Origin of the sequence: Nocardia sp. NPDC051756, from assembly GCF_040681495.1 — a bacterium.
GTDB lineage: Bacteria > Actinomycetota > Actinomycetes > Mycobacteriales > Mycobacteriaceae > Nocardia.
The window spans coordinates 1-114419 of record NZ_JBFAYV010000014.1 but is presented as its reverse complement, the minus strand read 5'-3'; the positions used below and the strand labels follow the sequence as shown (position 1 = coordinate 114419).

At 67.9% G+C, this 114419-nt stretch carries 106 protein-coding genes and 1 riboswitch (1 of these 107 running past the window's edge); of the genes, 51 read left to right on the top strand and 55 right to left on the bottom strand.

Annotated features, from left to right (window positions below):
- Nucleotides 1-359: the final stretch of a glycosyltransferase gene (locus AB0M22_RS41030; protein WP_364738462.1), read on the top strand. 481 nt of this gene lie to the left of the window's left edge; 359 of the gene's 840 nt are visible here — the last part of the coding sequence; the start codon falls outside the window, past its left edge; the stop codon is at nt 357-359.
- Nucleotides 360-425: 66 nt separating this feature from the next.
- Here AB0M22_RS41030 and AB0M22_RS41025 read toward each other — a convergent pair whose 3' ends face one another.
- Together AB0M22_RS41025 and AB0M22_RS41020 are read right to left on the bottom strand one after the other, a co-directional pair.
- Nucleotides 426-1025, bottom strand: coding sequence for an MspA family porin (locus AB0M22_RS41025; RefSeq protein WP_364738460.1), 600 nt, complete (start codon nt 1023-1025; stop codon nt 426-428).
- Nucleotides 1026-1258: 233 nt separating this feature from the next.
- Entirely contained in the window at nt 1259-2371 is a 1113-nt protein-coding gene (locus tag AB0M22_RS41020; RefSeq protein WP_364738458.1) for a methyltransferase domain-containing protein, read from the bottom strand.
- 55 nt (nt 2372-2426) lie between these two features.
- On the opposite strand from AB0M22_RS41020, the gene rfbC reads away from it, so the two are divergent.
- The gene (gene rfbC / locus AB0M22_RS41015; RefSeq protein ID WP_364738456.1) at nt 2427-2978 is read left to right on the top strand and encodes a dTDP-4-dehydrorhamnose 3,5-epimerase; all 552 of its coding nucleotides are present in this window, start codon (nt 2427-2429) and stop codon (nt 2976-2978) included.
- A gap of 13 nt (nt 2979-2991) precedes the next feature.
- Here the strand turns inward: rfbC and AB0M22_RS41010 are convergent, their stop codons facing one another.
- The 4 genes from AB0M22_RS41010 to AB0M22_RS40995 are packed head-to-tail and all read right to left on the bottom strand — an operon-like array spanning nt 2992 to nt 6747.
- Complete coding sequence (locus AB0M22_RS41010) at nt 2992-4038, bottom strand: SDR family oxidoreductase (RefSeq protein WP_364738454.1); 1047 nt, start codon at nt 4036-4038, stop codon at nt 2992-2994.
- Nucleotides 4039-4040: 2 nt separating this feature from the next.
- Nucleotides 4041-4691 (bottom strand): PIG-L family deacetylase, encoded by a 651-nt coding sequence (locus AB0M22_RS41005; protein WP_364738452.1) that lies wholly within the window; start codon nt 4689-4691, stop codon nt 4041-4043.
- A complete protein-coding gene (locus tag AB0M22_RS41000; RefSeq protein ID WP_364738450.1) occupies nt 4688-5464 on the bottom strand; it encodes a glucose-1-phosphate cytidylyltransferase in 777 nt (258 codons plus the stop codon). Before AB0M22_RS41000 ends, AB0M22_RS41005 begins: the two co-directional genes overlap by 4 nt.
- Nucleotides 5461-6747 carry a class I SAM-dependent methyltransferase gene (locus tag AB0M22_RS40995; protein ID WP_364738448.1) on the bottom strand — a complete coding sequence of 429 codons (1287 nt, stop codon included), beginning with the start codon at nt 6745-6747 and terminating at the stop codon, nt 5461-5463. The genes AB0M22_RS41000 and AB0M22_RS40995 overlap by 4 nt, the downstream gene beginning before the upstream one ends.
- Nucleotides 6748-7368: 621 nt before the next feature.
- Here AB0M22_RS40995 and AB0M22_RS40990 point away from each other — a divergent pair.
- Entirely contained in the window at nt 7369-8754 is a 1386-nt protein-coding gene (locus AB0M22_RS40990; protein ID WP_364738446.1) for a sugar transferase, read from the top strand.
- On the opposite strand, the gene AB0M22_RS40985 is transcribed toward AB0M22_RS40990, so the two are convergent.
- From AB0M22_RS40985 to AB0M22_RS40975, 3 genes are all read right to left on the bottom strand, one after another.
- A complete protein-coding gene (locus tag AB0M22_RS40985) occupies nt 8748-9404 on the bottom strand; it encodes a biliverdin-producing heme oxygenase (RefSeq protein ID WP_364738444.1) in 657 nt (218 codons plus the stop codon). The genes AB0M22_RS40990 and AB0M22_RS40985 overlap by 7 nt on opposite strands.
- 103 nt (nt 9405-9507) lie before the next feature.
- Nucleotides 9508-10944 carry a threonine/serine exporter family protein gene (locus AB0M22_RS40980; RefSeq protein ID WP_364738561.1) on the bottom strand — a complete coding sequence of 479 codons (1437 nt, stop codon included), beginning with the start codon at nt 10942-10944 and terminating at the stop codon, nt 9508-9510.
- Between the two features lie 217 nt (nt 10945-11161).
- Nucleotides 11162-12802 carry an FAD-dependent oxidoreductase gene (locus AB0M22_RS40975; RefSeq protein WP_364738442.1) on the bottom strand — a complete coding sequence of 547 codons (1641 nt, stop codon included), beginning with the start codon at nt 12800-12802 and terminating at the stop codon, nt 11162-11164.
- Nucleotides 12803-12930: 128 nt separating this feature from the next.
- Between AB0M22_RS40975 and AB0M22_RS40970 the strand changes: the two genes are divergently transcribed.
- A complete protein-coding gene (locus tag AB0M22_RS40970; RefSeq protein WP_364738440.1) occupies nt 12931-13563 on the top strand; it encodes a TetR family transcriptional regulator in 633 nt (210 codons plus the stop codon).
- A 16-nt stretch (nt 13564-13579) separates the two neighbouring features.
- On the opposite strand, the gene AB0M22_RS40965 is transcribed toward AB0M22_RS40970, so the two are convergent.
- On the bottom strand, nt 13580-14929 hold the full coding sequence (locus tag AB0M22_RS40965; protein ID WP_364738438.1) for a hypothetical protein: 1350 nt from the start codon (nt 14927-14929) through the stop codon (nt 13580-13582).
- Between the two features lie 230 nt (nt 14930-15159).
- Between AB0M22_RS40965 and AB0M22_RS40960 the strand changes: the two genes are divergently transcribed.
- From AB0M22_RS40960 to AB0M22_RS40950, 3 genes are all read left to right on the top strand, one after another.
- A complete protein-coding gene (locus AB0M22_RS40960) occupies nt 15160-16632 on the top strand; it encodes an ABC transporter substrate-binding protein (protein WP_364738436.1) in 1473 nt (490 codons plus the stop codon).
- Nucleotides 16633-16745: 113 nt separating this feature from the next.
- Entirely contained in the window at nt 16746-16988 is a 243-nt protein-coding gene (locus AB0M22_RS40955) for a hypothetical protein (protein WP_364738435.1), read from the top strand.
- 144 nt (nt 16989-17132) lie between these two features.
- On the top strand, nt 17133-18479 hold the full coding sequence (locus tag AB0M22_RS40950; protein ID WP_364738433.1) for an MFS transporter: 1347 nt from the start codon (nt 17133-17135) through the stop codon (nt 18477-18479).
- Nucleotides 18480-18524: 45 nt separating this feature from the next.
- On the opposite strand, the gene AB0M22_RS40945 is transcribed toward AB0M22_RS40950, so the two are convergent.
- Nucleotides 18525-20456, bottom strand: a complete 1932-nt coding sequence (locus AB0M22_RS40945; protein WP_364738431.1) for an acyl-CoA dehydrogenase — start codon at nt 20454-20456, stop codon at nt 18525-18527.
- A gap of 106 nt (nt 20457-20562) precedes the next feature.
- On the opposite strand from AB0M22_RS40945, the gene AB0M22_RS40940 reads away from it, so the two are divergent.
- From AB0M22_RS40940 to AB0M22_RS40930, 3 genes are read left to right on the top strand one after another with little or no spacing between them, the layout of a single operon-like run.
- Nucleotides 20563-21216 (top strand): TetR family transcriptional regulator, encoded by a 654-nt coding sequence (locus AB0M22_RS40940; RefSeq protein WP_364738429.1) that lies wholly within the window; start codon nt 20563-20565, stop codon nt 21214-21216.
- Nucleotides 21216-22148: an ABC transporter ATP-binding protein gene (locus AB0M22_RS40935; protein ID WP_364738427.1), complete on the top strand. Its 933-nt coding sequence runs from the start codon at nt 21216-21218 to the stop codon at nt 22146-22148. The genes AB0M22_RS40940 and AB0M22_RS40935 overlap by 1 nt, the downstream gene beginning before the upstream one ends.
- Entirely contained in the window at nt 22145-23779 is a 1635-nt protein-coding gene (locus tag AB0M22_RS40930) for an ABC transporter permease (RefSeq protein ID WP_364738425.1), read from the top strand. Before AB0M22_RS40935 ends, AB0M22_RS40930 begins: the two co-directional genes overlap by 4 nt.
- A 58-nt stretch (nt 23780-23837) precedes the next feature.
- Here AB0M22_RS40930 and AB0M22_RS40925 read toward each other — a convergent pair whose 3' ends face one another.
- The gene (locus AB0M22_RS40925; RefSeq protein WP_364738559.1) at nt 23838-24686 is read right to left on the bottom strand and encodes an LLM class F420-dependent oxidoreductase; all 849 of its coding nucleotides are present in this window, start codon (nt 24684-24686) and stop codon (nt 23838-23840) included.
- Nucleotides 24687-24836: 150 nt separating this feature from the next.
- Between AB0M22_RS40925 and AB0M22_RS40920 the strand changes: the two genes are divergently transcribed.
- A complete protein-coding gene (locus AB0M22_RS40920) occupies nt 24837-25388 on the top strand; it encodes a cytochrome b/b6 domain-containing protein (RefSeq protein WP_364738423.1) in 552 nt (183 codons plus the stop codon).
- Here AB0M22_RS40920 and AB0M22_RS40915 read toward each other — a convergent pair.
- The gene (locus tag AB0M22_RS40915; protein WP_364738421.1) at nt 25341-25985 is read right to left on the bottom strand and encodes a phosphatase PAP2 family protein; all 645 of its coding nucleotides are present in this window, start codon (nt 25983-25985) and stop codon (nt 25341-25343) included. The genes AB0M22_RS40920 and AB0M22_RS40915 overlap by 48 nt on opposite strands.
- Nucleotides 25986-26286: 301 nt before the next feature.
- Here AB0M22_RS40915 and AB0M22_RS40910 point away from each other — a divergent pair, with 301 nt between their 5' ends.
- Nucleotides 26287-28668 (top strand): LuxR C-terminal-related transcriptional regulator, encoded by a 2382-nt coding sequence (locus tag AB0M22_RS40910; RefSeq protein ID WP_364738419.1) that lies wholly within the window; start codon nt 26287-26289, stop codon nt 28666-28668.
- Nucleotides 28669-28674: 6 nt separating this feature from the next.
- Here the strand turns inward: AB0M22_RS40910 and AB0M22_RS40905 are convergent, their stop codons facing one another.
- The 3 genes from AB0M22_RS40905 to AB0M22_RS40895 all read right to left on the bottom strand — a co-directional run bounded on the left by AB0M22_RS40905 (nt 28675) and on the right by AB0M22_RS40895 (nt 32848).
- The gene (locus AB0M22_RS40905; RefSeq protein ID WP_364738417.1) at nt 28675-29556 is read right to left on the bottom strand and encodes a nuclease-related domain-containing protein; all 882 of its coding nucleotides are present in this window, start codon (nt 29554-29556) and stop codon (nt 28675-28677) included.
- A gap of 114 nt (nt 29557-29670) precedes the next feature.
- Nucleotides 29671-31068: a DUF2252 domain-containing protein gene (locus tag AB0M22_RS40900; protein WP_364738415.1), complete on the bottom strand. Its 1398-nt coding sequence runs from the start codon at nt 31066-31068 to the stop codon at nt 29671-29673.
- An 85-nt stretch (nt 31069-31153) separates the two neighbouring features.
- Entirely contained in the window at nt 31154-32848 is a 1695-nt protein-coding gene (locus AB0M22_RS40895; RefSeq protein ID WP_364738413.1) for a GMC oxidoreductase, read from the bottom strand.
- Between the two features lie 165 nt (nt 32849-33013).
- On the opposite strand from AB0M22_RS40895, the gene AB0M22_RS40890 reads away from it, so the two are divergent.
- The 7 genes from AB0M22_RS40890 (at nt 33014) to gcvP (ending at nt 40554) form a co-directional block, all read left to right on the top strand.
- On the top strand, nt 33014-33664 hold the full coding sequence (locus tag AB0M22_RS40890; RefSeq protein WP_364738411.1) for a CDP-alcohol phosphatidyltransferase family protein: 651 nt from the start codon (nt 33014-33016) through the stop codon (nt 33662-33664).
- Nucleotides 33665-33745: 81 nt separating this feature from the next.
- The gene (gene gcvH / locus AB0M22_RS40885) at nt 33746-34144 is read left to right on the top strand and encodes a glycine cleavage system protein GcvH (protein WP_364738409.1); all 399 of its coding nucleotides are present in this window, start codon (nt 33746-33748) and stop codon (nt 34142-34144) included.
- Between the two features lie 168 nt (nt 34145-34312).
- Nucleotides 34313-34792, top strand: coding sequence for a glycogen accumulation regulator GarA (garA, locus tag AB0M22_RS40880; protein WP_150401796.1), 480 nt, complete (start codon nt 34313-34315; stop codon nt 34790-34792).
- A 112-nt stretch (nt 34793-34904) separates the two neighbouring features.
- Nucleotides 34905-35705, top strand: a complete 801-nt coding sequence (locus AB0M22_RS40875) for a MerR family transcriptional regulator (protein ID WP_364738406.1) — start codon at nt 34905-34907, stop codon at nt 35703-35705.
- Nucleotides 35706-35965: 260 nt separating this feature from the next.
- Nucleotides 35966-36439: a bifunctional nuclease family protein gene (locus AB0M22_RS40870; RefSeq protein WP_069160942.1), complete on the top strand. Its 474-nt coding sequence runs from the start codon at nt 35966-35968 to the stop codon at nt 36437-36439.
- 206 nt (nt 36440-36645) lie between these two features.
- Nucleotides 36646-37239 carry a MerR family transcriptional regulator gene (locus AB0M22_RS40865; protein ID WP_357388126.1) on the top strand — a complete coding sequence of 198 codons (594 nt, stop codon included), beginning with the start codon at nt 36646-36648 and terminating at the stop codon, nt 37237-37239.
- Nucleotides 37240-37483: 244 nt separating this feature from the next.
- Nucleotides 37484-37583: riboswitch (glycine riboswitch) on the top strand.
- A gap of 148 nt (nt 37584-37731) precedes the next feature.
- On the top strand, nt 37732-40554 hold the full coding sequence (gene gcvP, locus AB0M22_RS40860; RefSeq protein ID WP_364738403.1) for an aminomethyl-transferring glycine dehydrogenase: 2823 nt from the start codon (nt 37732-37734) through the stop codon (nt 40552-40554).
- A gap of 135 nt (nt 40555-40689) precedes the next feature.
- On the opposite strand, the gene AB0M22_RS40855 is transcribed toward gcvP, so the two are convergent.
- From AB0M22_RS40855 to AB0M22_RS40830, 6 genes are all read right to left on the bottom strand, one after another.
- Nucleotides 40690-42357 (bottom strand): VWA domain-containing protein, encoded by a 1668-nt coding sequence (locus tag AB0M22_RS40855; RefSeq protein WP_364738401.1) that lies wholly within the window; start codon nt 42355-42357, stop codon nt 40690-40692.
- Between the two features lie 114 nt (nt 42358-42471).
- On the bottom strand, nt 42472-42747 hold the full coding sequence (locus tag AB0M22_RS40850; protein WP_364738399.1) for a WhiB family transcriptional regulator: 276 nt from the start codon (nt 42745-42747) through the stop codon (nt 42472-42474).
- A gap of 26 nt (nt 42748-42773) precedes the next feature.
- On the bottom strand, nt 42774-43319 hold the full coding sequence (locus AB0M22_RS40845) for an HNH endonuclease (RefSeq protein WP_364738397.1): 546 nt from the start codon (nt 43317-43319) through the stop codon (nt 42774-42776).
- A 46-nt stretch (nt 43320-43365) separates the two neighbouring features.
- Nucleotides 43366-43491, bottom strand: coding sequence for a hypothetical protein (locus AB0M22_RS40840; RefSeq protein ID WP_364738396.1), 126 nt, complete (start codon nt 43489-43491; stop codon nt 43366-43368).
- Nucleotides 43492-43605: 114 nt separating this feature from the next.
- Nucleotides 43606-44130, bottom strand: a complete 525-nt coding sequence (locus AB0M22_RS40835) for a DM13 domain-containing protein (protein ID WP_364738394.1) — start codon at nt 44128-44130, stop codon at nt 43606-43608.
- A 148-nt stretch (nt 44131-44278) separates the two neighbouring features.
- Nucleotides 44279-45409 carry an acyl-CoA dehydrogenase family protein gene (locus tag AB0M22_RS40830; RefSeq protein ID WP_364738392.1) on the bottom strand — a complete coding sequence of 377 codons (1131 nt, stop codon included), beginning with the start codon at nt 45407-45409 and terminating at the stop codon, nt 44279-44281.
- Nucleotides 45410-45500: 91 nt separating this feature from the next.
- On the opposite strand from AB0M22_RS40830, the gene AB0M22_RS40825 reads away from it, so the two are divergent.
- Nucleotides 45501-46190, top strand: coding sequence for a winged helix-turn-helix transcriptional regulator (locus AB0M22_RS40825; protein ID WP_364738390.1), 690 nt, complete (start codon nt 45501-45503; stop codon nt 46188-46190).
- 177 nt (nt 46191-46367) lie between these two features.
- On the opposite strand, the gene AB0M22_RS40820 is transcribed toward AB0M22_RS40825, so the two are convergent.
- The 4 genes from AB0M22_RS40820 to AB0M22_RS40805 are packed head-to-tail and all read right to left on the bottom strand — an operon-like array spanning nt 46368 to nt 50096.
- Nucleotides 46368-47657 (bottom strand): acyl-CoA dehydrogenase family protein, encoded by a 1290-nt coding sequence (locus AB0M22_RS40820; protein ID WP_364738388.1) that lies wholly within the window; start codon nt 47655-47657, stop codon nt 46368-46370.
- 2 nt (nt 47658-47659) lie between these two features.
- Entirely contained in the window at nt 47660-48313 is a 654-nt protein-coding gene (locus AB0M22_RS40815; protein ID WP_364738386.1) for a TetR/AcrR family transcriptional regulator, read from the bottom strand.
- The gene (locus tag AB0M22_RS40810; protein ID WP_364738384.1) at nt 48310-49359 is read right to left on the bottom strand and encodes an alcohol dehydrogenase catalytic domain-containing protein; all 1050 of its coding nucleotides are present in this window, start codon (nt 49357-49359) and stop codon (nt 48310-48312) included. The genes AB0M22_RS40815 and AB0M22_RS40810 overlap by 4 nt, the downstream gene beginning before the upstream one ends.
- On the bottom strand, nt 49356-50096 hold the full coding sequence (locus tag AB0M22_RS40805; RefSeq protein ID WP_364738382.1) for an SDR family oxidoreductase: 741 nt from the start codon (nt 50094-50096) through the stop codon (nt 49356-49358). Before AB0M22_RS40805 ends, AB0M22_RS40810 begins: the two co-directional genes overlap by 4 nt.
- Before the next feature lie 245 nt (nt 50097-50341).
- Between AB0M22_RS40805 and AB0M22_RS40800 the strand changes: the two genes are divergently transcribed.
- Nucleotides 50342-52519, top strand: coding sequence for a malate synthase G (locus AB0M22_RS40800; protein ID WP_364738380.1), 2178 nt, complete (start codon nt 50342-50344; stop codon nt 52517-52519).
- 238 nt (nt 52520-52757) lie between these two features.
- Here AB0M22_RS40800 and AB0M22_RS40795 read toward each other — a convergent pair whose 3' ends face one another.
- From AB0M22_RS40795 to AB0M22_RS40785, 3 genes are all read right to left on the bottom strand, one after another.
- Nucleotides 52758-53471 carry a universal stress protein gene (locus tag AB0M22_RS40795; protein ID WP_364738378.1) on the bottom strand — a complete coding sequence of 238 codons (714 nt, stop codon included), beginning with the start codon at nt 53469-53471 and terminating at the stop codon, nt 52758-52760.
- Nucleotides 53472-53584: 113 nt separating this feature from the next.
- Entirely contained in the window at nt 53585-53800 is a 216-nt protein-coding gene (locus AB0M22_RS40790) for a hypothetical protein (RefSeq protein ID WP_364738376.1), read from the bottom strand.
- A 368-nt stretch (nt 53801-54168) separates the two neighbouring features.
- The gene (locus AB0M22_RS40785) at nt 54169-55350 is read right to left on the bottom strand and encodes a helix-turn-helix domain-containing protein (protein WP_364738374.1); all 1182 of its coding nucleotides are present in this window, start codon (nt 55348-55350) and stop codon (nt 54169-54171) included.
- Nucleotides 55351-55725: 375 nt separating this feature from the next.
- Between AB0M22_RS40785 and AB0M22_RS40780 the strand changes: the two genes are divergently transcribed.
- Nucleotides 55726-57753 (top strand): CocE/NonD family hydrolase, encoded by a 2028-nt coding sequence (locus AB0M22_RS40780; RefSeq protein ID WP_364738372.1) that lies wholly within the window; start codon nt 55726-55728, stop codon nt 57751-57753.
- A gap of 164 nt (nt 57754-57917) precedes the next feature.
- The gene (locus tag AB0M22_RS40775) at nt 57918-60068 is read left to right on the top strand and encodes a hypothetical protein (protein ID WP_364738371.1); all 2151 of its coding nucleotides are present in this window, start codon (nt 57918-57920) and stop codon (nt 60066-60068) included.
- A gap of 70 nt (nt 60069-60138) precedes the next feature.
- On the opposite strand, the gene AB0M22_RS40770 is transcribed toward AB0M22_RS40775, so the two are convergent.
- The 3 genes from AB0M22_RS40770 to AB0M22_RS40760 form a co-directional block, all read right to left on the bottom strand.
- Entirely contained in the window at nt 60139-61374 is a 1236-nt protein-coding gene (locus AB0M22_RS40770) for a pentapeptide repeat-containing protein (RefSeq protein WP_364738369.1), read from the bottom strand.
- A gap of 166 nt (nt 61375-61540) precedes the next feature.
- Nucleotides 61541-62494 (bottom strand): NADP-dependent oxidoreductase, encoded by a 954-nt coding sequence (locus AB0M22_RS40765; protein WP_364738367.1) that lies wholly within the window; start codon nt 62492-62494, stop codon nt 61541-61543.
- The gene (locus AB0M22_RS40760; protein ID WP_364738365.1) at nt 62491-62997 is read right to left on the bottom strand and encodes a DUF4383 domain-containing protein; all 507 of its coding nucleotides are present in this window, start codon (nt 62995-62997) and stop codon (nt 62491-62493) included. Before AB0M22_RS40760 ends, AB0M22_RS40765 begins: the two co-directional genes overlap by 4 nt.
- A gap of 102 nt (nt 62998-63099) precedes the next feature.
- On the opposite strand from AB0M22_RS40760, the gene AB0M22_RS40755 reads away from it, so the two are divergent.
- The 5 genes from AB0M22_RS40755 (at nt 63100) to AB0M22_RS40735 (ending at nt 67318) form a co-directional block, all read left to right on the top strand.
- Nucleotides 63100-63753: a helix-turn-helix domain-containing protein gene (locus AB0M22_RS40755; RefSeq protein WP_364738363.1), complete on the top strand. Its 654-nt coding sequence runs from the start codon at nt 63100-63102 to the stop codon at nt 63751-63753.
- A 100-nt stretch (nt 63754-63853) separates the two neighbouring features.
- On the top strand, nt 63854-64720 hold the full coding sequence (locus AB0M22_RS40750; protein ID WP_364738361.1) for an MBL fold metallo-hydrolase: 867 nt from the start codon (nt 63854-63856) through the stop codon (nt 64718-64720).
- Nucleotides 64721-64791: 71 nt separating this feature from the next.
- Nucleotides 64792-65787: a zinc-binding alcohol dehydrogenase family protein gene (locus AB0M22_RS40745; protein ID WP_364738360.1), complete on the top strand. Its 996-nt coding sequence runs from the start codon at nt 64792-64794 to the stop codon at nt 65785-65787.
- A gap of 50 nt (nt 65788-65837) precedes the next feature.
- A complete protein-coding gene (locus tag AB0M22_RS40740; protein WP_364738358.1) occupies nt 65838-66188 on the top strand; it encodes a helix-turn-helix domain-containing protein in 351 nt (116 codons plus the stop codon).
- Between the two features lie 119 nt (nt 66189-66307).
- The gene (locus tag AB0M22_RS40735; RefSeq protein ID WP_364738356.1) at nt 66308-67318 is read left to right on the top strand and encodes a PfkB family carbohydrate kinase; all 1011 of its coding nucleotides are present in this window, start codon (nt 66308-66310) and stop codon (nt 67316-67318) included.
- A 69-nt stretch (nt 67319-67387) separates the two neighbouring features.
- Here AB0M22_RS40735 and AB0M22_RS40730 read toward each other — a convergent pair whose 3' ends face one another.
- From AB0M22_RS40730 to AB0M22_RS40715, 4 genes are all read right to left on the bottom strand, one after another.
- Nucleotides 67388-68296: a DUF302 domain-containing protein gene (locus AB0M22_RS40730; protein WP_364738354.1), complete on the bottom strand. Its 909-nt coding sequence runs from the start codon at nt 68294-68296 to the stop codon at nt 67388-67390.
- On the bottom strand, nt 68293-68577 hold the full coding sequence (locus AB0M22_RS40725) for a hypothetical protein (protein ID WP_364738557.1): 285 nt from the start codon (nt 68575-68577) through the stop codon (nt 68293-68295). Before AB0M22_RS40725 ends, AB0M22_RS40730 begins: the two co-directional genes overlap by 4 nt.
- A gap of 65 nt (nt 68578-68642) precedes the next feature.
- The gene (locus AB0M22_RS40720; RefSeq protein ID WP_364738351.1) at nt 68643-69197 is read right to left on the bottom strand and encodes a flavodoxin domain-containing protein; all 555 of its coding nucleotides are present in this window, start codon (nt 69195-69197) and stop codon (nt 68643-68645) included.
- A gap of 71 nt (nt 69198-69268) precedes the next feature.
- Nucleotides 69269-70579: an APC family permease gene (locus tag AB0M22_RS40715; protein WP_364738555.1), complete on the bottom strand. Its 1311-nt coding sequence runs from the start codon at nt 70577-70579 to the stop codon at nt 69269-69271.
- A 228-nt stretch (nt 70580-70807) separates the two neighbouring features.
- On the opposite strand from AB0M22_RS40715, the gene AB0M22_RS40710 reads away from it, so the two are divergent.
- Nucleotides 70808-72145, top strand: coding sequence for a wax ester/triacylglycerol synthase family O-acyltransferase (locus AB0M22_RS40710; RefSeq protein ID WP_364738349.1), 1338 nt, complete (start codon nt 70808-70810; stop codon nt 72143-72145).
- On the opposite strand, the gene AB0M22_RS40705 is transcribed toward AB0M22_RS40710, so the two are convergent.
- The 4 genes from AB0M22_RS40705 to AB0M22_RS40690 form a co-directional block, all read right to left on the bottom strand.
- Entirely contained in the window at nt 72146-73024 is an 879-nt protein-coding gene (locus AB0M22_RS40705) for a universal stress protein (RefSeq protein ID WP_364738348.1), read from the bottom strand.
- A gap of 121 nt (nt 73025-73145) precedes the next feature.
- On the bottom strand, nt 73146-74912 hold the full coding sequence (locus AB0M22_RS40700; RefSeq protein WP_364738553.1) for a GAF domain-containing sensor histidine kinase: 1767 nt from the start codon (nt 74910-74912) through the stop codon (nt 73146-73148).
- Between the two features lie 78 nt (nt 74913-74990).
- The gene (locus tag AB0M22_RS40695; protein WP_364738346.1) at nt 74991-75638 is read right to left on the bottom strand and encodes a response regulator transcription factor; all 648 of its coding nucleotides are present in this window, start codon (nt 75636-75638) and stop codon (nt 74991-74993) included.
- Nucleotides 75639-75665: 27 nt separating this feature from the next.
- Nucleotides 75666-77198 (bottom strand): AAA family ATPase, encoded by a 1533-nt coding sequence (locus AB0M22_RS40690; RefSeq protein WP_364738344.1) that lies wholly within the window; start codon nt 77196-77198, stop codon nt 75666-75668.
- Nucleotides 77199-77378: 180 nt separating this feature from the next.
- On the opposite strand from AB0M22_RS40690, the gene AB0M22_RS40685 reads away from it, so the two are divergent.
- The gene (locus AB0M22_RS40685; RefSeq protein ID WP_364738342.1) at nt 77379-78242 is read left to right on the top strand and encodes an NAD(P)H nitroreductase; all 864 of its coding nucleotides are present in this window, start codon (nt 77379-77381) and stop codon (nt 78240-78242) included.
- Between the two features lie 41 nt (nt 78243-78283).
- Here AB0M22_RS40685 and mgtA read toward each other — a convergent pair whose 3' ends face one another.
- Both mgtA and AB0M22_RS40675 read right to left on the bottom strand, forming a co-directional pair.
- On the bottom strand, nt 78284-80944 hold the full coding sequence (mgtA, locus tag AB0M22_RS40680) for a magnesium-translocating P-type ATPase (protein WP_364738340.1): 2661 nt from the start codon (nt 80942-80944) through the stop codon (nt 78284-78286).
- A complete protein-coding gene (locus AB0M22_RS40675; RefSeq protein ID WP_364738338.1) occupies nt 80941-81951 on the bottom strand; it encodes a hypothetical protein in 1011 nt (336 codons plus the stop codon). The genes mgtA and AB0M22_RS40675 overlap by 4 nt, the downstream gene beginning before the upstream one ends.
- A gap of 228 nt (nt 81952-82179) precedes the next feature.
- On the opposite strand from AB0M22_RS40675, the gene AB0M22_RS40670 reads away from it, so the two are divergent.
- The 3 genes from AB0M22_RS40670 (at nt 82180) to AB0M22_RS40660 (ending at nt 85702) form a co-directional block, all read left to right on the top strand.
- The gene (locus AB0M22_RS40670) at nt 82180-82950 is read left to right on the top strand and encodes a sigma 54 modulation/S30EA ribosomal C-terminal domain-containing protein (protein WP_364738336.1); all 771 of its coding nucleotides are present in this window, start codon (nt 82180-82182) and stop codon (nt 82948-82950) included.
- 9 nt (nt 82951-82959) lie between these two features.
- The gene (locus tag AB0M22_RS40665) at nt 82960-83919 is read left to right on the top strand and encodes an acyl-ACP desaturase (protein ID WP_364738334.1); all 960 of its coding nucleotides are present in this window, start codon (nt 82960-82962) and stop codon (nt 83917-83919) included.
- Nucleotides 83920-85234: 1315 nt separating this feature from the next.
- Entirely contained in the window at nt 85235-85702 is a 468-nt protein-coding gene (locus AB0M22_RS40660; RefSeq protein WP_364738332.1) for an excalibur calcium-binding domain-containing protein, read from the top strand.
- Between the two features lie 102 nt (nt 85703-85804).
- Here AB0M22_RS40660 and arsM read toward each other — a convergent pair whose 3' ends face one another.
- A complete protein-coding gene (gene arsM / locus AB0M22_RS40655) occupies nt 85805-86614 on the bottom strand; it encodes an arsenite methyltransferase (RefSeq protein WP_364738330.1) in 810 nt (269 codons plus the stop codon).
- A gap of 110 nt (nt 86615-86724) precedes the next feature.
- Between arsM and AB0M22_RS40650 the strand changes: the two genes are divergently transcribed.
- The 3 genes from AB0M22_RS40650 to AB0M22_RS40640 are packed head-to-tail and all read left to right on the top strand — an operon-like array spanning nt 86725 to nt 88287.
- Nucleotides 86725-87102, top strand: coding sequence for a metalloregulator ArsR/SmtB family transcription factor (locus AB0M22_RS40650; protein WP_364738328.1), 378 nt, complete (start codon nt 86725-86727; stop codon nt 87100-87102).
- Nucleotides 87099-87851, top strand: a complete 753-nt coding sequence (locus AB0M22_RS40645) for an MIP/aquaporin family protein (protein ID WP_364738325.1) — start codon at nt 87099-87101, stop codon at nt 87849-87851. Before AB0M22_RS40650 ends, AB0M22_RS40645 begins: the two co-directional genes overlap by 4 nt.
- A gap of 25 nt (nt 87852-87876) precedes the next feature.
- Nucleotides 87877-88287, top strand: coding sequence for an arsenate reductase ArsC (locus AB0M22_RS40640; protein WP_364738323.1), 411 nt, complete (start codon nt 87877-87879; stop codon nt 88285-88287).
- 114 nt (nt 88288-88401) lie between these two features.
- Here AB0M22_RS40640 and AB0M22_RS40635 read toward each other — a convergent pair whose 3' ends face one another.
- From AB0M22_RS40635 to AB0M22_RS40580, 12 genes are all read right to left on the bottom strand, one after another.
- The gene (locus tag AB0M22_RS40635) at nt 88402-89751 is read right to left on the bottom strand and encodes a wax ester/triacylglycerol synthase domain-containing protein (RefSeq protein ID WP_364738321.1); all 1350 of its coding nucleotides are present in this window, start codon (nt 89749-89751) and stop codon (nt 88402-88404) included.
- Nucleotides 89752-89774: 23 nt separating this feature from the next.
- Nucleotides 89775-90569: an ABC transporter permease subunit gene (locus tag AB0M22_RS40630; RefSeq protein WP_364738319.1), complete on the bottom strand. Its 795-nt coding sequence runs from the start codon at nt 90567-90569 to the stop codon at nt 89775-89777.
- 6 nt (nt 90570-90575) lie between these two features.
- Entirely contained in the window at nt 90576-91466 is an 891-nt protein-coding gene (locus AB0M22_RS40625; RefSeq protein WP_364738317.1) for an ABC transporter ATP-binding protein, read from the bottom strand.
- Between the two features lie 30 nt (nt 91467-91496).
- Nucleotides 91497-92222, bottom strand: coding sequence for an SDR family oxidoreductase (locus AB0M22_RS40620; RefSeq protein WP_364738315.1), 726 nt, complete (start codon nt 92220-92222; stop codon nt 91497-91499).
- A gap of 133 nt (nt 92223-92355) precedes the next feature.
- The gene (locus AB0M22_RS40615; protein WP_364738313.1) at nt 92356-93021 is read right to left on the bottom strand and encodes an SRPBCC family protein; all 666 of its coding nucleotides are present in this window, start codon (nt 93019-93021) and stop codon (nt 92356-92358) included.
- 2 nt (nt 93022-93023) lie between these two features.
- A complete protein-coding gene (locus AB0M22_RS40610; protein WP_364738311.1) occupies nt 93024-93662 on the bottom strand; it encodes a DUF2267 domain-containing protein in 639 nt (212 codons plus the stop codon).
- A complete protein-coding gene (locus AB0M22_RS40605) occupies nt 93659-94579 on the bottom strand; it encodes a universal stress protein (protein ID WP_364738308.1) in 921 nt (306 codons plus the stop codon). Before AB0M22_RS40605 ends, AB0M22_RS40610 begins: the two co-directional genes overlap by 4 nt.
- 52 nt (nt 94580-94631) lie before the next feature.
- A complete protein-coding gene (locus AB0M22_RS40600) occupies nt 94632-95684 on the bottom strand; it encodes a zinc-dependent alcohol dehydrogenase family protein (RefSeq protein WP_364738306.1) in 1053 nt (350 codons plus the stop codon).
- Between the two features lie 23 nt (nt 95685-95707).
- Nucleotides 95708-96586, bottom strand: coding sequence for a universal stress protein (locus AB0M22_RS40595; protein ID WP_364738304.1), 879 nt, complete (start codon nt 96584-96586; stop codon nt 95708-95710).
- 40 nt (nt 96587-96626) lie between these two features.
- Nucleotides 96627-97529, bottom strand: coding sequence for a universal stress protein (locus AB0M22_RS40590; RefSeq protein WP_364738302.1), 903 nt, complete (start codon nt 97527-97529; stop codon nt 96627-96629).
- Nucleotides 97530-97652: 123 nt separating this feature from the next.
- Nucleotides 97653-98180, bottom strand: a complete 528-nt coding sequence (locus AB0M22_RS40585) for a hypothetical protein (RefSeq protein WP_364738300.1) — start codon at nt 98178-98180, stop codon at nt 97653-97655.
- Between the two features lie 117 nt (nt 98181-98297).
- Nucleotides 98298-98705 (bottom strand): hypothetical protein, encoded by a 408-nt coding sequence (locus AB0M22_RS40580; RefSeq protein WP_364738298.1) that lies wholly within the window; start codon nt 98703-98705, stop codon nt 98298-98300.
- 126 nt (nt 98706-98831) lie between these two features.
- On the opposite strand from AB0M22_RS40580, the gene sulP reads away from it, so the two are divergent.
- From sulP to AB0M22_RS40505, 15 genes are all read left to right on the top strand, one after another.
- Complete coding sequence (gene sulP / locus AB0M22_RS40575; RefSeq protein WP_364738296.1) at nt 98832-100544, top strand: sulfate permease; 1713 nt, start codon at nt 98832-98834, stop codon at nt 100542-100544.
- Between the two features lie 80 nt (nt 100545-100624).
- Nucleotides 100625-101227, top strand: a complete 603-nt coding sequence (locus AB0M22_RS40570) for a hypothetical protein (protein ID WP_364738294.1) — start codon at nt 100625-100627, stop codon at nt 101225-101227.
- Nucleotides 101224-101499: a hypothetical protein gene (locus AB0M22_RS40565; protein ID WP_364738292.1), complete on the top strand. Its 276-nt coding sequence runs from the start codon at nt 101224-101226 to the stop codon at nt 101497-101499. Before AB0M22_RS40570 ends, AB0M22_RS40565 begins: the two co-directional genes overlap by 4 nt.
- A gap of 29 nt (nt 101500-101528) precedes the next feature.
- A complete protein-coding gene (locus AB0M22_RS40560; protein ID WP_364738290.1) occupies nt 101529-102434 on the top strand; it encodes a universal stress protein in 906 nt (301 codons plus the stop codon).
- 357 nt (nt 102435-102791) lie between these two features.
- Nucleotides 102792-103751 (top strand): hypothetical protein, encoded by a 960-nt coding sequence (locus tag AB0M22_RS40555; RefSeq protein ID WP_364738288.1) that lies wholly within the window; start codon nt 102792-102794, stop codon nt 103749-103751.
- A gap of 87 nt (nt 103752-103838) precedes the next feature.
- Complete coding sequence (locus AB0M22_RS40550) at nt 103839-104270, top strand: ATP-binding protein (RefSeq protein WP_364738286.1); 432 nt, start codon at nt 103839-103841, stop codon at nt 104268-104270.
- A gap of 692 nt (nt 104271-104962) precedes the next feature.
- Nucleotides 104963-105856: a MerR family transcriptional regulator gene (locus AB0M22_RS40545; RefSeq protein ID WP_364738284.1), complete on the top strand. Its 894-nt coding sequence runs from the start codon at nt 104963-104965 to the stop codon at nt 105854-105856.
- 218 nt (nt 105857-106074) lie between these two features.
- Nucleotides 106075-107382, top strand: a complete 1308-nt coding sequence (locus tag AB0M22_RS40540) for a nucleotide disphospho-sugar-binding domain-containing protein (RefSeq protein ID WP_364738282.1) — start codon at nt 106075-106077, stop codon at nt 107380-107382.
- Nucleotides 107383-107387: 5 nt separating this feature from the next.
- On the top strand, nt 107388-108491 hold the full coding sequence (locus AB0M22_RS40535) for a polyprenyl synthetase family protein (RefSeq protein WP_364738551.1): 1104 nt from the start codon (nt 107388-107390) through the stop codon (nt 108489-108491).
- A 13-nt stretch (nt 108492-108504) separates the two neighbouring features.
- Nucleotides 108505-110028, top strand: coding sequence for a phytoene desaturase family protein (gene crtI, locus AB0M22_RS40530; protein WP_364738280.1), 1524 nt, complete (start codon nt 108505-108507; stop codon nt 110026-110028).
- Nucleotides 110025-111023: a phytoene/squalene synthase family protein gene (locus tag AB0M22_RS40525; protein ID WP_364738279.1), complete on the top strand. Its 999-nt coding sequence runs from the start codon at nt 110025-110027 to the stop codon at nt 111021-111023. Before crtI ends, AB0M22_RS40525 begins: the two co-directional genes overlap by 4 nt.
- Before the next feature lie 9 nt (nt 111024-111032).
- Entirely contained in the window at nt 111033-111383 is a 351-nt protein-coding gene (locus AB0M22_RS40520) for a lycopene cyclase domain-containing protein (protein ID WP_364738278.1), read from the top strand.
- Nucleotides 111380-111712, top strand: a complete 333-nt coding sequence (locus AB0M22_RS40515) for a lycopene cyclase domain-containing protein (RefSeq protein WP_364738276.1) — start codon at nt 111380-111382, stop codon at nt 111710-111712. The genes AB0M22_RS40520 and AB0M22_RS40515 overlap by 4 nt, the downstream gene beginning before the upstream one ends.
- The gene (locus AB0M22_RS40510) at nt 111709-113298 is read left to right on the top strand and encodes an FAD-dependent oxidoreductase (protein WP_364738274.1); all 1590 of its coding nucleotides are present in this window, start codon (nt 111709-111711) and stop codon (nt 113296-113298) included. The genes AB0M22_RS40515 and AB0M22_RS40510 overlap by 4 nt, the downstream gene beginning before the upstream one ends.
- On the top strand, nt 113295-114308 hold the full coding sequence (locus AB0M22_RS40505; RefSeq protein ID WP_364738272.1) for a DUF5914 domain-containing protein: 1014 nt from the start codon (nt 113295-113297) through the stop codon (nt 114306-114308). Before AB0M22_RS40510 ends, AB0M22_RS40505 begins: the two co-directional genes overlap by 4 nt.
- The last annotated feature ends 111 nt before the right edge of the window (nt 114309-114419 follow it).

Sequence of the window (114419 nt, the reverse complement as noted above, 5' to 3'; positions counted from 1 at the left end):
CGGCGGCGATGTTCTATCGCAAGCACTTCGACCAGGTCGGCGGGTTGCGCGGCGACCTGGTGTTCCCGATGGACGTCGATCTGTTCGCCCGGGTCTCGTCCTTCGGGGTGTTCTTCGGGATGTCGGAAATCCTTGCCGCGTGGCGCAATTCGTCGTTCAACCTGTGCAGCCGGACCTCGACGGTGAGTAAGCTGACCGATATGTACCGGTTCCATCACCGCATCGCCGGCGACTACCCGCATCTGGTCAGTCGCGGCGACGTGCTGGCGGGAGACACCCGGTTGGCGCGAGCGGCGTTGTACCGCTTGCGCGTGCGCACGGTGGCGACCGTACGCAAGCGGCCGGACCTGCTGGTCTGACCTACGTCTGACCCGACGAAGCCGCCCCGGACCAACCCGGGGCGGCTTCGTCGTATTCGACGGTGCTCAGATGGTCCAGAGCCGCCCGTAGGTGTACACGGTGTCGCCGCTACCGCTGACCACCTTCACGAACGGCCGAATCGTGGTCTGCCCGACCACACCCGTCACGGTGCCGTGGAAGCCGCCGATCCGGATGAAGCCGCTGGTGCCGGAGACGTCGCCGCCCGCGAATTCGACCGTCTGGATGCCCGGGCCGAGGCCCACCTCGAGCTCGATGCCCGCGCGCGGAATCAGCCCGTTCAGCTTGAGCAGCGCGCCGCTGTCCCCGCCGAGATCGACGCCGAGATCCGGGGTCGAGTAACCGAACTTCAACCGCCCGCTCAGCGTCGCCGGATAGCCGACCTGGTAGCCGACGGTGATGTGCCCACGCCAGTCGTCGGCGCTCGGGCCGGTGACCTTGAACGACGCCTCGCCCGTGTGGAACCACTCACGGGTGAACGGATTTCCATCCAACGGCGGCACGAAATCGATCCGCGTGTCGGATTGGATCGCCTCGATCGAACGATCCTTCTGATCGACGATCTGGCTACTGCTGTCGACGACCGCTCCCGCGGTGCCGGTCCCGAACGCCAGTCCGGACGCCAACACCGTGGCGATCGCGAACATACGGACGCTTCGGCCGCATTGCTGCGGTAATTCCCTCATCAGGTTGTCCCCTCTGCACACACACCTGGCCGAGCGTGGTAGTTCGCTCGACGCCCGCTCCCCGGCACGCAGGAGCGAAGAACTTCATCGACCATCTAGGGCTATCAGGTGTTCGGTAAACGAAATCATGTCAGATCAAGCGCATAGAGCAAACGGACAACAAATCTGCTGGGGGACAGCGAATTCGAGGCAACTCATCCTCCCTTGACGGCCGAGTCGGCGGGGTCGTCGACGATCCAGCAACCGTCGAGTTCGGGGTAGCGGGCGCGCACCTCGGGCAGCAGGTCGGGCAGCGTCAGCAGCACCAGATCCGGTCGGGCCGCGACGAGTTCGGCGGGCGCGATGATCGGCACGTCGGTGCCCGGCATCCGGCGGCCCTGCTTCGCCGGGGACGCGTCGGCCACGGCGGTGATCAGCCCGCGATCGACGCCCGCCAGGCTGAACAACGCCACCGCGCGCGAGGCCGCGCCGTAGGCGAAGACCCGATCGCCCTGGGCCGCATGCCTGATCAGCCAGCGGCGCAACACCTCGGCATGCCCGTCGGCGGCCTGCTGGAGGCCGGCGACCGCGAGCCGATCGGTGTAGTCGGCCTCCCGCGCGCGGATCTCGCGGACGGCGGCGTCGGGTGGATGCGTGCCGTGCCGCGCGGCGACGAGCACGGTGCCGCCGTACAGGTCGAACTGCCACGCGGTGGTGGCGCTCATGCCCGCGGCGGTCAGCAAGCGGCTCAGCGCGGACAGCGAATAGTAGGCAAAGTGACCGTGCCGCAGCGCGTTCCACTGACCCGACGCGACGATGGTGGCCAGCGAGTGGAATTGGATCAGCAGCAGGCCGTCCGGCGCGGTCGCCGCGGCCCGCTCGGCGAAGGCCGCGCGCTGATCCGGCTCGTGCATCAGGCCGAAGCAGTCGAGCACCACATCGCCGACGCCTTCGGTGGCCGAGTAGCCGCGCTCGGTGAGCAGCGGCACCCAGGTGCCGCCGTGCGGGCTGCCGAACTCACGCACCGTCTTGCCTTGGAGCAGACCCGCTTTCGCGACCCTGGCGACCGCGTCGGCGGCCTGCTCGCGCAGCGCCGCGGGTTCGATGCCGCGCGGTTCCTCGGCGCGGGTGTCGTCCTCGGCCAGTTGCGCGAGACCGCAGGGCGTGCACAGATCCATGCGCAGCGGATGTGCGGTCTCGGCCAGGCCGACCGGGGCGGCTGCGGGCGGGAAGTAGTCGGCGGCGGGAACCATGCCGAGATCGAGCACCGGGTTGAGATCGATGCTCCCGCAACCTCGGCAGCGCCGCGCGCTAGCGGGAATGAGCACGGTGAGCCCTTCGGTGGCGCGCCGCAGACTCGGACTCGCGTGGCACCATGGCCGGGTGCGCATCGAGCAGACCGAGCTCGCCGACGTCCTCGTACTGGTCCCCGAACCGTTCCGCGACGACCGCGGCCTGTTCACCAGAACGTTCGATGCGGCGGAGTTCGACACCTATCTCGGCCGGCCGGGGGCCGCGGCGGCCTTCCAGCAGGACTCCCAATCCCGTTCGGGCAGCGGTGTTGTCCGCGGCATGCACGGGCGCTCCGGGCGCGGCGAGGCCAAGCTGGTCCGCTGCGCGCACGGCGCGGTGCACGACGTGCTGGTCGATCTGCGGCGCGGCTCGCCGACCTTCGGCCGGCAGCAGGCGTTCCTGCTCGACGACGAGACGTTCCGGCACCTGTACGTGCCGCCCGGCTTCCTGCACGGCTTCCAGGCGCTCACCGACAGCGCCGACGTCTGCTACCGCATCGATCGCCCGCACGACCCCGCCGAGGACATCGGCGTCGCGTACGACGATCCCGACCTGGCCATCGCCTGGCCGCGCCCGGTCACCCTGGTGTCCGCACGCGACGCCGCCGCGGGCAGCTGGCAGCAGCTGCTCGCGGCGTGGTGACGACGGCCGAGGCCTAGCTGGCCGGAACACGGGCGGTGCCGGGCTGGATCCGGCGCATCGATTCGTCCAGCAGCCCGGAGTCGCGCAGCCGCTCCAGATGCGGCAGCCGGGTGAACTTCTGGAAGAAGTCGTCGTAGGTGAGGCCACGCGCGGTGTACTCCTGGAACAGCTCGTCCGCCCCGGCCTGCACGGTCCAGAGCGCGCGAAAACCGATGGCGGAGCGGGCCGCCGAGAAATCGACCCGGTACGAACGCGGGTCGGCGCCGCTCTCGCCGGTGATGTTCAGCCGGGAACCGGGCACCGCCTCCACCACCGCGCGGGCGATGTCGGCGACGGTGAGATTGTTGGACTCGGTGCCGATGTTGAAGGCGCGGCAGTGAATTGCCGCCGGCGGCGCGGTGAGGCAGTTGGCGAACGCCCACGCGATGTCGCGGGCATGCACCAGCGGCCGCCACGGGGTGCCGTCGGAGAGCACCTTCACCTCGCCGGTCAGCGTGGCGTAGCCGACCAGGTTGTTCAGCACGATGTCCGCGCGTAACCGGGGGGAGAAGCCGAATGCCGTTGCGTTGCGCAGGAATACGGGGGAGAAGCCGGAATCGGCCAGCACCGCGACGTCGTCCTCGACGCGCACCTTGCTCTCCGCGTACGGGGTGATCGGGCGCAGCGGCGCGTCCTCGGTGACCAGATCGGCACCCGCGGCGCCGTAGACCGAACAGGTGGAGGCGTACAGGAATCGCCGCACGCCCGCCTCCTTGGCCAGCCGGGCCAGGCGCACCGACGCGTGATGATTGATGTCGTAGGTGATCTCGGGAGCGAGCGCGCCGAGTGGGTCGTTGGACAGCGCGGCGAGGTGAACGACCGCGTCGAAACCGCGTAAGTGCTCGACGGTGACGTCGCGCAGGTCCATGGTCAGTCCGGGCGGATCGCCGGGCAGGTCGCCGAGCACGCAGTCGGCGAAGAAGCCGGCGTCCAGGCCGACCACCTCGTGCGCGTTGGCCCGCAGGATCGGCGCCATGACGGTGCCGAGATACCCCTGATGACCGGTGAGCAGGACGCGCATGGCTAGGAACCTCCGAAATCGATGACAGCCTTGTCGAGCACGAACGCCTCGGCGTGCGCGGTGTGGCACTGCACGCCGCGCAGCCGGGTCAGGCCGGTGAAGGCCTGCTCGTCGAACCAGTCCCGGTGGGACTGGGACGGATAGTGCTTCAGCAATAGCCGCGACTTCTCTTCGGTGAGTTCCGCGGTGAGCCGGTGGTAGAAGTTGGGGGCGGGAGTGTCGCTCTCCCACTTGAGGATTTCGTAGCCGAGTACCAGGTGATCGCGGAACTCGGTGGGCACCAGTTCGGCGAGCAGCCGATGGTCCTGGTGCGCGTCGCCGCGCTGTGGTGCGAAGACCAGATCGGGATCGATCCGAGCGCGAAAGGTGTTGAGTTCGTTCTTGATTCGATCCCAGTGCGCGGGCGCCCTGCCGTCGGGCAGGTCGAGCACGGTGAGGTCGACGTCGGCGCCGGGGCAGAACGCGTCCAGCGCAAGGGTTTCCTCGTCCGCGCGGGCGGTGCCGCCGCCGGAGAGCACCAGCGCGCGCACCCGCAGGCCAGGGTGCGCGCGGGCCAGGGTCAGCAGCGTGGCGCCCATCCCGATGGCGATGTCGTCGCAATGCGCACCGAGCACGGCGATCTCGGCGACCGCCCCGACGTTCAGCCGGATCACGCGTTCTCCCAGACCATCCACGGGCGCTTGCCGGACTGGTAGGCGGCATCGAGTTCGGCCCGCTCCTTGAACGTGTCGGCGGGCTTCCAGAAACCGAGGTGCTGGTAGCCGAACAGCCGGCCCTGCCCGGCCAGCGTGCCGCACGCGTCGGCGACCAGATCACCGCCGGGCGGCAGCAGATCGAAGATCTCCTGGCTCAGCACGAAGTAGCCGCCGTTCTCCCACAGCGGCATGCGCGAGACCGGCATGATCTCCTTGACCTCGCCGGTCGGCTTCATGTCCACGCAGTGGAACGAGGACTGCGGCGGCACCACCATCATCGAGGCGGCCGCGCCGGACGCGGTGAACTTGTCGATCATCTCGTCCAGCGGTGCGTCGGTGAGCACGTCGGCGTAGTTGGCCAGGAACGGCTCGTCGCCCGCGACGTGCTCGCGCACCCGGCGCAGCCGCTCGCCGATCGGCGATTCCAGGCCGGTGTCGACGAAGGTGATCTTCCAGTCGCTGATGTCGGAGCGCAGCATCTCCACCCGGCCGTCCCGGATGACGAAGTCGTTCGACACCGACTCCTGGTAGGTCAGGAAGAAGTTCTTGATGTGCAGGCCGCCGTAGCCGAGGCACAGGACGAATTCCTTGTGGCCGTAGTGCGCGTAGTAGCGCATCACGTGCCAGAGCAACGGTCGCGGACCGACCAGCTGCATCGGTTTCGGGATCATGTCATCGGTACCGTCACGCATCCGCATGCCGTATCCGCCGCAGAACAGCACAACCTTCATCGCGCTCCCCTCCCTGTCATTTCTTTATGTCGTGCGCTGTTCACGTCGTTGTGACTGGTGAGGTCGGCACTGTGCAGTGCCGGAAGCGGGTAGACCAATCGGCCGCCCCACGAGGCGATGTGGCGGAGCTGCTCGGTGATCTCGGCCTCGAGATTCCACGGCAGCACCAGGACGACGTCGGGCTGATCCAGCTCGATCCGATCCGGTGAATAGATCGGGATCCGGGTGCCCGGTGTGAATCGTCCGTGCTTGTACGGGTTTCGGTCGACGGTGTACTCGAGTAGGTCGGTCCGGATGCCGCAGTAGTTGAGCAGGGTGTTGCCCTTACCGGGTGCGCCGTAGCCGACCACCCGCTTGCCCGCGGCGCGCTGATCGAGCAGGAAGCGCAGCAGATCGTGCCGCACCGCCTCGGTGCGGGTGCGCAGCTCGTTGTAGCCCTCGGCGTGGTGCAGGCCCGCATCCTGTTCCAGCTGAAGGACTTCCCGGACACGAGTGCTGGGTACCGCGCCCACTTCGGTCGGCCGGGCCCACACGCGGATCGAGCCGCCGTGGGTGTCGAGCAGTTCGACGTCGACGACCGTGAGGTTCGCCGTCGCCAGCGCGCGCTGCGCGGAATGCACGGTGTAGTACTGGAAATGCTCGTGGTAGATCGTGTCGAACTGGCCCAGGCGCATCAGGTTCAGCGCGTGGTGCACCTCGATGGAGAGCCAGCCGTCGTCGGCCATCAGCGTGCGCAGCGACCTGGTGAAGCCGCGCAGGTCGGGCACGTGCGCGTAGACGTTGTTGGCCACCACCAGGTTTGCCGGTCGGTGCGTCGCGCGGATCTTCGCCGCGGACTGCTCGTCGAGGAAGGTGGTCTCGGTGGGCACGCCCGCCGCGCGGGCGGCGTTGCCGACGTTCACCGACGGTTCGACGCCCAAGCACGGGATGCCGGCCGCCACCGCGTGCCGCAGCAGGTAGCCGTCGTTGCTGGCCACCTCGACCACGAACGAGTCCTGGTTCAGTTCGAGCCGTTCGATCGATTGTGCGACAAAGGTTTTCGCGTGCCGCACCCAGCTGTCGGAGTACGAGGAGAAGTACGCGTACTCGGTGAACGTCTCCTTCGGCGTGATCAACGCCGGAATCTGCAAGAGCAGACAGTCCGCACACAACCGGAGGTGCAGCGGGTAAGTTGGTTCCGCAAGATCGAGTTCGTCTGCCGCGAGGAACTTTTCGCACGGCGGCGTAGCGCCCAGATCGAGCACACTCGTCAATCGTTCGGAATCACACAGTCGACATAGCAACGCAGCCCACCTTATGCCTAGAGTCGCGCCGCCGGCGCATTGCCGGCGCACCCCTGACGTCGACTCGATCCAGTGAGACGTTACAACGAAAGCCCCGCGTGTCGTGGCTGAAATCAGCTGGCCAGGAAGTAATTTCCGGTACTTTTCAACTGTTTCCCGCGGGTAGCGTCCCGGCGGCTACCGGGGGGTTTAGTGGATCCGCCCCGATGGGATGAATTCGCTTGGGGGTAGCGAAAGTTCGCGACCTGGCCTCATATCGCGCCGAGCGCCGAAAACATACCGGGGTGGCAAACCGACCGTTCCTTTATCGGCTACCACGTGGAACACTTTGCTGCCCTGATGATTCGACATGTGAAACGGATTGTGTTCTGTAACAATCGGCATCTGAACGCCGAAGGACGGGACACCCGACGCGGTCAGGTTCGTGCTGTGGGGACCGATCAGTGCAGATCGGGGGGCTAAACTTTCTTTTCTCCCATGGGGAGGTGCGTTTCCATGAGCTTCGAGCTCGCTGACGACGACGATCTGGACTATCGTCGATCGCCGCATATCCTGCCGCGCTCTGAGCGCGAGCGATGGCAGGGTGAGTATGTAAGGCGCTTAGGTACAACGGATTTCGGCGTGATCGTCGCGGCCATGGTGATCGCGCAGGTCATCCGATTCGGCGGTCCCGCCGCGCCGCCGCTGGCCTGGCATCTGCCCTATGAAGTGGGGTACACGGTCGTCTCCGGCGCGCTCGCGCTGGCCTGGGCCGCGTTCCTCGCGATAGGTCACACCCGATCGCCGCAGGTGGTCGGCAGCGGCAGCGAGGAGTACCGGCGGCTGGTCTCGGCGACGCTGCGACTGTTCGGCGTGCTCGCGATCGTCTCGCTGGTCTTCCAGATCGAGTTCGCCCGTGGCTATCTGGCTATTGCATTACCACTCGGACTTTTCGGGTTGATGCTGAGCAGATTGCTATGGCGGATCCATGCGCGCCAGCTGCGCGCGCAGGGGGAGTACCGCACCTCGGTGCTCGTCGTCGGCTGTGCGGAGGCGGCGCAGGCGATGGCCAACGCGTTCGCCGGCGACCCGGCATCCGGCTACCGGGTAGTCGGTGTCTGTGTACCGAACGGGCTCAACGAGATCACCGAGTACATCCGCGAACCGTCGGGGCACACGTTCTCCGTGGTCGGCAGCGACCGCACCGTGCTGGACGCGGTGCGCCGCAGCGGCGCGGACACCGTCGCGGTCACCGCGACCGATCACCTCGGGCCGATCGAATTGCGCCGCATGGCCTGGGAACTCGACCCGCTCGGGGTCGAACTGATCGTCGCGCCCGGCGTGGTGGACATCGCGGGCACCCGGTTGACGAATCGCTTCGTCGCCGGAGTTCCGATGCTGCACATCGCGAAACCGCAGTACGACCGGGCCAAGTCGGCCGGCAAGGCGGTGTTCGACATGCTCTTCGCGGCCGCGGTGCTGGTGTTGATCGCGCCGACCATGCTGGGCATCGCACTGGCGGTGAAGCTGACCAGTCCCGGGCCGGTGTTCTATCTGTCGGAGCGAATCGGGCGGGGCGGCAAGCCGTTCCGGATGATCAAGTTCCGCAGCATGTACACCGAGGCGGAGGCGGGCGTGGACGCGCTCATCGAACGCAACGGGGGCAATCCGGTGTTCTTCAAGATGAAGGACGACCCGCGAATCACCCCGATCGGCAAGGTGATCCGCAAGTTCAGCCTGGACGAGCTACCGCAGTTCTTCAACGTGCTGCGCGGGGAGATGAGCGTGGTCGGGCCGCGCCCGCAGGTGCAGCGCGAGGTGGACAGCTACGACGGCGAGATGCGGCGCAGGCTGCTGGTCAAGCCGGGGGTCACCGGGCTGTGGCAGGTCAGCGGACGATCGGATCTTTCGCTGGAAGATTCGGTGCGACTTGATCTTTCCTACGTGGAGAACTGGTCGATGGTGCTGGACCTGCTGCTCATCGCGCGGACCATCGGCGCGGTGACCCGCGGCGCCGGCGCCTACTGAGCCGCCGGAAACTCTTGTGCCAGTTCGTGGAACACCGCGGTGTTCATGGCGAAGGCCTGCTTGCCCTCGTCGAGCACGCGGCGGCGTTCGAGATCGTCGAGCGGCAGTTGGTCGAGCAGGGCGCGGTATTCGCGCTTGAATGCGGCCGGATTGGTGACGGCGTCGAAGACGTAGAACCGGACGCCGTCGCCGCGATGGGTCAGGTTCCACAGCTGCGCGGCCGTCTTGCCGATGATCTGTCCGCCGGACAGGTCGCCGAGGTAACGGGTGTAGTGGTGCACGACGTAACCGGCCGGCCAGTCGCGGGCGCACTCGTCGATCCGCGCGGCGTACGCGGCGGTCGCGGGCAGCGGCTCGAGTTCGTCGCGCCAGCGCGGCCCGACGAGGTGGTCGAGATCGCGCTCGAGTTCGGCGGTGCGGGCCAGCTCGGGGCGGATGAACGGCCCGGCGATCGGGTCCGCGGCGAGGGTGTCCCAGCGGTGTTCGAGCGCACGGTAGACGAACAGGAGCTGACCGGTGTAGCGGTGGTACGAGTCGACCCCGAGCGCGCCGCCGAGCATGTCGGTCATGAACCGCGAGGTGTTCGCCGCCACGTGCTGTTCGGTGGTGGCACTGCGGATTTGGGTAGAGAACGGTGCTACCTCTGACATGTCCGAACCACCTCACCTGATCACCGGCGGGTCACCGAGTATGGCTACCCTAACTAACCCGTCCGACGATACAGGTTCCCCGGGTCGGACGCACGTACCTTGCTCACTGAATGGGCGGCGGCCTGCGCCGGCTGCGCGGCCGGATGCGCCGCACGATCGGCCGGCGCAGCGAGCCGAAGCGGCGCAGGATGCGCGGCCGCCGAACGGTACGGTCGAACCATTCGCCGAGGGTGACGCCGGCAGCCAGCGCGCAGCCGACGCCGAACGCGGCGAGCAACTGGTTCGCGCCGATCACCAACTGATCGTTGAGCAATGCGTTGAGACCGCGGTAGAGCTTGAGGCCGGGCAGCAGCGGGGTGATGCCGGCGACCGCGACGACGAGCGGCGGGGTCAGCGCGCGGCGGGCCATCAGACCACCGGCCATGCCGATCACGGTGGCCGCGACGCCGGAGGCGAGCACCGGACCGAAACCGGCCTGCTGCACCATCAGAAAGCAGATCGTGCCCGCCGCGCCGCTGCCCGCGGCCGCGGCGAGGGCGCGCTTCTCCGCGTAGCAGGCGAGCGCGAAGGCGAGCGCGGCGACGGCACCGGCGACGATCTTGACCGGCAGGTCGGTGATGTCGCGCGTGGTGAGCAGGAACGGCGGCACGACGGCGTCGAGGGACCAGCCGACCCGCAATGCGATCGCGATGCCGGCGATGATGCCGCCGGTCATCATCATGACCTCGAGCATGCGGGCGGTCGCGGTGATCGGGGCGCCGGTTATGCCGTCCTGGACGGCGCCGACCAGCTGTAATCCACTGAGCAGCACGGTGATTCCGGCCGCGATGATGAGTGAGGGATCGACGTCTATGCCGAGCGGACCGGCCAGGGTGGCCAGCACGATGGCGGGTGTCGCGGCGATCGCGCCGCCGACCATGTGCTGGAAGAAGAACGGTAGGCCGTACCGATTGAGCACGCGGTTGGACCGGTCGATGGCCAGGGTGGTGGCGAAACTGACCGCGGCGGCGACGACGCCGCCGCCGAGCAGCGCGGCGATGGCCGCGGCCAGCAGCGACCAGCCGAAGGTGGCGGTCCAGCGGTGGTACGGGTGCGGGGCCGTGGTGATCGCGTCGAGGGCGGCGTGCGCGTCTTCGGGGGCGACGACCTCGTTGCGGATGCGGCGGGTCAGCCGGTCGACCGCGGCGAGGCGGGTGAAGTCCAGGGATCGGTAGTTGACGATCCGCATGGTGCTGGCCGGCGGTAGTCGCGGACCGCGGTCGGCGAAGATGCGGATCGCGTCGTAGGTGACGTCGACATCGCAGCGGGCCAGGCCGTAGGTGGCGGCGATGAAACGGACCTGCGCGGTCGTGTCGTTCACGCCGGTGCCGGAGGCGAGCACCACCTCGCCGACCCGGACGGCGAGATCCAGCACCTCCGTGACGGCCGCGTCGTCGGTGAGGTCGATCGGTTGCAGCGGTGAGGGCGCCGCGACGATGGTGTCCGCGGTCGCCGGACGATCGGCCACCAGCTTGCCGACCGCCTGGCTCACCACCGGCATCCGCCGGCCGCGCCGGAACAGGCGCCGCCGGCCGAGATGATCGACCCGCGTCTCCGTGCTGTCGCCTCCCGGAAGCGTGTCTGAATCCATGCACGCGAACGTAGTCACCTTCCGGCGACCTTCGCATCCGGGCTGGCACAACGGCCCGCCGACCGCGTGTCGGGCCGACCGGCGTGCGTCGGGGCCGGACTTCGACGGCCGCCGTCCGGGCCGGATTCTATTGGGCGTAGCTGTCTTCGCGGGCGAGCAGTCGGGTCAGTGCGAGCCGGAGTTCGTGCGTCGGGTTCGCGGGGAGGTCGGTGGCGCGCCAGGCGACGAATCCGTCCGGGCGGATGAGGGTCGCGCCGGTCGGGGTGAGGCCGTAGGCTGTGCCGAATTTGTCGTCAATGTCGTCGAAATCGACTCCGATTCGGTACGCGCTCAGATCTAGATCCATTGCGGCGGTGGCTTTTTCCGCTGCGGGGAGCCACTCCGCGCCGGCTTCTCCGGTCAGCAGGGTGAATCCGCCGTCGAAGAGGTCGAGGGTGGACAGGGTCGTCGTGTGCTGGCGCAGCCAGACGTGGGGTGCGCGCAGACCCGGGCGGCCGATGGGGTGGCGTGGGTCCTCGACGGGCTCGTCCGGGGTGGCGGTTTCGGTGTGGATCGCGGCGGAGCGGTAGCGGTAACCGAGGATCATGGTGAGGTCGTCGATGGTGGCCGCGTCGTCGCCGGTGCCGCTGTGGCGGCCTTGCAGGCGCTGCATCGCTTGCTCGAGTGTGACCAGTGCGACAGGGCGGCGCTCGTCGGCATAGCTATCCAGAAGCGACTCGCCCGCTTGGCCTTTGAGCACCGCGGCGAGTTTCCAGGCGAGGTTGGCGGCGTCGGCGATGCCGGTGTTCGCGCCGAACGAACCGGTGGGCGGGAAGACGTGAGCGGCGTCGCCGACGAAGAAGGTTCGCCCGGCTCGGTACTCGTCCGCGACCCACGCGCCGATGCGGGTGGTGGCGACCTTCTGGTCCGATCCGGTCATCAGGGGGACGAGGGTGAGTTCGAGGTCGGGGTCGCCGATCGCGCGGCGGGTCAGTTCGAGGCAGCGCTGCTCGGTGAAATCGGCGGCGCTCTGGCCGGACTCGGGGCCGAACGGGATGCCGAGGGCCCAGCGGCCGAACTCGCGGCCGGGGACCAGCGCGGTGCCGGGGGTCGGCTGATCGAAGTAGCCGAGCAGGAATCGGCGATCGCGTAGGGGTGCGGTGAGATCGGCGTCGAAGACGAAGCTCGCGGCGGTGATCAATTCGCCCGGTCCCTCGGCGCCGATGCCGAGTCGCGTGCGGATGCCCGCGCGATTGCCGTCGGCGGCGACCAGATAGTCCGCGTGGATGCGGCGTTCGGCGCCGCCGGCGAGGTCGCGGACCAGGGCGGTGACGCCGTCCGCGGCGTGGTCGAGGGAGATCAGCTCGGTGCCGAACCGGATGTCCGCGCCGTAGTTCTCCGCGTCGGCGCGCACCACGCGTTCGAGTTCGTCCTGGTCGATCATCGTCCAGTCGGTCGGGCTGAGGGTGGCCGGCGGCCGGACCTGGCTGAGGATGTCGACCCGGAAACGCTCCTCGCCGACCAGGGTGTCCGCGCCGATCATCTCGGGGAAGTCGGCCAGGATCGAGGTCCGGTCGCGGATCGCCTGCTCCAGGCCGAGCGCCCGGTAGATCTCCATCGAGCGCGGGTTGAACGCGCGGGCCTGCGGTTGCAATGCGGTCGACGAGTGCCGTTCGACCAGGCTGGGGCGGATTCCGGCCCGGGCCAGGAACAGCGCGGTGGACAGGCCGGTGATGCCGCCGCCCACGATGAGGACCTTGGTCTGCTGGATGTCTGATTGTGCGTTCACGGCGAACTTCTCCTGGGTGGCGGGGACGGTCCACCCATCATTCAATCGATTGCACTGCTCTGTCAATCGTTTGATTGATTAACTTGCACTACTGCCTGAAATTGCTATGTGTATGTAGAATGGAGGGCGTGACGTCGTCGAAACCCCGCAGGTCACCCAAGCCGCAGGAGCGTCAGCGCGATCCCGAGCGCACCCGTCAGCTGATCCTGGACGCCGCCGAGGCCGAGTTCGCCGCGCACGGATTCCAGGGCGCGCGGACCGCCGCGATCGCCGCCCGGGCCGGCGTCAACCAGCAGCTGATCTCCTATTACTTCGACGGCAAAGAGGGCCTGCACCAGGCCATGTCGCAGCGCTGGCAAGAACGCCGCCGCGACCTGGTTCCGCCGGAAACCCCACTGCCGGAACAGTTTCGCCGTTACGCGCTGGAGGCGCGCAACAACCCCGACGGCGTCCGGCTACTCGCCTGGGGCGGACTCGAATACACCGGCCCCGACAGCGACGCGGACCACGCCCCCCGCGCGAAAATGCTCGAGCACAGCGTCGAAGAACTGCGTACCCTGCAAGCCGCAGGCCGCCTCCCCGCCGAACTCGACCCCGCCGCCCTACTCGTCATGCTGATGGCCGCCGCCATGGCCCCCACCACACTGCCCCACGTACTCGAGGGCGTCTGCGGAACCGACCCCCGCACACCGGAATTCATCGACCACTTCGCCGACCAGATCGCACTACTGGTCGAACTACTGGGGCGCGAACGCGATTAGCCGCGCTCGTTCACCGTCAGCGGGTGAGTTGGAGGATGTCGATGCCTCGGGTGTTGTCGGCTACGTAGGCGAAGCCTCGGTGCCAGTAGGGGGCCCAGGCGGCTGCGTCGGTGGGGCGGTAGTAGGCGATCTGTTTGGGGTTGGTGGGGTCGGAGACGTCGAGGAATCGGGTGCCCTGGGCGTAGAAGGACTGGACGAGGATCTTGTCCTGGACGTCGAAGTAGTGGGCCGAGCAGTCGGCGGAGGCGGGGTCGCTGCCTTCCTGGCCGGCGACGCCCCAGGTGCCGATTGTGTTGAGCCGGTACGGTTTCTGCGGGGTGGAGCGCCAGCCCTCGCCGCCGTAGGAGCCGTCGAGGGAGGCGATGACGAGCACGCCGTCGCCCGCGCAGCCGTCGACGAAGCTTTCCTCGGTGGCGTAGATGAGGTTGCCGTTGGCGAAGGGGCCCGCGCCGCCGCCGTCCTTGGCGCGGTTGCCGATCGGGCGGAAGCTGTTGTGCATGAACTTCGATGGCGCGGCCGTTTCCTTGATGCCGCCGCCGGCGTAGGGGACCGGGTCGTTGGCCGAGGCCATCCGGAGCTTGCCGGTCACCGGGTCCTTGTGCATGCCGGTCGTCCAATAGCCGCGCACGCCACCGCGTCCCGAGGCCCAGGCGACACCGGTCTCGTCCACCTGCACGTCGTGCACGTAGTCGGTCTGACCGTCGTTGCGCGCCAACTCGATCGGGTTGGGGTTGACCTTCGGCTTGCGCGGGTCGCGGATGTCGGTCACCCAGATCGGGCGGCCACCCCACGCGGCGGGCATGCTGTCCGCCTTCGCGGGGCCGCCGGTCCACAGGTACTGACAGTCGTTGATGCACGTAGTGGTATGCCCCGCAGGCACTTTGACGTAGCTGAGCACGGTCGGCTTCTCCGGCTTGGCCAGGTCGACCACGTAGATGCCGGACTCGCCGGTGCGGACATTGCCGTTGAAGGCGCGTGGGTCACGGGACAGGAAGACGCGTTTGCGGACCGGGTCGACCTCGGTGTCCTCGGTCTCCCACATGCCGGGCATGTTGAGCTGACCGATCAGCTTCGGCGCGGCCGGATTGGCGGTGAGATCGTAAGTCTTCACACCGAATTCGCCGGAGACAACCATGACGTCCCGGTTGCCGTACTGGAGGAATTGCAGCGAGATCGCGCCCTGCGCGTCCGGCACATTGCCGACGGCCTTGACGTTCTTCTCCGCGGCCGGAGAGCCGGTGCGTTGTGCCGCGACGCCGTGTGGGCCGTCGTCCTCGCCGCAGGCGGCGGCGGGCAGCGCGGTGGCGGCCAGCGTCGCGGTGACGGTGACCAGGAGCAGGGACGACCGGAGCAACCAGCGGTGCACAACTACCTCCAGCGAGACGCGTCGCTTTGTGACCAGGGATTCCTGGTCGCCGAGATGTCCTCACTGTAGGTCCGGTGGCGTCGGCGCTGATCCCCAAATCCCGATATCGCGAACTGGGGAACAGCTTTCGCGTGGTGGACGCAGGGACGGCGGTGATTGCTGTGGGTTTCACGCCGGAGGAAGTGAATGATGCTGTCATGCTGGATGATCCGCGACGATCTGTCGCTAATATGCGCACGCGGTGGGGCAGTCTCGTTGCCGTATTCGCCGTGCTCCTGCTCAGCGTCGTCGGTTGCTCCGGGTCGCCGGATGCGGCGAAACCCGGCGTGCTCACGGTCGGTGTCCGCGAGCCGGCCAGTCTGCTTCCGGCGGATCTGCGCGATCAGGCAGGCCGGATGCTCGTCGGCGCGCTGTGGACGCCGCTGGTCGACTACGACGCGGCAACCGGAAAGATCACGCCGCGGGCAGCGGAATCGGTTTCCAGCGCGGACCAGGTGACTTGGGAGGTCAAGCTGCGCGCGGCCCGGTTCCATGACGGGACACCGGTCACCGCGAACTCGTACCTCGACACTTGGCGGATGGTCGCAGACCAGCGATGGGCCGGATCCGGCGTGCTCACCGAAGTGCTACGCGCCGTGGAGATCAGCGCGCCGGACGAGCGCACGCTTCGAATCGTCCTCGATCGGCCCTTCGGTCAAGTGCCCGCGGTACTGGCCGCGCCGGCGCTGTTGCCGCTTCCCGCATCGGTTCTCGCGTCCCGGGATTGGACAGCCTTCGCCGCCAGCCCGATCGGCAACGGGCCGTTCCGGATGGCCGAGCCATGGCGGCCGGGTTCGGGTGGGCGACTCGTGCGGGTCGACGATGCCGCCGGCAAGGCGCGCGAAATCCAGTTCGAGGTAGGCGATTCCGCCGTGCAGTACGACCGGGTGAAGTCGGGCTCGCTCGACCTGGCCACCGAGGTGCCGGGCGGGCGGCATGACGCCATGCATCATGATTTCGCCGAGCGGCACGCGATGTGGCCGCTGCCGGAGGTCAGCTATCTGGCATTCCCCGTGTCCGACAAGCGGTTCGAGGATTCGACCGTTCGTCACGCCTTCGCCATGGCGGTGGACCGCGCGGCATTGGCGGCAGGTCCGCTCGCGGATCAGGTCGACCCGGCGCGGGCGATCCTGCCGCCCGGTATCGCGCCGGGGGAGCGCTCCGGTCCTTGCCGACCTTGCACCCACGACGCGGCCGCGGCCAAATCACTGCTCGGCCAGGTTCCTTTCACCGGCCCGGTCGCGGTGTACTACGGTGCCGGACAAGCGGAATGGGGACGACCGCTCGTAGACCAGATCCGCACCGCACTCGCGGTAGACGCGACCCCGAGACAACGCGGCGACGAGGCGAACGAACCCGGCGACGGCCCCTTGCTGCTGACCCGTTCACTGAATACGCCCAGCCCGCATGAACTACTCGCCGCACTCGCGAAGTCCGCCGGGTACGCCGACGAGGGCTTCGCTCAGCTGCTGGCTGCCGCCGATTCCGTGGGCATATCGGCGGAAAGCGCTCAGCTGTACCGGATTGCCGAGAACCAGTTGCTCCGTGAGCTTCCGGTGGCACCGCTGTGGTCGGGGCACGGTCATGCGGTGTGGGCAGCGCGCGTGCAGGACGTGACGGCCGAGGCGTTGCAGGGGATAGACCTCGCCTCGATTTCGGTGTGAAATCCACCCCGCTTGGAATGTGACGTAGGACACATTTGATCTTGTATGGAACCTGCTTGGCCCCCGCACGTCTAACCCGGTGAAAGGCAACAGCATTCGAGAAGGGGAATCAGATGAAACTTCGCGCGGCTATCGTGCTCAGTTTCGCGGCGATCATGGGCTCGGGCCTGATCGCGGCAGGGGCGGCAACGGCGGGTCCGCCGGCGCCGTCCGACGTGCAGACGTCGGAGAACGGATGCCCGATCGTGCCGCGGGGGTCGGACGGCAAGCCGCTGCCGCCGCCGAAGGGGCCGGACGGCCGTCCGCTGCCGCCGCCGTCGGACAACAACGGCAACCCGTGCCCGCCGCCTTCCTGATGTAGGGCATCGGCGGACCCGGACCTGCGGATCCGGGTCCGCCTGTGGGGTGGGGAGCTGCGTCTCCGCCGAAACGCCGGATCATGGGCTGTTTCTGCGCGATAGTCGTACCGGACGATTCGGTACGAACGAGGAGACATCACGATGGCCGACCCGGCCGCACCCGCCGGCGCGCGTTTCGCGCGGATCGTCGCCGCCAGTGTGGCCGGCACGACGATCGAGTTCTACGACTTCTTCCTCTACGGCCTGGCCGCCGCGCTGGTCTTCAACAAGGTCTTCTTTCCTTCCGGCGACCCGCTGACCGGGGTGCTGCTGTCGATGGTCACCTACGCCGTCGGCTTCCTCGCCCGCCCGCTCGGCGGAGTCCTGTTCGGCCACTTGGGCGATCGGCTCGGCCGTCGCCGCACGCTCTCGATCACCTTGCTGCTGATGGGCGGCGCGACCGTCGCGATCGGCCTGATTCCTGCCTACTCCACCATCGGAATCGCGGCGCCGATCCTGCTGGTGCTGCTGCGATTGGTGCAGGGACTCGCGCTCGGCGGCGAATGGGGCGGCGCGGTGCTGCTGGTCGCCGAGCACGGATCGGCCGCGCACCGCGGGTTCTGGAGTAGCTGGCCGCAAACCGGTGGGCCGCTGGGGAATCTGCTCGCCACGGGCGTGCTTGCGGTTCTCGGCCTCGGTGTATCCAACGCCGAATTCCAGGACTGGGGTTGGCGAATCCCGTTCCTGCTGTCGATAGTGCTTGTCGCGGTGGGAATCTGGCTACGGCACGCGGTGGAGGAGTCCCCGATCTTCCTGGAAGCCCAGCGGCGCAGCACAACTCACGCGGCGCAGGCCCCGGTCCGGATCGTGTTGAGCCGCTATCGCAAGCAGGTGCTGATGGCCGCGCTCGCCGACGTAGGCGAGAAGGCGACGTACTACACGTTCAGCATCTTCCTGCTCGCCTACCTCACCCAGGTCGTGCACGTCCCGAAATCCACTGCACTGACCGCGATTACGATCGCCTCGGTCTTCCAGGCCATCGCGATAGTGCTCGGCGGCGCGATCGGTGACCGCTACGGCCGCCGTACGTCGAGCGTGCTCCTCGCCGTCCTGATCGCGGCATGGGCCCTGACCGCACTCCCCATGGTCGACACCGGAAACGCGATCCGCATCACCATGGTCATCACCGTCGGCCTCACCCTGCACGGCCTGCTGACCGGCGCCCAAGCCCCCTTCTTCGCCGAACTGTTCCCCAGCGAAGTGCGCTACACCGGAGCATCATTGGGCTACCAACTCGCGACCATCATCGGCGGCTCCCTGACCCCGATCATCGGCCTCGCCCTCCTGCACCGTTACCCCTCCACCGTCCCCATCACCCTCCTGCTCTGCCTCATGCTCGCCTGCACCGCCACCGCCTTCCTCTGGGCCGGCGAAACCCGCAACCGCGACCTGCGCGACGTTGCCCAGAACGTGACAGACAACTCGTCCAGTAAAACGACAACGTCCTGAGCCTGGCGGGGCTCAGGACGTTGTCGCCTGGTCGATCCGGGGCGATTACCCCCGCTCGAACACGCTCGCGTCGTCGAGCATGGCTGCGCGCAGCATGGATTCCGGGACGCCCATGCCCTCGACGAGGGTGAGGGCTTCCGGGCGGAGGCGGTCGACGAGTTCGTTGACACCGCGGCGGACGGCCTTGGCTCGTTCGACGGACATGAAGCGGTGCATGATGTACCAGTCCCGGTTTTCCTCCAGCGTGGCGTAAACGTAGAGGTCGCAGACGGTTTCGGCGAGGTCGCGGGCTTCCTGGTCCTGGATGCCCTCGATGCCTTCGATGAACGCCTCCAGGACCAGTCGGTCGATGTGGGCGGTGCCGGCGGCGAGGATGTGGTCCTGGGCGTTGTTGAACGCCTCGAACGGGGTGGTGTCCTTCGCGCGGGCGCGCAGGCGGTGGCCTGCGGTGCGGACCAGGTATTCCTCGCGGTCGGCGAAGAGTTGCAGCTGGACCGCGCGGCGGGCGAGGTCGCCCTCGTCGACGGAGTCGTTGGATCCGTCGCGCAGGCGCTGGATCAGCTGACGCACCCCGGTCACCTTGCGCACCTCGTCGCCGGCCATGGTGGCGGCGAACTTGACCCAGCCGAGCGCGTCCAGGTCGCGGACGTCGTCGGAGTACGCGGTGAGCAGTTCCTTGGCGACCAGCTGGGTGAGCACCACGTTGTCGCCCTCGAAGGTGGTGAACACATCGGTGTCCGCCTTCAGGGTGACGAGCCGGTTCTCGGTCAAATAGCCTGCGCCGCCGCAGGCTTCGCGGCATTCCTGGATCGCGCGGGTGGCGTGCCTGCTCTGCGCGACCTTGAGGCCGGCGGCCCGCTTCTCCAGTGCCCGTTGCGAACTCGGGTTCAGATCCTGCCCGGTCTGCACCAGGTGCATCCGGCGCACGAGGTCGTTCTGCGCGAACGCCAGCGCGTAGGTCTTGGCGACGAGGGGGAGCAGCCGCCGCTGGTGGCTGCGGTAGTCCAGCAGCACCGTCTCCTGCCCGCTGTCCGGATCGGAGAACTGCCTGCGCTTGAGCGCGTATCGCACGGCGATGCTCAGCGCGACCCGGGTGCCTGCCGCCGCCGCGCCGCCGACGCTGACCCGCCCGCGCACAAGCGTGCCGAGCGTGGTGAAGAAGCGCCGGCTCGGGTTCTCGATCTCGGAGGTGTAGGTGCCGTCCGGCTCGACATCGGCATAGCGGTTGAGCAGGTTCTCCCGCGGAATACGCACCTGGTCGAACACGATCCGGCCGTTGTCGACCCCCGGCAGCCCACCCTTGAGCCCGTCGTCGAAGGTGGTCACGCCGGGCAGATCGGCGCCGCTCTCGTCGCGGATCGGGACCAGCAGGCAGTGCACGCCGCGGCCCTCGCCCTGGGTGATCAGCTGTGCGAAAACCGCGGCCATCCGCGCGTGTTCGGCGGCGCCGCCGATGTAGTCCTTGCGCGCCGACGGGGTCGGCGAGTGGATGACGAACTCCTGCGTGTCCGGGTCGTAGGTCGCGGTGGTCTCCAGGTGCGCGACATCGCTGCCGTGCCCGGACTCGGTCATCGCGAAACAGCCGAGCAGGTCGAGCGAGATGAGCCGCTTGATGTACTCGCGGTGCCGCTCGGTGCCGAGGTTCTCCACCGCGCCGCCGAACAGGCCCCACTGCACGCCGGCCTTCACCCACAGCGACAGATCCGTGTACGCGAGCATCTCCAGCCCGGTCACCGCGGCGCCCGGCTCGCTGGTCCCGCCGTTCTCCCGGCGGAAGCCGCGCTCGGCGTAGCCCATGGTGGCGATGACGCGCATCTGCTCGAGCACCCGCGCGCGGGCGGCCTTGTAGTCGAGGTAGGAGTCCCCGGCGAACTTGTCATCGGCGAGTTGGATCCGGGCCTGCTCCCGGATCTCGCCCCACGGTCCGTCCAGTGCCGCGCGTAGGTGATCCGCGGTCGTTGCGATGCCGGTTGTCATAACTCGACATTAGCCCGCGCCGCGCCGACCAAACCGTGACTGTTGACACGACATTCCGGGCGCGGCTCTTGTGGTGGATTGAACGGGTGTTTAGTATATTGAACATGTGTTTAACGAACAGCCCGCACCGCAAGGACCCGCCACGGATCTGACCACGGCGGCGCGAATACGCGACGCCGCGATCGAGCTTTTCGGCGACGAGGGTTTTCAGGTCGGCGTGCGGGCCATCGCGAAGGCGGCGGGCGTCTCGCCGGGCCTGGTGAATCATCACTTCGGCTCGAAGGACGGCCTGCGCGCCGCCTGCGACGACCGCGTGCTGAAGCTGATCCGCGACGAGAAGCTCAAGGCGCTCACCGCGAACAGCATGGCCAAGGGCATGTTGTCCGCCCTGGCCGAGATCGAGGTCTACGGCCCGCTGGTCGCCTACATGGTGCGCAGCCTGCAAGCCGGCGGCCCGATGGCGCGGTCGCTGTTCGAGCACATGGTGGAGGACGCCGAGATCTACATCCAGCAGGGTGTGGACGCAGGCTCGATCAAGCCCAGCAGAGACCCGGCGGCCCGGGCCAGATACCTGATAACGCTCAACCTCGGCGCGACGCTGCTCTGGGTGCAGATGCATCAGAAGCCCGGCGAAAAGCTCGATTTCCGTAAGGCCATCCGTGAGCTGACCGAAGAGCTCACACCCCCCGCCCTGGAGTTCTACACGCAGGGCATTCTCACCGACCCCACGCTTTTGGACACCTTCATCAAGGAGCACTGATGTCCGAGATCATTCGAATCAACGATCTCCGCAAGACATTCGGCCATGTGGCCGCGTTGGACGGGCTGGATCTCACCGTCAGCGAAGGGGAAATTCACGGCTTCCTGGGACCGAACGGCGCGGGCAAGTCGACGACCATCCGGGTGCTGCTCGGCATCCTGCGCGCCACCTCCGGCCGGGCCGAACTGTTCGGCCGCGACCCGTGGGCCGACGCGGTCGCGCTGCATCACGAACTCGCTTATGTCCCAGGCGATGTCACGCTGTGGCCGTCACTGTCCGGCGGTGAGACCATCGACCTGCTGGCCCGCATGCGCGGCGGCATCAACGCCGAGCGCCGGGAAGAGCTGATTCAGCGCTTCGATCTGGATCCGCGCAAGAAGGCGCGGACGTACTCGAAGGGCAACCGGCAGAAGGTCGCGCTGATCTCCGCGCTCGCCTCGGACGTGAAGTTGCTCCTGCTCGACGAGCCCACCTCCGGCCTGGATCCGTTGATGGAACAGGTCTTTCGGGAATGCGTCGAAGAGGCCAAGCGGCGCGGGACGACGGTGCTGCTGTCCAGCCATATCCTGTCCGAGGTCGAGGTGCTCTGCGATCGGGTGACCATCATCCGCGCCGGTCGCACCGTGGAAAGCGGCTCGCTGTCCGAGATGCGGCACCTGTCGCGCACCTCGATCACCGCCGAATTGCTCGGTGACCCAGGCGATCTCGGCCGGATCGCGGGTATCGAAGACATCCAGTGGGACGGCAAGACGCTGCGCTGCCAGGTCGAGGGTGAGCACCTCGGCGAGCTGATCCGGCTGCTCGGCGACACCGGCGTGCGCAGCCTGACCAGCGCGCCGCCCACCCTGGAAGAGCTGTTCATGCGGCACTACCACGTCGACGGCGACGCCTCGGACAGCGCGGCGAAGCAAGGGGAGAAGGTGCGCGCATGACCACTGTCACCGCGGGCAGGCGCTATGCCGCCCCGGCCGTGCGCGGCTCGGCCGACTTCGCGGGTACCGGTCAGCTGTTGCGCCTGTACCTACGCCGCGATCGAATCATCTTGCCGCTGTGGGTGATCGCGTTCGGCATGCTGCCCGCGTTCTATGTCGCGAGCACCAAGAGCGTCTACGGCACGCCGGCCGATCTGGCGAACTACGCGAAGACCATCACAGACAGTCCAGCGCTGGTCGCCATGTACGGCCCGGTGTTCAGCACGGATATCGGCTCGATGGCGCTGTGGAAGGCCGGACCGTACTTCGCGATGATCGCGATCGCGGCGATCCTCACGGTCATCCGGCACACCCGGGTCGAGGAGGAGACCGGGCGGGCCGAACTGATCGGCGCCACCAGCATCGGCCGCTTCGCCGGGCTGACCGCCGCGCTGCTGATGACCGCGACGGGCTGCGTGCTGGTCGGGATCCTGTCCACCGCAATGCTGTACAGCAACGACCTGCCGATCGCCGGTTCGGTGGCGTTCTCCGCGGCCCTGGCCTGCTCCGGCCTGGCCTGGGCCGGGGTCGCCGCGGTGGCCGCCCAGGTGAGCACCGGCGCGCGGATCGCCCGCGGCGTCGCGCTCGGCGCACTGGCCGCCGCGTTCGCGGTGCGGGCGATCGGTGACGCGGGAAATGGTGTGCTGACCTGGTTTTCGCCGCTCGGCTGGTGCATTCAGATGCGCGCGTTCGCGCAGGAACGCTGGTGGGTGCTGATTCCGTTGCTCGCCCTCGCGGTGCTCGCGGTGGGCGCGGCGTACGCGTTGCTCAGCCGGCGCGATACCGGGGGCGGGCTGCTCGCCGAACGCCCCGGCCCGCCGGTCGCCGCGCCGGGGCTGTCCGGCCCGACCGGGCTGGCCTGGCGGTTGCAGCGCGGTTCGTTGCTGGTCTGGGCCGTCGGATTCGTGCTGTACGGGTTGCTGATGGGCGGGGCGATCAAGAGCGTCGGCGACATGCTCGACAACAACTCCTCGATCAAGGACATGCTCACCCGGATGGGCGGGTCGGACATGTTGCAGGATTCGTTCGTGACCTTCGCGCTGTCGCTGCTGGCGATGGGTGCGGCCGCGTACTCGCTCTCGGCGGCGCTGCGACTGCACGACGAGGAATCCAGCCAGCGGGCCGAGTCGACGCTGGCCGGTGCGGTCAGCCGCGAGCGGTATGCGTTGAGCCACATCGGTTTCGCGCTGCTCGGTCCCGCGGTGCTCCTGCTGCTGGCCGGTCTGGCGATCGGCATCGTCTACGGCGCGACCGACGGCGACCTGGCGGGCAAGCTGGCCGACTCGCTGGGCGCGGCGGCCGTTCAGGTACCCGCGGTGTGGGTGTTCACCGGCATCGCGGTGGCGATCTACGGGATCGTGCCCCGCTTCACGCCGGTGGTCTGGGGCGTGCTCAGCGTCATGCTCGTGATCTTCTTCGCGGGCTCGCTCGACGGGCTGCCGCAGTGGGTGGTCGACGTGGTGCCGTTCGTCCATCCGCCGAAGCTGCCCGGCGCGGAATTCCAGGCAGCCCCGGTCATTTGGCTGCTGGTGATCGCCGCCGCGCTCCTTGCGGTGGGCATCATCGCGTTCCGTAGACGCGATCTTCGCTGAATCGATGGACAGCGGCCCGTGCGCGAAGATGCGCACGGGCCGCTGTTGTCGTAGGCGCTCAGGCGCTGATGCCGAGCTTTCCGGCGAGCCGCCCGAGGTAGGCGCGCACCTCGTCGGTGGTGCGATCCGGCATCCCGAAAACGGCCTCGGTGACGCCCGCTTCGGCCCACTGCGCCAACTGTTCCGGGTTCGGTTTACCGGCCAGCGCGATGACCTCGGGGGTGCCTTCGCGGCCGTGGTCGCGCCAGACGCGGTGCAGCAGGGCGATCTTGTCGTCGACGCCGTCCTCGGTGGGGGTGGTGATCCAGCCGTCGGCGTGCTTGGCCAGCCAGGCGAAGGACTTCTCGGTGCCCGCCGCGCCGAGCAGCACCGGGATCCGCTTCTGGATCGGCTTGGGCCAGGACCAGCTCGCGCCGAAGTTGACGAATTCGCCGGCGAAGCTGGCCTCCTCGTCGGTCCACAGGGCGCGCATCGCGTCCAGATGCTCACGCAGGACCGTCCGGCGCTTGGCCGGGTTGACGCCGTGGTGGGCGAGTTCGTCGGTGTTCCAACCGAATCCGACGCCGAGGCTGACCCGGCCGCCGGAGAGGTGGTCGAGCGAGGCGATGGTTTTGGCCAGGGTGATCGGGTGGTGTTCGGCGGGCAGCGCGACCGCCGTCGACAAGCCGATCCTGGTCGTGACGGCGGCGATGGTCGCCAGCGCCACCCACGGATCGAGGGTGCGCAGATACCGGTCGTCCGGCAGGCTCGCATCGCCTGTCTGCGGATGCGCGGCCGCCCGGATCACCGGGATATGCGTGTGCTCCGGCACGTAGAACGTGTCGAAACCGGCACCCTCCGCGGCCACCGCCGCATCCGCGGGCGTGATGCCTCGATCGCTGGTGAACAACACAATCCCGTACCGCACCGTACGCGCTCCCATCCAGTAAACTAGAACAAGTTCTACCACCTTTCCTGGTCGGTACCAAGGGTTTGCCGGCCATCGATCCGGCGCGCTGAACTGTTCGTCCGGGGTATTCGTGTCATAGCCGGGGGCGGCAGTGGCAGGAGAATGCGTGTGCGTACCGAGATCGTCCGGTTCGATCCGCTGACCCGAGTGCTGCACTGGCTGATGGCGGCGCTGGTGATCGCCGCGCTGATCGCGGGGGCGGGCATGGTGCATTGGTGGGGTGAGAGCAATGCCCTGCGCACGGTGCACATGACCGTCGGCGTGAGTGTGCTGGCGCTGGCGGTGCTGCGGGTGGTCAATCGGGTGCTGCGGCGCGGGCCGGGGGCGTTCGCGCGGCTCGGGCCGATCGAACGGCGGGTCGCGGTCGGGTCCGAAATCCTCATGTACGCCTTGCTTCTCGCGCAGCCGCTGCTCGGCTGGGCGATGGTGTCCGCGTCCGGGGCGGATGTGCGGCTCGCGGGCGGGGTAGAGCTGCCCGCGCTGGTGTCCGTCGATTGGCAGCTATACGAGCGGCTGCGGTCCCTGCATACCTACTTCGGATATGCGTTGCTCGTGGTGTTCACCGCGCACATCTGCGCGATCGCCTTCCATGCGCTGATCCTGCGTGACGGTCTACTGTGTCGAATGCTGTTCGGCGCGGCGTCGCGGCCGGTCGAATAGCGCTTGCGCCGCCCAGCAGAGCGTGAGCACCGTCGCGATGGCTATCGTGGCACCTCCGACGATGTCGGTGGGTAGGTGGTAGTCGAGCCCGATCATGCCGACGGCCGCCGCGAGCATCGCCACCAGGGCGACCGTGAACGCAATGAGTTGCGCCCGCATCGAATCGACCAGCACGATGAATGCCGTCGCGATCGCGACCAGATGCACCGTATGCCCGCTGGGATAGGCGAGATAGTCGTGTAAGTGCCTGTCCCAGAGCGGCTTCCACAGCAACGCGTTGAGCCCGAGGGCGAGTTCGGGCACCACCACCATGATCGCGGCCCGCCGCCACTGGCCGCGATAGCCGAACCACGCACCCGCGAGCAGCAACAGCGGCAGCAGGATGTAGCCGTTGCTCGGCACCACCAGCGCCTGATAGATACCCGGCCGAGCGTCGAACGCCGAATGGATCGGCCGCGCGACCGCGCGATCGAACGCCGTCGCACCGCCGTCGGGCGGAAACGTCAAGGGCACTAAACCCGTGATCGCGGCGCTGACCACGATGCCGGCGAGCCGGAGCTGGCCCCCGAGCCTGGTGTCTTGCGGTAGTCCGAACACCGGTTGACGATAGCTACTGACAGGTTCTTGCTACCCGACCGCGGGCGGCGGAGAAAGTCAATGGTCATTCGACCGAACATGGTCGGTAACGCGTGACCTACGAAATCTTCGCAGCCCCAGGTCAACTCGGAGAAGTGCTTAACGCCCCGCAGCGTCGCGAGGTCTTGGTAAGGTCGTATTCGATCGGTGAACATTCGGGTTCGCCGATCGATCTCTCGGCTCGGTCGGCCTGGATGCAATGTGGCTCGGGCGTATTTCGTGCGGTCGTCTTAGCCGTGGCAGTGACTGAGAGGTACCCATGGTGGGCGATGACCTCCGGCCTACGCTGGCCGGAACATATCGGCTCCCGACGATTGTCGGGCGGGCGGCCGAGCTCGCGGAACTCGGTCGATTACTCCTGGATCGCCGGGTCCGATTGCTCACTCTCACCGGAACCGCCGGGGTGGGCAAATCAAGGCTAGCTCGAGAGGCGTTGCTGGACAGCGGCTTCCGCGCAGACCGCGATGCGATGGTGGATCTCGGCGACTGCGTCGATCGAACGAGCGCGTGGAACGCGGTGCTGGAGAAGGCAAGTCACCGCTCGCTCGCCGCCGCACCGCGATACTTCGATCCGGTCGAGGCGTTGGCGGCGCTGGCCTCGATGATCGGCCCCGGTCCGGCAATTCTGTTGCTGGACAACTGCGATCGAGTGGTCGAGCAGATCTCCACCGATGTGGCCCGGCTGCTGGACCACTGCCCGAACCTGACCCTCGTGGCGACCAGCCGGATCCCGTTCAACCTGTACCGCGAGTGCGTGCTGTGCGTGCGCCCGTTGGGCACCGGCTGCGACACCGGCGACTACTACCCCGGTTCCGCGCCCGCCGCCCAGCTGTTGCTCGACAGCATCGACAGTCACTACCGGGGAACCGCCGCGGTGGCCGATCGGCTCGTGCTCGACGAGATCGTGCGCGAACTCGACGGCGTGCCGCTGGCCATCGAACTGGCGGCCGGTTCGATCGCCCGGATCGGTCCGGTGCGCACGTTGCACCGCATCGAAGCGGGGGCCGACCTGAAGTCCTCGCCCTATGTCGACGTGCCCGCCCGGCATCGGACGCTGCACGGCGCGGTCGAGTGGGGGCTGGACGACGTCGCCCCCGAGGTGCTCGAGCTGTTGCTGCGCCTGTCGATGTACGAGTCGGTGGTCGATACCGATATGGCCTGCCTCGCGGCCGGCACTACCGACGAGGAAGCGACGACCGCGATGACCGAGCTGGTCAAGCGCAGCCTGCTCGATCATGTCTCCAGCGGCCCGCACGGCAACGGCTACCGGCTCTTCGCCACCGTGCACGCCTACTGCCGGCAGATCCTGGCCGCCGACCCGGCGCGCGCCACCGCGATGCGCGACGACCACGTGGATCGGCTCTGCCGGCTCGCCGAGATCATCGGACCCCAGTTCGACACCCGTGAGCACCGCACGACCGCGCTGGACGCCGCGGGCAAGCGGATCGTGGACTTCATTGCCGCGGTGCACTATCTGATCGACAGCGGACGGCCGGAACGCGCCGTTCGCCTGGCCGCCGATCTGGAATCGGCGTGGATCCAGTTCGGCTACCAGTCCGAGGTGGAGTCGGTGCTGGCCAAGGCGCTGGAGATGAGCGACCGCACCACGCTCTCGCCCGGCGTGACCGCGCCGCTGTGCCTCGAGGTGCTCGGCACCTGGGCGGGGCGGTCCGGGCGATTGCGGCGGGCGGTCGACCTGCTGACGAATTCCATTGCCGCGTATCGGCGTTTCGGCCGGCACGTGGACGCGGCCAGGGTTGCGGTGGTGCTGGGCCCGGTGCTGATCGCGGTCGGCGACCGGGCGGGCGCGAAGGATCGGCTGAGCGTCGCGGCGCGCTACGCCGACGAGCTGACCGGGCCGTGGCCGGGCCGACTACAGGGCTCGATGATGCTGCTGCGGATCCCCGATCCGCCCACCCGCGACCTCGAGATCTGGGGCAAGATGCGCGACCGGGCCAGGTGCCTGGACAGCACGGCGCGCCTGATCGGACTGAATACGCTGGGGCGCACGCAGATCGGACCGCGGACCGCGGATCGCGCCCAGATGCTCTACCGGGAGAACCTGGACGAGGACGGCCTGGAAGAGCATGTGCTGCAAGCGATCGTCGCGCTGGAGGGCTGCGCGATGGCCTACGACGCGGCCGGGGTCGAGCACGCCGAAGCGACGATGACGCTGATGTACGCCGCCCGGCAACTGCGCGCCACGCACGGCATCCCGCAACTGGGCGCGGGTGATCCGGCGCCGCGCGAGGCCGAACACAGAAATGCCCTCGGCGAGGCCAGGTTTCGGGAAATCATGCGCACGGCGGGGGAGATGCCGCTGGCCGAGGCGGTGGCCTACGCGTGCGCGGGCCCGACGCTGCCCAACCCGGACGACTCGCCGCTGGCCGCGCTGACCAACCGGCAGCGCGAGATCGCCAGGCTGGTCGCCACCGGCATGACCAACCGAATGATCGCCACCCAGTTGGGGATCTCGGAATGGACCGTGGTCAATCACGTGCGCCAGGTGATGCTCAAGCTGGGCTGTCCGTCCCGGCTGCACGTCGCGCTGCTGGTGGAACGGGACTCGCAGCCCGCCGCCGATCCGGCCATCGACGAGCCGACGGCCGAGTTGCCGCGAATCACGGTGGCGCGCAAGGCCTGAGCCGGATCAGGGTCCGTAGGTCAGGACCGCGCTGATGACGAACCACAGCACCCAGGCGAACGCGATCAGCATGCCGATCGCCAGGGTGATCCGCATGAACGCGCGACCGAAATCCATGTCCCTGGTCTCCCGCGGATACAGCTTCCACGGGCTGTACCACGGCGGCTCCACCGCGTAGACCGGCTTGTGCGCCTCGCGCTCGGCCTGGGCCAGCTCCTCCGCGTAGGCCTCGGCCTGCGCTTGGGCCGGGCCGCCGTGCCACAGCGTGATGTCGATCGGGCCGAGGAAGCCCTCGTTCAGCAGCTCCTGCGGCGCGGGCAGGTAGGGCAGGATGCCCAGTCCGCGGAACGCGATGGCGACGTCGTTGGCCGTCCAGAGGTGCTTTTCCTCCTCGGCGAGCGCGTCGAAGTAGTGCCGCAACCGGCCCGGGTCGTCGCCCAGGATGACGTCGAAGCTCGGGTCGCTCCACCCCTGCTGGATCTTCAGCTCGGCCCCGCGCAACGGGACCACCAGCGCCAGCCCGTGCACCGCGCGCTGACCGAGGCCGCGCGCGGCCAGCCAGTTCTGCAACGCGAAGGTGTGCTCGCGGGACTTCTCCAACGGGGTGCGCCGGTCCCGGCCCTCCATGGCCGCCGGGTCGCCGTTGATCGTCCACTGACCATTGAGCGGGATCTCCAGCACGCCGTCCTGGCGCGCCACCAGCGCCTCGGCCTCGATCACCACGCAGCTGGTCGGCGTCCACACCACCGCGTCGAACTGGTGCAGCCGATCCTTGTGGAACAGACTGCAGTTGATCGTGGCGACGCCCTTGGGGCTGTCCGCGTCCTTCCAGGTGCGCAGCCAATCGATCAGTGCCCGCTCGGCATTGGTGCCTGCGGCGTTCTGCACTCGCACGAGCATTAACGACCGCCCTTCTCGTCGACACTCGACAGTGCACAGGATACGAGGTGCGCGGCCGAATTCGCCGCGCTCATGGCAACAGTCGGCGTGTTGGTCTCCCGCTCACTCCGGCTCTTCGGCGTCGATCTTGCCCGCCTTCACTGCCTCGACCAGTGTGGCATGGTCGGCCTCGGTGCGGTCGGCATAGCGGACGGCGAAATCGGCGACCGCGTCGTCGAACCGCTCGTCCTCGCCCAGATAGCCCGCCAGCAGGCGCGGATCGAGCGAGCGCGAATGCGCGCGGGCCAGCAGCGCGCCGGCCAGCCTGCCGTAGTCGTCGAGGTCGGAGGCGGACAGCTCGGCCGGGTCGATGCTGCCCTTCAGATTGCGGAATTGCCGCACGATGAACGGCAATTCGGTGCCGTCGCCGGTCGGGTCGACGCTGGTCCAGCCGAGCAGGATGTCGCTCTCGGACTGAACCAGCCTGGCGCCCTGCACGATTCGCTTGCCCTCGTGTTTCGGCGGCGGCGCGGGCAGATACGGCGCGAGCGCGGACGGGTTGGCCTGCTTGACCTGGAGCACCAGGGCCTCGCCCTCGTTGCCGTGCAGCAGCGCGACATAGGTGTGCAGGCCGACGCTGCCGGTGCCGACGATCCGGAAGGCGATGTCGGACACCGCGAATCGGGCCAGCAGGTTGCGCCGGGACCGGCGCAACGTATCGGCGTAACGCTCCAGCCCATCGGTGATCGCCGCCGCGACCTTCTCCTCGACCGGGGTGAGAATCGGTGGGTCACTGATGAATCGGTGCTTCTTGATGCCGGTCTGATGGTCCTCGAGATGCTCGGTCCACTTGGCCACCACCTTCGCGCTGGTGTTCTTGCGCGCCTTCTTCGCGGCCTTCTTGAAGTCGTCGACGAGATCGTGCGCCGCGGCCTGATCCAGCACCGACTCGTCGGGCAGCGCGCTCCACGCTTCGAGGAACGGTTGCTCGGCCAGCTGGGCGATCGCGCGGCGGTAGGCGCGGGCAGCGTCGTGCGCGGCGGCGCGGCAGTCGTTCTCGCCCGCACCGCTTTCCCGGCCCGCGAGCACCAGGCTGGCCGCGAGGCGGTCCAGATCCCACTCCCACGGCCCGACGATGGTCTCGTCGAAATCATTGATGTCCATGATGATTTCGCCGCGTGGCGTGCCGTACAGGCCGAAATTCGCAGCATGCGCGTCGCCGCAGAGCTGCGCGGTGAGCCCGGTGTCCGGTCCGTCGGCCAGATCGGCGGCCATCAGCCCGGCCGCGCCGCGATAGAACGTGAACGGGGACGCGATCATCCGGCCGACCCGCAGCGGCACCAGGTGCGGGAGCCGGCCCGCGTTGCTCGACTCGATGAAGTCGAGCACGCCGGGCCTGCGCGCTCCCTCGGCCGCACGATCGCGCGCGGTGACCGGCACCCGCTCGCGCACGGCCTCGCCGCGCGCCCGTACCTCGGCCGCGGGGAGGTAGGAACGTAGATCGATACCACTGTCTGACACGATGCCGACGCTAGCGGGTATCGGCCCCGGTGCGGGTGTCGGTTTCGCCACGTTCGGTGCCGGTCAGGTATGCCGATCGAGTGGCTCAGGTGGCGGGCACCGGGGGATCGACCGGGGTGATCGGCAGCCGCAAGGCGCCCGGCGCGGCAGCGGGCACCGTCGGCTGGTTCGGCGCCACGGGCGCGATGCGCTGGTACGCCGTCCCGAGTTCCGGTCGCGGATCGGCCTCGTTCTTGTTGGGCCAGAACGCCATTGCCCGCTCGGCCTGCGCGGTGATGGTGAGCGACGGGTTGACGCCCAGGTTCGCGGTCACCGCCGAGCCGTCCGCCACGTGCAGGCCGGGATGGCCGAACACCCGCTGATACGGGTCGACCACGCCGGTCTCCGGGCTGTCGCCGATGACGCAGCCGCCGATGTAGTGCGCGGTCGCCGGAATGTTGAACACGTCCATCACCAGGCCGTGGGTATCGCCCTGCACCTTCTCGCCGAAGCGCCGCCCGATGTCGTGCGCCATCGGGATCCAGGTCGGATTCGGTTCACCGGTGCCCTGTTTCGTCTTGAGCAGCCCGCGCCGGCGGAACGAGGTGAGCGAGTTGTCCAGCGACTGCATGACCAGCAGGATCACCGACTTCTCCGACGCGTGCCTGGCATTGAGGCTGCGCAGGAAGACCAGCGGGTGCACCACCATCGCCAGCAGGAAGCGCAGGAACCGGAATGCGCCGCCGTCCACGATCGGCACCGACATCGGGAACAGCGCGTTCTGCCCCTTGCCGTAGTGGCAGACCTCGATGTGCGTGTCCGCGGCCGGGTGGATCGAGGAGGTGATCGCGATGCCCTCGGCGAAATCGCGGCGGGCGCGGCTGACCACGTTGAGGATCGCCTCGGAGTTGCTGCGGGTCAGCTCGCCGAGCCGCGGCGAGAGATTCGGCAGCACCGCGTCGTCGCGCATCTTGTGCAGCAGTTTCTGGGTGCCGAGCGCGGCGCCGGCGAACACCACCTGCTCGGCGGTGAAGGTCTTGCGCTGCTTGCGGATCCAGCGGTCCGAGCGCTCGGTCTCCACGCGGTACCCGCCGTCGGGCAGCGGGCGCACGGAGGTCGCGGTGGTCAGCGGATGCACCTCGGCGCCCGCCTGTTCGGCCAGGTAGAGGTAGTTCGTGGTGGTCGTGTTCTTGGCATTGTTCGGGCAGCCGGTGAAACATTGCGCGCAGTGCACACAGCCGCGCCTGCGCGGGCCGACGCCGCCGAAGTAGGGGTCGTCGACCTCGGTGCCCGGATCGCTCTCGTTGAAGAACACGCCGACATTGGTCGGGTGGAAGGTGTCGGCGACGCCGAGGTCGTCGGCGATCTCGCGGATCACCTCGTCGGCCGGGGTCATCCGCGGATTCGGCGCCACGCCGAGCATCCGCTGGGCCTGGTCGTAGTACGGGGCCAGCTCGGACCGCCAGTCGGTGATGTGCGCCCACTGTTTGTCGGTGTAGAAGTTCGGCAGGGGCTCGTAGAGGGTGTTGCCGTAGACGAGCGAGCCGCCGCCGACGCCGGCGCCGGAGAACACCGCGCACTTGCCCAGCACGCTGATCCGCTGCGGCCCGGTCAGGCCCAGTCGCGGGGCCCAGATCGACTTGCGCACATTCCAATTCGAGCGCGGGATGTCCTCGGCGTTCCAGCGCCTGCCCGCCTCGAGCACGCCGACCCGATACCCCTTCTCGGTCAACCGCAGGGCGCTCACGCTGCCGCCGAAGCCGGAACCGATCACCACCACGTCGTAGTCGAATGCGGGCATGACTTCCTCTCGCTCACCGGACGCTCACCGTACCGACAGATGAGATAATTTCATACTCATTCTGTCACCGCCGGTCTGTGGCGGAAACCATCCTTGCATGCGGATATCGGGAAAACCGGCGTGCCCGGATGGCGTCGACCGGGGTCGGTGCGGTAAGCACGGGGCGTGACAACCGAATCGGGCACAACGGAACCGGAGGAGCGCGCCGACACCGACGGCGCGACCGGCGGCGTCTTCGACGACCGCATCCTCACGGTCCCGAATGTCCTGAGTTTCGTGCGCCTGCTGGGTGTTCCGGTGTTCCTGTGGCTGCTGCTGGTCGAGCACGCCGACGGCTGGGCGTTCGTGCTGGCCTTCGCCAGCGGACTGACCGACTTCCTGGACGGCAAGCTGGCCCGCCTGCTCGATCAGTCCTCGCGCCTCGGCGCCCTGCTCGACCCGTTCGTGGACCGGTTGTACCTGGTGACGACCTTGGCGGCGTTCGTGATCCGCGGCCTCATCCCGTGGTGGGTCGCGGTGATCCTGGTCGGCCGCGACCTGATCCTCACGCTCACGCTGTCGGTCTACAAACGCCGCGACCTACCCCCGCCCGACGTCATCTATCTGGGCAAGGCGGCCACCTTCGCGCTGATGTCGGCGTTCGTCTGGCTGCTGGCCGGGGAGATGGATTGGGCGCTCGACGGTTTCGGGCGTGCCTTCGGCGGGGCATTACTGGTCTGGGGCACGGCGGTGTATGTATGGACCGGTTTGCTCTACACCGGTAAGGCGATCGCGGTCGCTCGCTCGATACCGGCTGTGGCACACCGCCCGACCTGACCGAGGCGTCGAGTCGAAGATCGGCTCGAGCCTCGCATAGAGTTGCGCCCACACGATCACAATGGAAAGGACGGACGGCCTGTGACCCAGACCCCCGAAGATCTGCGCTACACCGAGGAGCACGAGTGGGTGCAGCGGATCGGCCCTACCCGGGTTCGGGTGGGCATCACCGATTATGCCCAGTCCCAACTCGGTGACGTTGTGTTCGTGCAGCTGCCCGAAACGGACAAGGACGTCGCCGTGGGGGACAGCATCGCGGAGGTCGAGTCGACCAAGAGCGTGTCCGACATCTACGCGCCGATCGCAGCGAAAGTTGTTGCGGTGAACGAGGTTCTGGTGCAGGAGCCGGAGACGCTGAACACCGATCCGTACAGCGACGGATGGCTGTTCGAACTCGAGGTCGCGGACGCCGCCGGCCTCGACAAGACCCTTGATGAACTGTTGGATGCGGCAGGTTATCAAGGAGTTATCGGGGGCTGAATCAGCCTTCCCGGTTCTACCTGCACGGGCACGCCCTGGCAGGGTACGGTCAATGCCAACAGATGCGCCGACAGTCATTGTCGGGAATCTAGGGACTCGACGGCAGGTCGTGGTGCCACAGGTATCACCTGCTTGCATGGATAATCAGGTTCGAGGAGGAGAGAAACGGTGAGCGAGAACAAAGACCCGGGTTACGGGGAGACCGCGGCCGAGACGACGTCGGTCTTCCGCGCGGATTTCCTGAACGAGGTCGACGCGTCGCGCTCCGGAGAGCCGACCGGCGAACAGCCGGTCCAAGGGGTCGAGGGTCTGCCCGTTGGTGCGGCCCTCCTGGTCGTCAAGCGCGGTCCGAACGCGGGCTCGCGGTTCCTGCTGGATCAGCCGACTACGTCGGCGGGCCGCCACCCCGACAGTGACATCTTTCTCGACGACGTCACCGTCAGCCGTCGGCATGCCGAGTTCCGTCAGGACGACGATTCGTTCCAGGTTGTCGATGTCGGCAGCCTGAACGGCACCTATGTGAATCGGGAGCCGGTGGACTCCTCGGAACTCCAGAACGGCGACGAGGTGCAGATCGGCAAGTTCCGCCTGGTGTTCCTCACCGGACCGCGGGCGCAGAACGACTCGGCGGGTGCAGGGAGCCTATGAGCACGCGGCGCTGGGTTCTTTCGCGACATGAAGGGCTCGGGGTCATGAAGACTCACGGTGACTCGAGAGATCGAGCGCTGTGACCGGCGCGGCGCAGTGGGCGCGCGGAGGCATGTCGATCGGCTCCGTACTGGACCTACTGCGCCCGGACTTTCCGGACGTCACCATCTCGAAAATCCGCTTCCTGGAAGCGGAAGGCCTCATTCGGCCGGAGCGCACGCCCTCGGGCTACCGCAGGTTCTCCGTCGCCGATTGTGAACGGCTTCGGTTCGTGCTGACCGCGCAACGCGATCAGTACCTGCCGCTGAAGGTGATCAAGGAACAACTCGAAGCGATCGACAGCGGTGCGGCGACGCTCGGTGTGCGGGAAGCCCGCGCCCGGGCGCATTCCGGCCGTACGGGTGCATCGGAGTCGGCGGCAACCACCGCCGACTCCGAGCACTCGGCCGCGCCCGGCGGGAACAGAAACGGCGCAGCTGCGCCGAGGAGGCTCGGCGTGGTGCCCAGCGAGATTTCCCCGGACGATCTGCGCTTCGATCACGAAATCCGGCTCACCCGCGCGGATCTGCTCGCCCAGGCCGACATCGACGAGACCTTTCTCAACGACCTGATCCGGGCGAGCCTGATCACCCCCGGCGCCGCCGGATTTTTCGACGGCGACGCGGTGACGCTGGCCAAGACCGCCAAGGCGATGGCCGAATTCGGTTTGGAGGCACGGCATTTGCGTGCGTTCAAGCTGGCCGCCGATCGCGAGGCCGCGCTGGTCGCGCAGATCGCCGCCCCGATCGCGAAGAGCCGCGACGCCGGTGCGCGGGCCAGAGCCGAGGAAACGGTGCGCGAACTCGCGGCGCTGTCGCTGACGTTGCACGCCTGTCTGGTGAAGTCGTCGGTGCGGACGTCGCTGGGCGGCTGAACATCCCGTTGAACCGCTGACGCGCAATCCGTGTCATGTTTCGGTCATCCAACACGCCGATTTCGGCTGTGCACACGGACCGCTGCACCCGCGCGGGTTCGCCTAGACTCGTGGTACGGCGAGCTCTGCGGTGGTCGTGCCGGGCGGCCGGCGAGCGGCTGGTGAGTAATGGGAGGCAGTGCGATGAGTGAGCGAAGCGAACGATTCATGTCACAGCGTGCATCGCGCGTGCCGGAGCTGAGCGTTAGCGAGGCAGAGGCATGAGTGAAATGCGTGTGATCGGCATTCGTGTCGAACAGCCACAGAATCAGCCCGTGCTGTTGCTCCGTGAGGTTTCGGGGGATCGGTATCTACCTATCTGGATCGGGCAGGCCGAAGCGACCGCGATCGTGCTGGAGCAGGAGGGGGTGACGCCGATTCGCCCGCTGACCCACGATCTGATCAAGATCCTGATCACCGAGCTCGGGCACACCCTCAAGGAGGTACGCATCGTCGACCTGCAAGAGGGCACGTTCTACGCGGATCTGGTCTTCGAGAACGATCTGCACATCTCGGCGCGGCCGTCGGATTCGGTAGCGATCGCCTTGCGGGTGGGTTGCCCGATCTACGCCGAGGAGCCGGTGCTCGAGGAAGCCGGGCTGGTCATGCCGGACGAGCGCGAGGACGAGGTGGAGAAGTTCAAGGAATTCCTGGAGTCGGTCTCGCCCGACGATTTCAAGGCTACGGACAGCTGAACAGGATCTTTCCGGCAATCCGGCGTTTTCGCGGGATGACCGGGGGATCCGCCCTTAACCAGAGCTTGAGACTTTAACCGCGCGTCGCGTTTGGCCTGACGATGGTGCTCCCTGGACAATCAGGGGGAGTAATCTCGATAGTTGGGCCACGTCCGTTTTGACCAGGTCGTCAGTACAGCGGTGGTCGAAACGGAGCCGGGTCATCGATGAGGCTAGCCGTCGGCGGAGCAAGGGAGTGGTCAGTGGCAGAGGAATCGCAAAATGTGGTGCAGCCAGGCCTGTTCCCGGACGACTCGGTTCCCGACGATCTGGTCGGCTACCGGGTCCCCAGTGCATGCCAGGTAGCCGGGATCACCTACCGGCAGCTCGACTACTGGGCGCGGACCGGATTGGTCGTGCCCTCCATTCGCAGCGCGGCCGGCTCGGGTAGCCAGCGCCTTTACTCGTTCAAGGACATCCTGGTCCTGAAGATCGTGAAGCGGCTGCTCGACGCGGGCATCTCGCTACAGAACATCAGGATCGCGGTCGACCATCTCCGCAGCAGGGGAGTGCAGGACCTCGCCGGGATCACCCTGTTCTCCGACGGCACCTCGGTGTACGAGTGCACCTCGGCCGAGGAGGTAGTCGATTTACTGCAGGGCGGGCAAGGCGTGTTCGGCATCGCGATCAGCGGGGCCATGCACGAGCTCACCGGCGCCATCGCCAACTTCCCGGCCGAACGCGCGTCCGCGGTGACCGAACGGCCGGAGGACGAGCTGTCCTACCGGCGTAAGGCCCGCATGAGCCGCAAGACTGGTTAAACGTAGACAACCGACAACACCCCGCCTCCCCGAGAAACCCAGGGTAGCGGGGTGTTGTGCTGTGTGGCATCTGGTTTTCGGTGGCTCTGGCAAGGCTTGGGTTGAGACATGTTGTTAAGTAGATATGCGCATCTATCGATGCAATCGTCGAGGGCCTCCGCGCACCGACGTGACCAGCGCGACACCGCCGGGATGGGACCAGTGACACGTTCTGGCGTGTCGTCGGCTTAAACTGGTGGCGCGCCAACGCCGTGCGGGAGAGTCCCGGGTTCGACAGAGTCCGGGCGCCGAAGGAGCAGCACCTCCCCGTCAATCTCTCAGGCATCAGGGACCGTGCGGGCTTGGGCGCCTCTGGAAAGCGGTGGCTTCGGGCCGCCCGCCCATGGGGAAAGGGGCTCGACCTTCATTGCGGTCGCGCGTCCGAATCTCTCAGGCAACACGACAGAGGGGGAGGGCTGGTAACCGTCGACAGGTGTCGACCCGCCCGACCCAATGGGAGCTGCCGTGACTCGCTCATTCGCCGACCGCCATATCGGACCCGATCGGGGCGAAATCGCCCGGATCCTGGACGTCGTCGGCGTCGGCTCGCTCGACGAGCTCGCCACGAAGGCCTTGCCCGCCACCATCCTCGACGGTTCCGGACTGGCCGGATTGCCGCCTGCCGCAACCGAACACGAGGTGCTGGCCGAACTCGCCGGGCTCGCCCACTCCAACACCGTGGCCACCTCGATGATCGGGCTCGGCTACTACGACACGCTGACCCCGCCGGTGCTGGTACGCAACCTGCTGGAGAACCCGGCCTGGTACACGGCGTACACGCCCTACCAGCCGGAGATCAGCCAGGGCCGGCTGGAGGCGCTGCTCAACTTCCAGACCATGGTGTCCGAGCTGACCGGCATGGACGTGGCCAACGCGTCCATGCTGGACGAGGCCACCGCCGCCGCCGAGGCGATGACGCTGTTGCAGCGGGCGAGCCGGTCCAAGTCCGTGCGGCTGGTCATCGACGCCGACCTGTTCCCGCAGACGAAGACCGTGCTGACCACCCGCGCGCAGCCGCTCGGCATCGAGCTGGTTCCGGCGGATCTCTCGTCCGGCGAGCTGCCCGAAGGTGAATTCTTCGGGGTGCTGGTGCAGGCGCCGGGCGCGTCCGGCCGGGTAGTGGACTGGACATCGCTGATCAGCGCCGCGCACGAGCGGGGCGCGCTGGTCGCGGTCGGTGCGGACCTGCTGGCCATGACGTTGATCGCGTCCCCGGGCGACCAGGGCGCGGATGTCTGCTTCGGCACCACCCAGCGCTTCGGCGTGCCGCTCGGCTTCGGCGGCCCGCACGCGGGTTATCTGGCCGTGCGCACCGCGTATGCCAGGCAGCTGCCGGGCCGGCTGGTCGGCGTCTCGGTGGACGCGGACGGCGACGTAGCCTACCGGCTCGCGTTGCAGACCCGCGAGCAGCACATCCGCCGGGAGAAGGCCACCTCCAACATCTGTACCGCGCAGGTGCTGCTGGCCATCGTCGCGGCGATGTACGCGAGTTACCACGGCGCCGAGGGCCTGCGCGACATCGCGCGCCGGGTGCATCGGCACGCCGCCACCATCGCCGCGGGGCTGGACGGGGCGGTCGTGCACGACACGTTCTTCGACACCGTGCTGGCGCACGTGCCCGGCGGTGCGGAAGCCGTTGTGGCGAAGGCGAAGTCGCGCGGGATCAACCTGCGCCTGGTGGATGCCGATCACGTCGGCATCGCCTGCGACGAGGCGACCACCGAGGCGCACGTCGCGGCCGTGCTCGAATCCTTCGGCACTACACTGTCGGCCGAGCAGCGCGACCCGGCGCCGGTCGTCGCGATCGAGAACCGGACCTCCGAGTTCCTCGACCACCCGGCGTTCACCAAGTACCACACCGAAACCGCGATGCTGCGCTACCTGCGTTCGCTGTCCGACAAGGACATCGCGTTGGACCGCAGCATGATTCCGCTCGGCTCCTGCACCATGAAGCTGAACGCGACCGCGGAGATGGAGGCCATCACCTGGCCCGGCTTCGCCCGCGTGCATCCGTACGCGCCGGTCGAGGACGCGCCCGGCCTGTTGCAGGTGATCCACGATCTGGAGCAGTGGCTCTCCGACATCACCGGCTACGACTCGGTCAGCTTGCAGCCGAACGCGGGCAGCCAGGGCGAGTACGCCGGTCTGCTGGCGATTCGGCGCTATCACCTGGATCGTGGTGACACACACCGGGATACCTGCCTGATCCCGTCCAGTGCGCACGGCACCAACGCGGCCTCGGCGGCGATGGCCGGGCTGCGCGTCGAGGTGGTCAAGTGCCGCGACAACGGCGACGTCGACCTGGACGACCTGCGGGCCAAGATCGCCGACCACGCCGACCGGCTGGCCTGCATCATGATCACCTACCCGTCCACGCACGGCGTGTACGAGCACGAGGTCGCCGAGCTGTGCGCGCTGGTGCACGACGCGGGCGGTCAGGTGTACGTCGACGGCGCGAACCTGAATGCGCTTGTCGGCCTTGCCCGTCCGGGCCGGTTCGGCGGCGACGTCAGCCACCTGAACCTGCACAAGACGTTCTGCATCCCGCACGGCGGCGGCGGCCCGGGTGTCGGTCCGGTCGCGGTGCGGTCGCACCTCGCGCCCTACCTGCCGGGCGACCCGCTGGTCACCGACTCGCACGCGGTGTCGGCGGCCAACTACGGTTCCGCCTCGATCCTGCCGATCACCTGGGCCTACATCCGGATGATGGGCGCGGACGGCCTGCGCGACGCGACGCTGACGGCGATCGCCTCGGCGAACTACATCGCGCGCCGGCTCGACGAGTACTTCCCGGTGCTCTACACCGGTGAGCACGGGATGGTCGCGCACGAGTGCATCCTGGATCTGCGCGAGATCACCAAGCAGACCGGCGTCACCGTCGACGATGTGGCAAAGCGGCTGGCGGACTACGGGTTCCACGCGCCGACGATGAGCTTCCCGGTCGCGGGCACGCTCATGGTCGAGCCGACCGAGAGCGAAAACCTGGACGAGCTGGACGATTTCATCGAGGCGATGATCGCGATCCGCAAGGAGATCGATCAGGTCGCGGCGGGCGTCTGGCCGGTCACCGACAATCCGCTGCGTGGTGCGCCGCACACCGCGGCGAGCCTGGTCGGCGAGTGGGAGCACCCGTACAGCCGCGAAACCGCCGTGTACCCACGGGGTCTCGGCCACTCGCGGGCCAAGGTCTGGCCGCCGGTTCGCCGGATCGACGGCGCGTACGGCGACCGCAACCTGGTCTGCTCGTGCCCGCCCATCGAGGCCTACGCCGACTGACCACAGACCCGAAGGTGCCCTCCGCTGAGTTAGGCGGAGGGCGCCTTCGTCTGTGCACCCGCCGCACTACTTCTGATTTCCCGCACCTGGAATCGCATGCGAATCTCGGTGCGGGAAATCAAGAATGGTGCGGCTTTACGGGGTGGTTAGCGACTGAACGACCGCGGACCCGAAGCTGAGGTCGTCGGAGGTGGTGACCTTCGTGTACGTGCCGCCGGACTGCTCGGCGATGCTCTTCAGCGTCTGCGTGCCCTGGCCGCCGATGACGATGATGTCCACCCGGACCGGATGGGCCTTGTCGAGCGCGGCGGCCATGTCGGCGGCGAGCTTCGCGCCGGTGACCGTCGAATCGTCCTCGGGGCCGTCGGTGATCAGCAGCACGGAATTGGTTCGGCCGGGGGTGTATCCGTTGACCGCGCTCTTGTAGGCGGCGATCAGCGTCGGGTACGCCTGGTCGGCGCGGACCTCGCCGGCCTTGACGTTGCCGAGCGCGGTGCTGATCTTGGTGCGCTGGTCGTCGGTGAGCGGGCCGGTGGCGGCCTGCACCTTGTACGGCGTTGTGCCGTCGAGGTTCTTGCCGAACGTCCACAGGCCGAGGCCGAAGTCCGGCGGCATCACCGTCAGCGTGGAGCTCAGTGCGCCAACGACATTCGCCAGCCTGGTCATCGAACCGTCGGTGGTCGACATGGACGAGGAGACGTCGACCAGCACGGTGGATTGCACGCCGAGCACCGGATTGGCCAGGGTGGCACGGACTTTGTCGAGCGCGGCGCGCGGCGGTGCGGGAGTGGCGGCGGGTGCGGTGGTGAAGCCGGCCGTGGTGAAGGCCTGCGCCTGCTCGGGTGCGCGCAGGTAGTCCGCGAACAGCCCGCCGACGAGGTTCTGCGTCTTGTCGACCCACGGTCCCGACATCAGCGCGGCCGGGTGATCGGCGACCGGCGCCGCACCGGACGGCCGGAAGACCGTAAGTCCCGCTTGGTTTTTCACCTGCTGCTCGGTGGTGGCGACCGCATGCACGGTGGCCGACTGCGGCGCGCCGGCGATGATGCCGAACGCCGCGGCGGTGTCCGCCGCCTCCGGCGCGTCGGCGGCGAGACCGGAGATCGCCGCGACGGCCTGGCCGGACTGCGCGGCCTGCTCGGTGAGTGGTTCCGCGCCGGACACCGCGGACCCGACCGCTACCGCGGCGGCGAGCGAAGAATCCCCGGGCGGCAACGCCATTCGCAGATTGCCCCATCCGGACAGCCCGACGTCGTTGAGCGAACCTTGTTGCAGCCGTGGCAGATCGGCCCACGTGGTCTTGGCTTGTTCCAGCGCGCCGCGCAATTCGTCCGGCACGGCGAGCACGATCGGGCTCACCGCGATCGGCGCGGGCGTGCCCTCGATCATTCCCGGCACCCGCATGGACTCGATCGAGCGGGTCGAATCGGGGATCCACAGCACCGGCTGCGGGCCGAGATTCTGATCCCACGGCTTGCCGCTGGTGAACGCGGCGACGATCGCCGCGGACGGTTGCGCGGTCACCACTACCTGCGCGCAGTGATCACGCACCTTCGGTTTGGTCGCGTTGTACCGGTCGGCCGCGCCTCTGACCTGCGTGGCAATGTCCGGATCGGCGGTGACGTAGAGCGTCGACGGACCGGAGACGCATTCCGCGGCCGCGGCGCTGTCCTCGTCGGCCGCCCGGTCCCGTAACTGGAACCACGCGAAGACGCCCGCGACGAGCAGCACGATGGCCACCACTGCGATAACCGGACCTTTGCTGACGCCCCGGGATCTGGTTCCGCTGCGATGAGTGCCCACGGTGCACAGTGTATGTTCACCGGCCGTTTGCGGCCGCGCCGAGTCTGCCCTCACCGGCGAGCCTTAGGCCGTGTCCGCCGGCCGCCGGGTCCGGCGCGGACCCGGCGGCCGGATTCACGGGCGGATCAGCTGGCCGCGGTCGAATTCGTGGCCGCCCCACACGCCGGACTGGCCGGTGCGGGCGGCGAATTCACCGCAGGCCGCGCGGATCGGGCAACCCGCGCAGATGCCGCGCGCGTAGTCGAAGTCCTGGGACGGGTACGGGAACCAGGCTTCGTGCTGCGGATCACCCCGGCAGGCGGCCCGATGCCACTCTCGGGAGTCCGAGAGCGGAAGCAGCTCGGCCAGGGTCAGGTCCACGACCGGGCTGGTCTGGGTGCGGATGGTCATTGCGATCCTCTCCTTTCTCGGCTGGGTCAGGTGGCGGCGAGCTGCTTCCAGATCCGCCGCTGTTGCTTGGCCTGGTGGTTGGGCGCCTTGGGCTGCCACAGCAGCCGCATGCCCGCCTCCTCGGGGGTGCGGTCGGCCTTGGTCGTATTGCACGGACCGCAACAGGCGACGAGGTTGCTCCAGGTGTTCGGGCCACCCCGGCTGCGCGGCCGGATGTGGTCGACGGTGTGGGCCCAGGCGGCGCAGTAGCCACACCGGTGGCTGTCCCGGCGCAGCACGCCGGCCAGGGTGGCGCGGCTCTCGTCGTGCACCCGGGCGGTGTGCTCGATGTAGACGTAGCGCAGCAGCCGGATGGTCTCCGGGAGCAGTAGTTCGAAGTGCTGGGACCGGATCAGGAAGTGCGGCGCCCGGTCGGCGATCGACTCCGCGGTACCGGTCATCAGCAGCACGACGGCCCGGTCGGCGCTGATCTCGTCGAGCGCCTCGTAGGAGGCGTTCAGCACCAGCACGCCGGTGTGTATCCAGTTGTCGGCGGTGAGTGCCGCGGGATTGGCGGCATAGCGGAATGTCATGGGAATCACCATGTTTCGAGAGAGGTCGAGCGGGGCGAAGGGGCGGTCAGATACCGGCCGGGAGGTGGCCGTCGTCGTATCCGCTGCACAGCTGTCGGTCGAATGCTGGTTTTACGGTCGACAACCGCTGTGCCGCATCGGCGTTCGCCCGAATCGGGTCGTTCTCGTGCATGGCCACCTCCTCCTTTCCGCGTGCTCGTGGATCACCGCTACCTGGTGATCATCGTCGAATTCCATGGTGACATAACGGACCTACCGCTGTCGGGTCATTTATTTCCGGCGCGGATCAGGCGTTCCGCAACTGAGCGGCGCCGAAGGAAACGTGGAACCGCTGGCACCAGATCGTGACGCTGGTCGTTGCGGTCAGATCGGCGTCGGCGGGGAGGACGTAGTTCTGGCTGCCCTTGTTGCCTTTGAGGCTGCCCAGATCGGTGTATTTGCCGTCGTCGAAGACGAACCAGCCGGCTTTACCCTCGACCACGTCGGCGTCGGTGAGCCATACGTGCAGGTCGGGGCCGTCCGAGGTGTCGAGGTCCTCGAGCCGGAGGATTCGGGTGCCGTCGGGCAGTTGCAGGATCCGCACAGTGCCGGAGGTGTCGTGCTCGTGTGAGATGAGGGTGCCGGTGGCCAGGGTCCGTGGCTGTGCGGGCTCGCCGGGTGCGGCCGCCACGGGTGCGGCCTCGTTGACCGTGGTGTTGGTGAACAGCCGCCACGGTTGGGCCAGCGCCAAGCCGACTCCGAGCCCGGCGACCAAGAGGACGGCCAGTGTCCACGTGATGGGGGATCGGGCGATCTTGCGTGCGGAAACCATGGTGCTCCTCCGGGTGGCGCGACAGCTGGTGTCTCTATTGAACACTGCGAAGCGTCGATTTCCGCGTGCCGAATTGTGACCGAATACTGACAATGACCAGGACTTTTGACTTTCGCCCCCACCGGAGGAATGGGGGCGTCGGACGACCTCAGCCAATCGGCTTGTGTCCCAGCAGAACTCGGCCGGTGAACTGGGTCTGCTTGGCGCGCGGCAGCGGGTGGAACAGGCAGCCGTGGATGTCGCGGTAGCGCATCTCCAGCTCGCAGGCGCGCGAATAGCCCAGGCCGCCAACGGTTTCGATGGCGAGTCGGACGGTGTCGATGAGTGCTTCGGCGGCCGCGGTCTTGCGGCTGAGGGTGCGGCTGGCGTTGCTGTCGGTGTTGTCGAAGCGCAGGTTGTCGGAACCGGTGAACATGGCGTCGATCAGGTCGGTGGCGGTGGTGTGCGCGTTGACCATTTCGCCGGCCAGCTGGAAGGTCGGTGCGTCGGCGCGCTCCGCGACCAGGGTGGCGGCGAGGTCGACCGCGCCGTCGGCGATGCCGAGGTAGGCCGCCATGACCAGCGGCATCGCCGCGCCCATCACGACGTTCAGCAGCGGCGGCCAGGTGTCGGCGCGGCGGAGCAGGGAGACCGCGGCGTCGGGCACGAAGACGTCGTCGAAGACCACGGTGTGCGAGCCGGTGGCCCGCAATCCGAGTGTGTCCCAGGTCTTTTCGATGTGCACCCCGGCGGTGTTCACCGGGATGGCGCAGTGCAGGACGTGCGGGCCGTCGGGTGCGTCATCCCAGCGAATGCTGGTGACCAGGACGGTGCCCGCCTCGACGCCGCTGGCCGGAGCCTTGCGCGCGTGCACCCGGTAACCGCCGTCGACCCGCTCGGCCCGCCCGCTGGAACCGACCCAGTCCGCGGCGCCGGTACTGATCAGGATCGCCCCGTCGACCACCTTGCCGAACAGCGGGGCCGCGTCTATGCCGTGGTTGTGCCGCCACACCTGCGCGGCGACCAGATGGGTGTGCATCGCGAACGCGACCGCGGTCGAGGGATCGTGGCGGCCGAGTTCGCGCAGGATCGCGCCCATCTCGCGGTGGGTGGCGCCGCCGCCGCCGAATTCGGCGGGCACCAGCGCGGCGGACAGCCCGGTGACGCGCAGCATCTCGAAGGCGGTGCGGGAGAACTCGCCGCTGCGGTCGCGGTCAGCCACTTCGGGGCGCAGGGATTCGCCGACCTGCCGCGCGAGGGCGATCCAGCCGGTGGTCAGGTCGGGGGAAATTGTCGTCATGTTTCGAAGGTAGGAACGGCCGCGATAACCGAATAGTCCAGAAAGTGGACCCAGCCGGTCCAGAAACTGGACCCCGATCGCGAGGTGACCCATGACGAGCCCAGGCTACGGCCAATACTGTCCGATCTCCCGGGCGTTGGATGTGCTCGGCGAGCGCTGGTCACTGCTGATCGTGCGCGATCTGATGTTGGGCACCACGCGGTTCAACGATCTCGCGCGCGGGTTGCCCGGTTTGTCGCGCAGCCTGCTGGCCAAGCGGTTGCGGCAGTTCGAGCGGGCCGGACTGGTGGACAAGATCGGGTCCGTGTACCTGCTCACCCCGGCCGGTCAGGAGCTGGAGCCGATCCTGTTCGGTCTCGGCGAGTGGGGCGCGCGGTGGACGTTCGGCGATCCACAGCCGGAGGAACTCGATCCGGCGGTTCTGGTGTGGTGGATGCACACTCGACTCGACACGTCCTCGTTCCCGGGGAAGCGGCAGGTGCTCGCGGTGCGGTTTTCCGATGCGGCGGACCGGTTTTGGATCGTCATCGAATCCGGCGTGCCGTCGGTCTGCGCCGCCGACCCCGGCTACCCGGTAGACGTTTCCATCCTCTCCGACGTCGGCTCGCTCTACTCGGTATGGCTCGGCAGATTACCTCTCGCACAAGCGATTCGGACGGGCCGACTGACCTTCACCGGACCGTCCGCGCTGACCCGCCGCATGCCATCGGTCCTCCGCCTGAGCCCGATGGCCCCCTACACGAACCCAGCCCCGCCCGACTTGATCACCCGTGCCTCGTGACTCGACCCACCACTGTGCTCTTCGCACACCTGGTTCACCTATCGCATACTCAGCAACCTGTTGAGGGGTGTGCGAGGTAGAAGCAGGTCTGTGAAGGCGGCCTCATCTGTCGCTTGGTTGGCAGTGGGGACGGCTCGGGGCCTCGACGTATACCGTCGAGGCCCGGTTGCTCGGTGCTTACAGGTTGCCGACGATGTGTTCGAGGCGGTCTGCGACCAGCTCCCGTGCCTTTTCGCGCAGGGCCGGGCGGTAGCCGCTGGGGTACACCGGATCGCCGGGCGCGTAGTCCTTCAGGACCTCCTTGGCGAGGGTGATCTTGTGTACCTCGGTGGGTCCGTCGGCGATCGCCATCACCTCGGCGTAGTTCATCATGTCGACGAACGGGAGGTCGGTGCTGACGCCGATGGCGCCGTGCAGGTGCAGCGCGCGCTGGGCGATGTCGTGCATGACCTTGGGCATGGCGACCTTGATGGCGGCGATGTCCTTGCGCACCTTCAGGTAGTCCTGTTCCTTGTCGATGCGCCAGGCGGTGCGCAGCACGAGCAGGCGGAACTGCTCCATCTCGATCCAGCTGTCCGCGATGCGTTCCTGGGTCATCTGCAAGCCCGCCAGCGGGCCCTTGCGCATCGGGCGGGAGACCACGCGTTCGGCCATCATGTCGAAGGCCTTGCGTACCAAGGCGACGGTGCGCATCGCGTGGTGCACGCGGCCGCCGCCGAGGCGGGTCTGCGCCACTACGAAGCCCTGGCCCTCGGCCCCGAGCAGGTGATCGGCGGGAACCCGGACGTCGGTGAAGCGCAGGTGTCCCTCGTGCTCGCTGAAGCCGTGCACGTGGAAGTTCTTGACGATCTCCAGGCCCGGTGTGTCGGCGGGCACGATGAACATCGACATGCCCTGGTACGCACTGACTTCGGTGTTGGTAACCACCATGACGATGTGGAAGCTGGCGAACTGCGCGTTGGAGTTGAACCACTTCTCGCCGTTGATCACCCAGTGGTCGCCGTCGCGCACCGCGGTGGTCTTGAACGTGGTCGGGTCCGAGCCGCCGGTGGGTTCGGTCATCACGTAACAGGAGCCGATCTCGCCGGCCAGCAGCGGCTCCAGGTACTTGGCCTTCTGCTCCGGGGTGCCGTAGTGCGCGAGGATCTCGGCGTTGCCGGAATCCGGTGCCTGGCAACCGAATACCGACGGCGCCCAGAACGACGTGCCCAGCACCTCGTTGAGCAGGGCCAGCTTCATCTGCCCGTAGCCCTGGCCGCCGAGCTCCGGACCGAGGTGGCACGCCCACAGTCCCTGCGCCTTGACCTGCTCCTTGAGCGGGCGCATGAGCGCCATCGCCTCTTTGTCGGTGCGGTCGTACGGGTTCGGGTAGAGCAGATCGAGCGGCTCCACCTCGGTGCGGACGAATTCCGCCGCCCAGTCCAGCTTCTTCTGGAAGTCCGGGTCGGTCTCGAAATCCCAAGCCATGGTCAGCCTTTCGTGTGGTTGTCGGTCGTGGTCACCACGCCGTCGAGGAACGTGGTCGCGAGTATGTCGGCGATCTCGGCGGGGGAGTGCCCGCCGTGCGGTCGATACCAGAAGGTCACCATGTTCAGCATGCCGAGCACACTGTTGGTGACCACGTGGTCGTCGGTGCGCAGCAGTCCGGCGGCGTGCCCCGCGTCGATCGTCCGCTGCCAGCAGTGTTGCACGCGATCACGCAGTTCTTGCAGCTGCGCGCCGCGTTCGCCGCTGAGCGCGGTGACGTCGCGGAGCTGGATCGCGACCTCGCGGCGATGATCGATGATCAGGCCGACGTGGCTGTGGATCAGCTTGCGCAGCTTGGTGATCGGGTCGTCGGCGCCGGCCGTGATGCGTTCGGCGTCGACCAGCATCAGCTGGATGTAGTCGTGCAGGATCTGCCAGAGCAGTTCCTCCTTGGAGCCGATGTGGTAGTACAGCGCGCCGCGCTGCACGTCGGCGCGGTCGCCGATCTCCGCGACGCCGGTGCCGTGGAATCCCTTCTCCGCGAACAGTTCCACCGCGGCCTGCACGATGCGCCCGCGGGTATCGCCCGCCGTCGATTCGGCGGCGGGCGGGCGGCCGCGCCTGCGGGCGGGGGCGATATCGGAGCCGCTCGTCATCGGGCCGGGTCCAGGACTACCTTGCTCACGCCATCCGCGCGCTCGGCGAACAGCTGGTAGGCGTCCGCGCCGTCGGACATCGGAAACGGATGGGTGACAACGGCTTCCGGGCGCAGCCGGCCCGCCGCGGTCAGTTTCAGCAGGGTGGGCAGCTCGTATTGGATCGAGCACAGCCCGATATGGAATTCGAGCTCCTTGACCTGCGCCAGCGGCATGTGGAACGGATACGCGCGATTCTGGTTGACGCCGATGACGCTCACCCGGCCGCGGTGCCCGACCGCGCTGATCGCCAGCTTGATGGTGGCATCGGCGCCGACCGCCTCGATCGCCACATCCGCGCCGCCGCCGAGCATTTCGCGGATGGCGAGCTTCGGGTCGTCCGCCTCGATCGGCTCGGCGCCGAACTCGGCGGCCTGCTTGCGGCGTTCGGCGATCAGGTCGACGCCGAGCACGCGCGCCGCGCCCATGGCGAACGCCGACTGGATCGCCATCAGCCCGACCGGTCCGAGTCCGATCACCACCACGGTGTCGCCGGGCGCGATGCGCGCGCGGCGGGCTCCGTACCAGGCGGTCGGCGCGTTGTCGGTGAGCACGACCGCGGCCGCGTCGCTGACGCCCTCGGGCAACCGCACCAGGTTTCCCTCGGCGTGCGGGACCGCCAGCAGTTGCGCCTGGCCGCCGGGCAGCGACCCGCCGAGCCCGTAGCAGGCGTCGATGGCCAGGGGAGTGCGCTCGCAGGCCGCGACGATGCCGACCCGGCATTTCGCGCATCGGTTACAACCCGCCGACGCGGACACCAGCACCCGGTCGCCGATCGAGAGACTGCGCACCTCTGGGCCGAGTTCGACGATCTCGCCGACCGCCTCGTGCCCGACGCTGTAGCCGATCTTGTCGGTGAACCCGTGGCCGCCGTAGATGTGCAGGTCGCTGCCGCAGATGCCGCTCGCGGTGACCCGGATGATCGCGCTGTCCGGCGCGGTGAGGATCGGGTCGGGCACGTCGGAGTACGAGATCTGCCGCGGGCCTTGATAAGTCAGTGCTTTCATCGCCAACCGCCGTCCAGTGCGAGGGTGGCGCCCGTGCAGAAGGCAGAGGCGTCCGTGGCGAAGAATATTGCGGCGCCGACGATCTCGTCGGGTTCGCCGACACGATGCTGGGCGTTGAGCGAGCTGATCTGGGCGCGCATCTCGTCCGGCCAGGCCTTGGAGATATCGGTGGCGAAGGCGCCGCACTGAATCGTGTTGACCCGCACCGTCGGTCCGAAACTCTGCGCGAGACCCGCGGTGAGCGTGTTCAATCCGGCCTTGGCCGCGGCGTAGGGCAGCGCGAACGGCGCGGGGCGGACCGCCTCGATCGAGGAGATGTTGATGATCGATCCGCCGCTGTCGGCGGCCATGCGGGTGCCGATCAGTGACGAAAGCCGGAACGGCCCTTTGAGATTCACGCCGATCACCTTGTCGAACAAGGCCTCGGAGACCTGATCCAGGCTCGGATAGAGCGGGGAGAGGCCTGCGTTGTTCACCAGCACGTCGACCCGGCCGAATTCGGCGTACACGGTCTCCACGAGCGCGTCGCACTGCGCCCAGTCGCTGACATTGCACGCCACCGGCAGCGCACGCCGGCCGTGCGTGTTCTTCACCTCGTCCGCCAGCGCCACGCAATCGTCGAGTTTGCGGCTGGCGATCACCACATCCGCGCCCGCCGCGGCGAACGCGAGCACCATCTCCTTGCCGAGTCCCCGGCTACCGCCGGTGACCACGACGACCTTGTCCGTGAGCGACACACACACTCCTGCCGATCAGAAAATGTTCCGATCAGTACATTAATTCTCCGCGCCGATAGAATCAAGGCGTTGTCCGGCCGACCGCCGACAAAGCGCGACGCGCCGACTGATCGATCCCCTCACGATCGGCGCGCCGGAACATATCGGCGAGACGCCGCGTTTGACCCGCTACACGGTGGTATCACTACCCACGGGTAACATGTATGCGTCTTTCCCACCCGGCTTTCTCAGAAGTGAGGCAGTAGATGACAGAGCGGATTCAGGTCGGCGGGCTTCAGGTGGCCAGCGTTCTCCACGAGTTCATCGAGAACGAGGCGCTCCCCGGAACCGGCGTAGATTCCGCCGCGTTCTGGGCCGGAGCCGAGCAGGTCATCAACGATCTCGCGCCGCGCAACCGCGCGTTGCTCGCCGAGCGCGACGAGATCCAGGGCAAGGTCGACGCGTGGCACGCCGAACATCCCGGCGCGAACTACGACAAGGCCGCCTACAAGAGCTTCCTCGGCGAAATCGGCTACCTCCGTCCGGAGCCCGCCGATTTCCAGATCGCCACCCAGAACGTGGACACCGAGATCGCCACCACCGCGGGCCCGCAGCTCGTGGTGCCGGTGATGAACGCGCGCTTCGCGATCAACGCCGCCAACGCGCGCTGGGGCTCGCTCTACGACGCGCTGTATGGCACCGATGCCATCTCCGAGGCCAACGGCGCGGAAAAGGGCAAGAGCTACAACAAGGTTCGCGGCGACAAGGTCATCGAGTGGGCGCGCAACTTCCTCGACGACTCCGCGACGCTGATCACCGGCTCGCACATCGGCTCGACCTCGTACAAGATCGTCGACGGTGAGCTCGAGGTCGGCCTGGAGGACGGCACCGAGATCGGCCTGGCCGATCCGTCGCAGCTCGTCGGCTACCTGGGCGATCCGGAATCGCCGACCTCGGTGCTGCTGAAGCACAACGGGCTGCACATCGAGATCCAGATCGACCCGTCCTCGCCGGTCGGCAGCACCGATACCGCCGGCGTCAAGGACCTGGTGCTGGAGTCCGCGATCACCACGATCATGGACTTCGAGGATTCGGTCGCCGCGGTGGACGCCGAGGACAAGGTCCTCTGCTACCACAACTGGCTCGGCCTGATGAAGGGCGATCTCACCGAGAAGGTGAGCAAGGGCGACAAGACCTTCACCCGCACCATGAACCCGGACCGCGTCTACACCGCGCTCGACGGCAGTGACCTTGTGCTGCACGGTCGTTCGCTGCTGTTCGTGCGCAACGTCGGTCACCTGATGACCAGCGACGCGATCATCGACAAGGACGGCAACGAGATCCCCGAGGGCATCCTCGACGGCCTCGTCACCTCGCTCATCGCCACGCACGCGCTGCGCGGCGACACCGAGTTGAAGAACAGCCGCACCGGCTCGGTCTACATCGTGAAGCCGAAGATGCACGGTCCCGACGAGGTCGCGTTCACCAGCGAGCTGTTCGGCCGGATCGAGGACGTGCTCGGCGTGCCGCGCAACACGCTCAAGGTCGGCATCATGGACGAGGAGCGCCGCACCACGGTCAACCTCAAGGCCTGTATCCAGGCCGCCGCCGAGCGCGTCGTGTTCATCAACACCGGCTTCCTCGACCGCACCGGCGACGAGATCCACACCTCGATGGAGGCCGGGCCGATGGTCCGCAAGGCGGACATGAAGGCACAGCAGTGGATCAAGTCCTATGAGGACTGGAACGTCGACACCGGCCTGGCCACCGGGCTGCCCGGCAAGGCGCAGATCGGTAAGGGCATGTGGGCCATGCCGGACCTGATGGCCGACATGCTGGTGCAGAAGATCGGGCACCCGAAGGCAGGCGCGAACACCGCGTGGGTGCCCTCGCCGACCGCCGCCACCCTGCACGCGACGCACTACCACCAGGTCAACGTGCTCGAGCGGCAGCAGGAAATCCTCAAGGGCGGCCGGCGCGCCACCGTCGACCAGATCCTGGAGATCCCGCTCGCCGCGGCCCCGAACTGGACCGCCGAGGAGAAGCAGCAGGAACTCGACAACAGCGCGCAGTCGATCCTCGGCTACGTGGTTCGCTGGATCGACCAGGGCGTCGGCTGCTCCAAGGTGCCCGACATCGAGGACGTCGCGCTCATGGAAGACCGTGCGACCCTGCGCATTTCGAGCCAACTCGTGGCCAACTGGCTGCGCCACGGCATCGTCTCCGAAGACGAGGTCGTGGCCAGCCTGGAGCGGATGGCCCCGGTCGTCGACCGGCAGAACGCCGGCGACGCCAGCTACCGCCCGCTGTCCCCGGACTTCGCCGGCAGTATCGCGTTCCAGGCGGCCAAGGAGCTGATCCTGGAAGGCACCAAGCAGCCGAACGGTTACACCGAGCCGATTTTGCACCGTCGTCGTCGTGAGGCGAAGGCAGCCTGCAAGTAGAGCAGTACTTTTCGGCTCGAGGCCCCGCACCGGATACTTCCGGCGCGGGGCCTCTTGCATTCCTGGAGATCAGCTCCAACACCCCGCCGCTGCGGTTGCCGAGGAGAGGTAGTTGCGTACGGTGCCGGGGGACTGTCGCATCCGACGCCGTGTTGCTCCGCGTGCTGACCCCGACGTGGCCAGATCAGCGAGCCGGCTTCGGTTCGGCCTGACCGGCGTTGGTCATCGGATGCCGAAATCACGACTCGAAACGAGGGCGTAGCAACATTCGGAGCCCGGCGGACCGTTGCCGGACTCCGCCCTTTCTCGAACGGCAGACCGGTGTCCGCTCGAACGTCGGATAAACTACGAGAACGTCTATGCGCGATTTGCGCGCTGCCTCGTCGGACACCGTGCCCAATCGTCGGCGGATCGCGGTGCTGGTACCCCTATCTCCGATGACGAGCAGGTCGGCGTTGGTTTCTTCGGCGACCGCGAGTAACGCCTTTACCGGCGGATCTTGGACAGCGCGGCGCACGACACAACCGACCTGGAATCCTGCCGCGCATTCCGCGGCTGTCCGCAGAATTTCATCCGCGGGCGCGGTGCCACGGATCATGTATGCGTCCTTCTTCAGAATGTCCGCTATCGCGTCGGCGTCACGCAGCGGCGATTTGTCGTAGGAACACACCAAAATTAGTTTTGCGCCGTTGACGGCAGCAATGCCGGCCGCCCGTCGCACGGCAATTTCCGATGTGTCTGTGCCGTCGACACCGACGACGATGGTCCGATACGTGCTGTTCATGGATTCTCCCGGCAGCATGATGAAGGCGAGGTTCCGCAGCTCGGTAAAGCGTCGTCGCTCGAACCGGGCTGCGGAATCTTCCCTCCAGCGTCCCCACCCACACCCGCCGTGGCGCGCGAGTGTTCCAACCGGAGGAACACGGGTGGCAATGGCGGCGGACAAACTCATGCGAAGCCGGCTGCGGTGGCAAGGAATCGGCCGGACCCGCCGCAGCGTTTGAGCAGGTCTCGAACCGTTGACGCGTGCCGGCGCATCTCCCGAGCGAGAACCGGTACCGGCGGCTAACGGCAGACGGAATCGACGATTGCTTGCGCGATCGGCCGGATGGGGCTGTTCTGGCCGCCGGTCGCTTCGATCAGGTAGACGAGCGGGTACGCGACGATGGAGCACTGGGGCGACGGGGGTGGCGGGGTGGCCGCCGCGGTCCCGGTTCCGGCCACCAGAGCGCCGGTGGTCAGTGCTCCGGCGATGGCGGCGGTGGCGAATAGTTTGCGCATGTCGATGCCTCGGCTTTCGTAGTCGGTTTCTCTTCGGCACCTTCGGATTCGGCGGTTTGTCGATCACGCGGCCGCCGTAGGTGCACACCTGAATTTATAGGTAGCTGAACATTCGCTGTTACTCCTATGTGGTCGATTCTCGGGAATGTGAGCGCCGCCACCCGCCGGTGGCCCGCCGCTGAGGCATTTGCACGGTGTTCGAGTGATATTTCTGTCGATTCGTCGATGCGGCAACTCGCGATGACTTCGACATTCCCGGACTCATTGAGGCGACCCGCGACATCGCCGGTAGTTGGAATTTTCGGTCGGTCGATTCCTCGGTGTTCTGGGAAACCGCTGCCCGTCACTTGAAACAGTAGGGCTCCGGGTCACGCGTGGAAGGATCCGGCTTTGAGCCGTCGAGCGATGCGCGCCGCCATGAGGGTCGAGATGCCTTGGGGTTCTTGCGGGTCCAGACCGGAGAGGTCGGCGATGCGAGCGAGGCGGTAGGACACCGTATTCCGATGGATATGGAGCCGGCGGGCGGTGGCGTTGTGATTGAACTGGTTGTCGATGTAGGCGTCCAAGGTGCTGAGCATCAGTGGTTGGTCGTCGAGGGGGTCGAGGACGGCGGCCAGGCTCGGTATGGCCGCACCGCCCGCGGCGATCGTGTACTCGAAGACCATGTCCTCCCGGCGGCAGACGACGTCGGGCAGGACGAGGCAGCGCGCGGCATCCGCGACGATCCTGGCATCGGCGTAGGCCTGCGGAATTGCCGCGTGGGTCGGTGCGGCGGCGACGCCGATCCAGAATTGCGGATGGGGTGTATCGCCGCGGAGTGCGAGACTGCTGACCAGCGCGCGCACCGGGTCGGCACGCTCGGGATCGGGCATCGGGATGAGGGCGGTCCAGCCGCCGTGGTCGCGGTGCAGGAAGGAGTTGGGCAGGCTGTTGATCCGGGTGCGCAGGCCGGTCAGGGTGCCGGGCGTCGGTTCGCCGAGCCGGATCGCCGCGACCAGGAAGGCGTCGGCGATCGACAGTTCGGGATCGCGTGCCCACCCGCTGGGGTCTCGCCCGGCGAGCAGGTCGGCCGCGATTTCCCGTCGGCGTTCCAGCAGGTCCCAACTGGGTTGACGGGCCGCGCCGACCAGCGCGCCGGCGATGCGGGACACCACCAGACTCAGATAGGCGGTCACTCGGAGGCTGATCTCCGGGATGAGCAGGTAGTCGTCGTGGTCGAGTGTCGGCAGGAGTTGGGACCAGAAGAAGTTGATCCCCACGCGGTAGTTGGCCAGCGCCTCATCGAGCGGCATGCCGTCGTGCACCAGTCTGACCGCACGGTCGATCAGCGGCCGGGTGTCCGCTTCCGGGAGATCGACGCCATCGGCCAGAAAGCGGAGGAACAGTTCGATATTCAGGCGTGCGCCCGGCACGAAATCGGCGTACACCAGGGAGTGCGGCAGGCTGTCGGCGGGCGCGACATCGGCGGTGAGGCCTTCGGCGAGTGCGGTGGCACGCGAACGGATTCGATCGACCACCGCGGACCAGCGGTCGGCCTCGTGCTCGGCCACTGCGGCGCCTCCTCCAGCATCATTGCTCGATGACGCCTGCCTCGGCGGCGCGGCGATCATGGATCAGCTCACCGCACGCAACGACAATCCGCTATGGGTATACCGCCGACGAATTCCGGTAGCCGTAGTGCATTTGCATAGTCCGGCGCGACCGTAAGGAAACGTGAAGTCGGCCGCCGATCGTCGTCCTGGCTGGTGACCGGGCATGTGCACAACAAGTTCTCTCGTTATTTCTGGGCTCTGTCAGTAGTGGCGGAACAACGGCGCGTGGTGGGATTCATCGGATGCCACCCGTCCCGGGTAGCGCACAGGAGTTTGCAGATGAAGTCCCTATTTCGGAGTTTCCCGCGCGCGCATCGACGGAGCGGAAAGGTTGTGGCGGTAGTCGCCGTGCTGCTGGGCATTGCGCTCACCGTGACGGCGACCTCGGCTGCCGCACCGTCCGCGATCGGGCCGGTTTCGAGCGCTCCCAATGGTTTCGGCTTGCCCGCGGGTTACACACCTAGCGAGAGCAAGTACCAGTCGGGCTACGACATCGCGCAGAACGTCCGGATGAGTGACGGCACCGATCTGCATACGACGATTCGGTTCCCGCTGGATCCGGTTACCCACCAACCCGCGGTCGGTCCGTTCCCCGTGGTGCTGTCGGTGACGCCGTACGGCGCGTATAACGGTGCGCTGGTGGCCGCGATCGGTGGTGTTTTCGAGGAGTACAAGATTCCGGTGCCCGGCGATCTCGGTCCGGTGATCAATTCGGTGCTGCAAGAGGTGAGCGCTCCGGTCGATCTGGTGAATCGCGGCTACATCAACGTCATCGCCGACGTCCGCGGCACCGGCGCGTCCGGCGGCCAGTGGTCTCCGATCAGCGCGCGCAGCGCCAAGGACGTCGCCGAACTCGTCGACTGGAGTGCCGAGCTGCCGAACGCCAACGGCAAGGTCGGCATGTTCGGCTACTCGTTCCCCGGTGTCGAAGCGATGCACGCCGCCACGACGATCGGCGAGAATTCCGCGCTGAAAGCCATCTTCACGATGAATACCGATTACGACGTGGTCCAGTCGGTCTTCGGTGACGGCATCTGGGCGCCGTTGATCTCGCTGTTCGTGGTGATCTGGCCGGGACTGTGGCTCCAATACGCGAACCTGTGGGAGGCCACGCTGGTCGAGCCGCTCCGGCTGCCGGGGTTGGTCATCGACCGGCTGAAGGGACTCATCGGTGACGACGGACAGGGTGTCCTCGGACTGGCCGCCAACTTGTTGACCCAGGGCATCTACACCGACAATCCGGTCGTCGGCAATCGGCTCTTGTCGACCGATATCGCCGCCATCGCCCACAACGACGTCGCGGTCTACGCGGTCGGCGGCGACTCCGACATCTTCCAGGGCGCGGTCTTCCAGATGTACGCGGCGCTACAGAATGCCGCCGCGGGCCGAGATCCCTACGGGCCGATGGATTCCCGGATCAAGCCCGATCCGCGCTTTCAGGTGCTGCAAGGTCCCTGGCAGCACGTCACCACCGGTTTCGCGCCGGTCGGGAAGATCCGCACCGAGGAACTCACCGCGGCCTGGTTCGACCACTGGCTCAAAGACATCGACAACGGTGTCGACCGAAATGACAAGCCGGTCAACGTCATCGACAACAACGGCAACGCGCTGAGCACCGCGAGCTATCCCTTCGCCGAAGCCACACCCACCAAGTTCTACCTGGACGGGAACCAGCTGACCGAAACCCCGGTCGCCGGCGATCAACCCTCGGATCGTTGGGACTACTCCCTGGTCAACAATCCGTGCGGCCGGGAACTGGGCAAAGCGACCGGCGGCGTCTTCGAATTCCTGTTCAACCTGTTGAGCCTCGGCAACGTCCACGAGCCGTGCTCACAGTCGGAAATCGGACCGCAGAACGGATTGACCTACACCACAGCGCCTTTCGACGAATCCAAGGTGCTCGCCGGGCCGATCACCGCGGACCTGTTCGCGAGCTCGACCACCACCAACGCCCTCTTCCAAGTCGCCGTCGAGGATGTCGCCCCCGACGGCACCGTCCGCCAGCTCACCGACGGCTCGTTGATGGCCACCCGGCGCGCCGTCGACGAGGACAAATCGTGGAAGACCGACGACGGAACCATCTACGCGGTGATCCACCCCAACAGCACGACAACGACGCAGCCGATCATCCCCGGCACCGTGAACGAGTACCAGGTGCGGGTCTTCCCGACGTTCCAGAAACTCGAACCGCAACATCGGCTGCGTGTCCGAATCTCGAGCGGCAGCTTTCCCGCCACGATGCCACTACCCCAAGACATTCCCGGCCTGCTCGGATCGTCGGTACAGATCGAACACTCGGCCCGCTACCCCTCGAAAGTGGTTCTGCCACTGGGCTCCTCCGACAAGGCGTCCTGGAAGTAGCCCCGAGTCGCGGCACCGCGCCAGCGAGCGATTACCGGGAGCAGTCGTGCGAACAGCGGATACCGGTCACTGGATGCGGTTGCCACACTGAGTGGTACGCGCAGGGCAGCGCTGCGTGCCGCGAGGCACAGTCATCTGCGGCGACAGATGACGATGGGCCGATCGTGAATCGCGAACAAAACTACTTCGACGCGCTGGTCGCCGATTATGTCGCCGCCCGCGACGACGAGCGTGAACTGAACAACCAGCTGGTCGGTGTGTTCGGTGGCGTGGTGACCACGTTGACCTTGTTCGGCGCCTTCGTGACCTTCGTCAGCGGGAAGGAGCCGCTGACCCGTATCCCCGATGCCGCCGCGGCCGCGGTGCCACTCATTCCGCTGGCGCTGGCCTGCATGATGCAGGTCACCGCCTCACAGGCCACCGTGCGCAGCTTCTATACCCGGGCCCTCGAACGCGAATTGGCGAAATTGCTGCCGCTGGGCATGCCGGACATGGCTGGTTATCCGCTGTTGCGGCCGCTCACCTACCGGGAAATGATCGGCGAACTCAACTCGCTCAGCCGTGGCTACCGGATTCCGCGCATCCTGCAACTCGTCGCCATGCTGTCGTTGGAGTTCATCTTCTTGGGCTTGCTGTGCTACATGGCGCGGGATTTCGCGTTCTATATTCAGTTCACCATGCTGGTGATCTATTTGCCGATCATCGTGTTGCTCGTGGTGGAAGCGGGCAACGGCACCGTCAACGGGCGTTCGTATTTTCTGAAGCTGGTGCGTGACACGCGGATTCGGCGAGCGGCGCCGCTACTGCCGCTGATCCGGCCGGTGACCGGCGAGCGGACGTTGCTGTCGTATCTGTTGCTACCCCGGCCGATGGATTTGAGCAAGGCGTTGTTCTTTCCCATCGGGGCGCTGACCTTGATCATGCTGCGGCCATCGGTGCTGGATGTTCCCTTCTTCGTGCCCAGAGCGCTCGTGCTGTGGTTCATCCTGGAGATTTTGATCTATCAGGGGCGGTACCAGCTCAATGACCTGCGTGGGCTCGACGAGGACCGGGTATCGCCGAACGCCGCACAGCGGGGGCGGATCCCGACCCGGGCGGCCGGGCTTCGAGTAGCGGCGTACGCGACATTGGGGGCCATCGGCGGACGAGTCGTGTTGACCGTCATCCTTTGCGGCTTGCCGTTCGTCTCGTTCTTCCATCACGTGATTCCCATGGCTGCCGGGGTTTTGGTGATCGCGGTGTTGTACGAGTGGATTCGAAGCATCGAGCGCAACAGCTTCGATCTGAGCAATCCGCGCCGCCATGCGCCGGCTGTGATCGGCTGGTCGGTCGTAGCGGCCGTCGGCCTCGGCTATCCGATGCGCGCGTTCCTGGGACTTTCCCTGCCGCCGACCATCGGCGGCGGCAAAGACATTCCGTGGGAATGGAAATGGCCGTGGAACTGGACGTTGCCCTGGCGGTGGAAATGGCCGGGGGAGTGGGTGCTGCCCGGTCAGGACAATGCGATCGCACCGTTCGGTCTGCACATCGAGACCGGATGGTGGGTCGTGATCGAGCTCGCCGCCTATTGCTTCTGGCTCGGTATCGTCTTCGTCTCCATGACCTGGTGCCTCGAAGGTGGAACCTATGTCAGCCACAGTCGAATGGTCTACGGGCGGCGCATCTTCTACGTCGACCGCTTGATCGCCCGAAAGCCACACCTGCTGCTGTTGCTCGGACAGACCCGTTCATCCGTGGAACCGGTACAGCCGGTAATTCCTTCCGGCGCAACCGCTTTCGACGGCAGGGGAGTTCACTGGCTCGACGGTGGTGCCAAGCCCTTCGCGGTGTGGAACCTCGCCCTGCCGATCGCCACGGTGCTCGCCGTTGTCTTGGTGAGCGACCTGTGGGGAAACCTTTGGCAGGCAACGCCATACCGGATCGTCGCGGTTGTCTCGGTGATCGCTCTGATGGTGTGGGCGACGGTGCCGGCCCGGGTCTGCCTGCCGATGCTCGTCCTGCTTAGAGCGATCGACATCATGTGCGCGGTGTCGGTCGTGATCACGCTACTGGTCACGATCGTCGTTGCCTCGGTATCGAGCCCGCTGTCGATGACACCACTGGCCATTGTTCTCGGCGTGATATTGACGCCGCTCGCCTATGCGATGCCCGTCTTGATGTACAAGTACTTCCGCTCGATCTCCTACAACGACCTCCGGCTCCCGGATTTCCTGAGCGCCATCACGCCGCGCAGCGCTCCCCGAAAGATGATGGGGCTCATCGTCGGACGCGGCCTCATCGATCGCATCTGGCCGCTCGGGCCGACTGGACCGTGACGGTACGCCAGTCGACCCCGCGGCTCTGAATTACCGCGAACAGGAGGGAATGGCCGCCCTGGTCGTCGCGCTATCTGGACGGCTGCACTGCGGGGGGCCATTTGTGTGGCAGGACGTTGGGGGGCTGGACTTGTGGGGCGAGGTCCCAGTCGAAGGTCACCCTGGTCCAGGCGGCGGGGCGCTCGAAGGAGATGGTGGGGCCGCCGAATGTTGCGGCGTCGAAGCTTGCGTGGCGGCCGAGGAACGCGGCGCCGATGAAGGACGTGTGTTTGCGGAATTCGGCCTTGTTGAAGGAGATCTCCTCGCCGCTGAAGGTCGCTCCGGCGAAGCTGGTCGCGCCGTCGAGGGTCGCGCCGTCGAACCAGGTGCTCGGTCCCGCGAACTCGGCCTCCGAGAACCGAGTGGTTCCGGCGAAGACGGCGTTGCGGAACGAGACGTCCTCATCGAATCGTACGTTGCCGAAATCGGCGGGCCCGTCGAAGGTCACTCCTTCGAACCAGGTCTTGTCCGAGAATCGCGCATTGTGGAAGGTGGCGTACTTGCCGGCGAAAATCATGTCGTTGAAGGTGTTTCGGCCACGGAACTGCGCCGAACTGAAGTCGGCGTCCGCCAGGAAGGCACCGGTCAGGTCGAAGTCGCGGTCGGACCACGAGTGCTCGGAAGCGGGCGTCACGTGGGCGGCGATGACCCGCACGATGGTCTTGCGCACTTCGAGTCGGGTCTGGCTGCGGGCGCTTTCGGGATCGGGTGTGTAGGGCAGCCGCAGGTAGCCGCACAGCACGTCGACGCACACCTGTACTTCGGCGTGGTTGTCGCGACTATGCCAGTCGTCGGCGAGCGCGGACATCGCGTACACGCCGGCCATCCGGACCGCCGGGGAAGGGTGGGCAAGTTGTTCCGCGGTGGTGGCGAACCTGGCTCGGAGACCGCGGATGATTTCGGCGTCATACTGCGCGGCGGCTAACTCGTATTGCTTGTTGCTGACGGTGAGTGCTTCGGCGGAGGTCTGCTGGGCCATCGCGGCGATCTCTTGGGCCTTGGCGGCGAGCCGGTTCGTTTCCGCGGTCAGGGCAACCGCCTGCGCGGCCGTGTACTGCGTCAAGTCCGCGGTGCGCTGGCGGCGATAGAACAGATATGCGGCGCCGCCGGCCATCGTCAGCGCCACGATCAGCACGGTATCGCGGACGGATTCGTACCACTGCTCGGTGACCAGGTGATGGCCGGTCAGCCACCACGGGCCGCCGCCATCCACCAGACGTACCGCCGCGATCAGCACGGGTAGCGCGAACGCGAACGTCACGACCATCCCGAAGAGCGTCTTCCAGAGCAACTTCCAGCCGGGTTCTGGAACATGGACAGGAACAACCAGATTGGGATCCGCTGACACCCAGCGATCTTCCCGCATCGCCCGAGCGCTGGTTGCGAATCGGTGCTTCTAATTCGTCACACACTCACCCGGATCGGGGAGCAGGTCAGCCGAATGCGAGCACCGGACGGCCGCGCACGCCGCCCTTTTCGAGCAGTCGGTGTGCGTCCGCCGCGTCCCCGAGCTCGAAGACGCCGGCGACGCGCAGGGTGAGCACGCCCGCTGCCGCCTGGTCCCGGAGCTCTTCGAGTAGATCCGTCCGGTGCACATGGTTTTGCACGCCGAAGCACAGGCGACGCACGCCCCGGGCGCTCGGCGGCCCGACCGGCTCGCGCGCCGTCGCGACGATGGCCCCGTCGCGGACCGCGTGCTCGGCGTCCTGATACACCAGTGCGGCATCGATCATGCCGTCCACGCCGGCCGGCGCGATGCGGCGCGTCCGCTCGGCGAATCGGGGTCCGCGCGCCAGGACGTGATCGGCGCCGAACCCGGCGACCACGGCGGTGTCGGCCGCGGAAGCGTCGGCGATGACGGTGAATCCGGCTTGTTTGGCCAGCTCGACGCTGTAACCGCCGAGCGCGCCCGCCGCGCCGGTCACCGCGATCGTCGCGCCCGGCGCCAGATCGAGGGCATCCAGAAAGGTTCGCGCGGTCAGCGCGTTCATCAGCAACGTCGAGGCCTCGGTCAGGTCGACGCCGGTCGGTGCCCGGACCACCGATTCCTGCGCCGCGACAACGAATTCCGCATGAGCGCCCGAGGCCCGCCGGGGAGCCACCAGGGCCAGCGCCGGCATGCCGAGCGCGAGTTCGTCACGCACTCCCTCGCCGATTTGATCGATCACCCCGGCCGCGTCCCAGCCGGTTACGTAAGTCGTTGCGGCCGAGGGATATTCCGGATGATCGCGCAACGCGAAACCGCTCCGGATCAAGATGTCGGAGGGGTTCACGTCCGCGGCGGCCACGCGTATTCGAACCTGTCCCCGCCCGGCCTGCGGCTCGGGCAGCTCCACCACCCGCAGAACTTCCGGGCCGCCGAATTGGGTGAAACCGACAGCCTTCACCGCTCGCTCCGAACCGTGTGTGCCAGGCCGGAATTCGCTGCTGTGGACGAGCGCTGCGCTCCGTCGCGAACCAGTCCGTAGCCGGCGATTCCGGTCAGCAGGAGTCCTTCGGTGAGGTGCACCCAGTTGGCGAAGGTGTCGACCGCCATCATTCCGCACACGCTGGTGCCGCCGATGAAACCGAATGCGGCGGCGGCGATGTACACCAGGGCGGTCACGACCGCATAGCGGATGGCGGTGGATTTCCTTCGGACGCAGAGCAATCCGACGAGGCCGGTCGCCAGGTGGAAGACGCCGTGCCATCCGTTCACGGTGACCGGGATGAACCCGAGCAGGTGGATGGTCTCCGAGTGCATCGGGTGCATCGAGAAGTCCGCGTTGATCGCGAAGGAGGTCACGCCGTTGCCGGTGAACCATGCCGCCATCAGGAAGGCGAACAGTTGGGTCCGGGTGGTTCGGAGGTCATGGAAATAGCGGGTCACCGATGTGCCGAGGGCCGACATAGCGACTCCTTCTCGTAAATGAGACTGATGAGACGTTGATTGTCTATTTGTCTCGAAGGTACTATCGGCGCATCGGAAACGACAAGGAGCGCCGTGACGCGAGTGACCAGCAACACACTGTTGAGCACGTTGACCTCGCCTGATCCGGAGGCGCTGCGTGCCCTCGGGGAGGCGGACGAGGTGACCGAGCGGATCCTCGCGGCCGCATACGAGCAGATGGCCGTCGTGGGCTGGCGGCGCTCGACCGTGGAAGACGTCGCCAAGCGGGCCGGGCTCGGCCGGGCCACGGTGTATCGGAAGTTTCCGAGCAAGACCGCGCTGACCGAGGCGGTGGTGCTGGGCGAGATGCGCAAGTACCTCGCGGGCAGCGCCGTGGCGAGCGGCGGGCAGCGCACGGTCGCGGACCGGATGGCCGAAAGTGCCGCCTACACCGTCGAATTCCTGCGTTCACACCCGCTGGTGCATCGCCTGCTGGAAACCGAACCGGAGACGATCCTGCCCGCCCTCACCGTCGACGCGGGCCCGCTGGTCGAAGCCTTCCGTGAGTTCTGCGTCAACCTGTGGCGGAACGAATTCTATGGCGAGACAGAGCTTTCCGCGCAGACCCTGCAACATCTGCGCACGGTCGCCGAGCTGCATATCCGAATTGCGTTGTCGTTCATTCTCACCAAGTCGAGTGCGATCGAGCTCGACACCCCGGACGGGGCTCGCCATCTTGCGCGCCACTATCTCGCGCCCATGTTGGACGCGCTGTGACTCGGTGCCGCAGTATGTCGTGAGTCACACGGTCTTTCTTTCCTATTGATAGTGACTATCTTAAAGATAGTTGCTGTCAATTCGTGAAAGGGGTCGCGCGATGTCCGATCACCAGTCCCTGTCGTACGCGGTGTTCGTCTCCGAGCAGGTGCCCACCGGTGGCTTGCTACCCGACGGCGTGCCGCGGACCTGGTCGCCGCTGTCGTCGACGTTGATTTCCGGCGACACCGATGCCCTGCTGGTCGACCCGCCGTTCACCCGGGAGCAGACCGACCTGGTCGGGGATTGGATCGAGCAGTCCGGGAAGCGGCTGACCCAGATCTACATCACGCACGGTCATGGTGATCACTGGTTCGGGGCGCCCCGGTTGGTCGAACGTTTCCCAGGGGTCACGGTTTATGCCACCGCGGGCACCATCGCGCAGATGCACGTGGCGGGTTCGCCGGAGCAGCGGAGTTGGTTGTGGGACAAGCTGTTCCCCGATCAGATCGGCGAGACCCCGGTGATCGCACGGCCGGTTCCCGCGGACGGTTGGAACCTCGAGGGGCACGCTCTGGAGGCTGTCGAAGTCGGCCACAGCGATGGCGAAGCCACGACGGTGCTGCATGTGCCCTCGCTCGGGCTGGTGGTCGCGGGCGATGTCGCCTACAACGGGGTGCATCAGTTCCTCGCCGAGGGTGGCCACGGTGGATTGGACGCGTGGCTGCGCGCGCTGGATACGGTCCGGTCGCTGAACCCGCGCGCGGTGATCGCGGGGCACAAGAACCCGAAGCTGCCCGACGACCCGCGAATCCTCGACCAGACGTCGGACTATCTGCGGACGGCACAGCGTCTGCTCGCGCAGGGGCTGTCTGCCGAGACGTTCATCGAGCAATTGCTGAGCAGCTATCCGGACCGGCTCAACGCCACTACCGCCTATCTGGGCGTCCCGTTGCTGCTGCGCAGCGAATCAGCCGCACCGGCCTAGGGCCTTGTCACCGCCTGGCCGTTGTCCAGGCAACCACCTTTCGCACTAGATCATCCCGAGGAGTGAACGCAATGAGGGCAATCCAATTCGACCGGTTCGGCGACTACGACGTACTCCAGTCGGTCGACGCGCCGACCCCGGCGCCGCGCGAAGGTCAGGCCTTGGTGCGTATCAGCGTGGCGGGGATCAATCCGCTCGACGACACGCTGCGGCGCGGAAAGTTGCCGGCGGGCAGCGTCAAGCCGTTCCCGCTCGTTCCGGGCATGAGCGGGGTCGGGCTGCTGGAGGAACCGGGTGCGAGCGGACTCGCGCCCGGCGCCCGGGTCCTGGTCAGTGGCGGACCGTACGGCATCGTGGCCGACGGCACCTGGGCCGAGTTCGTCGCGGTCGATCCGGCGCGGCTGCTGCCGATTCCCGACGCGGTCGACGATCTCGCCGCGACGGCCCTGGTCGCCGGGGCCGGTTACCTCACCGCCTACCTGGCACTGCGCGAATTGGCCGGATTCCATCCTGGGAGAACGGTTCTCGCTCCTGGCGTCGGCGGCGCCGTCGGCCAGGGCGGGGTCGAGATCGCGCGGGTGCTCGGCGCCGCGCAGGCGATCACCACCGCCACCACCACGGCGAAGGCCGAGCGCGGCCGCGCCCTGGGGTGGGAGGTCATCGACCTGTCGCGCGAATCCGTGCCCGAGGGAATCGCCCGCCTGACCGAGGGTAAGGGCGTCGACATCGTTCTCGACGGCGTGGCCGGCCCGTTGACCGGCGATCTCCTGTCGGCGCTCGCGGTCGACGGCACCCTGATCAGCATCGGCTACTCGGCAGGCATGCAGACCACCATCAACGTGACCGATCTGATCTGGAAAAACGCCTACGTTCGTGGCTTCAGGTTTGCCCTCTTCACGCCGCAGACCATCGCCGAGGGCAACCAAGCTCTGCTGGAACTGTTGGCGCACAAGGAAATCAATCCCCAGATCGACCGAACCTACCCCCTGGCCGACGCCGCCGAGGCCACTCGCCACCTCATCGAGGACAGTCCGTTCGGACGAGTGCTGCTCACCATGGCGACCTAGTGGGACTATCGTTTAGATAGTCCGTTTCCCGAGAACCCTCGATGTGAGCCATGACCAGTAACGAGATCGCCGCCAGTTCGCTGCGCCCCTACTGCCCCTACTACGCGGCCGCAACCGAGCTGCTGGGCCGACGCTGGGCATCGACCGTGCTGCGCGCGCTGATCCTCGGTCCGTCGAGGTTCAGCGACATCGCCGCCGCGATCCCCGGCATGACCGACAAACTGCTGTCCCAGCGGCTCAAAGACCTCGAAGGCGCAGGGCTTGTCGAACGCTCGGTAGACCCGGGCCCGCCGGTCCGAATCGACTATCAACTCACCGAGAAGGGAACCGCCCTCGGCAAGGTGCTCCTCGACTTAAACCAATGGGCATTGACCTGGATCGATCTGCCGGAAGACGAGTAAAACAGTCCAGCCATAGCGAGCGGCGTGGACCAACGGCGTGCGGACTCGGGTCTTTCGACACTGTGGCGGGCAGGCATCGGCGCGAGAGTGTGGGGCATCGCCCTCGTGAGGAGTACTCGATGCTTGTGCCGCCGCCGATACTGACGGTCACCTTGAACCCGACCGTGGACATCAGTCTGGAAGTGGATCGGCTGAAGGACGAAGGTAAGAATCGCGCGAGGGTGCGGTCGGTGCAGGGCGGCGGTGGGGGTATCAATGTCGCGCGTTGTGTCGGCAGGCTCGGGGGTTCGGCGCTCGCGCTGCATACGTATGGCCGGGAGGTCGGGCAGCGGTTGAACCGGCTGCTCGACGAGGAGGGGTTGACCCATCAAGGCATCGAGATAGGTTCGGACACAAGAGAAGCCGTGGTTGTCGCCGAGACGTACATCTGGCACAGCTACCACCTGGTGCCGCCGGGTCCCGAACTCTCGGTTTTCGAGCAGGACCGCTGCGCCGACGCGATCGTTTCGGCCGCGCAACGCTTTCCGTACCTGGTTCTGACCGGCAGCGTGCCACCCGGACTGCCGGATGATTTCTGTGCCCGAATAGTGCGGCGCCTCGATCCGTCCAGGACTCGCGTCGTGCTCGATATCGCCGGTGCTCAACTGCGGGAGGTGTTGAACGTGAACGTCTTCGCGATCCGCCTCGACCGCCGCGAGGCGGCCGGCTTGATCGGCCGGCCGATCGAGTGTTTCGCCGATGCCCAGGCCGCCAACGATCTGCTGCTCGACGCCGGGTCCACCGGCCATGCGATCACCACGGTCGCCGCGCTGGGCGCGGTCTACTCGAATACCTTTTTCCACCACCGGATTTCCGGCCCGATACCGCCGTCGCCCGCGCGCAGCGACGCCTGCGCGGGGGACAGCCTGGTCGGCGCGTTCACCTATCGGCTGGTCACGGACGCGGATTGCCTGCGCGCCTGCGAATATGGCGTCGCGGCGGCCGCGGCCACCGTCCTGCGGCCGGGCACCGAGATTTTCGAACCCGCCACGGTCGACGCGTTGCGCAGGGCGGTCCGCACGCGCCGCATCGACCGGCGGGTTCCGGAACACGGCTTCGTCCAGCCCGTGGTTGCCGCCGAAGGTCCTTGAACCCGAGGGGCATTCGGTCCGCGTCCCGGCCAGTGCCGAGCCGCCCCGGGCAGCCGCGCGTGTTTGGGCCTACCGGGTGCGTTGGGGGACCGCGGCCAGCGCGGCCGCCAAGCGAGACCGCGCGTCGTGCGCGATCGAGCTCAGCCCGGGCTGGCCGGCGGTGCGCAGCAGCAGCACCGGATCGGCGGCCTCGACCACGGTGACGTCGTCGTCCGTGCGGACCACCACGTTGCAGGGCAGCAGTTGCCCCACGTGTCGATCGATGTCGAGCGCCTGGCGCGCGAGGTTGGGGTCGCAGGCGCCGAGAATGAGATAGTCCTCCATCTCGACGCCGAGCTTCATCCGCATGGTCGCGCGCACGTCGATTTCGGTGAGCACGCCGAAACCCTGCTCGGACAATGTGTCTCGCACTATCGCGACGGTCTCCGCGAACGGCGTAGGCACCCGCACCGCGAGTTCGGCGAGGGCGACGGGAATCCGGATCTCGGTGAGCAGATCATGGGGATCGAGGGCTTCGTCCGGGGCGATCAGGTACACCTCGGTCGGGGGACCGGTCGGCCGATAGGCCGAGTCACGGATCCATTCGTCGAGGGCCCGGTAGGCGTCGCCGATTCGGTGGTAGTCCCCGCGATGGGTGACGCGTGCGAACGATTGCGGTTCGGTGCGCAGCAGCGTCACCTCCTCGTTCCCGCCGGCGAACGGCGCGGGCGCGACCGGCAGCCCGAATTGGGCGTCGGCGGAGGAGGCGGGACAGAACTCGCCGAGATAGGTCGTGGACGGCGGTCCGGCCGGGGCGAAACCGGTGGCCTCGGCCATCGCGTAGAGCGCGCCCATGCCTGCGCTGATGTCGTCGCCGGCCTGGTCGATGCGCACGGTCCGGCGCAGCCCGAGAACGGTTTGCGGGCTCGAGTGAACGACCGAGACGTGGTAGGGCCTGGTCGGCTCTTCGATGCGGTGCTCGGGACGCGCGGCGGTCATGACCGGGCAGGCGGTCGTGCGGTGGCGGGCGCCGGTACCCGACGTTGCGCGAGCCGTCGCAGGCGTTCGTGCTCCAGCACGAACAGGGTGATGCTCACCAGGAAAGACAACGCGGTGGCGCTCGCGCCGATGGCGACCCATCCGGCGAAGCCGTAGCCCGCGGCCGTGAGCGTGCAGGCCAGGCCGACCACGCCGCCGATGAACAGCACGATGCCGGGGATGTTGTAGGTGTCGGCGAGGCTCTCGCCGGGCTTGCTGTGATACGTCGCGCTGGACGTCATGTCGCTCACGATGGTCCTCCGGTGATGGTCTGGGTGAAGGTTGGACGGCGGACTTTCGATCTCGGCTACGCGTGGATATTGGCCGCCTTGGCGTTCGCGAGACCGAGTGATTGGGCGACCATCGTCGACCAGGTGCGGATCGCGTGCCAGTTGCGCAGATCGCCGTAGCGGGCGCCGCCCAGCAGGCGGTAGATCGTCCTGGCCTGCCAGGACACGCCGACGCGTTCGTAGTGCCCGGCGAACGGGCGATAGTCCCACGGGCTGACCGTTTCGCACAGTGCCGCAATCTTTTTCGGTACGGTATTGCCGACCCGGCGACCGATCGGCCCGCGCAGCGCCGGGCCGAGCCCGACGCTGAACATCCACACATCGGACCTGCGCAGTTCGGCGCGGTGTGTCCGGATGAAAGCCGTTGCGGCGGGCAGGAAGTCCCGGTTGTGCACCGCACTGCCCAGGATGATCCCGTCGAAGCGGGACAGCTCGGGCGCGTGTTCGAAGTCGCTGAGTTCCACGGTGGCGCCACACTCGGTGAGCTCCGCGCCGATGAACTCCGCGATATCGCGGGTCGATCCCTGTGCGGTCGCGTAGATGATCGCGATCCTGGTGGGTTCCGTTTTCATGCCCTCAGCCTGGCTCAGCGACTCCTGCACAGGTCAGGGCCGGGATACCCGCGTTGTAGGGTCCAACGTCCTCAGTTCGGCCCGGCCGGCTCTGTGCGGGTCGGACGCCGCACGAGCGAGCCAGGGAACCCGCGACGCAGCGCATAGAGCGCCGCGCCGCAGGCGACGAGTGCGGCTCCCGCGATGACCGACCCCGGTGGCAGCGTGAATGCCAGTGCCAGACAGCCGATCCCGCCGATGACGGGGATGGCGCGCGGCGGGCGGTTTTCCTCAGCCGTCAATGTCCAGGCGGAGACGTTGGCGATGGCGTAGTACAGCAGCACGCCGAACGAGGAGAAGCCGATCGCGGCGCGCAGATCGGTGACCGCGGCGGCGACCGCCACGGCCAGGCCGACCGCGATCTCGGCGCGATGCGGAACGGCGAAGCGCGGATGTATGGCCGCGAGGAAGCCAGGCAGATGCCGGTCGCGCGCCATGGCCAACGTGGTGCGGGAAACGCCGAGAATCAAGGCCAGCAACGACCCCAGCGCCGCAATCGCCGCACCGACCCGAACCACCGGGACCAGCCATTCCCGTCCGGCCGCGCGGACCAGCTCGGACAGCGGCGCGGCCACCTCGCCGAGTCGCTGTGGCCCGAGCACGGTCAGCGTCGCGACCGCGACGGCCGCGTACACGGCCAGGGTGATGCCCAGTGCGCGCGGAATCGCGCGCGGGATCGTGCGGGCGGGATCGCGGACCTCTTCGCCCAGCGTGGCGATGCGGGCGTATCCGGCGAAGGCGAAGAACAGCAGACCCGCCGCTTGCAGGACACCGGGGACGGAGATGTCACCGGTGCAGGCCAGTCGCGCGGTGTCGGCCTGTTCACTGGTGCACGCGGCGACGACCACGGCCGCCAGCACCGCGAGCACCATCGCGACGATCGTCCGAGTCAGCCAGGCGGACTTGCGAATTCCGCCGTAGTTCACCGCGGTCAACGCCACCACCGCGGCCACCGCCACGGCGTGCGCGTGGCCCGGCCAGGCATACACGCCGACGGTCAACGCCATCGCTGCACACGACGCGCTCTTGCCGACCACGAAACTCCACCCGGCCAGATACCCCCAGAACTCACCGAGGCGCTCCCGCCCGTAGACATAGGTGCCGCCCGACGACGGATACCGGGCGGCCAGCCGCGCCGACGAGGTCGCGTTGCAGTACGCCACCAGGCCCGCCACCGCCAAACCCGCCAACAGACCGGACCCCGCTGCGTGCGCGGCCGGACCTAGCGATGCGAAGATTCCGGCCCCGAGCATCGCCCCGAGGCCGATCACCACCGCATCGCCGACCCCGATGCGGCGGTCCAGCCCACCGCTCGTCGACGAGGCCGCGGAACTGTCGGGCACGCCCTGCGGCACCGCATCACTCCTCACACTGTCGAACGCACCTGACCATATCGGGTTACTGCCACGAAGGTCGCCGCGATGTGCCGGCAGCAAGCGGGGTCGAAGGTCCCCGCACGAATGGCTTTCGCATCTTCTCCGCGAACGGGCATCGGCGCGACCATGGACCTGTGGTCGCGACCGTCGCCGGCCCCGGCTCGGCGTCCACGTTGTCGGAATGGAACATCAGCGATGTCCGTACTCGGCCCGTTGGACTCGGGATTCATGGAATTGGAAGACAGCGATCGGCACGTGAGCGTCGGGATCGGGGCGGTGGCGATCGTTGCCGGCTCGCCGCCGGCCCGCGCCGAGTTCGCGGCGGAGCTGGCGAAGCGATTGGACGTGGACGGCCGGCTGCACCAGAAAGTGCGCAGGGCCCCATGGGATCTCACCGCGCCGCAGTGGGTGCCGGACCCGAATTTCGATCTGGCGCATCATATTCGGTGGATGGCGTTGCCCGCGCCCGCGGATGAGGGTGCCCTGTGCGAGCTGGTTGCCGAGGTGATGGAGGAGCGGCTCGACCGGGACCACCCGCTGTGGCAGTGCGTGGTCGTCGAGCACCTCGCCGAGGACCGCTGGGCGATGATCGTGAAGGTCCATCACAGCATGGTCGACGGCATTTCCGGGATAACCCTGTTCGAGCGCTTCTGTGACGAGCCGGCCGAGCCCCGGGACGCCGCCGCGGCGGACGGCGCGGCCACCGATTGGGTTGGCCTGCTGGTGAAGTCGCTGCGCCTGCCGATCGACGCGCCGCGGTTCGTGGCGAAGACCGTGCGCGCGGCGGTACCGCTGGCGTTGTCCGCGGTGTGGCCCGCGTCGAACTCGTCGCTGAACGGCTCGATCGGACGGCAGCGCCGGTACGCCGTGGCACGGGCCTCGCTGACCGACGTGCGGGAAATTCGCGCGGCCTTCGGGACCACCGTGAACGACGTAGTGCTCACCGCGGTCGCCGCGGCGTTCCGCACCGTGCTGCTGCACCGGGGCGAAGAGCCGACAGCGGACAAGTTGCGCGTACTCGCGCCGGTCTCGGTCCGCGCCGCCGGTGCGAAAACAGTTCTCGACAACCGGGTTTCGGTGATGCTACCGCTGCTGCCGGTCGAATCCGCCGACCCCGTCGCGCAATTGGCGATCGTGCACCGCAGGTTGGCCGAGCACAAGGCGAGTGGCGAAGCGTCGGCGGCGAATTCGTTCATCTCCCTGGCCCGCTGGCTGCCGTTCGCCCCGCTCGCGTGGACCGTGCGCCTGGCGTCTCGATATCCACAGCGCGGGATCTCCGGGCTGGCGACGAATGTGCCGGGGCCGCGGCGCCGGTTGCATCTCTACGGCGCGGAGGTACTGGAAATCCTGGCCTACGCGCCGATCGCGATGCGCGTGCGCACCGGCATCGCCATTCTCAGCTATGGCGATCAACTGCGGTTCGGTATCACCGGCGACTACGACAGCACGCCGGATCTGCACCTGCTGGCCGAGCGCATCGAGGAGACCATCGATCTGCTGCTGCGCCGCGCTCGGGCCGGCCCGTCGCGCTGATCAGCTCTGCGGTCGGGCGATGATGAGTGGGCAGTCGGTCGCGTGCAGGACGGATTGACTGACCGAGCCGAGGGTCATGCCCGCGAACCCGCCGCGGCCGTGACTACCGACGACCAGCAGCTGTGCGCGATCGCCCTCTTCGAGGAGCCGTTTGGCGGGGCGGTCCTCGGCGACCACCCGCTGCACCTGAAGGTCCGGGTACTGGTCCGCGTAGCCGGCCAGTGCTTCCGCCAGCAGTGTCTCGGCCTCGGCCTGCATTTCCGGGCGCGGAATGTACCGATCGAATTCGGACCAGGCGAGCACCCCGCGCACGGGCACGTTGCGCCGAGCTGCCTCGTCGAAGGCGATCTCGATCGCTCGGGCACTGCACGCCGACCCGTCGACTCCGACCACCACCGGCGCGAGGACGCGCTGCGGCGAGTACCGCTCGGGTTCGGGAATGACCGCGACCGGGCAGTCCGCGTGCCGGGCCATGGCGGTACTCACCGAGCCGAGCAACCCGCGCCGGAAAGCCCCCATACCGCGGGTGCCGACCACCAGCAGGCGCGCGTCCTTGGACCGGTCGCGCAGCGCCGGGATCGGCGGCGCCTCGACCAGGAACGTCTCGATCTCGAGCTCGTCGACGGGTTCGGCCGCGGCAGTGGCGAATCGGCGCGCCGCCGCGAGGGTCGCGGCACAGGTCGTCAGGTACTCATCGTGGTCGACCCGGCGAAAATCGACGCCCGGCCCGAAGTCGGCCGCTGCGCCGACGGCGTAGACGATATGCAACGGCGCCTCGTGGTGCACGGCGTCGACCGCGGCCCAGCGCAGGGCTTCACCGGCGGCGGCCGAGCCGTCGATGCCGACGACAACGGGCGGGTTGATGCTGTTGGTGGGCATGGGCGGAGTCCCTTCGGGTCCAGTGATTCTGGTATCCGTAGGTTATGAATCCGGCCCGCCCGGCCGCGTCTGGCGTTGGTCCCGAATCCGGGGGTCCAAAGGCAGTTTTATGCCGAGGTCGTCAGCCTCGGCGCGGGGGTTGGTCGGGCAGCGGCGCGGACCAGCGCAGCACCGTGCCGCGCTCGGGGCCGCGTTCGATGCCGAAGCTGCCGCCGGACTGTTCGGCGCGGGTGGCCAGATTCGCCAGACCGCTGGTGCGAGAGAAATTCTCGGGAATGCCCGTGCCGTCATCGGAGATCTCGATGATGACGTCGTCGCGAACCGAGAGATTGATCGACACCGTGGTCGCCGACGCGTGCCGCACCACATTGCTGACGGCTTCGCGCAGCACCGCCTCGACGTCCTCGGACAGCGGCGGTGACAACACCGAGACCGGACCGGCCAGCCGGATCGTGGTGCGCAGACCGGTGTCGGCGGTCATCTCGGCAATCACCGCATGCAGCCGTTTGCGCAATGTCGGGGCATCCGCGGCGGTGCTGCTGTGCAGGTCGAAGATCGAGTGCCGGATCTCCTGCACGATCGACTGGATGTCCTGAATGGTCTCGGTGAGGCGGGTCTTGACCTCGGGTGTGCGAGCCCGCTGCGCGGTGCTCTGTAGCGACAACCCAACCGCGAACAAGCGTTGGATGACGTGATCGTGCAGGTCGCGGGCGATGCGGTCGCGGTCGGAAAGGACGTCGAGTTCGCGCATCCGCCGCTGCGTCGCCGCCAATTGCAAGGCCAGCGCGGCCTGATTGGAAAAGGCGGTGATCATCGCCTGCCCGGACTTGTCCAGCGGCTGTGCGTCGACCGGACGCAGGGTGACCAGCACGCCGATGACGGTCTGTTCGGCCCGCAACGGAAGCACGAGCGCGGGGCCGAAATCGGCGGGCCCGTCGAATTGCGGACGGAACATCAGCTTGTCGCTGGCGACCACCCGGCCGGTCCGGAACGCCGTGCCCGAATGGGATTCGGCGACGGGAATGCGTTGTCCGGGAAGCTGTTCCGATCCGGTGCCCGCAGCGGCGACGACCAGGAGTTCGGTGACCTCGTCGTGGGGGATGTCCGGATCCTCGGGGAGCGCGAGGAACGCCACAGTGGACTGTGTGAGGTTCAGTGCCCGGTCGGCAACCAACCCGAGTACGTCGTCCGGTTCGCTGCCCGCCAGCAGTTCGGTCGCGACGTCCTGCGTCGCCTCCAGCCATTGCTGGCGGATCCGGGACTGCTCGTAGAGGCGGGCATTGGCGATCGCGGTGCCCGCTGCCGCGGCGAGGGCTTGGACGATGACCTCGTCGTCCTCGGTGAATTCCTGTCCGCCCGCCTTCTCGGTGAGGTAGAGGTTGCCGAACACCTCGTCACCCACCTTCACCGGAACACCGAGGAACGTATTCATCGGCGGATGATGATCGGGGAAGCCGACCGATGCGGGGTGGGTCGAAAGATCGGTCAGCCGAATGGGTTTCGGTTCCTCGATGAGCACGCCGAGCACGCCGTGGCCGCGCGGCAGGTCACCGATCATGACCCTGGTCCGGTCGTCGATGCCTTCGTAGACGAATTCGGCCAGCTGAAGGCTGGCCCGGTCGGTTTCGCGGACGCCGAGCGCGCCGTATTCGGCATCGACCAGCTCGATCGCGGTGTGCACGATCGTGCGCAGCGTGTTGTCCAGATCGAGCCCCGCCGTCACGACCAGCATCGCCTCGATCAGCCGGTCCATTTGATCGCGCACGCCGACGATCTGGGCTATTCGCTCCTGAACCTCGGCGAGCAGTTCACGCAGTCGCAACTGGGACAGCGTTTCGATCACCGGGCTTTGGCCGGGGCCGGCCGGTGCGGACTGCTTGCCTTCCATATCGGTCATCCTCCCACGCAGAGATGACCGTCACGGCCGAGCGATGATTCGCCCGCATCCCCGCTAGCCGGTAGCGACTCACTCCTTGGGCTGCGGCGTATTGAGCTTGGAGGCGATCACGGCGGCCTGGGTCCGCCGCTCGACGCCGAGCTTGGCCAATAGCCGGGAAACGTAGTTCTTCACGGTCTTCTCGGCGAGGAACATCCGTCCGGCGATCTGCCGGTTGGTCAACCCCTCGCCGAGCAGGTCGAGCAGGGTGCGCTCCTGATCGGTCAGGCTCGCCAGCGGGCCGGTCTTGGCCTCGGTCTCCTCGCGCAGCTTGGCCATGAGGGCGGCGGCGGCGCGATTGTCGAGCAGGGAACGTCCGGCGCCGACCTCGCGGATGGCGTCGACCAGTTCCAGCGTGCCGATGTCTTTGACCACGTAACCGCTGGCTCCGGCCAGGATCGCGTCGAGCATGGCCTGCTCGTCGGTGAACGAGGTCAGGATCAGGCAGCGCAGCTCGGGATGGTGATCGAGCAGATCGCGGCACAGTTCGATGCCGTTGCCATCGGGTAGTCGCACGTCCAGGACGACGACGTCCGGCCGCAATGCGGGGATGCGCGCCATCGCCTGGGACACGTTGCCCGCCTCGCCGATCACCTCGAGGTCGGATTCGGCGTCGATCAGGTCGGCGACTCCGCGTCGCACGATGTGATGGTCGTCCACCAAGAACACTGTGACCATTGGATGCACCTCCCTGAACAGTTGGTTTCAGCCTACGAAGATTTTCTGGTCCGCGTCACGGTGTTGGACTCCGGTTCGGTGACTTAGGTCCCTTGACACCGGATCGGTGACCGATTGCCAGGCGCGATAGGCGGCGTGCACGGTGTCGTGCAGCGGCGATTCGGTGTCGAGCGTCGTCGCGTCGGTCCATTTCGCCGCGGTCTCGGACATGGCGGCGGCGATGCCCGGCGTCGCCTCGGAGTCTCCGGCGGCACGCCGGCCGATCCGGTGCTCGGCCACATCGGGCGGGCACACGCAGTGCAGCTGGATCAGATCGGCGTGGGTGTCGGCGGCGAGATCGCCGGCGCGCTGTCGTTGTTCCGGATCGATCCAACTGGCATCGAGGATCACCGATATCCCCAGTGCGAGCAGCAGGTGCGCGCGGGTCAGCAGCTCGGTGTAGACGCGCGCCTTGTTCGTCGCGGAATACGCTCCCGCACCGAATGTTCCGCCCTCACCCTGGATCTGCCCGGCCGCGCGCAGCTGTGCGCGCAGCTGATCGGCGGCGCAGACCACGGCTCCGGTCAGCTCCGAAAGTTCCTTGGCAACAGTGGATTTACCGGTGCCGGGGAGCCCGCCGACCACGACCAGGCGGACCGCCGCCGCATCGAGATGCCGGGTCGCGATCAGCAGATGCTCGCGCACGCGATCGCGGCCGGCGAGGTCGCCCTGCCCGAACCGGATGGCATCGACCTTCGCCCGGACGAGCGCGCGGTAAGCGACGTAATGATCGCGCAGCGACCGGGGCGCCGGATCGCCGGTGGCCAGCGCGTAGTCCGCCAGCAGCCGGTCGCCCAGGCCGGAGTAGCCGAGGAACTCCAGATCCATTGCCAGAAAAGCGATGTCGTCGAGGCCGTCGACATAACGCAGACGATCGTCGAAGTCCAGGCAGTCCAGCACTCGGAAGCCGTCGGCCAGCTCGAAGATGTCCTCGGCTTGCAGGTCGCCGTGCCCGTCGACGATGCGGCGATCGGCAATCCGGTTCATCAGCAATGGTTCCCGGCCGTCGATGAAGCGCATCGCGAGCCAGTCGATCCGCTCGACCAGGTGCGGATCGGCGAGGTCGGCAGGCTGTTCGGCCAAGCTGCGCAACAGGTTTCGCCATCGATCGCGCAGTGCGTCGGGGGTCCCCTCGGCGTCGATGTCGGGACCGCGGCGGGCCCCGTGGTGGAAGTCCGCGATCAGCCGCACCAGCGCGGACAACTCCGTTCGAGACCGCGCGGGGTCGCCGAGCGTGCTCGACAGCCTGCGCTCCTCCGGCATCCGCCGCATGAGCACGACCGGCTCCGCCGGTCCGCCGGTCGGGTCGCTGAGGTGTGCGACCCCGAGGTACACATCCGGCGCCATGCGGCGGTTCAGCTCGACCTCGCGCGCACAGGCGAGTTCGCGCAGTCGCGGTGTACTGAAGTCGAGGAAGTCGGTACGGAGGGGCTTTTTCACCTTGTACGCCCGGTCTCCGCACAGCACCACGAGCCCGGTGTGTGTTTCCCGCAGCTCGGCGGGGGATCCGTATTCGGGCATGGGACACGGCCTTTCGTGGAGATCCGATTCTCCCACTCAGGATCGCGCACGGCGGGCCGCCCAGGGCATGGCCGAAGGTCATCGTTGCCGAGGGACTTCCGGACCCTTTCCCGAAGTCCCTCCACCAGGGGACGTCCTGCTCTTACCCCGACCTCCGGGTCGGTGGCAGCGTGGACTCCGATGACGAAAAGGACGGTGACGACGATGAACCACGGACAGCCCGACGAACACACCCTGCGGGCCGCATTGGCGCTCGCGGTGCGGGCTCCGTCGGTTCGGAACGGGCAGCCCTGGCGGTTCCGGATCAGTGCGCGTGGCGTGGACTTGTTCCTCGACCCGGCGCGGGTGCGACCGCCGACCCAGTCCGTCCGGCGCGCCGCCGTGCTGAGCTGTGGCGCCGCGCTGCACCATCTGCGGATCGCCCTGGCCGCCGCGGGCTGGTCGGCGGTGGTGCGGCGGTTGCCGGATCCGGCGGAGCCGGACCATTTGGCGTCGGTCGAGCTGGTGCCGCACCGCCCCACTCGGATCGAGCTATCGCTGAGCGACGCGATTGCGCGCCGCCGGACAGACCACAGAAATTTCGGATCGCCGATACCGCAGGGCTATATCGGGCTGGCGAACGAACGAGCTATGACCCTCGGAGCGAATGTTCAGCAGCTCACCGAACTGCCGCGCGTGCGGGTGGCCGAGGCGCTCCGGGATGCGGCGACGGAGCCGCCTGCGGGCACCGAGCTCGATCTCGCCGAATTGCTGGTGTTGAGCACGCCGACCGACGACGAATCGGCCTGGTTGTCCGCCGGAGAGGCGCTGAGCGCGATACTGCTGACCGCCACCAACGTCGACCTGGCCTCCTGCGCGCTGATCGAACCGCTGGAAATCCCCGAACTGCGCCGCCGCATCCGCCGCGGTGTGCTGGCGGACCGGAGTTATCCGCAGTCCGTCATCCGGATCGGTTGGGCGCCCGTGGATTCCATGCCGCTGCCGGTCACGCCGCGTCGGGCGCTCGGCGACGTGCTGGAGCGTACCGAAGCGACGGCCTGCTGACCGGCACCCGGCCCGGCGAGTGTGCGCCGGTGCCGACCCGATCACGAACGGCCGGTGGTGAAATGCGCGGCCCGCCGATGGATGCGATGCCCGGGAATCCGGACACGCTGGGGAGCAACCGGTTTCGGAATACGGAAGAAGAAGTGCTTGCCGATTTCGGCCAGGGCCAGGTAGATCCCGATCATCACCACGAGCGCCACGAAGAAGCCGCCGGGCAGCGGGGAGAAGCCCAGGTCGCGCGCCAACGGGGTAGCGGGCAGTACCGCGCCGATCGTCACCGCCGCGAGCGCGGAGACTAGCAACGGGACGCTCGGATGGCTACGGAAGAACGGTGAGCGCCGGGTGCGGATGACGAAGAGCACCAACGTCTGGGTGGCCAGCGACTCGACGAACCAGCCGGTATGGAACAGCGATTCGCCGGCGTGGAACACCCACAGCATGATCCCGAAGGTGGCGAAATCGAACAGCGAGCTGATCGGCCCGAAGACCAGCATGAAACGACGGATCAGGCCGATATCCCAGCGCGCGGGCCGGGTCAACTGTTCCGGATCGACCGAGTCCGTCGGGATCGCCAGCTGGCTGGCGTCGTAGAGCAGATTGTTCAGCAGGATCTGCGACGGCAGCATCGGCAGGAAGGGGAGGAACACGGAAGCGCCTGCCGCGCTGAACATATTGCCGAAATTGCTCGACGTGCCCATCAGCACGTACTTCATGGTGTTGGCGAAGATTCGCCGGCCTTCGACCACGCCGTCGGCGAGCACCTGGAGATCCTGCTCCAGCAGCACGACGTCGGCGGCGTCCTTGGCGACGTCGGTGGCGGAGTCGACCGAGATGCCGACGTCGGCCGCGTGCAGGGCGAGCGCGTCGTTCACGCCGTCGCCGAGGAAGGCGACGTCGACGCCGGAGGCGCGTTGCGCGCGGACGATCCGAGCCTTTTGCTCGGGGTCAACTCTGGCGAATATTGTTGTGGTCGAAAGGCATTCGCTGAGTTGCCGGTCGTCGAGGCGGTCGATCTCGGGTCCGGTCAGCGCGGCGCCGGCCGGTAGTCCGAGCTCGGCGCACACGTGCGCGGCGACCGCCGGGTTGTCGCCGGTGATCACTTTCACCGCGACGCCGAGGCCGGCCAGCCGTGCGAGCGCCGCCCGGGCGGAGCTCTTGGGTGGGTCGAGGAAGACCAGGAACCCGTGCAGTCGCAGGCCGGTTTCGTCATCGACACCGAGCGTGTCCTGGCCGGTCGCTGGGCGGGTGGCCACGGCGACGATGCGGTGTCCGGCCTGGAATTCATTGTCCAGTAACGCTTTTGCCGCGTCGGGTAGGTCGGCGCAGTGCGCGAGCACCGTCTCTGGTGCGCCTTTGGTGATGACGAGGCGGTTGCCTCGATCGTCCTCGGTGAGCACGGTGACGAGGCGACGCCTGTGGTCGAACGGCAGGACCGCGATGGTCGAATACCGGCCCGCGGATTCGCGCGGCGCGGTCGGGGTGTGCCAGAGCGCGGTGTCGAGCGGATTGCCGTCGACGACAGACCCGTCACGCACAGTGGCATCGGTGCAGACCATTCCGAGCAACAGGGTCTCGTCCGAGGCGGTTCCAGCTGGACCGAGGGCCCGCATGAATTCGATCCGGCCCTCGGTCAACGTCCCGGTCTTGTCGGTGAACAGTACCTCGATATCGCCGAGGTCCTCGATGCACACCAGCCGCTTGACCAGGACCTTGCGGCGGGCGAGCCGCCTGGACCCGGCGGCCAGGCTGGTCGACACCACGGCGGGCAGCAGTTGCGGCGAGATGCCGACCGCGATCGCCAGCGAGAACAGCAGCGCGGTCAGGATCGGCCGGTGCAGCCCTACGTTCACCGCGAAGATGCCGATGGTCAGCACCGCCGCGACACCGACCAGCAGCATGGAGAATTGGCGCAGACCGGTCTGGAATGCCGTGTCGGGCTGACGTTTTCCGAGCCCGAGGGCAAGGCGGCCGAAGACCGTCGAGCCGCCCGTGGACACCACCACGCCGCGTCCCTGCCCGGCGCTGACCACCGTGCCCATGAGCGCGCAGCCGGTCAGCTCGGCCAGTGTGGTTCCGGCGGGCACCGGCTCGACGGATTTCTCGACCGGCATCGACTCGCCGGTGAGCACCGATTCGTCGCATTGCATCGCTGTTGTGGTCAGCAGCCGGAGATCGGCGGGCACGAGCTGGCCGAGCCGCACCTCGACCAGGTCGCCGGGCACCACGTCGGCCACCGCGACGGATCGCGCGGTGCCGTCGCGAATTACGGTGGCGAGGTGCTGGATTCGATCGTGCATCGCCTCGGCCGCCCGCTCGGCGCGATATTCGTTGAACAGGCCGAGGCCGACCGAGGTGGCCAGGATGATGCCGATGATGACGGCGTCGGTGCGTTGGCCGAGGAAGAACGATGCCGTGGCCGTCGTCGCCAGGAGCAGCAACAGCGGAGAGCGCAACTGGCGCAACAACACTGGCAACATCCGGGCGCGATGCGAGCGGATCGCGTTCGCGCCGAAACGGTGTCGCCTGCGGTCGGCCTCCTGCGTCGACAGCCCCGCGTCCGTGACCGCGAGCGCGGACAGCACGGTCTCGGTGGGCATCGCGCCCGCGTTGAGTACGCCGAGTTGTTCGATGCCCGCTTTCCGTTGCGAACCTGTGAGTTTCGCGGAAACACTCGGCGGCGCCGGTGTGCGTATGTGCGTCACGAAATCCGTGCTGGGTCCGCCAGCCGGAAGACGAACACCTCGGACAGCGGCCGTCGTGGCGTCGGATCGGGTTCTTGCTCGTCGGCCGGCGCGACGCCGACGCGGAGCACGATCTGCGGCACGCCCGGCCGGGAGATCAATTCGGCCAGCACCGATCTGGTCGAGGCGAGTTCGGTGACATCGGTGAGTTCGCCCGTGGTGAGGCCGCGCGCGGTGCATTCCAGCAGCACGTCGGACAGGGCCTCCCCGGTGTGCAGCCACTGGCCGGGGGAGTCGCCGACGGTGCTGAGCACGATCAGCCGCGCGTCGTCGTCGAGGTCAGGTCGGCGGTTGGAATACGGTGCGAGCGGAAATGCTCGCCCGATCTTGGTCCTGCGCGCTTCGGTAGCCGAGATCAAGGCCGTCGTCGGGATGCCGTCGGCAGATCCGGAAAATCCACTCCACCAGTGCAGTTCATCCTGATACGCACAATCGGACCGGCGTAGTGCGGCGGCGTGGCGGGCGACCTCGGCCAGTCGGTGGCGGTCGCCCGCGGCGATCTCGTCGATCGTCACGTGGTGCGGCCGCGCGAGCTCGCGCACGGTGCCGAGGAGGTCGGGCCAGTCCTCGGGCGGCGACATCGGCAACCGATCGCTGTGCCGGCGCGGGATGGCCCGGACCCGGGCTGCGGTCCGGTTGAGTGGTCCGTCCCACGGCCGGAACTCGAACACGGCCAGCAGTTCCGGCCGGCGGCGATCGGGTTGCCGGGTGACGTAGCTGAACCAGCCCATCGAGACGAACGCCTGCCGCGCGTGGTCCAGCGCCGCGCCGCAGCTGATGGTCAGCTGGCGGCCCTGCGGGTCGGCTTCCGCGAGTCGCCGGGTCGAATCGCTGTAGAGGAACAGCCAGGTGCCGTCGAAGACCCAGCGCCAGGGTTGGGTGTTGTGCACCGATGGTGCGCGGCAGGCGATCGTCAGCGCCGCCCGCACGGTCGGGAGGTCGGGTGATGAATCGCTCGCTGCATTCATCTACCGAGTGTCGACCACCGGCACCCGTCGTCGGGATGGCCATTTCGCACCGAATCGGAGGCCTAACGTCACCGGGTTCGGGCGTGCGATCCGGGGCGTACTGCGTAAAGGACTTTGTCGGGCACTCGGACCCTGCGCCCGGAGGACCTTCGGCCCTGCCCGGCAGGTCGGCCCGATGGTGGCATGGGGACCGCCGAAAAATGCCGGAGCAACGGAAAGCGGGGCGCTATGACAGTTTCCGAACTGAGGTCTATCCGGGCGGGTGCCACACCGGTCCGGATCTCGACATCCGGCCGGGTGACCGAGACCCAGCGTGCCCAGGCGGCGAACACCATCGAGCGAGTTGTCCGGCGGCACCGGGTCGAGAGCCCGGCGCGGGTGCGGATCAGCGGCGCGCCGTGCGCCGACGGGCCTGCGCTGGTGCAGGTCAACCTGGATTTCGGGGGCGTGCCGGTCCGTGCGCAGGCAATCGGACCGGGTGCGTTCGCGACCACATTCGTCGCCGAGCGGCTGGATCGAATACTCGCCGGTGTGACCGCGGGTGCGGTACGACCGCGCTGGCCGGATCCGTGGCGTCCGCAGTTGGCGGTGCCCACCGAGGCGCGACCGATCGTGCGCCGCAAGGTGTGCGCGGTGCGGAGAGTGACGGTTGCCGAGGCGACCGTGACTTTGGAGGCTATGGATTACGACGCGCACCTGTTCACCGATCGCGAGACCGGGATGGACGCCGTTGTACACCGTGCGGGTCCGTGGGGCGTCCGGCTCGCCAGGCAACACCGGCTGGGACTACCCGCCGGGGAATCGTTGGCGCTCACCGTGAATCCGCTTCCGACAGCGTATCTGAGCGAATCCGAGGCCGCGGAACGGTTGTGCCGCTACGGCTTACCGTTCGTGTTCTGCACCGACCCGCGGGACAACCGTGGGCGGCTGCTCTATCGCCGCTACGACGGCGACCTCGGGCTGATCGCACCCCGCCATTCCATCGACAGTGAAAGGTAGGCACTCAGATTGCCGCGCGACCTGATTCAACGCGAAATCCTGACCGAGCTGGAGCCGATCGCCGAAGACTGTGTGCACCGGCATCTTTCGATGACGAAGGACTGGCATCCGCACGACTACATTCCGTGGGCGGAGGGCCGCAACTTCGCCATGCTCGGCGGAAGCGATTGGGCAGCAGAACAATCGAAGCTCAGCGAGGTGGCCAAGGCGGCCATGATCACCAATCTGCTCACCGAGGACAACCTGCCCTCCTATCACCGGGAGATCGCCGAGAACTTCTCCCGCGACGGCGCGTGGGGGACCTGGGTCGGTCGCTGGACCGCGGAGGAAATGCGGCACAGCACCGTCATCCGGGACTACCTCGTGGTGACCAGGGGCGTGGACCCGGTCGCGCTCGAGGAAGCGCGAATGATCCACATGACCAACGGTTTTGCCTCCGGGGCCACCGCCGCCGAGGTGGACAGCGGCGCGGGGTTCCTGCATTCGGTGGCCTACGTGAGCTTCCAGGAATTGGCCACCCGGGTCACCCACCGCAACACCAGCCGGGTGTGTGCGGACCCGATCGCGGACAAGATGTTGCAGCGCATCGCCGCCGACGAGAACCTGCACATGATCTTCTATCGCACGGTCTGCGGTGCGGCGCTCGATCTCGTGCCCGATCAGGCGGTCGAGGCGATCGACGCGATCGTGCGGAACTTCCAGATGCCCGGCGCGGGCATGCCGAACTTCCGCCGACACGGGGTGCTGATGGCCAAACACGGTGTCTACGATCTCCGTCAGCACCTGGAGGACGTGCTGAGTCCGGTGCTGCGGCAATGGAATATCTTCGGCCGCAACGACTTCAGCGCACGTGGCGAGCAGGTCCGGGAGCGGCTCGCGGCGTATCTCGATGATCTGGAACAGGTGCGCATCCCCAAGTTCGAAGAGCAGCGCGACCGCCTGCTGGCGCGCGAACGCGCCCGGGCCTGAGTACTGAACCCGGGGACGACGGCCAACGGGGGCCGTCGTGCCCGGGTTCCCTGCACCGCTATCCCTGATCGAAAGCAAGGATGTCGGTGACCGGTCGGCGCGGCGAGGCCGGCGGCTCCTCTCCGTCCGGCGCCGAGCCGACGCGGATCACGACCTGCGGGACCACAGTGGGGCAACAGGGTCGCAATGGTCTTGCGGGCAGTGGGCAATTCGGTGATGTGGGACAGTGCGCAGGTCGCTTGCCCGGCCACCGTGCATTCCAGCAGGACCGCGGACAGCGCTTCGCCGGCGTGCAGGCACGCGAGCATCGAGTCGTTCGCGGAGCTGAGCACCATCAGTTGTGCCTGATCCTCGACCTCTTCGCGGCGCGCGGAATGCGGAGCGGACGGGAAGGCTCGGCCCACCGGGACCCGGGAGAACTCCGCGTCCGAGACCAGCGCGCTGCGCGGGATCCCCTCGGACACATGAGAATGCCCGGTCCACCAATGCAATTCGGTCTGGTACTCCATGTCGTAACGGCGTAGCGCGGTCGCGTGCTGCGAGGCGACGGCCAGCCGGGATCCGGCCTCGGCGTCGAGGACGTCGAGTTCGATGTCGTGCGGATTCGCCAGCAACCGCGCCTGGTGTACGAGCGCGGCCCAGTCCCGCGGTGGGAGCATCGGCAGCCGGTCGGTGCGGCGCAGCTCGATCGCGCGGGCGCGGGCGTGCACACCGATCGGCGCGTCCGGCCACGGGCGGAACTCGATGACGGCCAGGTGATCGAGCCGGTCCGGATCGGGCAGCCGCGCCGTGTCGGTGTGCCAGCCGCGCGCGGCGAACGCGGTGCGCAGATGGTGCAGCGCCGCGCCACAGCTGATGATCAGCTGCCTGCCGTGCGGATCGGTCGAGGCCAGCAGCCGTTCGTCGTCGCGATGGAGGTGCAGGCGCGTGCCGTCGAACACCCAGCGCCACGGTTGCGTGTTGTGCACCGAAGGCGCCCGCCCGGCCAGCCGCACGGCGGCCGTAATCGTCGGTCGATCCGGTACGAAGGTCTCGGGAAGTGCATCACTTTCGGTCATACATCGAGTGTCGGCCGCCCTGCGCACGGCAGATATGGGACTTGAGCCCGAGCCGAAGGGCCCAAAGTCACCGCGTCGAGGACGTGCCGGTGCGAAGGGAAGATCAGGGCCGAAGGTGCGAGGTAATGGTGACTTAGCACCCTGGGTGGACGTCTCCGCGCAGCGAATCATGTGCAGGACGCGATGCTCCTGTCGGGGGAGTGGGCCAACCGGGTCAGCACTCGATCGCGCACTCCCCTTCAGTAGCGAGGCACATCATGACCAGCTCACCGCGACACTGCGCAGCCGTCCTCACCCTGATCGCAGCGGTTTCGCTCGGGTCTGCCGCATGCGGCACCGAGGGCAAGCCCACTCCTACGGTCACGCCGTCCTCGACGCTGACCACAAGCAGCCGGCCGACGACCACAGCGCCGACGTTCACCCCGACGCCCACCCCGATGTCGACGACATCCGCGGCACCCGTCGCACCGCCGCCACCCGTCGTGCCATCACCCACCCCGATAGCGGTGCCCCAACCGTTCGTGCCGCAACCGCCGGCCGTCGCGGCCGTGGTGCCGACGACGATCCCGCCGCGACCCACGACCACCGAGCCACCCGCCGCCCCCAGCGCCTACTACCCCAGCTGCGCGGCCGCCCGCGCGGCCGGCGCCGCACCGCTGCACCGTGGCGATCCCGGCTATCGAGCGGGGCTCGACCGCGACAACGACGGAATCGCCTGCGAGTAGCCGGAACCGACGCAGCCGGAGCAGCCCGCACCGCCGAGTGTCGGGGTGTTCAGGCACGGGCGGCGCGGGACAGTGGCTCCGCGAGTAGCCCCAAGGCCTGTGCTACGAACAGCAGCTCGGCCCGCAGCACGGCGCTGCCTGCTCGGCGGATTTCTGCGCCACAGGTTTGACGGCCTTGACGATCGCCGAATGCATTCCGTCGGCGACCGAATGTGTTGGCGTGATGTCGATGTCGGTGAATCCGGCCGCCGCGAGGCCGGCCCGGTACTCGGCGAAGGACAGCGCGCCCGCGATGCAGCCGACGTAATCGCCGCGCTCGCCGCGTTCTTCGGTGGTGAGCGCGTCTTCGGCGACTACGTCGGAGATTCCGATCCGTCCGCCCGGGACCAGCACCCGCGCCATTTCGGCGAATACGGCGGGCTTGTCCACCGAGAGGTTGATCACGCAGTTGGAGATCACCACGTCGATGCTGTTGTCGGGCAACGGGATCGATTCGATGGTGCCCTTCCGGAATTCGACGTTCGCCGCTTCGGCCTTGGCGGCGTTCGCCCAGGCCAGATCGAGCATCTCGTCGGTCATATCGATCCCGTAGGCCATGCCGGTCGGCCCGACCCGGCGCGCCGACAACAGGACATCGATACCGCCGCCGGAGCCCAGATCCAAAACCCGTTCGCCCGCACGGAGATCGGCGACGGCGGTTGGGTTGCCGCAGCCCAGTGAAGCCGTGGTGGCTTGGATGGGGAGTTGGTCGCGATCCTCGGCGCCGTAGAGGCCTGCGCCGAATCCGGCATCGATCTCGATGTCGGCGGTTCCGCAGCAATCGGTGGCGGCCCCGCCGCCTGCGACTGTGGTGGCGGCCGCGGCGTACCGGGCGCGCACGGTCTCGCGAAGGTCGTTCTGTGGCTGTGTCATGGACATACCCCTGACTGGAAGCATCCGGCCGGATGGCTCTCCGACCGGGCTGTATTGATGGATACCGATACAGCTTGCCTCTTTGCATCGACAAGTGTCAATATAGATGTGTGTCGAAACAAGAATTGCCGGTCGTCGCCTCCACCGGCGCCTGCTGCGCGCCGAACCTGACCGCACCGCTCGGGCCGGAAACGGCGCTGGAGTTGGCATCGGCGTTCAAGGCGCTGGGTGACCCGGTCCGCCTGCGACTGCTGTCGCTGATCGCCTCGCGACCCGGCGAGGAGGTGTGTGTCTGTGAGCTGACTCCGCAGTTCGAGCAGTCCCAGCCCACCATCTCCCATCATCTGAAGGTGCTGCGCGAGGCCGGGCTCATCGACTGTGAACGCCGCGGTACCTGGGTCTACTACTGGGTGATCCCGCAAGCGCTGCAACGTCTTTCGGCCGTGCTGCAACCCGGCGTCATCGACTCCGCCGTTACCCCGGTATGAGCGCACCCGCGCTGGGCCGGCGGTTGCTCGCCGAGTTCGTCGGCACCGCGGCGCTCGTCTGCGTCGTGGTCGGATCCGGTATCGCGGCTCGACAGCTGTCCACTGATGCTGGCTTGCAACTGCTGGAGAACTCCACCGCGACCGTGTTCGGGCTCGGTGTGCTGATCCTGGTCTTCGGCCCGGTCTCGGGCGCGCACTTCAACCCCGTTGTCTCCGTGGCCGACTGGTGGGCCGGCCGTCGGCACGGCACCGGGCTGTCCTTGCCGGAGGTCGGCGCATACACCCTCGCTCAGGTCCTCGGCGGCATCGGCGGCGCAGTGCTGGCGAATGTCATGTTCGACCTTCCGGCCGGGCAGATCTCGACCCATGACCGGATCACCACCGGACACCTGATCGGCGAATTCGTTGCCACCGCCGGGCTGATCGTGGTCATCGCCGCGCTGGCCAGGCACGGCCGCATCGGTCTCTCGGCCGCGGCGGTCGCCGCCTACATCGGCGCCGCCTATTGGTTCACCAGCTCCACCAGCTTCGCCAACCCCGCCGTCACCCTCGGCCGCATCTTCTCCGACACCTTCGCCGGAATCGCCCCGTCCTCCGCGCCCGCCTTCGTCGCAGCCCAAATCTTCGGCGCGGCAGCCGGATCGGCGCTGATCGCGATTCTGTACCCGACCGCGGCCGATAACGCGGACTCGGTCGACGTCCCGTACTCCGGTGCCGAACCCGAACGCCCGCAACAACAAACCATCTGATCAGACCGAAAGCCGAGACCAGCTCATGGATTCCACGCCCAGCGTTCTGTTCGTCTGCGTGCACAACGCCGGACGCTCACAAATGGCCCAAGGCTTCCTGACCCACCTCGCCGGCGACACCATCGAGGTCCGTTCCGCCGGATCCGCACCCGGAGAATCCCTCAATCCCGCCGCGGTAGAAGCCATGGCCGAAGCCGGTATCGACATCACCGCACAGACCCCGAAAATCCTGACCCCCGACACCGTCGAATCCTCCACCGTGGTCATCACCATGGGCTGCGGCGACGCCTGCCCCTACTTCCCCGGAGTCGACTACCGAGACTGGAAACTCGACGACCCAGCAGGCAAGGACCTCGACGCCGTACGCTCCATCCGCGACGAAATCCGTTCCCGAGTAGAGCAACTCATCCGAGAGCTCGTGCCGGCCGGACAGTGATCGATGTCGGCGGGGTCACTGAGCGCGCAGGATGCGGACCAGGAACCGGCATAGCCGATAGTCCTTCGGAGGTCGACCCGATCGACCCGATGTCGTGGCTACCGGGGCCGTTGGTCACCGGCGCACTGACGGGTCGGGCTGTCTCAGGCGCTCGAATCTGGCCGTGAGGGCGGCGGTGAGCGCATCCTGGTCGGTGACGATGTCGGGGTCCGCGATAACGGTGACGCCCAGGCTGCCGGCGTAGGACAGGACTGCGAAGGTGACACCGACATTGCCGGGAGTAGCCACCAGCGGGACGAGCGTCGCCACGCGGTGTCCGGCCAGGTGGAGCGCTGTGCCGGGACCGCGCAGATTCGTTTCGAAGGTGTGCACGAGGCGTTGATGGTCGATGAACGCCTGGAACAGGCCCAGCCGATGCAGCAGCCGGAATGTGCCACCCAGCGGAGCCGCTGACGATGCCCGGACGGTCGTTCGCTTCGCCGCGCTCGTCACGGCAACGATGTCGGTGAGTCGCGTCGAGTCGTCGTCGATCGCCGCTACCGCGATCGGCCGGACACCGGTGTCGTTGCCGAGTCTGCGCAAGTCTCCGCCGCGGCGACCGGCGATCGGCACCGATATCACCAGTTGACGCGGTCGCTCGCCGCGCGCCCGCAAGAGGTCGAGCAAGGCGCCGGTGAGCGCGGCGAGCACAACATCGTTCACGGTGCCGTCGGCGTGCCGGGCAATGGCGACGATCTCGGCCAGGTCGACCTCGACTCGGGTGATCCGGCGACGCGGCGACGTCGGCCGGTTCAGCGAGGTTCGTTCGATCGGACGCACACTGGCCCAGCTGAATCCGAGCTCCCGCAGGCCCGAGGCGACACGCTGGAATGCGGTCGGAAGCGTGCGTATCGCGCGAAGCCGTTCGCCCGTCGCATCCGCGGCCAGCGCCCAGCCGTCGGGTGGCGGCTGGGGGAAACCTCGAACCGCCGACACCGGCCCTTCGTCGGTCAGTGCCGACAGCGCGACCAAACCGCCGACACCGTCGGTAAGCACATGGTGCACGATGACGATCAAGCTGCACCGCCCCGGCGCGTGGACCAGGACCGCCCGCCACAGCGGCCGGTCCCGGGCCAGCGGCACACACAACAGGTCGGTGGCGAGAAGGAAGAGCTCTTGTTCGGCAACCGGTTTCGACCGGACGAGCACCGCCAGATGCCGGTCGATGGAGAACTCCGGGTCATCGACCCAGATGGGTCGTCCACAGCCGAAGGGCGTGCGCCGCAATACTTGTCGGAAACGAGGTATGCGAGGTATGCGTTCGACGAGCAGCGCCTGGATGCTCGCCGGAGTCGGTGCGGCCGCACTGTCGAAGAGCAGGATCGCGCCGATCTGCATCGGTATCGAGGCGTGGTCGGTGGCCAGCACGGTCAGATCCATCGGCCCCGCTCGTTCGATCGCGACCGGCACTTGCGCTTGTATCACTGCGAGACCTCCATTGACGCTGCTTACGCGCCGGCGATATCGCGGCGGTCGAAAACGGGGAGCGCGGCGAGTAGACAGACGAGGCCGGCCAGCGCGAGCCAGAGGAAGGCGAGGGGGAGTCCGGCGCCCATCGGTCCGTCGGCTATGGCTTGATGGAACGGCGACCATGGCCCCCACGGGGCGATCGCGGTGACCAGTTGGCTGGCCACGTGCAGCACGTAGGCGGCGACGGCGAGAATCGACGCTCCGGCGATGGCGGTCACGCGTTTGCCGGTGGCGGCGCCGAGTGCGGCGGCGATCAGGCCGAACTCCATGCCCAGCAACGTCATCGACAACGCGCCGGAGGCGGCGAACGCGACCGGGATGCCGAGCCCGAAGATCGCCGAGCACACCGTGATCGAGGCGAACAAGGTGAGCCCGAGCACAGCGACCGAGGTGATCAAGACGGCGGCCTGTTCCAGGGCCAGCCGAATCGGCGAAACGCCGTTGACCAGAAGTACTTCCAGGGTGCCGTCCGCCTCTTCACCGGCGACGCCGCGAGCGCCGCGGCCGATGGCGAATACCAGGAACAGGATCGGCAGCATGAAGGTGAACAGCTCGGCGTTGAGAAACCCGGTGCCGGTGGTGAATTGGTCGAGGTTGAACAGTTTCCGCATGGCTTCGGGGTAGTTCTTCAGGAAGTCCTGCATGCCGGACATGTCCGAAAACGTCGGCCAGATGGCCGATTCCAGCAGGACGATCAGGATGACGCCGATGCTCCAGCCAAGGAGTCCACGGCGCTGGTCACGCAGGGATTTGGTGTAGACGGTGCGCAGCATGGCGATTCAGCCTCGTCCGTAATAGTTGAGGAAGATCTCTTCCAGATCGGGCTCGTGGCTGACGATGTCGGTCACGTCGAATGGTGCGATGGCGCGCAACAGTGCGGCGGTAGAGCCTTCCAGTTCGATATGCATCCCCCGGTTGTTCTGGCGCACCGACCGGACGCCGTCGAGGTACTCGAGCCGGTTCAGATCTGGTGGCGCACCGCCGAATACGAGATCGATGTGGCGCAACGGCCGCGCGGTGAGCGCACCGATCGAACGCACCTCGGCCAATCGGCCTTGGCGGAGGATGCCGACCATGTCGGCCACCTCCTGCACCTCCGAGAGCACGTGCGACGACAAGAACACGGTGCGGCCCGCGTCCTTTGCCTCGTGCACGAGGGTGTGGAATTCGCGCTGTACCAAGGGATCCAGTCCGGTGGTCGGTTCATCGAGGACGAGCAGATCCGGTTCGGACATGAACGCCTGGACGATGCCGACCTTCTGCCGGTTGCCGTGCGACATCGCGCCGATGCGCACCGTGGGGTCCAGTCCGAGCCGCTCGATCAACAGGCGGCGGACCTTGTCGTCGACGCCGCCACGCAGGTGTGCGAGGTAGCTCAGGTACTGCTCCGCGGTGAGGTCGGGGTAGCCGACGAATTCACCGGGGAGATAACCGATATGGCGTTGTGCCTCGGATCGTGCGCGCACGTTGTCGGCTCCGCCGATGGTCGCGCTCCCTCGGGTCGGCCGCATCAGGCCGACCAGCAGCCGAATCGTGGTGGTCTTGCCCGCACCGTTGGGTCCCAGATAGCCGAAAACGACGCCGGCGGGGACTTCGAGATCGAGGTCGGCCAGGGCAGGTTTGCGCCCGTAGACCTTGGTCAAGCCGTTGGTGCTGATAATCGCTGACATTGGGGTGTCTCTTTCTCGCGACCGGAGTGTCTATCGACCCGCGGTGGCACCGCCGTCCAGGACGAATTCCGATCCGGTGGAGAACGTAGCCTCGGTGACGAGGAAACGGACCATCGCGGCAACCTCTTCCGGATCACCGAAACGCGGCAATGGCTCTGTGGCTGCCGTGGATTCGTCGAGCCCGGCCGTCATCGGCGTGTGGATCGGACCGGGATGCACCGAGCAGACGCGGATGTCGTCGGGTCCAAGTTCGATCGCCGCGGCCTTGGTCAGGCCACGCAGGCCCCACTTGCTCGCGACATAGCCGCCGATGCCGGCGTAGCCGATCAAGCCGGCGGTCGAGGACATGTTGACGATCACCCCGCCGCCGCTGGCCCGCAGGTGCGGCACGGCCATGTGCATGCCGAGCCAGGCGCCGTACAGGTTGACCTCGACGACATGGCGGAACATGGCGGGCTGTTCGTCTTCGATGCTGCCGTAATCGAGAATGCCCGCGTTGTTGACCAGGATCGCCAACGGCCCGAAGGTCGCCTCGGTCTGGTCGATGAGGTCGCGCCAATTCTGCTTGTCGGTGACGTCGTGCCGCTGGAACATGGCATTCGGCCCCAGTGAGCGAGCCAGTTCCGTGCCCTCCGGCTCGAGCAGATCGGCGATGACGACCGCGATGTTCTCCTTCACCAGCGCGCGCACGATGGCGGCGCCGATTCCGCGCGCGCCGCCGGTGACGATGGCGCTGCGCCCACTGAAACTGTTCACTGTGACAACCTCCGGAGATGGGGATTCGTGTCACTCGAGCGTGGCCTAGATCGGTGCCCGGCGAGCCTGGCGAAAGACCTCAGTGCGCAGGACTATCCGACTCTGTGTCGAGTATTCGATCGGCAGGAAGGCGTTATCGGACAGCCTGAACGGTGACCGGGCGTTCGGCGACCGGTGTGCTGCCGCGTTCGGCGCGCAGTTTGATGCCGAGCAGCATCTTGCGTTCCATTATCCAGCTCCCCGGTTCCATGATGAGCCGGGTGAACATCCTGGCCGGCGAAGCGGATTCGGGCAGCGCGATGCGGTTTCGGCTGACCAGACGCGTGCCTTCGTCGCTCGGGTAGAGCCCGAACGCCCACACCCAGTGTCCGTCCGTGGACGCGAACACCAACGCCTGCTCGGGTTCGATGATGGCCGCCCGCATTCGCGGTCCATTCTCGCCGAGGGCGAAAGTATCACCGACAGAAAGGGTTTGGAACTGCGGCAGGATCTCGTCGGCGCTGTGCATGTTCAGTCCGAGCAGATTCTCGATCCAGTCGTAGGTGTAGGCGCCGCCCCGGCCCGGTCCCAGTTGGACCAGCCACGGCCAGATCGCGGCCGGGCTCGCGGCGATCGTGATCGCCCTGGTGGCAACGATGTCCGGGTCGGCGAGCAATTCGTCGCCCGGCATCGTGCGCGCGACCTCGTCGGTGCGCGCGCCCCAGGTGAGGCACTTGCGGCGGAGGAGCACCTGGTAGCCCAAGGCCAACCCGGCCAGGTATGTCGCGGTGCCGACCGCGATCGCTGTCATGGTTCTCATCACTACATCCCGGTGGGTTCGGCCAAGAGCATGCGGTGCGCCTCCTGCGCGGCGAATGCTGTTCGGGTGCTGTCGGGTTCGATGTCCGGCCGGAATTCCAATCCCCGCGCGAGTACGCTGACCGCGTCGGAGAGGACCTGCAGCCGGTCGGCCAGATTCGTCAGCCGGTCCTCCACCGTCTCTTCGTCGTTCGGTCCCGGCGAGGCACCGAGCAGGATGCGATTCAGCGCGGCGGGTAGCCGGGCGAACAGATGTTCCAGCAGGCCGGGAGAGCACAGCTCGCGGAACGCGTCGGTGACGATCCACAGCAGGCCGACCGCCTCGTCATCGGTAACGCCTGCCGCGCCGGCGAATTCGGCGAGCATGGCGTTCACGTCGGACGACTTCGGCGTGCGGCCGGGCACCCATCCCTCGAAGAACGCGCCGCGCAACAGGTCGGGAAGCTGTGCGGCCAGGTGCGCCGCGGCGTGCGGTTCGAGGCGATCACGCACGGTGTGCAACCAAGCGCGAGTGGCTCGGTAGGCGAAGACTCGGTCATCGGTGGCCATCGCGTCCGCGACGTGGCGCAGCCAGACGTTGGCGGAGTGGAGTGCGGGGGCGAAGGGATCTCGGGTGTGCGGCATGGTGGGGTCCTCGGTCATTCCTGGTGGGTGACCAGGACGGGGCAATGGGCATGCTGGACAAGGAAATTGCTGGTCGAACCGAGGAGCAGGCCGGTGAACGCGCCGTGTCCGCGGGTGCCGACCACGATCAGTTGCGCTGTGCCGGACAGGTCCATCAACGGCCGGATCGGCCCGCCCGGATGGAGTTGCCGGGTGACCCGAACGTCCGGGTACTTCTCCTGCCAGCCGGCCAGGCGCTCGGCCAGCAGGGCGTCCTCGGCGTTCTCCAGGTCGCCTTCGGTGGCGCCGAGGTCGGGCCTCCCCGCGAATCCGTCGAGATTCCAGTCGATCCAGGCGTGCACGGCGATCAGCTCGGTTCCGCGCTCGGCGGCCTCGGCGAACGCCGCCGCGATCGCGGCGCCGCCGCCGACGCTTGTGTCGGCGCCGACCACGACCGGCCCGGTGCGCCTGACCGGCGTTTCGCCATCGGTGCCGCGGACCACGAGGACGGGTCCATGGCCGTGGCTCGTGACAGCCAGCAGGGTCGAACCCAGATGTGCGAAGGAACCCGCGTTGCCGGTTACACCGAGCGCCACCAGATACGCCGTGCGCGACGCCTGGATCAGCAGTTGGGCCGGTCCCTCTTCCGAAATCTCGGTGCTGACAACGAGTTCCGGGTCGATCTCCAGTGCGAGTCGGCGGGCGTCGGTCACGATCTTGTGTCCGCGCTGGTGGATGGTTTCGATGATCGGACCGGTGAGCACGTCGTGCCGGGCGAGCTTCGCGCGGGCGGCGGCGAGGTCGAGGCCGTGCACGATGAGTAGTTGCCGGCGGCGGTGCAAGGCCGTAGCCGCGGCCCAGCGCACGGCGAGATCGGAGCCATCCGAGCCGTCGACGCCGACGACGATGACCGCCGACGCCAGGCGGTGTGGATCACTGGTCTGTGGGGTGTTCATTTCGGTCTTCCTCCGGACACAGGGGTCGATGGTCGGGCGCGATCGAAGAGGGTCATTGCGGCGCGGTGCGGGACACCATCACTTTGAGCGCCCCGGTCTCGCCGGCGCGGGCGAAAACGTCATAGGCGGTAGGGAATTCGCTCATCGCGTAGCGGTGAGTGATCATCGGCGCCGGGTCGAGCCTGCCGCTGCGGATCAGTTGGATGAGGGTGGGGGTGGAGTTGGTATCGACCAGGCCGGTGGTGATGGTCAGGTCGCGGATCCAGATCCGTTCCAGATGCAGGGTGGCCGGGGCGCCGTGTACGCCGATATTGGCGACGTGGCCGCCGGGGCGGACGAGATCGACTGCTAGCTCGAAGGTTTCGGGCACGCCGACGGCTTCCATCACGACATCGGCGCCGAGGTCGTCGGTGAGTTGCGCGATGCGCGCGCCGATGTCATCGCGGCGGCTGTTGAGCGTGATGTCCGCGCCGAACTTGCTCGCGGCCGCGAGCCGGCTGTCGACCATGTCCACGACCACGATGTGACCGGGGCTGTACAGCTGCGCGGTCATGACCGCGGCCAGGCCGATCGGTCCCGCACCGATGATGACGACGACATCCCCTGGCCGGACCCTGCCGTTGAGCACACCGACCTCATGGCTGGTCGGCAGGATATCGGCGAGCATCAGCATCTGTTCGTCGCTGATGCCGTCGGGAATCGGGTGGGTGGACAGGTCGGCGAAGGGCACCCGCACCGATTCGGCCTGCGTGCCGTCGATCAGGTGGCCGAGAATCCAGCCGCCGCCACCGCGGCACTGACCGTAGCGTCCCTCCTTGCAGAATCGGCACGCACCGCAGGCCGAGATACACGAGATCAGTACGCGGTCACCGACTTCGCGGGTGCGCACGCCGGGGCCGACCGCGGTTATCGTGCCCACCGCTTCGTGACCGAGGATGCGGCCCGGTGTGACCTCGGGGACGTCGCCTTTCAGGATGTGCAGGTCGGTTCCGCAGATCGTCACGGCGTCGACCCGGACGATCGCATCGGTGCTGTGCTGGATCTCGGGGTCGGGCACCTGCTCCCAGCTGGGTTGGCCGGGTCCGCGGAAAGTCATGGCGTACATGGGTTCTCCTCGATTGTGGCGGGTCAGTTCGCCGGACGGGCGATGATGACCGGGCAGTCGGCGCCGTGCAGCACGGCCTGACCGACCGACCCGAGGGTCATCCCCGGGAATCCGCCGTGCCCGTGGCTGCCGACCACGAGCAGCTGGGCGAGCTCGGCCGTGCCGAGCAGGCACTTGGCCGGACGGGCCTCGGTGACGAGCCGGGACACCTGGACATCGGGATATTTCTCCTGATAGCCGGCGATGCTCTCGGCCAGCAGCGTCTCGCCCTCCTTCTGCATGTCGGCGCGCGAGATATAGCGGTTGAATTCCGACCAGGCCAGTACCGCGAGCAGGGGAGCGCCGCGGTGGGACGCTTCGTCGAAAGCGATGTCGAGCGCGAGTTCCCCGCCGACCGAGCCGTCGACGCCGACCACCACCGGACCGTGGGCGCCCACCGATGTTCGCTCGTCCGCCTCGGGGATCACCGCGACCGGGCACCTCGCGTGCCTGGCCAACGACGTGCTCACCGAACCGAGCAGACCGCGGCGGAGCGCGCCGTAGCCATGGGTGCCGACAACGAGCAGGCGCGCGTTCACCGATCGATCGCGGAGCACCGGAATCGGCGGCGCGTCGACGACGAAGGTGCTGATGTCGAGGTCGCCGATCGGCGCGGCGGCGGCCACCGCGGATTCGCGGGCCTTGGCCAGGATGAGCTCACCGGACTGCCGGTAGGTCTCGTAGTCGAATTGTGGAAAGGCGAGGCCGGGACCGAAGTCCATCGGCGCGGCGATCGCGTACACGATGTGTAGCGGTGCGCCGTGGCGCGCCGCTGCGCAGGCGGCCCAGCGGACCGCCTCGGTGGCGGTCGCGGAACCGTCGGTGCCGACGAGAACGGGCGGGTTGATCGGGTTGGCGGACATCTTGATGCCTTTCTGCGAGTAGACGATCGGCTGCGACGGGTCAGTCCGCGTGGACGACCAGCACCGGGCAATGCGCGCGCTGGACCAGCGCATTGCTGGTCGAGCCGAGCAGCAGGCCGCGGAATCCGCCACGACCACGGCTGCCGACGACGAGCAACTGCGCGGCCTTCGACCACTCGATCAAGTAGTGGCGTGGTCCGGACAGGTACACCTCGTGGGTCACCTCGACCTCCGGGTACTTCTCCTGCCAGCCGGCCAGCTGCTCGGCCAGCACCGCCTGCGCCCGCTCCCGGATAGCGGGATCGCTGATGTCGCCCGCGAACTTGTCGAAGTACAGGTCGCTCCAGACGTGCACCGCGACCAGATGGGCGTTGCGGTTGCTCGCTTCGGCAAAGGCGGCGCCGATGGCGGCCTCGCTGACCGAACTGCCGTCGACGCCGACCACAACGGGACCGGCGCTGCTGGTCGACCGCTCGGTGCCGCGGACGACGACGATGGACCCGTGGCCGTGGCTGGTCACCGCGAGCAGGGTGGAGCCGAGATGGCGGATGGTTCCGCCTTCGCCGGACGCGCCGATCGCGACGAGGTTCGCCGATTTCGAGTGCTCGATCAGCAGCCGTGCCGGATTGTCTTCGGAGACTTCGGTTTCCACGGTCAGCGTGGGGTCGACGGTCAAGGCGAGCGTGCGCGCGGCATCGACTCGCTCCGCGCCTTGGTGGCGGATCGCGTCGATGACGGCGGGGACCATCAGGTCGTAGGTGCCCGTAACAGCTTGGGTCGCCGCGAAATTCAGGCCGTTGACGATACGCAGCCGGCGATGGCGGCTGGTCGCCGTCGCCGCGGCCCAGCGGACGGCGAGGTCCGCGGCCGCGGAGCCGTCTACGCCGACGACCACTGCGGCCGTGGCGATTTCGTGTGTGTCGTCGTTGTTGTGCGTAGCCATTGTCCTGGTGCCCTTCGGGTCTGCGGTTCCGGTATCTGTACGTTAGGAATTCGGTGCGGTCCGGCACGCCTGTCGTTGGTCACGAACTCGGGGGCCCAACGGCCGCAATGAGAGACGGGGAGTTCAGTGCAGGTGCGCGATGCGGTCCTGCTCGACGTGGGCGAGTCGTTCGGCCCAGGCCCGCGCCCTGGCCGGCTCGCCCTCGCTGAGCGGCCCGGTCATTCCGTCGACCAGGAAGTCCATCGGCTCGTCGGCGAGCTGGTAACCCAAGCGCCGCAACCGTTTTCCCGCGCTGTGGGCGGCGGATCCGGGCAGCCACGGCGGCTTGGCGACCTTGGTGCCGAACGCCGCGGCCCGGCAACCCGCGGGCACGGGCAACGCGGCGTCGAGCCATTCCCGAATACCGATGTCGACCACGACCGGTGCGTCGGTGCGCCCGGCCGCGTCGAGTCGGGTGCGCTGCCTGCTCAACCCGAACGCATGGGTCGGGCCGCCGACCACCAGCAGATCACAGGACGCTGCCGGCACGTTCGCGGCGGCGGCGATGTTCAGCACCTCCACCGGGCCGTACGCGCGCAACGCCTCCGCGATCGCCGCGGCGATGGCCGCGGTGTTGCCGAACATGGACTCGTAGACGATTCGTGACCGCATCTCGAACTCCTTCACCTGCGGAAACTGTTCAACTCGACGCTATGACCGGGACGCGGCCGCGCACAGTGCCGAACCGCCGCTTACCGAAGGACCTTCGGCCACCATCGGCCCGGCGAGTCAGGGCCGGTCGCGCCACAGCCCCGCGCTGAGCGCGAGGACTACCAGGCCGAGGGCGATGCAGACCGGTTGCAGCCAGCTGAGTTCGCGGATCACCGCCACCTGCACCGCGATCCAGCCGATCAGCGCGGTGCCGGCCGTCATCCCGGCGATCGGTGTTCGTTCGTCGTTTCGCGCCGCCAGCGCGCCCGCGATCGTCATCGGCAGCCCGACGATCACGGCCAGCATGACCGCGCCGAACACCGGACTGTGAAACGGAATTCGGGCATCGATGGTGGCCCCGAGGCGGATCACCCCGGTGCTCAGCCCGAGGGCGCCGGCGAAAGCCCAGGTCGCGACGACACCGGCGATCAGGCCGAGCACGGCTTGACGTGTGCCGATTCTTCGTACATACGTGGTGAGTGCCATTCTCACACTGTTTCCTGCTCAGGTGTGGATGCGGCAGGGCCTGACGTCCCAGGTCCTCGGGCCGTAAGTCGTGATCGGTGACTTTCGGCCGTCTCGCCGAACGGCGGCGCGCACCATGCTGGAACAGTGCTGACGCGTTTCCTGCCGGGTCTCCGGCAATTCGAGGGTTACCAGCGGGCCTGGCTCCGGTCCGACGTGGTCGCCGGGGTCACGGTGGCCGCGTACCTGGTTCCGCAGGTGATGGCGTATGCGACCGTCGCGGGATTGCCGCCGGTGGCCGGGCTGTGGGCCGTCATCGGCCCGCTGGCGGTGTACACGCTGCTGGCCACCTCGCGGCAGCTGTCGGTGGGACCCGAATCCACCACCGCGTTGCTCACCGCGGTCGCGCTGGCGCCGCTCGCGCTCGGCGATCCCGCCCGCTATGCCGCGCTCGCGGCGGTGCTCGCGCTGCTGGTCGGCGGGTTGTGCCTGGCGGCAGCGGTGGCCAGGCTGGGGGTGCTCGCAGACCTGCTGTCCAAACCGGTGCTGATCGGCTATCTCGCGGGCACCGCGGGCATGATGATCGCCGGTCAGCTCGGACGGGTTACCGGGATCCCGGTAACCGGGGAGACCTTGTTCGAGCAACTGCGTTCGTTCGCGGAGCACTCGGCGCAATGGCATCGGCCGACCAGCGTGCTCGCCGCGGCGGTGCTGTGCGGCCTGCTGCTGGCGGCCTGGCGGGCGCCGCGCGTGCCGGGGCCGCTGGTGGCGGTGCTGCTCGCCACCGGCGTGGTCGCGGTATTCTCGTTGCAGCGCTTAGGTATTCGAGTTATCGGTGCGGTGCCCGCGGGCCTTCCGGTACCCGGTGTGTCCGGGGTGTCGGCCGCCGACATCGGGACGCTGATCCTGCCCGCGGTGGGCATCGCCGTCGTCGGGTTCTCCGACAATGCGCTCACCGCAAGGGCTTTCGCCGCACGGCACGGCGCGCAGGTCGACACGAACATCGAGCTGGCGGGATTAGGCGCGACCAACGTGGCAGCCGGGCTGATGCACGGATTCCCCGTGAGCTGTAGCGGCAGCCGGACGACGATCGCGGACGTCATGGGCGCGCGCACGCAGCTGTATTCGGTTGTCGCACTGGGCGGTGTGCTCGCGGTGCTGTTCGGTGCGCGCGGCGTCCTTGCCGCGTTCCCGACGGCCGCGCTCGGCGCGTTGGTGATCTACGCCGCGCTGCGGCTGATCGATGTGACGGAGTTCCGGCGGATCGCCCGATTCCGGCGCAGCGAGCTGATCCTGGCCCTCGGCACTGTGGTTGCGGTGCTCGCGCTCGGCGTGCTGTACGGCGTGCTGGTGGCGATCGCCCTGTCGATCTTCGATCTGCTGCGGCGGATCGCCCGTGGCCACGACGCGATTCTCGGGTTCGTGCCGGGGCTGGCGGGCATGCACGACATCGACGACTATCCGGATGCGAAACCCATTGCCGGACTAGTGATCTACCGTTACGACGCACCGCTGTGCTTCGCCAACGCCGAAGACTTCCACCGCCGGGCGCTGGCGGCCGTCCGGTCCTGGAACGAGCAGGCTGGGGAGCCGGTGCGCTGGTTCGTGCTCAACGCCGAGGCCAACGTCGAAGTGGATCTGACCGCCCTCGACGCCGTCGAGCAGCTGCGCGCGGACCTGGCCGAGCAAGGCGTCGTCTTCGCGATGGCGCGGGTGAAACAGGATCTGCGTCATGATCTCGACGCGTTCGGGCTCACGGCCGCGATCGGGGTGCATCACCTGTATCCGACGTTGCCCACCGCCGTCGCGGCGTTCCAGGCGGACCGGAATCCGGGGCCACACGGCCCGCCCACCGGGTGACCTTCTTCTCTGCCGCCGCACGCGGCCGAGCGGGATGCTCGAAGTCGACAGCGGATGCTGCCGAAACGAGGTGAATGGCGATGCCGGAGAACGTGATCATTCCCATCCACGGATGGTGGACCCGCGTGCTTCGCTGGTGGTCGATTCAACCGTGGAGCCCTAATCCGTTGTTGCGCAATTCGGATCGGCTCGAAGCGATGTTGCGCATCCTCGCGGCGGTCGCCGTGCTGGTGGCGGTGCCTGTCGCGGGTGCGCTCGGTACAGCCGCCTATACCGAGGACGCGGCGCAGATCCGCGCCGAGAATGCGACAAAGCACAGCGTCACAGCGGTGCTCACCGAGGAGCCCGCGAAGTCGGCAGCGCATGAGTATCGGGCGCGCGTGCGATGGGACGACAGCGGTCGTCCTGGCACCGAAGTCGTGGCTATGCGCCGCGGCCTGCAAGCCGGCGATCACGTCGCGGTGTGGCTCGGGCCCGACGGTGCGCCGACGACAGAACCGCGGCCGCCGGCGGCGGCCGCGATGACGGGCATCGGTGTCGGTGTCGTCGTGCTGGTCGGCACCTGGCTCACCGCCTGGTGCCTGGTGCGCGGCAGCGGATGGCTGCTCGACCGGCGTCGGGACGCCCGATGGGCACACGAGTGGCGGCAGCTCAGCCGTCCGATCAGAGAGGAACGGCAATGATGTACTGGCACGAGGACGGCGCCCAATGGTGGATGTTCGTGCTCCTGATTCTGGTCGCCGTCCCGTTGTGGATCACCGCGGCCGTCGCGATCCTCTCGTTCGATCGACCCGGCCGCGCGCCGGCGCAACCGCAGCGAGCACAACCCCGGTTGTCGCCGGAGGCGCTGCTCGCCGAGCTGTTCGCCAGCGGCGAGGTGGATGAGACCGAATACCGGCACCGCCTGACCGTTCTGCGGCCGACGTCGGTGAAACCCGTTGGCACTCAACACTGATTTCGATATCCGAGCAGGAAGGCGTCCCCATGTCCGTCGAAAGCTTCGCGCAGGCACCACAACTCGACCCGCAGATCCTCGCCGCCGTAGATGGCTCCGTGAGCTCTTACCAGGCTGTGGCCTGGGCCGCGGTCGAAGCCGGACTGCACCACTGCCGACTGCACCTACTGACCTCGATGGGAATCGATACCGGCTACGGACCCGGCATGGCGCTGGGCACGGCCGATCTGGACTGGCTGCGCAAGGACAGCGAGCGAACCTTGGCCGAGGCCACCCGGATCGCGCGCACCGCGGCGCCCGGTGACGATCCGCGGATCAGCACCGAGGTGTCGGCCGAACCGATCATTCCGACGCTGATCGAACGGTCCGCGCACGCGCGGATGCTGGTCGTCGGCAGCCGCGGGATGGGTGCGTTCCGGCGCGGCATGCTCGGCTCGGTCAGCACCGCCACGACCCACCACGCGCATTGCCCGGTCGCGGTGATCCACGGCGACTCGGCCATCGACGCGGTGTCGGCGACCCGGCCGATCCTGGTCGGCGTCGACGGCACCGGCAACAGCGTCGCGGCCCTCGACCTCGCCTTCGAGGAAGCGTCGCGGCGCAAGGTCGGCCTGACCGCGTTGCACGCGTGGAGCGACGTCAGCGGACTCGACGTGCCCGTCGCCGGTTGGGACGGGGCGGAGGAGTCCGCGCAGGCGACCCTGGCCGAAGCCCTCGCCGGTCACGCCGAGCGCTACCCGGACGTCCCGGTACGCCGAATCGTGGTGGCCAACCGGCCGGTTCGTTCGCTACTCGACGAATCCGCCAACGCCCAACTGGTCGTCGTCGGCAGTCACGGGCGCGGCGGGTTCCAGAGCATGGTGCTCGGCTCGACCAGCAATGCCCTGCTGCATTCGGTCGAGGTACCGATGATCGTCGTGCGCGAGCGCCGGTAAGTACCGCCGGCCATCATGACTGTCGTCATGGCTACCTCTGTCGCGATATCGCGAGATAGTGCTCGGCGGTCGTGCCTCGGGCCGATAAATGGTTGCGGCGCGCTGGATTTCGAGGCGGGCGTTGGCCGGTCACCGAGGGCGGCCGGCCCGGCGGTGAAACCTGGATCGGAATGACCGGCCTTGCGTCGAGAACAGGTCGTGATCGAGGTACCGGCGCGGTTATGGCTGCGCGGTGAGGTGATGTCTCGGTGACGGTGCAATGAACAGGGGATTGTTATTCGAGACGAGGGTTGGGGCGGTGGTGTGGAGCCGGGCAGACTGCGGGTATCGGGTGATCGGTTGCTGAGTGGAGGTTTGATGACTTCGCGTGTGCTGATGTCGCGGCGGAGCTTGCTCGGGCTCGGGGCTGGTGTCATGGCCGCGTGGGCGGTCGGCGGTCGTGCGGTCGCCGAGGAGGTGGGGCAGGCGCGGTTCGAGTTGAGTGCGGCGTCGAGTGAGGTGCTGTGGCGTAAGGCGTTGTATGACGAAACCGTGCTGCAATCCTTCGCTTTCGACAACGTGAACAGTCACATCTACGCCGTCCAGGTGCGGAACGGGGCAGATTCGGGGGCTGCGGGCGATTTGTGTCTGACGAAGTTGTCGACGGCGGGTGTGGTGCTGGGGCATATGTATTTGCTGGGTTTCGGGCATGGGGTGCAGATCGGGGTGGAGCCGGTCGGGACCTCGGCGTATCTGTGGACCGAGACCGACGCGGTGCGCGTGGACGGAAGTGCGCGAGGCAGCAGGATCGCTCGATTCGAGTTCGCCGACGGGCGGACGCTGACGGCCTCGTCGGGGGAGTCGCAGAAATACACCCTGGTGCCCGGGGCGACGAATACCACGTGTGCGCTCGACCCGTCGACCAATCGGTTGGTTATGCGCTACGCGCAGGCCAGTGGGTTCCGGTATGCCGTATTCGATCTGAAAGACGTCGAGGCCGGCGGTACGACGCGGCTGTACGACATCGCCACACCGGACGGTCTGGGCACCTTTCAGGGATACTCCGCCTTCGGCAATTACCTCTATCTGCTGACCGGAAACGCCTATGGCGACGGTAATCCCGCACCGGGCAATACGTTCATCACCTGCGTGGATCTGCGGACGGGAGCGCAGGTGCAGCGGGAGCTGACCCAGGCGGGAAAGTCGCTGGATTATCGCGAGCCGGAGGGAATGGCCATCCAGATCGTCGCGGGGCGGCCGCGACTGTGCTTCGGCTTCGCCTCCGGCGTCGAAAAGGCGCGCCTGGCAAGCATCTTCTGCAAATCCGAGCTGGTGTGATCTTCGCCGTATCGGGCGAATTTACGGTTAACTGTTTTCCCGGTCGCCGGACGGGTATGTCACCGCCAGGCAGATGCGTCTGCGGCAGTGGAGTATTCGGCGAGCGAACGGAGGGTAACGGTGAACGCTGTTACGTGGAGTCCGACGCGCGGGGACCACTTGGAGTTCGATCTCGACGCAGTGGGCTTGGGGGAGGTCCGGGCGGCGGCGCGGCGATTGCTGGCGGGTTGTTCCGGCGTGGTGATCGAGGATGCGGTGCAGGTATGCGACGAATTGGCCTGCAACGCCCTGCGTCATGCCCACCCGGCCCGCGCCTGCCGGCTGCTACTGATCGACGCCGCGCGGTTCCGGGTGGAAGTCGACGACGCCTCACCCGTGCGCCCGCGAATCCGGCGGCCCGACCGCACGGGTGGGCGGGGGCTGATCCTGGTCGAGCAACTGGCCGCGTGCTGGGGCGTCGATCCGCGCGGCACCGGAAAGACCATGTGGGCCGAGCTGGGAACCGGCGCCTGCGGTTGACGGGGGGTCGAGGTCGGTGAGCGCGCGTTCGGTGTTGTTGCCCAGGAACGACTTCACCGGGTCGAGCAGGATCAGGCCGGGCCGGTGGGCTGAGTTCGCCACGGCGGCAAGGCTGTGCGCGAGGGCGCCTGTGGGTTCGGTTGCGGTGGCGAAGAGTTGGGCGACCTGGTCCAGGAAACCGGTGTTGTCGCCGAGGTTCTGCAATGTGCAGCCGGCCATATCGAGGAATTGCAGGCTCGGCGCGAAGGCGAGATAGCCTGCGGCGGCGAAGCTTGCGGCGAGGGCGGCCACGTTGTCGTTGGTGCGGGCGAAACCGTGTTGCAGCCAGATAAGTCCGCGCGGGTCCGCAGCGGGCAGATATCAGCTTGCGTTCTGGTGCAGTGTGGTTGCGGCACAGGGATGTCGATCGTGGACGGAATCCCCGCGGGTTCGCCGGCCGTGGCCGTCGCGGCGGTGAGGGTGAGGGCGGTGCAGAGGGTGGCGGCCGCGAAGGCGGTGCGGGCGATGTTCATCGTGACTCCGGCGACTGGGCTCGCTGTTTCGTTCAGCGAAATAGCTTTGTTCCTCATTGGCGCCCAGCGCGGGGCTCTTGTCGGCCGATCGCCGAAGATGCGGCTCGGGCGCGTCATGCATCGAATCTGCATCGTTACTGCGCTACGCTGGGGACGCATCCGATGCGAGGAGGCTCGGCGATGGCTGGCTACGGGCGGTGGCGCGCGGACGAGGATCCGGACGAGCCGCTGGCCGACTACACCGTCGGGATGGCGGCCCGCACGCTGGGGATTCCGGTAGCGACCCTGCGGAGCTGGAATCGGCGCTACGGTCTCGGGCCGTCGCAGCATCGTCCCGGACGGCATCGGCACTACTCGCAGACCGACCTGGCGGTCGCGGCGCGGATGGTCGATCTGGTGCGGGCGGGCGTGAGTCCGGCCAGTGCCGCCGCCACGGTCCGCGCGATGGCCGGATCGGCGCCGGTGCTCGGCGACGTCGCGGCGGTGCTCGGCGCGGCGCAGCGCCTCGAGGCCGCCGAGCTGCTCGGCGTGATCGGCGCTCATATCACCTACCACGGTGTCGTGGCGACCTGGAATCGGTTGTGCCGCCCGGCCTTTGCCGAGATCGTCGACCGACAGGACGTAGGCGGCGGATTGATCGATGTCGAGCACCTGCTGTCCTGGGCGGTGGCCACCGCCCTGCATCGGGTCGTGCCGCCGTTGCGCACCAGGGCGGGCAGGTCGCCGATCGTGCTCGCCTGCACCGCGGGGGAGAACCATGTGCTCCCGCTGGAGGTGCTGCGGGGCGCGCTGGCCGAGCTCGGCCTGCCCGCGCTGCTGCTCGGCGCGTCGGTGCCGGGTACTGCGCTGGCCGACGCGCTGGCCAAGCATGAACGCAGGCCGATCGTGGTGTTGTGGTCCCAGTCGGATGAGACGGCAGTACTGCCCGGCGAACCACGGCGGAGTTGGTCGCGGGTCGTGCTGGCCGGGCCGGGATGGGGGAGCAGCGAGTGGCCACAGGGTGTGGTCCGGGTGCGCACGCTCGAGGAAGCGATTCAAACGCTGCAACAGGCGGTCATCGCGAATCTGCCCTGATGGCGTGGGCTAACCGGCCGTACGGCTGGGCATATGGTTAAGTTTCTGAAATAGTTTGCGCGAAGCGGCTGTCGAAATCACTCGAAGGTGTGCATCGCTTTTGCATCGTTTGAGGTAGCATCGGTCGTAGGCGCGGGCCGCCCTCGCGAGGCGGTCGACCGACGTGGCTGGACCGGCATCGGGGCGGCAAGGCGAACGATCAGCGGAGGAATCTCGGCATGGCTCGATATCTCCTGGCGGCGAGTCCGATACCTGGGCATGTGACGCCCATGCTCGCCGTGGCGGCCGATTTGCAGCGGCGCGGCCATCAGGTGCGCTTGCTCACCGGCGCTCGATTCCGGGAAAGTGCTGTAGCACAAGGTATTCCGTTTTCCGCGCTCGCGACCGACGCGGCCGTCACGCGGGCGGAGTCGCCGCGCTCCGGGGCACCCGGGATGGTCCGTCGATGGCGTACCGGTCGCGCGGAACTGCGCACCGGCTTCCTGGACCCGATCGCCGGCCAGTTCCGTGCGCTGACGGCCGAGTTGGCCCGCACGGAATTCGACGCCGTGTTCGTCGACGTGATGTTCACCGGCGCCGTCCCGCTGCTGCTGGCCGGAACGCCGCGGCCGCCGGTGCTCGCCTGCGGCGTCGTTCCGTTGATGCTGTCCAGCGCGGACACCCCGCCGTTCGGCATGGCCTGGCACCCGCGAGCGGGCCGCGATTACACGGCGATGCACGACGTCGTGCGGCACGTGTTGTTCCGTGGTGGTCAGCGCCGGCTGGACGCGATCCTGCGCGAACTCGGCCTCGGTCCCGCGCCGTGTTCTCCGCTCGATTGGCCGGTGCTCGCCGACCGGCTGTTGCAGTTCACCGTGCCCGAGTTCGAATACCCGCGGCGGGATCTGCCGTCGTCGGTGGTGTTCACCGGGCCCATTCCGATCGATCGCGCCGGCGCGCGGCTGCCGAGTTGGTGGAACGAGCTGTCCACGGCGCGGACGGTCGTCCATGTGACCCAGGGAACCTGGGACAACGGCGATCTCGACCAGCTGATCCGCCCCACGCTGGCGGCGTTGCGCGGGCGATCCGAGCTGGCGGTGGTGGCGTGCACGGGTGGTTCCGCGGCCGCGCTCGGGCCGATCCCCGCCAACGCCTACGTCACCGATTTCGTGCCCTACGCCGACCTGTTGCCCCGGGTCGACGTGATGATCACCAACGGCGGCTACGGCGGTGTGCAACAGGCGCTGCGCCACGGCGTGCCGCTGATCGTCGCCGGGGACACCGCCGACAAGCCGGAGATCGCGGCGCGCGTCGCCTACACCGGCGCGGGCATCGACCTGGGCACCGCGCGGCCCGGCCCGGCCGCGTTGGCCGCGGCGGTGGACCAGGTGTCGAGCAATGGCGAATTCCGCAGCGCGGCAGCAGGGTTGGCGAAGAGCATGACGAAAGTGTCACCGTTCGAAGTGATTTCGGGCGTCCTGGCGGATCTCGACCCGCGGGCCGGCCTGGCCGAGGCGCCGGTCGCAGGAAACGGAGAATCTCGTTGAGCACAGTGTCTTACGGTCCCGCGCGAACTCCGCTCGACTCGTCCCCGCCCGGCCTGGCCGCCGGGTTCGCCGAGTGGCAGGCCGAACTTCGGTCGCAGGTGCTCGATGAGCTCACCGCGTTCCTGCGCCGGGTGCGCGTCGCCGAGCTGGGCGCCGCCGGGGTGGACGAGGTGCTGGCCCAGTACGTCATCGGCGGCAAGTGCCTGCGCTCGAGTTTCATGTACCTGGGCTGGCTGTGCGCCGCGGAGCCGGACCCCGCGGCCGTGCGGGCGTCGGCTGCCCTGGAGTTGCTGCACGCGTTCGCCTTGCTCCAGGACGACGTGATGGACGACGCGATCCTGCGCCGCGGATCCGACGCGGCGCACCTGCGCCTGTCCGCCCGGCACCGGCAGCGTGGCCGGCCCGGTTCGCCGACGCGGTTCGGCGCGTCGGCGGCGACCCTGCTCGGCGATATGTGCCTGGTGTGGGCCGAGCAGATGCTGCGCGAAAGCGGCGTCGGCGCAACGGCGTTGGCGCGACTGTGGCCGCGGTACGACGCGATGCGCATCGAGTTGGCGGTCGGTCAGTTCGCGGACCTGTCCAACGACGTGCGGGAGCGCCCGGCCCTGGACGCGGTGCTCGGCATCGCGCGGGCGAAGTCGGGCAACTACACCGTCCGGCGCCCGCTCGAACTCGGCGCGGCGCTGGCCGGCGGCGCCGAACGCACGCTGAACGCCCTCGGCCACTACGGATCCCGGATCGGCGAGGCCTTCCAGCTGCGTGACGACCTGCTCGGCGTCTTCGGCGCGGCCTCGGTCACCGGAAAACCGCAGGACAGCGATCTCGGACAGCACAAGGCCACCAGCGTGGTGGTCGTCGCACTGGACCTCGCCGACGCCGCCACGCGCCGCGAGCTGACCCGGCTGCTGGACCGGCCGGAGCTGGACGCCGCGACCATCGCCCGCGGTCGCGCGCTGATCGCCGACTCGGGGGCGCCCGAACGCATCGAGGCGATGATCGCCGACCGGGTCCGCGATGCCCTGGGCGCGCTGCGCGACGGTGCGCTCGGCCGGGATCAACGGGCCGCCCTGGAACAGATGGCGCTGCTGTGCACCGCACGGCAGCTGTGACGAGAGGAAGACCATGCGCACGGTGACGGGACGCAGTGACCACGTCGTGGTGGTGGGGGCGGGACTGGCCGGTCTGTCCACCGCCCTGCACCTGGCGGGCCGAGGCCGGGAGGTGACGGTGGTCGAACGAGACGCGGTGCCCGGCGGGCGGATGGGCCGGCTCGACGTGGGTGGCTACCGCATCGATACCGGTCCGACCGTGCTGACCATGCCGGAGTTGATCGATGAGGTCTTCGCCGCGGTCGGCGAGCGGACGAGTGACCGCTTGGACCTGGTCCCGGTCGATCCCGCTTACCACGCGATCTTCGCCGACGGACGCACCCTCGACGTGCACCGCGACGAGGCCGAAATGGTGCGCGCCATCGGCGAATTCGCCGGGCCGGAGCAGGCCGCGGGCTATCGCGGGCTGCGCGCGTGGCTGACCCGGCTGTACGCGGCCGAGTTCGATCGGTTCATCGGCTCGAACTTCGAGTCACCGCTGTCGATGCTGAACCCGGCACTGGCCAGGCTGGCCGCGCTCGGTGGATTCCGCCGCTGGGACGCCAAGGTCGGCGAGTTCATCACCGACCCGGATCTGCGGCGCGTCTTCACCTTTCAGTCGCTGTACGCCGGCGTCGCCCCGGACCGGGCGCTGGCCGCCTACGCGGTGATCGCCTACATGGACACCATGTCGGGCGTCTATTTTCCACGCGGCGGCATGCGGGCGGTCCCGGACGCCCTGGCCGCGGCAGCGGAGGCCGCCGGTGTGCGGTTTCGTTACGGCGCGACCGTGACCCAGTTGGCGCGGACCGGCGGCCGGGTGGTCGCGGTGCAGACCGACAAGGAGCGGATCGACTGTGACGCAGTGGTATTGACCACCGAGCGGCACCGGTCCTACGAGCTGCTGGGGCACCGCTCGCGTCGTCCGCTGGCGGTCCGCGCCGCGCCGTCGGCTGTCGTGGTGCACGTCGGATGCGCGCAGGCCCCGCGAATACCGCACCACTGCTTGCTGTTCGGCGCGGCGTGGCACAGCGCCTTCCGCGACATCATCGAGGACGGCCGGGTCATGTCCGATCCCTCGTTGCTGGTGACCCGGCCGACCGCTGGTGACCCCACGCTGGCGCCGCCGGGACGCGATCTGCTCTACATCTTGGCCCCGGTGCCCAATCTCGAGCAGAGCGACATCGATTGGGCGAGTGCGGGAACCGACTACGCGCAACAGATTCTCGAACTCGCGCAGCGCCGCCTCGGCGGGCAACTGCGCGACTGCGAGGTGCTGCGCGTGGTCACCCCGGCCGACTGGGCGAGCCAGGACATGCTGGCCGGCAGCCCGTTCGCGCTGGCGCACACCTTCGCCCAGACCGGTCCGTTCCGGCCCGCCAACCTGATTCGCGGGATCGACAACGTGGTGCTGGCCGGCGGTTCGACGGTGCCGGGCGTCGGTATTCCGCCGGTGCTGATCTCCGGACGTCTCGCCGCCGACCGGGTCACCGGGGCACGGACCGGGAACGACCCCGCGCGCACAGCGGGCGTCCTGACGGATCGGCGGTCGCGATGACGCGCGCCGAGCTGGACGCGGCAGGCATCACCGATCCACTGCTGCGCGAGTCCTATGCCTGTTGCCGCGCGCTCAACGCCGCCCACGGCAAGACCTTCTTCCTCGCCACCAGGCTGCTCGCGCCGGACCAGCGCCCGGCCGTGCACGCGCTCTACGGCTTCGCCCGGCGCGCCGACGACATCCTGGACGAGTTCGACCCCACGCTCACCCCGGCTGATCGGGCGGCCCGATTACATTCGCTCGCAAAGCAATTCGCGGCTGCCGACGCGGCCGGGGACCCGGTCCTGGCCGCGGTGCTGCACACCGCGCAGACCTATCGGATACCCCAGCACCTGTTCGACGCGTTTCTCGCGTCGATGCGCATGGATCTGTCGGTCACCGACTATCCGGACCGGGCCGCACTGGATCGCTACATCTACGGCTCGGCGGAGGCGATCGGGCTGCAACTGCTGCCGGTGCTCGGCACCATCGAGTCGGTGGCGGCGGCCGCGCCGTACGCGGCCGCGCTCGGAAAAGCCTTCCAGCTGACCAACTTTCTGCGCGACGTCGACGAGGATCTCGCCCGCGATCGGGTCTATCTGCCCGCGGACGAACTCGCCGCGCACGGCGTGGACCGGCAGCTGCTGCTCTGGTGCCGCCGGCATCGCCGAGTGGACCCGCGGGTGCGTCGCGCACTGGCCGAACAGCACGAAATCACCAGGGACATCTACGCTTACGCGCGCGGCGGGCTCGAACTGCTGGCCCCGCGCTCGCGCCCCTGCGTGGCGACGGCGTCGGTGTTGTACGGCGAGATCCTCGATCGCATCGAGGCCGCCGACTTCGAGGTGTTCGGCCGCCGCGCCAGGGTCGGCACCGGGCGACGGATCCGGGTCGGCGCAACGGGTTTGTTGCGCGCCTGGCGGGCCCGCCGGGCGGGCGCCCCGCCCGCACCGCAGGCCGGGACGGATATCCCGTTGCCGCCGTTCGACATCGCCACCTCGCGCGAGCACGGCTGAGGAGCGCACATGGATCGCTGGCACTATCTGCTCGCGCTGGTCTTCTGCCTGGCGCTGACGGCGCCGCTGGAGTTGATCGGCCCCGGGGTCTACCGGCGGCCGCGGTTGCTGCTCGGCGCGCTGTGGCCGGCCGCCGCACTGTTCGTGGTCTGGGACCTGGTGGCGATCGCCACCCACGTGTGGGGCTTCGATCTGCGCTATACCGTCGGGCTGCTGTTGCCGGGCGGCATGCCGTTGGAGGAGCTGCTGTTCTTCTTCGTGGTCCCGGTGTGCGGACTGCTCACCTTCGGCGCGGTCGAAACGTTGCTCGGTGCCGGGCGCAGCCGGCTCGGCCATTCGAGAAAGGTGTCCGGGCAATGAGTTCCATCGGCGTCGGCTACACGTTGCCCGCGGTCGCCGCGGTGGTCCTGGTGTGCGCGACCGAGCGGATGGTGTTGCACACGGGGCTGTTTCGTCGGCCGGCCTATTGGCTGACGATGCTGATCGTGCTGGGCTTCCAGATCCTGGTGGACGGATGGCTCACCATGTCCGCCGCGGCGGTCGTCCTGTACAACCCCGATCACATTCTCGGGCTGCGGTTTCCGTGGAACATCCCGGTCGAGGACTTCTTGTTCGGCTTCGCCCTGGTGACCGCGGTCCTGCTCGGCTGGGAACGTACCCGGCAGCGCCAGGCGGGTGATCGGCGATGAGCACGGTGACCGACGGCTACGGCCGTGATCGCCGGCGCGTGCGTTATCCGGGCGCGCCGGGACACCTGGATCTGGGCCGGGATGCCATCGCGCCGCGGGTGGTGGTGGTCGGCGCCGGGATCGCGGGCCTTTCGGCGGCAACGGGTTTGGCCGAACGCGGCTGTCAGGTGGAGGTCGTCGAACGCGAGCGGTATCTGGGCGGGCGCGTCGGCGGTTGGACCGAACGGCTCGCCGACGGCACCGCGGTGGGCATGAACCGCGGCTTCCACGCGTTCTTCGCGCAGTATTACAACCTGCGAAAACTACTGGGCCGCAGCGACCCTCAGCTGGGGCAGCTGCGCAGGCTGACGGATTACCCCCTGGTCGACGCGCACGGCCGCCGCGATACCTTCCGCGGGCTACCGCGCACACCACCCTGGAACGCGCTGGCCTTCGCGCTGCGCAGTCCCACCTTCCGGGTCCGTGACCTGGTCCGGATGGACGCGCGGGCCGCGTCTCCGCTGGCCGCGGTGTCGGTTCCGGACATCTACACCCAGCTCGATCATCTCGACGCGCAAACGTTCTTGCGCCGGATCAACTTTCCGGAGGCGGCCCGGCATCTGGCGTTCGAGGTGTTCTCCCGCAGCTTCTTCATCGAGCCGGCGCGCATGTCCGCCGCCGAGCTGGCGGCCATGTTCCACATCTACTTCCTCGGCTCCAGCGAAGGGCTGATCTTCGATGTGGCGCAGGACAATTTCGATGTCGGCCTGTGGCAGCCGCTCGCGGACTACCTGACCGCGCCCCGCACCCGCGGGCGGCCGGGCACCGTTCGATTCCATACCGGCGTGGCCGTCGAGCGGATCGACGCCGAGGCGGCCGGATACCGGTTGACCGACGACACCGGCGCGTCCCTGACCGCCGACGCGGTCGTGCTCGCCGCCGACCCCGCGGGCCTGCGCCGCATCGTCGCGGTGTCACCGACGCTCGGCGACGCCGAATGGCGTTCGCGGATAGCCGGATCGGCGAACGCACCGGCATTCGCGGTGCTGCGGTTGTGGCTGGATCGCCCGGTGAACGCCGACCGGCCGGGTTTCCTCGGCACCGGCAATCTGGATCCGCTGGACAACATCAGCGTTGTGGATCGCTACGAACGGCAGGCCGCGGACTGGGCCGCCGAAACCGGCGGCAGCGTCGTCGAACTGCACGCCTACGCGGTCGCCGAGACGACGCCGGGTCCGGGGCAACGCGCGGAGTTACGCCGCAGGCTGCTGGCCCGGCTGCACACGCTCTACCCCGAGACCGCCCACGCGGGCATCGTGGGCGAGCGCACGCTGTGGCGGCAGGACTGCCCGCGGTTCGCGCCCGGCGACTTCGCCGCCCGGCCCACCGTGGTCACCCCCGATCCGCGGTTGGTCCTCGCCGGTGACGGCATCCGCGTCGATCTGCCGGTCGCGCTGATGGAGCGCGCCGCGACCACCGGCTGGCTTGCGGCCAATGCGCTACTGCGCCAATGGAATGCGGCCGGACACACCTTGCACACCGTCCCCGCCCAGGGGCGCTCGGCCCTGCTGCGCGCCTTGGCGACTCGCGAAAGGCAAACCCGGTGAGCCCTGGCCCGTCATTCGGCAACTGGCCGAAAAGTATTCCGCTGCGGCGATTTTCGCCGGAGCAGTGGTCGCGACAGCGGCCGACGTACGCGGACGCCGATCCCGGCCTGATCGCGGCGGCGACGCGCTGGTCGCAGCAGCGTCCGTCGGGCAACTGGTACGCGATCGCGGCGAGCGGCGCGATTCGCGGCGACCGTCCGTTCGCGACCACGATCGGCGGCCGCGAGATGGTCGCCTGGCGGGACGAATCCGGCGTCCTGCACGCCGGTCCCGGGGCGTGCCCGCACCTTGGCGCCCCGCTGGCCTCGGCGCAGATCGAGGACAACGCGCTGATCTGCCGATGGCACGGCCTGCGGGTCGGCCCCGACGACGGCGCCGCGCGCTGGTGTCCCTATCCCACGCACGACGACGGCGTGCTGGCCTGGCTGCGGCTGGATGCGCTCGGCGGCGAAACACCCACCGACGCACCGATACTCGGTCCACGACCGGCCGACACCGCGGTGCACGCGGTGACCCGGCTGGTCGGGGTGTGCGAGCCGCGCGACATCATCGCCAATCGGCTCGATCCGTGGCACGGCTCCTGGTTTCATCCGTATTCGTTCGCGCGGCTGGAGGTGACCGGCACCCCGCCACGGGACGGGATCACCGAGGAGAATCACCGGTTCTCGCTGGCGGTGACCTTCCGGGTGAGCCGGGGCCTGGGGGTGCCGGTCGAGGCTGAGTTCAGTTGCCCGGATCCACGCACCATCGTGATGCGGATCGTGGCCGGCGAGGGGGTGGGCAGCGTGGTCGAAACCCACGCCACGCCACTGGGTCCCGGCCCGGACGGCCGGGCGCGCACGGCGGTGGTCGAGGCGGTCATCGCCAGTTCCGAACGGCCGGGGTTCCGATACGCGCGGCGGGCGCTGCCGCTGTTGCGGCCGTTGATGAATCACGCCGCGACGCGGTTGTGGCGTGACGATCTGGCCTACGCCGAACGCCGATACCGGCTACGCACCCACCAGATCTGAGCGGTGGGGGGGGGGGGGGTGGGGCCCCCCCCCCCCCCCCCCCCCGGAACCAACGCCGACAACCACCCCGCCAGGGCCGGGACGGGCAGGCGCATCCGAAGCCCCCACCCC

Excerpts from the sequence above, each read along its gene's own strand:
- AB0M22_RS41025 (WP_364738460.1), bottom strand. The coding sequence starts at position 1,025 with ATGTTCGCGATCGCCACGGTGTTGGCGTCCGGACTGGCGTTCGGGACC.
- AB0M22_RS41010 (WP_364738454.1), bottom strand. The coding sequence starts at position 4,038 with ATGCGCGTCCTGCTCACCGGTCATCAGGGGTATCTCGGCACCGTCATG.
- AB0M22_RS41000 (WP_364738450.1), bottom strand. The coding sequence starts at position 5,464 with ATGAAGGTTGTGCTGTTCTGCGGCGGATACGGCATGCGGATGCGTGAC.
- AB0M22_RS40985 (WP_364738444.1), bottom strand. The coding sequence starts at position 9,404 with ATGTCAGAGGTAGCACCGTTCTCTACCCAAATCCGCAGTGCCACCACC.
- AB0M22_RS40980 (WP_364738561.1), bottom strand. The coding sequence starts at position 10,944 with ATGCCGGTGGTGAGCCAGGCGGTCGGCAAGCTGGTGGCCGATCGTCCG.
- AB0M22_RS40960 (WP_364738436.1), top strand. The coding sequence starts at position 15,160 with ATGCGCACGCGGTGGGGCAGTCTCGTTGCCGTATTCGCCGTGCTCCTG.
- AB0M22_RS40955 (WP_364738435.1), top strand. The coding sequence starts at position 16,746 with ATGAAACTTCGCGCGGCTATCGTGCTCAGTTTCGCGGCGATCATGGGC.
- AB0M22_RS40950 (WP_364738433.1), top strand. The coding sequence starts at position 17,133 with ATGGCCGACCCGGCCGCACCCGCCGGCGCGCGTTTCGCGCGGATCGTC.
- AB0M22_RS40945 (WP_364738431.1), bottom strand. The coding sequence starts at position 20,456 with ATGACAACCGGCATCGCAACGACCGCGGATCACCTACGCGCGGCACTG.
- AB0M22_RS40935 (WP_364738427.1), top strand. The coding sequence starts at position 21,216 with ATGTCCGAGATCATTCGAATCAACGATCTCCGCAAGACATTCGGCCAT.
- AB0M22_RS40930 (WP_364738425.1), top strand. The coding sequence starts at position 22,145 with ATGACCACTGTCACCGCGGGCAGGCGCTATGCCGCCCCGGCCGTGCGC.
- AB0M22_RS40895 (WP_364738413.1), bottom strand. The coding sequence starts at position 32,848 with ATGCCCGCATTCGACTACGACGTGGTGGTGATCGGTTCCGGCTTCGGC.
- AB0M22_RS40875 (WP_364738406.1), top strand. The coding sequence starts at position 34,905 with ATGTCGATCGGCTCCGTACTGGACCTACTGCGCCCGGACTTTCCGGAC.
- AB0M22_RS40870 (WP_069160942.1), top strand. The coding sequence starts at position 35,966 with ATGAGTGAAATGCGTGTGATCGGCATTCGTGTCGAACAGCCACAGAAT.
- AB0M22_RS40865 (WP_357388126.1), top strand. The coding sequence starts at position 36,646 with ATGAGGCTAGCCGTCGGCGGAGCAAGGGAGTGGTCAGTGGCAGAGGAA.
- gcvP (WP_364738403.1), top strand. The coding sequence starts at position 37,732 with ATGGGAGCTGCCGTGACTCGCTCATTCGCCGACCGCCATATCGGACCC.
- AB0M22_RS40850 (WP_364738399.1), bottom strand. The coding sequence starts at position 42,747 with ATGACCATCCGCACCCAGACCAGCCCGGTCGTGGACCTGACCCTGGCC.
- AB0M22_RS40845 (WP_364738397.1), bottom strand. The coding sequence starts at position 43,319 with ATGACATTCCGCTATGCCGCCAATCCCGCGGCACTCACCGCCGACAAC.
- AB0M22_RS40840 (WP_364738396.1), bottom strand. The coding sequence starts at position 43,491 with ATGCACGAGAACGACCCGATTCGGGCGAACGCCGATGCGGCACAGCGG.
- AB0M22_RS40835 (WP_364738394.1), bottom strand. The coding sequence starts at position 44,130 with ATGGTTTCCGCACGCAAGATCGCCCGATCCCCCATCACGTGGACACTG.
- AB0M22_RS40830 (WP_364738392.1), bottom strand. The coding sequence starts at position 45,409 with ATGACGACAATTTCCCCCGACCTGACCACCGGCTGGATCGCCCTCGCG.
- AB0M22_RS40825 (WP_364738390.1), top strand. The coding sequence starts at position 45,501 with ATGACGAGCCCAGGCTACGGCCAATACTGTCCGATCTCCCGGGCGTTG.
- AB0M22_RS40820 (WP_364738388.1), bottom strand. The coding sequence starts at position 47,657 with ATGGCTTGGGATTTCGAGACCGACCCGGACTTCCAGAAGAAGCTGGAC.
- AB0M22_RS40815 (WP_364738386.1), bottom strand. The coding sequence starts at position 48,313 with ATGACGAGCGGCTCCGATATCGCCCCCGCCCGCAGGCGCGGCCGCCCG.
- AB0M22_RS40810 (WP_364738384.1), bottom strand. The coding sequence starts at position 49,359 with ATGAAAGCACTGACTTATCAAGGCCCGCGGCAGATCTCGTACTCCGAC.
- AB0M22_RS40800 (WP_364738380.1), top strand. The coding sequence starts at position 50,342 with ATGACAGAGCGGATTCAGGTCGGCGGGCTTCAGGTGGCCAGCGTTCTC.
- AB0M22_RS40795 (WP_364738378.1), bottom strand. The coding sequence starts at position 53,471 with ATGAGTTTGTCCGCCGCCATTGCCACCCGTGTTCCTCCGGTTGGAACA.
- AB0M22_RS40790 (WP_364738376.1), bottom strand. The coding sequence starts at position 53,800 with ATGCGCAAACTATTCGCCACCGCCGCCATCGCCGGAGCACTGACCACC.
- AB0M22_RS40770 (WP_364738369.1), bottom strand. The coding sequence starts at position 61,374 with ATGGTCGTGACGTTCGCGTTCGCGCTACCCGTGCTGATCGCGGCGGTA.
- AB0M22_RS40760 (WP_364738365.1), bottom strand. The coding sequence starts at position 62,997 with ATGTCGGCCCTCGGCACATCGGTGACCCGCTATTTCCATGACCTCCGA.
- AB0M22_RS40750 (WP_364738361.1), top strand. The coding sequence starts at position 63,854 with ATGTCCGATCACCAGTCCCTGTCGTACGCGGTGTTCGTCTCCGAGCAG.
- AB0M22_RS40745 (WP_364738360.1), top strand. The coding sequence starts at position 64,792 with ATGAGGGCAATCCAATTCGACCGGTTCGGCGACTACGACGTACTCCAG.
- AB0M22_RS40740 (WP_364738358.1), top strand. The coding sequence starts at position 65,838 with ATGACCAGTAACGAGATCGCCGCCAGTTCGCTGCGCCCCTACTGCCCC.
- AB0M22_RS40735 (WP_364738356.1), top strand. The coding sequence starts at position 66,308 with ATGCTTGTGCCGCCGCCGATACTGACGGTCACCTTGAACCCGACCGTG.
- AB0M22_RS40730 (WP_364738354.1), bottom strand. The coding sequence starts at position 68,296 with ATGACCGCCGCGCGTCCCGAGCACCGCATCGAAGAGCCGACCAGGCCC.
- AB0M22_RS40725 (WP_364738557.1), bottom strand. The coding sequence starts at position 68,577 with ATGACGTCCAGCGCGACGTATCACAGCAAGCCCGGCGAGAGCCTCGCC.
- AB0M22_RS40720 (WP_364738351.1), bottom strand. The coding sequence starts at position 69,197 with ATGAAAACGGAACCCACCAGGATCGCGATCATCTACGCGACCGCACAG.
- AB0M22_RS40710 (WP_364738349.1), top strand. The coding sequence starts at position 70,808 with ATGTCCGTACTCGGCCCGTTGGACTCGGGATTCATGGAATTGGAAGAC.
- AB0M22_RS40705 (WP_364738348.1), bottom strand. The coding sequence starts at position 73,024 with ATGCCCACCAACAGCATCAACCCGCCCGTTGTCGTCGGCATCGACGGC.
- AB0M22_RS40700 (WP_364738553.1), bottom strand. The coding sequence starts at position 74,912 with ATGGAAGGCAAGCAGTCCGCACCGGCCGGCCCCGGCCAAAGCCCGGTG.
- AB0M22_RS40695 (WP_364738346.1), bottom strand. The coding sequence starts at position 75,638 with ATGGTCACAGTGTTCTTGGTGGACGACCATCACATCGTGCGACGCGGA.
- AB0M22_RS40690 (WP_364738344.1), bottom strand. The coding sequence starts at position 77,198 with ATGCCCGAATACGGATCCCCCGCCGAGCTGCGGGAAACACACACCGGG.
- AB0M22_RS40685 (WP_364738342.1), top strand. The coding sequence starts at position 77,379 with ATGACGAAAAGGACGGTGACGACGATGAACCACGGACAGCCCGACGAA.
- AB0M22_RS40675 (WP_364738338.1), bottom strand. The coding sequence starts at position 81,951 with ATGAATGCAGCGAGCGATTCATCACCCGACCTCCCGACCGTGCGGGCG.
- AB0M22_RS40670 (WP_364738336.1), top strand. The coding sequence starts at position 82,180 with ATGACAGTTTCCGAACTGAGGTCTATCCGGGCGGGTGCCACACCGGTC.
- AB0M22_RS40660 (WP_364738332.1), top strand. The coding sequence starts at position 85,235 with ATGACCAGCTCACCGCGACACTGCGCAGCCGTCCTCACCCTGATCGCA.
- arsM (WP_364738330.1), bottom strand. The coding sequence starts at position 86,614 with ATGACACAGCCACAGAACGACCTTCGCGAGACCGTGCGCGCCCGGTAC.
- AB0M22_RS40645 (WP_364738325.1), top strand. The coding sequence starts at position 87,099 with ATGAGCGCACCCGCGCTGGGCCGGCGGTTGCTCGCCGAGTTCGTCGGC.
- AB0M22_RS40640 (WP_364738323.1), top strand. The coding sequence starts at position 87,877 with ATGGATTCCACGCCCAGCGTTCTGTTCGTCTGCGTGCACAACGCCGGA.
- AB0M22_RS40630 (WP_364738319.1), bottom strand. The coding sequence starts at position 90,569 with ATGCTGCGCACCGTCTACACCAAATCCCTGCGTGACCAGCGCCGTGGA.
- AB0M22_RS40625 (WP_364738317.1), bottom strand. The coding sequence starts at position 91,466 with ATGTCAGCGATTATCAGCACCAACGGCTTGACCAAGGTCTACGGGCGC.
- AB0M22_RS40615 (WP_364738313.1), bottom strand. The coding sequence starts at position 93,021 with ATGAGAACCATGACAGCGATCGCGGTCGGCACCGCGACATACCTGGCC.
- AB0M22_RS40610 (WP_364738311.1), bottom strand. The coding sequence starts at position 93,662 with ATGACCGAGGACCCCACCATGCCGCACACCCGAGATCCCTTCGCCCCC.
- AB0M22_RS40605 (WP_364738308.1), bottom strand. The coding sequence starts at position 94,579 with ATGAACACCCCACAGACCAGTGATCCACACCGCCTGGCGTCGGCGGTC.
- AB0M22_RS40600 (WP_364738306.1), bottom strand. The coding sequence starts at position 95,684 with ATGTACGCCATGACTTTCCGCGGACCCGGCCAACCCAGCTGGGAGCAG.
- AB0M22_RS40595 (WP_364738304.1), bottom strand. The coding sequence starts at position 96,586 with ATGTCCGCCAACCCGATCAACCCGCCCGTTCTCGTCGGCACCGACGGT.
- AB0M22_RS40590 (WP_364738302.1), bottom strand. The coding sequence starts at position 97,529 with ATGGCTACGCACAACAACGACGACACACACGAAATCGCCACGGCCGCA.
- AB0M22_RS40585 (WP_364738300.1), bottom strand. The coding sequence starts at position 98,180 with ATGCGGTCACGAATCGTCTACGAGTCCATGTTCGGCAACACCGCGGCC.
- AB0M22_RS40580 (WP_364738298.1), bottom strand. The coding sequence starts at position 98,705 with ATGGCACTCACCACGTATGTACGAAGAATCGGCACACGTCAAGCCGTG.
- AB0M22_RS40570 (WP_364738294.1), top strand. The coding sequence starts at position 100,625 with ATGCCGGAGAACGTGATCATTCCCATCCACGGATGGTGGACCCGCGTG.
- AB0M22_RS40565 (WP_364738292.1), top strand. The coding sequence starts at position 101,224 with ATGATGTACTGGCACGAGGACGGCGCCCAATGGTGGATGTTCGTGCTC.
- AB0M22_RS40560 (WP_364738290.1), top strand. The coding sequence starts at position 101,529 with ATGTCCGTCGAAAGCTTCGCGCAGGCACCACAACTCGACCCGCAGATC.
- AB0M22_RS40555 (WP_364738288.1), top strand. The coding sequence starts at position 102,792 with ATGACTTCGCGTGTGCTGATGTCGCGGCGGAGCTTGCTCGGGCTCGGG.
- AB0M22_RS40545 (WP_364738284.1), top strand. The coding sequence starts at position 104,963 with ATGGCTGGCTACGGGCGGTGGCGCGCGGACGAGGATCCGGACGAGCCG.
- AB0M22_RS40540 (WP_364738282.1), top strand. The coding sequence starts at position 106,075 with ATGGCTCGATATCTCCTGGCGGCGAGTCCGATACCTGGGCATGTGACG.
- crtI (WP_364738280.1), top strand. The coding sequence starts at position 108,505 with ATGCGCACGGTGACGGGACGCAGTGACCACGTCGTGGTGGTGGGGGCG.
- AB0M22_RS40525 (WP_364738279.1), top strand. The coding sequence starts at position 110,025 with ATGACGCGCGCCGAGCTGGACGCGGCAGGCATCACCGATCCACTGCTG.
- AB0M22_RS40520 (WP_364738278.1), top strand. The coding sequence starts at position 111,033 with ATGGATCGCTGGCACTATCTGCTCGCGCTGGTCTTCTGCCTGGCGCTG.
- AB0M22_RS40515 (WP_364738276.1), top strand. The coding sequence starts at position 111,380 with ATGAGTTCCATCGGCGTCGGCTACACGTTGCCCGCGGTCGCCGCGGTG.
- AB0M22_RS40510 (WP_364738274.1), top strand. The coding sequence starts at position 111,709 with ATGAGCACGGTGACCGACGGCTACGGCCGTGATCGCCGGCGCGTGCGT.